Below are 115,343 nucleotides of genomic sequence, written 5' to 3'. Positions count from 1 at the left end.
GCAATCAATATATTTATTATAATTTTTACTGTTAATTCTGTCAACTTTGATATCTTTTTCAAGAATATACTAATATTCAGACAAGACAATAATTTGCCTGAATGTCGCTGACTATTTTTAATACGAGTTTTACATGTTATAACGAATATAATAAGTAATAAAAACGATTGGAGCAGGCGATACAATGAACGTCATGACATACCTGAACAATGCGCCAGAATGCTCCGAGATTCTTTTTCAGGAGAAAACAGGCTGATGCTGTTTGCCCTGCCCATCTTCGCTCCGGGATCATACTACTCCTGCAAGTGAAAACCATACTATAATGTTCTGACTGTTCATTCTGCTGTGCTATAATGATAAAATTGGAAGTGAGTATCGTATGCAAAACAGGAATCAAGTCATTGCAAAAAGATACAACCGTGTATCGGGAATCTATAATTTGATGGATCATATGATCAAAACGGACTGGCGTCGAGAGCTGGTCAGCCACGTCCACGGCTGTGTCCTTGAAGCAGGTGCAGGGACTGGCCTGAACCTCCCCTTCTATCCGAAGGACGCCCAGGTCACGGGTATTGATTTCAGTTGTGGCATGCTGAAGCAGGCAGAAAAGAAGCTGAACACTTTGGACAACAGGGAACGCTTTCAATTGAAAAAAATGGATATTCAGCAGATGGACTTCCCTGATAACAGTTTTGATTATGTTGTATCAACCTGTGTTTTCTGTTCGGTACCGGATCCGGTCCGTGGCCTGCGCGAGATTGGCCGGGTTTTGAAACCCGGCGGCAGGCTGCTGATGCTGGAACATATGCGCAGTGAAAAACCAGGTGTCGGTAAGCTCATGGATCTCCTGAACCCGCTTACCGTTCGACTCTGGGGGGCGAACATCAATCGCCGGACACTGCTCAATATCCGGCGGGCAGGGCTGACGATTGAAGAAAATGTCAATCTTTGGGGAACTATTATGCGAAAAATCATTGTTCGACATGAATAAACGAATCCATTTCGGGAGGTTTTAAACCATGTGCGGGCGCTATACGCTTATTGCTCCTTTTGTTATGATTATCACACGTTTCAATGCAGTAAAGCATATACAGAAGACAGAGTATGCACCGAATTATAATGTGGCACCGGGCCAGCAGGTTCTTGCTGTTATCAATGACGGGAAAGACAACCGGCTCGGCTATCTTCGTTGGGGGCTGATTCCACCCTGGGCAAAAGATGAAAAAATGGGCTACCGGTTAATTAATGCCCGTGCTGAAACAGTTGCCGGGAAACCGAGCTTTCGCCGTGCCTTTCAGCAGAAACGGTGTCTGATTGTCGCTGACAGTTTCTATGAATGGAAACATCTTGAGAACCATGAAAAGACAAAAACGCCGGTGCGGATCCGGATGAAATCCGGAGAACTGTTTGCCATGGCCGGTCTCTGGGAAACCTGGCTTTCTCATGAAGGAAACAAGATACATTCCTGTACCATTATTACAACAAAGGCGAACGAACTGATGGCACCTATCCACGACAGAATGCCGGTGATTCTCAGAAAAGAAGAAGAACAGTCATGGATCGATCCGTCGAACCGGGATACACAGGCACTGAGTCACCTGCTCCGTCCTTTTCAGTCGGAACAGCTTGAAGCTTATGAAGTATCGAAAGACATGAACTCAACAAAAAATAACGGGCCGGAGCTGATCGAGCCAATCTCACGACCGGGATTCAGTTGAATCTCGTTTCCAGACATCGCTTCAAATCAATGAAAAATCATCCAGATCTGTTTTCTGCCGCCCCTCTTCGCCCCGCTGCTTGCGAAATTGCGAAGGCGTCATCCCGAAGTATTTCTTGAAGACGGTCGTGTAATAACTCTGGTTACAGAAATGAAACAACAGAGCAACTTCAGATATACTGTTGTTCGTGTGCAGGAGAAAATAGACGGATTCCCGTGTTTTCACACGGTTTATAAAATCGGTTATTGAGGTCCCAACTTCTTTTTTAAACAAATGTGACAGGTAAGCAGGATTAAGGTAAACATGGTTGGCCAGATTCTCCAGTGAGAAGTCCTGGAGACTATTTTCCTGAATATATTCAATAGCAAGGTGTACCGCATGACTGTAATGGCGGGACGATCTCCGAGCTTCTTTTAACTTTCTGATAAAGCCTTCGAGCATGGTATATTCAAGGAGAGAGAGATCAGTCATTTTTTCTTTCCGTTCAATCTCCTGAATATAAGCATCGCTCAAATTAAAGGCGACTTCCGGCGGCATACCGCCTTCAATAGCCGCACGAGTCATCAGTGTACAGGAACAGATCAGTGAGTTTTTCAGTGAGCGGACAGGTTCCTCGGCAAGGACAGCACGCTCAAGCGTGTTAATTTTATCAAGACAGGTGACAGCGCTTTCACAATTAGCAGCAATTATTGAATTGAAAAGCCGCTTCTCTATAACATAAGGCGGATGCATGAAATATTCACGTTGATGGTGAATTTTTCGAGACAGGAACCGTTGTACGATCTCCGGATCAATGGATGATTGCTTCATAATCGATCCCCCCCTTCACCTCTAATTATTTTATAAAATGTCTAAAGGATCTAATATCATTCTACTACCCCTAACAGTAAAATCAAAGTGTGATATATAACAAGTTATCTTGTATAGTAACAATTATGAAACAGGGAGGAATTTTACATGCTGAAAAAGGTCATCACTATTATGACAGCGCTTACACTATTGACCGGAATTTTGGCTGCCTGCGGAAATGAGGGTTCCGGGTCAAGTGATTCACAGCCTTCTAAGAAAATCACACTTACATTTGCAGCGCAAAGTGATAATACTCCGGCAACAAAGGAAGTCATTAAGGCTTTTAATAAACAATCTGATAAATACAAAGTGAAATGGGTGCAGATGACCAATGATTCGGCTCAGATGCACGATCAGTTGCTCACTTCGCTCTCCAGTGGTTCTGATGAGTATGACATGATCTCCATGGATGTTGTCTGGGCAGGAGAATTCGCAGGTGCCGGCTATCTGGAACCTATTGATCAATTAATGGTCAAAGCCGGTCTGAACAAGGATGATTTTAATGCCGGTTCGATGACTTCAGGAAATTATGAAGGGAAACAGTACACACTTCCCTTCTTCCCCGATGTCGGGCTCCTCTATTTCAGAAAAGACATTGTCAGTAAAGAAGATGCAGCAAAGCTTGAAAACGGTGACTATACCTACGAAGATCTCGGAAAACTTGCTGACAAATACGCGGGTAAAGGCGGAACCAAGAACGGGTTCGTTTATCAATCAAAACAATACGAAGGCCTGACCGTAAACCTGACCGAATTTTCCAATTCCTATAAAGATATTAAGGGCGGGCTTCAGACCATGTATGGCTTCACAAAGGCTGCTTCGGCACCAGGAGATCTGTTGAATTACATGGAAGCCGAGACGGCGACAAGTTTCGTTCAGGGCAATACTGTTTTTGCCCGCAACTGGCCATTTCAGTATGGTACCGTAAAAGCACAGGATGAAGGTGTCAATATCCAGCTGGATCAGGTTGGTATTGCCCCTCTTCCGAACGGAGGGACTGTCGGCGGATGGCTGCTGGGCTTGAACAAGAAGTCAGAACATCTTGATGGCGCGTGGGAATTTGTTCAATTCGTTGCCGGTGAGGAAGGCCAGAAGATCATGACAACTGAGGGCGGATACCTGCCGGGTTATAATGCTTTGCTGAAAGACGACACCGTTCTGAAAAGTAACGAACTGCTGGCTATGCCTGGATTCCGGAAAGCCCTGTCCAATACCATTGCCCGCCCAGTTACAGCTGATTATAATAAACTGTCTGATGCCATACAGATCGCTGCCCATAAATATCTGAGCAGCGGTAAGGATATTGACGGAGCAGTGCAGACGATTCAGGATGCGCTTGATCAGTAAATCTTCACACTGAAACATTTCCTGCGAGGCTCTAATCGTAATTAGAGCCTCTTATTTTTAGAGAGTCCGGCCATAAATTTCTTGACATGGAGGTGTTTAAAATGAAAAAAACAGGAGTGCAAACCTTCCTGTTTATTTTCCCGACCGTTCTCCTGATCGCCATCTTCTCACTCTGGCCGATTCTTCAATCCTTTGTCTATACTTTTTTCGATTATCGGCTCAATGACCAGCAGAAGTCAGGACTGTATCTCAGCGACAGATACAACTTCGAGTTATTTGATGAGACGCAGACCTATGTTAAGCTGTTTCTTTCTGAAGACATGGATCAGATTACTGACCCTCGTGATCAATCCAAAGCTGATCAGCTGCTTAAAGAAGTAGATCAGGCCGCCTTGACATTTAAAGGTAGAGACGGTGTTCAGAAAATCAGCGGTGAGGAGAAGAGCCAGCTGAAAGGACTTTCCCGGAACGCCGCTACAACCGTACAGGCATTAAATGAAGAGTATCATACAAAAAACGGGAAGAACCTGATCAAGATCGTCAGAGATTATGATCGCAGTTTTATTGAATCCAATTTCATTGGCTTCAAAGGTTACGCGAAGGCATTCACCGACCGGCGACTCAGCATGACACTGTGGAATACCACTATTTTCACGTTCATTTCGGTGCTTTTTGAATTTGTTCTCGGTCTTGCCCTTGCGATGATTATGAATAAAGCGATACGCGGTCAGGGATTTATTCGAACCACTTCACTGATCCCCTGGGCCATCCCGACCGCGGTTGCTGCTCTGATGTGGAGCTATCTTTATGACGGGAGCAGCGGAATTGTGGCCCATGTTTTTGAATCGATTGGACTGATTTCTGATGCAAGTGATCTTCTGCTTTCAGGAACCGGAGCCATGATTGCAACAATCATCGCCGATATCTGGAAAACGACACCCTACATGGCGATCCTGCTGCTCGCCGGGTTGCATACCATTCCAAAGGACGTTTACGAAGCTTCTGAAATCGACGGAGCAAACAAAGTCCAGACATTCTTCAGGATTACCCTGCCGATGTTGAAACCGGCCATTCTTGTTGCCCTGCTCTTTCGCACACTGGATGCATTTCGGGTATTCGACCTGGTTTATGTTCTGACAAACGGAGGACCGGGCGGCGCGACGGAGACACTGTCTCTTTACTCCTATAAAACGATGTTCGGCCAGACCAATTTCGGGTATGGTTCCGTCATTGTTATGGTTATGTTTATCTGTGTCGCCATCATTGCCATCCTTTTTGTCAAAATTCTTGGTACTAATCTCATGGATAAAAATTAGGGGGTGATTATCGTGGCAAAAACAAAGCATAAATGGAACTTTCTCGGTGCTGCAGTGATCCTTGTTTTTCTGTTCGGCATGATCTTTCCTTTCTTCTGGATTCTGATCACGTCGTTCAAACCCAACGGGGAAATATTCGGTGCCGGTGCATACAGCCTCATTGCAGATCATCCAACCTGGGACGCCTATAGAGAAGTCCTGTTCAATAAAGGCATCCTCAATTCTGTAAAGAACAGTTTAATTGTCGCAACAACGACTACTGTATATATCATCGTCATCGCCACACTGGCTGCTTATGCTATTTCTCGCTTCCATTTCTGGGGGAAAAACGTACTTCTTGGTCTGATTCTCGCTGTTTCCATGTTTCCGCAGATGATTATGGCAGGACCGATGTATAACCTGTTTATGAATCTTCACTTGACAAACAGCTATGCCGTTGTACTCCCCTACTCTACGATTACGTTGCCGATTGCCGTCTGGATTCTCGTTACCCATTTTAACCAGATTCCGATTGCACTGGAGGAATCAGCGAAAGTAGATGGTGCAACGCCATTTCAGATCTTGTATAAAATTGTCTTTCCACTTGCTGCTCCCGGGGTTTTTACAACGGCCATTATTGTTTTTATCGCTGCCTGGAATGAATTTTTACTGACGATTACATTGAACTCTAATGCCAGTTATCAGACCGTTCCGGTAGCCGTCTCTTTTCTTCGTACACAGTTTCAGATCCTCTGGAGTGAAGTGTCTGCTGCAACGGTGATTGTTACCCTGCCGACACTCATTATCGTTCTCCTTTTTCAGAAGAGAATTGTATCCGGACTGACGAGTGGCGGAGTGAAAGAATAATCAAAAAGTGAGATGAGATAAATTGAGCTGGATCTACAGCAATAATGACCTGTCCAGGGAACAGTTACCGGTCAATGAATCTCTGTTTTCTCTTGCAAACGGCTATCTCGGGGTCAGAGGAAATTTTGAAGAAGCCTGTCCGGATGAGATTCGGTCGATCCGTGGAACATATATCAACGCCTTTTATGATATCGTCCCGATCCATTACGGAGAAAGGGCTTACGGTTACCCGCAGACCAAACAAAAAATGATGAATGTCATTGATTCCCAAAGCATGCAGCTATATTTTGGTGAGGACTCTGAACCGTTCTCCCTGTTCACAGGAAAGATTATTCGATTTGAGCGTACCCTTCACCTGGATGCGGGATATTCTGAACGCCTGATCCACTGGCGTTCGCCACATGGAAGGGAGCTTATCCTCACTTTTCGCCGGCTTGTCTCATTTTCGCACCGTGAGCTGTTCGCTGTCGAACTGCATATTGAGCCGGTCAATTTTCATGGAAAAGTCACGCTTATGTCATCCATTAATGGCAAAATAGAAAATTTTTCGGATCATCATGATGCACGTGTCGGTTCGGCTGATGAGGCGAAACTCTCAGTGACGGACTGCCGGACTTTGGATGATCTGAGTATCGTTTCGGATCGCACTTCTATGTCGAATCTGGATGTATCCTGTGTCAGTTCTATCCGATTATCTGTTCCCTGCACGCGGAACATCTGGATCAGGAAAAGCAGCGTGGAGACCTCCATCACTTTTCTGTTAAATAAGCCGGTGACTGCTGTAAAAAAAAACATTTATACCGATTCCCTGAGGCACGGGTCTCAAACTGAACGGACAGGGGTCAATCTCCATCAGAAGATTGACGTTCTGTCTTTCTCCGAACTTCTGAAGGAGCAGAAGCGTTTTCTTGATGCCTTCTGGTCGATCTCTGATGTGATGATCGACGGGGATCCCGCAATTCAGGAAGGCATTCGTTTCAATCTGTTCCATTTGTTGCAGTCTGCCGGTCGTGATCCATTCAGCAGTATCGCCGCGAAGGGACTGTCTGGAGAAGGTTACGAAGGTCATTATTTCTGGGATACGGAAATTTTCACTGTTCCTTTTTTTACGCTTACCAGACCGGACATTGCCCGACATCTGCTTCAATACAGGTATACCATACTGGATCAGGCGCGAAAGCATGCCCGTGAGATGGGACATCATCAAGGTACTTTATTTCCCTGGCGGACCATATCCGGAACGGAATGTTCGGCATTCTTCCCGGCAGGTACGGCGCAATACCACATCAATGCAGATATTGCCTACAGTTATGCACAGTATATGAGAGCAACCGGCGATCTTGATTTTCTGGAAAAATACGGTTTTGAAATGATTGTTGAGACGGCAAGGATCTGGATTGATATCGGCCATTTTCAGAACGGTCACTTTTGTATCGACGATGTCACCGGTCCTGACGAATATACGGCGATTGTGAACAACAATTATTATACAAATGCTATGGCTCAATTCAATTTAAATGTTGCCGTAAAATATTATCATATATTGCAAAAGAAAGCGCCGGAAACCTTGAACACTTTGTCAGAAAGGCTGCATCTGTCACCTGAAGAAATCAGGAGTTGGGACAGAGCGGCTCAAGCCATGTATCTCCCGTATGATGAAGACTTGAAGATAAATCCACAGGATGACACGTTTCTGAATAAAGCCGTGTGGGACTTTGCCGGCACGCCAGATAATCACTACCCCCTGCTCCTTCACTACCATCCGCTGACACTTTACCGTCATCAGGTATGCAAACAGGCGGATACGCTACTTGCGCATTTTTTGCTTGAGGGGGCTGCCGACATTGAAACGATTCGAAATTCGTTCCATTATTACGAAAAAATCACAACACACGATTCTTCTCTGTCAACCTGTATTTTCAGTATTATGGCAGCGAGGATCGGCGAATACCGGAAAGCGTATGACTATTTTCTAAAATCGGCACGGATTGATCTGGATAACATTCAGGGTAACACACGTGATGGATTGCATCTTGCAAATCTTGGCGGATCGTGGATGGCTATTCTGTTTGGTTTTGCCGGAATCAGGATCACAGAAAAAGGTCTTTCGCTCAGACCATCCATCCCCTTAAAATGGAATAACTATTCCTTTCATGTTGTGTTTCAGGGTAAAACGCTGCGATTTAAGATTGCACAAGGTCTGGGACAATGTCAACTTGAGCGTTCAGGTTCTCTGGAACTGACCATAAACAATCAAAAAAGAACGATCTCCTCTGGAGAGACGGTCACTTTTCAGGTCAATATGTTAAAAAATCTGTGACATATCAGTCATGTCGTCATTCAAAAAGTACGACAACCCTATTTGACTTTTGTCCTTGAAAATCATATCCGGATATTGAGACTTTCTACCATCTGGAAAACTAGAAAATTTATTTATATTTATTTGATAATCGTAGTGCCTGTGAGTCCAGCCTGGCCCGTGAGAAATGGGAGTTGATGCAGCGCATTCAGGCCCATTATACAGAAAGTAAACATACAGAAAGTAAACGAATATACGGAGCTCCCAAGATTCAGAAACGCTTGAGAAAAGAAAGCTTCAGGGTCAGCCTTAAACGCGTGCAGCGACTTATGAGACGAGCTAATCTGCGTTCCATCATTGTGAAAAAATATCGTCCGCAATCGAGCCAGGGACCGGTTGAGAACAGAAAAAATGTACTGGCTCAAGATTTTACAGCCACAAAAATCAACCAAAAATGGGTAGCTGATATCACTTATATTCACACAATCAAAGAGGGCTGGTGTTACCTGGCGTCAGTCATGGACTTGTGTACACGAAAAATTGTTGGTTATTTCTTTTTCACGGAGCATGACCACGGAGCCCGCACTGCGGGCTTTAGAAAACGTTTGTGTCAATCAAAATCCTGAACCGGGTCTAATCCTGCATACGGATCTTGGCTCCCAGTATACAAGTCATGAATTTGAGAAAGCGATTCAAGAGAAACAAATCGTCCATTCCTTCAGTAAAAAAGGTTGCCCGTACGATAACGCTTGCATCGAATCTTTTCATGCGACCTTGAAGAAAGAGGAAGTTCATCAGACGACCTATAAAGATTTCGATGAAGCAAAACGTGCTCTCTTTCAATACATTGAAGGCTGGTACAACAGGGGTAGAATACATAGCTCTCTCGATTATCTGACGCCTCAGGAAGCAGAGCACAAGTTTTTGAAGACAGCCTGATCAATATGCCGCACGAGCACCGCTTGACATAGAGAAGCGAGCAATGTAGGTTATCTCGTCAGGCGAAAGAGATTTACCCTTTCGCCCTTCGCGAGACATCATCGAAGCCAGATTTTTTTTAAGCCACGAGAGTTCCGTGGTCAGGCGGCCAACTTCGCCATAGAGCCTTTCGATTTTTTCTTCGTATGCCGCCTGCATCCGGCTCTGTTCGTTCTGCCGGCGGTCGAAGAGTTGTGGCAACTGTTCCAGGGCTGTCTTCTTCCATTTTCGCAACAGATTGACATGGGCACCGTACCTGGAGGACAATTCGTTTAGCGTCATCTCCTCCCGCAGAATTTCGAGCACGATTTTGGCTTTGAAGTCTTTTGAGTATGATTTACGCTTCATAAATCTACCTTAACACATCCTCATTTCGTGTCCGAATTCTTGGGTCCATTATAGTTTGTCTTCTTAACATATCCATCAATCTCTGAAATTATCTCAATACTTACCGGTCTTGAATTATCTCCATCGTAATTAATTTAAACATCAACAGAAACCTTTTTCCTACTCTCAATTGCTTTAGCCCATTGATTCTCTAACTTTTTATATTTACCAAGTTATCGTAGCTGGATTGAGAGACAGGGTTATCCAACACAGGAGACCCCCAATTTTGTCGGCCGCTACGTCTAACAATGGTCACCAGGAAGTTTCCCGGGTGTGTCAGGATTATTTGACGCCCTCTATTTCAACAATCCTAAAATGGCTATCTCGCCTGATGTATGAACTTAATTTGGATTTTTTTCTCTGTATTTTTTAATTCTGGCAGCCCAAATAACAATTAGATCTCTCAAATCTTTAGTATTAACTTCACACCAATCCCCTTTGCCATCATCAGCCAGATTATCGTATATTTGTGTTTTATCTTTATGAATTTCAACACCACACACATTACCATTTAATTCTGCATAATCCAATCTTCCATCTAATACAGCTTCGAATTTATCCAAAGCATAAGAAGGATCCCCACCTTGGATGTCAGACATAAGAAAAGTTGCAACTAAATATTTTTCTCTATTTTTTGTTTTAATAATCAACGTTTTACTCCCGCTGTCAAATGTAATTTCATCGAATTCATATTGAATCAAAGATATCCCTCCATTTATATATAGATTCAATAAATTGAAAATGATGAGATTATTTTACCGCTCTTCATGTCTATATACATTTGAATCTGCATACCATTTGACAACTCACCTATAAAAGTGTTTCTTGTTCCTTCGATAAATTGCCTGTTTTCGAATGCCTCGTTAATTGATTCTACTATTTTTTGCGCATCCCAATTCTCCGGAAAAAAGGTTGATTCTCCTCCATTTGCCGTCTTTGGAATATTGTTAACTTCTATCTTAGCTTTATAGACACCATACTTATTTGGTGCAGATTCTGTCCCTGGAATAATCCTCCCAGGTGTGTCTGGAATTGATTCAGAATGGTAGCCTACCGCTTTTCCACGTGCATTAAGTTGTCCTTCAAGAATATGTTCCAAGGCTCCTCTTCTAAATTTATCAGTGTTTTTTAGTTTGTCAATCGATGTAATTGGTTCACTCGTATTATTACTCTTAGGATTATCAGAGGTTCCAGGCGTGTTAACACCTTTCCCAACAGTACTGTCATCAGACTTATAAACGATCCCTTCCAACCTATCCCGGAAATACTCCGGGTTCAGCACATTAACCGGAATTCGTCCATTGGCATCGGCGAATGACAGCGGCGGGGTTTCCTGTTGGTCTCTCAGGATTTTATTGAACGCCTCCAGGGCGATCCGCTGTTTTTCAAGCATGTAATCCTCGCTGCCCGGTTTTAACTCCGTGGCTTCGTTCCTGATTTTCTCGTTTATTCTTTCTGAAAGCTGCTTCAGGAACGCCACTTCATCGACTTTGCCTGCTTTTGCGAATTTGCCAGCTTTGGCGGCTTTATCTGCGTTTCTCGTGAATAGTGAAGAGCCAATCGACAGAGATGCGTAGGTATACCACCGGGATTTCGTAAACTCATTCCCGTTAACGACATCTTCTTCATAGGACATTTTTATTTGATATGCGAGTAGTTGATTGGTTTCCTTCCAGCGGGCGATGGCCATCATGTCTCCGGCTTCTTTTTCAGTTTAAATCCTATTTTTTGGAGTGCTCGATTGCTGCTTTGGCCAACCGGTTAACTTCCTTTTGACTCAATTTAACGTTCATTTTGACACGCTCCTTTTATCCTTAGCTTTTTAGAAGCAGTATCGGACAAAAAAGAAGAATATACCTAGTGAAGCCAGTTTGCTATAATGATAGAGACAACAAAATGAACAGGGTGGGAGCGCTGCTCTGCTGTTCCTGTTGGTGTTCGGTGAACCCGACACTTCGGGAGAAAGGCGGTGGCGCCCATGACGGTTTATCAGGCCATCAGCTTGATGATTTCCTTTGCAACGCTGATAATCATGATGCTGTTATTTAAAGATAAAACAAAAAAGTAATCCACCCGGTTCCCTACCTGTGATGGATTACTTTTTGTGATCTCTTGCAGCGTAATGATCGCTTAGCGATTTTTGTTGTCATCCGTTAGTGTGGCTGCACTAACGGATTTTATTTTCCGTTCCATGCACCTTCATTATACACAAGTATTTTATTTCTGAAAACCAAAGGATTCATTGTTACCCAAGTATTCCTGAATTTTAATTGTCAATGTTTTTTATCATACAAATGGATAGGTGGCTTTTCAACATGGCTATTGCTTCTTGTTCTGACACCCTCTTGCCATAAGGACGGAAACCAGCACGATAAAACATTTTCATCTCCTTTTCCTTGTGCACCTGATTAACAAAAGGCTGAACGCCAACCTCTTTTTCTAAAAATGGAACGCCTTTTTTAAACGACGGGTTCCAGTCCAACACGGCATTGACAATAACATCATGCCCTTCAATCGTTTGATATGCACGATTCGGAGCATAGACCAGCTGACATACAGCCTGTGGTTATCGATCATTTTAGATTGAAGCGAGATGCCCCCGGATGTTGGCCGACGTTGTTTGTCGGCTTACAACCGGGGGAGCAGACCTTAGATGGCCCCAAATGAAACTAATAGAAAAAAAGCGTAGCAGCCGAATTTATGTCCAAAAATCAGGATTATGAGTTCCAATTCCGAGCGATCGAACGCGCGTCGCGTTGATCAGCTCGCTGTAAAGAGCGGCGACATACTGGAAGTCCATGTCCAGCTGCCGGTATTCACTTGTCAGCTCCTGATCCAGGCTGCGGACATCATGCACCATCTTCTGCCGCCGATCATCGGCTTCATCCAGTTTGTTTTCTACAGGTTTCGTGGAAAAAACGTCGATCGTCACCAGGTCAGAGATGCGGTTCAGAATCTTCCGGATGCCATCCTGCTGCTGCTCGATCAGCTGAGAGGAACGGAGTCTGCCGAACACAAGGTCATCCTCGAGAAACGGGACGTTGACATACGTGTCGCCGCCGAGATTTTTATTGTCAATCATTCCGGGGATCCCTTTAAAAAAAGCAATCCGCTTGTCGATCAGGCGCAGCCAGGCATCCACAACGTGGCTCTGGGCTTCATAAAACGAACGGATCGCATCGGCACCCTGCCCCTGAAAATCGCTGCTGCCAAGCTGCGTCACGCCCTGAAAAGTTGCTCTAAGCGCTTCAAACTGGCCTCTCAGCGTTTGATAATCATGGGCACGCGCTGTGGCGGCTTCGACCAGTGTATCGGCTTCAAAGACTTTCGTATCCGACGCCCCACCGCCACCGGACCCCATCATGTTAATTCTCATCGGATCACCTCATCCTGGCGCTTGAGCAGATCGACGTTGGCTTTCGTGTCAGCGATGTTATTCTGGAGACCTTCTATGTAAATGGTGAGGAGTTGCTGCACCATCGCTTCCTTGCTTTCCCAGTCGGTCGTTATTGCCAGACGATTCGATCCCCGACCGGACGGATCTTTAAGAGAAAGCTGGTTTGCTGCAGCCTTTGCCTCATCCAGACGACCGCTGACCTGTCCGTGGTTGAGTGCAATCAGTCCCATCAGAACAGCCTCCCTTTGATTTTGTCGACCTGCGCCCAGAAATCGCTCGCAGCTTCTTCCCCCTGGCGCATCAGGTATTCCGCGCCGTAGGCCATGCTTCGCGTCGCATCCAGAAAACCGGCCTGAGTACGCAAATGCGAGATTTCCGCATCAATCCGTTGTTGATAGTCATCGATGCGACCAGTCAGTTTCGACTTCATCCCGTCACGAGCATCCTCCCGCCTGTTCTGAAAGGAACGGGTACGGGAGCCTTTCCAGTTTCCGTCCAGTTCCGGCTTGACCAGATTCCTGATCTCATCCAGAGACGCCTGCTGTTCATTTCCCAGCGCCCGTTTTGCCCTCCTCAGCCGTGCAATTTGATCATCAACCTCGACCGCCTGTTGAGACAGACTTCGATAGATCCAGCTCATCGTTCCTGAAGCACTCATGACGTTGATCCCCTCTCATCTCGAAATCAATTTGGCAAGTCTTTAAGGTATTGGTTCCGCAGCGATACCTCGCCGGTTGTGTTTCAGTTACCGGTTATGTTGATCCGCATAAATATCCGTCTATTCGATAAAAGTTGAGTGCGCTTACACATTCAGTTACTTAAATTCTATCGAAATGATTTCACTCTGTGAATGCGGAAAACGTCCTGTTTATCCGGCAAAAATGAGCCCGTTTGACTCATTTCGAAGCTTTCCGTCAAGAATTAAGGGGACTATTTTACTACGCGCATCAAGAACTTTAAGTAGACGATTCTTTGATTGCTGAAGGCGGTCATCAAAATAAGCCACGTTTACCAAAAAATAGGCTGCGCTCTGCCAAAAATGAGCCACCTTTTTCCAGAATACAGGCCAGAGTGACAAACCCTTAATCGGGCCCTTCCTGGTACTTGTTTATACGATGATTCGTCGATCAGCTTGATACCTGTTTCAGCAGCGAGGCGATCCGTATCGTTTTCTGCATACATAACACGCTGTTTCCGCGTCGAAGGCGTGATAGAGGCGAGTGACGCTTTCCCGTTCGCTTCCCAGCCTTCCGCGCGCTTCTGCCGGTTGAGCGCTTGATCCATGAGGCGGAAAACGTGCACCACCTGATTCTCATCGCTCGATCCATATCGTCCATCGCCTTTTCTTCAAAAGTCAGCAGATCAGTGTCCGCTTTCCAAATCACCAATAAATCGTCCAAAGAGGAGGCCTCGATTCTCTGATGTATTTACCTGCCTGGAGGTATACATTCAGGATAAGAAAGAAATCTTCTTTTTTTCGTCCAGTAAAAGAGCATCTTTACGCCTGCCTAACGGAATCAAAAATGGCCAGATTCCCCCGCGGTCATGCCCATTCCCCTCCGAGAAATACTTTACACATAGCATTGTTTGCCGTTCGACTGTCTGCGGTAGTTAACCGGACAAAACATATGGATGCCGATTGCAGGCGCCTGTCACATGGCCTTTTTTGACACGGGATTACCGATATTTTTCATGAGACAATCGACCTTCAAGTGGCATGAAACTCCGTTAAGAACGTATATTCGTTCTAATTGAGTTATACTATATAATAGGTGGCTATTGGGTAAATCAGATAAAAATCGGATGTCTTCATCTACAGTTCCTTTTTGCCTGCGAACCAAGTGCGGGATGGCTACCTGCACTTTGGGGGAATTCGCAGGCTTTCGATCAAACGTCAAACGATTGGTTGGAGATAAAGGCAGGCAGAACATTGAAAGAGAAAAACTAATAACTGATTTGCTGCTCTGACACTGTCAAAGTCGTCGTTTCCTTTATACCGGGCGGCGGGCAAAAATGCTCTGCCATCAGTATAACGGCATGATCCGTGTGCATTCGATTCATCCCGATGTGCTTTCTCATCTTCCAAAGGAGGAGATAACAGATGAGTAAAACCATTCTCATTTCGAACCGATTACCGGTAACCGTACGCAAAAAAGACGATCAGATCACCTTTCATGAAAGCATCGGTGGACTTGCCACAGGCTTGAAGGGCTACCAGCAGAAATCGGGCAGTCCGTGGATCGGCTGGGCGGGCATTGCTGATGAAGTGTTGTCGGACGATGATAAACAGCTGATTGACGATAAATTAAACGAAAAATGGTCTTGCGTACCCGTTTCATTGACAAAAGACGATCTGGATAAATACTATTACGGGTTTTCGAATAACACGATCTGGCCGTTATTTCATTACTTCCTGAATAAAACGCATTATGATTTTCGAACGTGGGAAGCGTACAAGCGAGTGAACAACAAATTTTTTGAAGCAGTTGATCGCATAATGGAAGCGGATGATACTGTCTGGATTCACGATTATCAGTTGATGCTGCTTCCGCAGATGATCCGGAATAAATATCCGAACGCCAAAATCGGCTTCTTTCTTCACATTCCATTCCCGTCTTATGAGCTGTTCCGCACGCTGATCTGGCGGGAAGAAATACTCCGCGGCCTGCTCGGCGCCGATCTGATCGGTTTTCATACGTACGATTACGTGCGTCATTTCTTCAGTACGTGTACCCGACTGCTCGGGCTAAACCGCAAGATTCACACGATCATCTATGAAGATCGGGAGGTTCATGTCGGCGCTTTTCCAATGGGGATTGATTATGATTTCTTCGCCGGCCATACGACCGATGAGCCGCAAGCAGCGTCATTTAAAAAGATGTCGTCAATGAAAACAATCCTTTCCATCGACCGCCTCGACTATACAAAAGGGATTCCAGAGAAAATCCGGTCGTTCAGACGGCTGCTCGTCAGATATCCACAGTATCGGGAAAAAGTGCGATTCAATCTGATCGTTGCCCCTTCGCGAGTGAAAGTCGATTCGTACAAGCGATTGCGCCGGCAAATTACTGAATTGGTCAGTTCGGTCAACGGGACGTACGGAACGGTTGACTGGATGCCAATCTGGTTCTACTTCCAGTCTTTTCCGCAAGAACAGCTGATCTCCTTTTACCGCCATTCGGACGTCCTCCTTGTCACACCGCTGCGTGACGGCATGAATCTTGTTGCCAAAGAATATACAGCTTCGCGGACGGATCTGCAGGGCATGCTCGTCATCAGCGAAACCGCCGGAGCAGCCAGAGAGCTGGGAGAGGCTGTGATTGTCAATCCGTATGATTACAACGCAGTCGCAGCGGGCATCAAAACAGCGATGGAGATGCCGGCAGAGGAAAAAGCCTCACGCAATAAAATCATGCAGGAACGATTGAAACGCTATAATATTCATTTCTGGGTGCGCACGTTTCTCGGAACGCTTAAACAGGTGACTTCACAACCTGATATCATTGCCGCGAAAAATCTTGATCAGGATCACTCTTTGGTTGTCAATGCTTACCGCCAGGCGAAAAAGAGAGTTTTATTTCTGGATTATGACGGGACATTGGTTGGGTTTGCCCAGACGCCTGAGCTGGCCAAGCCGGATGCCGAGCTCAGGGAACTGCTGCGCACGCTTGCCGAAGATCCGAAAAATACGATCGTGATTAACTCGGGAAGAGACAAAAGTTCGCTGGAACAATGGTTCCCTGAGTCGAATCTTCATCTCGTGTCGGCGCATGGTCTCTGGGTCCGACACCCAAACCAAAAGTGGAAAATGACTGTGCCGCTGCAAAACGAATGGAAAAAAGCGATTCGCCCGATTCTCCAGATGAATGCCGATCGGATGCCCGGGTCCTTTATCGAAGAAAAAGAATACTCGCTGGCGTGGCACTACCGTCTTTGTGAACCAGATGCCATCGATCTCTGGCTGCCAACGATCAAGGCGAATTTAATGAACCTGACCAGTTCATTGAATCTCCGAATCCTGCAGGGGAAAAAGGTGCTTGAGATCAAAGATAATCGGGTCAGCAAGGGATCGGTGACGCCGCTTTTTTTGCGGGGTAAACATTACGACTTTGTCTTTGGTGTCGGCGACGACCAGACCGACGAGGATTTATTTGCCTCATTGCCCAAAAATGCGTTTTCCGTTAAAGTCGGTATCGACGAGACCCGGGCTGCTTACCGGCTGAAATCGTGGCATGCGGTACGCGCGCTTCTCCGGAAATTCGCGGAAACAGGGAAGGAACTGGAAGCTGCCAATCGCCTGTGACGTTTTGGTTGAACGGCATCTGAACCGATGTATGCAATCCGTAATTTTAACGACCATCTGTACAGAGACATCGACAAATCTTGGATTCCCCATCGATCATGAGTAAACGATTCTGTTTCTGAAACATCTCCATCGTTTTTTTTTGCCGGACTGTCTTTCTCTAACATTATCCCGGCATTTTTGTTTTGAGGTCATGTTCGATTCCATTCAGAATGCGTTCCAGCCCGAGGTCAAAATCGTCCCTGATATCTCCGGACTTTCTGCCTGTTCATCCGTATAGGCGTCTGAGGCGACAACGTCGTGAAGATATGGAAATTTCTCGACGGTGACCAGATTTTTAAGAACATCGGCGTAGTCTCCGCCGCTGAATGTCTCCGGCACCTCTCTGGATTGAGCAGTAAGTATGAAGTCACACTGGAGAATGCCACAGGGGCGTGCATAACTGCTCAGCAACAACAAAATAGACATTTTTCCGTACGCTTGAGTTATCGGTTCAGATCGCACTTCTACGTCAAATCTGGATGTATCCTGTGTCAGTTCCATCCGATTATCTGTTCCCTGCACGTGGATCATCCGGATCAGGGAAGCAGCGTGAAGACCTCCATCACCCTTCTGTTAAATGAGCCGGTGACTGCTGTGAAAAGAACCATTTATACCGTCTCAACCTAAACGGACAGAACGTCAATCTCCATTAGAAGATTGACGTTCTGTCTTTCTCCGAACTTCTGAAGGAGAGAAAGCGTTTTCTTAATGCCTTCTGGTCGATCTCTGATGTGATGATTGACCGGAATCAGGATCACAGAAAAAGGTCTCTCGCTCAGACCATCTATCCCCTTAAAATGGAATAACTATTCCTTTCATATTGTGTTTCAGGGTAAAACGCTGCGATTTAAGCTTGCACAAGACCTGGGGCAATGTCAACTTAAGCGTTCAGGTTATTTGGAACTGATCCTGAATAATTAAAAAAAAGGGTCTCCTCTGGAGAGACGGTCACTTTTCAGGTCAATATGTAAAAAAAATCTGCGGTTCCAAAAGGGATCGCAGATTTGTTCACGTTGATGAGAAGATCAATCCATCAGTTTACAAATATCGTTAGCAAAGGTCACCGGATCCTGAACATGCAATCCTTCGATGATCATCGCCTGATTGTACAGAAGATTGGTGTACAGATTTACTTTCTTATCGTCATTAAGATCAAAAGCTGCCTTAAGCGCTTTGAATACATCGTGATGGGTATTTATTTCAAGAATCTTATCCGCCTTAATGTGCTCATTGTTTGGCATCTGATTAAGCACTTTTTCCATTTCGATGGAAACGTCACCTTCAGTAGCAAAGCAGACAGGGTGGGTTTTCAGACGTTTCGACGCCCGAACCCCCTTGACTTTATCAGACAGGATATTCTTCATCTTATCAAAAAGTTCTTTATTTGCCTTGTCTTCAGCCTTACTTTCCTGCTTTTCCTCGTCGCTTTCAAGTCCGAGGTCGTTGCTCGATACGGATTTAAATTCTTTCTCTTTATAAGTTCTAAGCATTTTTATCGTGAACTCATCAACATCATCTGTGAAGTAAAGGATTTCATATCCCTTATCAGTGACGAGTTCAGTCTGAGGCAGCTTGTCAATCTTTTCATTTGATTCCCCGACCGCATAATAAATATACTTCTGATCATCAGGCATTCGGGTCACGTATTCATCCAGTGTGACCATTTTCTTTTCCTTCGACGAGTAGAACAGAAGCAGATCCTGCAGCTCATCTTTATGTGAGCCATAATCCATATAAGCTCCGTACTTCAGCTGACGTCCGAATGATTTAAAGAATTTCTCATAAGTCTCCCGGTCGTCCCTGAGCATTTTTTCAAGCTCTTTCTGAATTTTGTGCTTAATATTCTTTGCAATGACCTGCAACTGGCGGTCCTGCTGTAGCATTTCCCTCGAAATATTAAGAGAGATATCCTCAGAGTCTACGACACCCTTGACGAAGCTATAATAATCGGGCAAAAGATCGGCACATTTTTCCATGATCAGTACGCCATTAGAGTACAACTCCAGCCCTTTCTCATATTCCTTTGAATAATAATTAAATGGAATGTTCTCTGGTATATAGAGAATAGCATGATAGCGAATCGTACCATCTACCTGGATATTGATATATTTCAGTGGTTTATCATAACCATAGTGTCTTTCCTGATAGAAGTTTTCGTAATCTTCCTTTTTCAGATCCTTCTTCGGTTTACGCCAGATCGGTACCATACTGTTAATCGTCTGGTCCTCTTTGACTTCTTCAAATTCTTTGTCATTATCTTTCTTCGGCTTGCTTTCTGTAACGATCATCCTGATCGGATAACGGATATAATCTGAATACTTCTTAATGATAGACTTCAGCCGATATTCATCCAGAAAATCATCGTACTTGTCGTCTTCGGTATTATCCTTCAGTTTCAGAATAACATCGGTACCTACTGAATCTCTTTCAGCCGGATCAATTGTATAGCCGTCTGCCCCTTCTGACTCCCATTTGTACGCCTGATCGCTGCCGAGCGCTTTGGAAATAACTGTCACCTTGGCAGCAACCATGAAAGCCGAATAGAAACCGACACCAAACTGGCCAATGATGTCATGACCGTCTTTTGATTCATTTTCATGTTTGAAATGAAACGAACCACTCTGAGCAATTGTCCCCAGATTATTTTCCAGTTCTTCTTCGGTCATCCCGATGCCCGTATCGGAAATGGTCAGCGTCCGATTATCCTTGTCTGGTGTGACACGGATATAATAGTCATCTTTATCAAAGCTGAGTGAATCATCGGTCAGTGCTTTGTAATAAATCTTGTCAATGGCATCACTGCTGTTGGACAGGATTTCTCTCAGAAAAATTTCTTTCTGTGAGTAGATTGAATGAATCATCATATCCAGAAGCTTTTTCGATTCCGCCTTAAATTCTTTCGTCGGCATGACGTTCTCTCCTTTTTACAACAATATCTATGTAAAAACACAGATGTCCGTTCAGTTAAATTAGCACTCATTACGATGGAGTGCTAATACCTATTTTTATATATCATTCTTCAGTTTTTGTCAAATCAGAATCCTGTTCCAGCGCAGTGTAATCGTTTACGCTGGTAAAATTTCACCTGTCAATGACAGATAAAGGCAGGCGCCAGGCTGAACAGGAAGTTTTATCCGGAAGAAATCGGTCAAACCAGGGAGCTCATCTCATTTGCGCATAAAAAAGGAAAGGTACGTGAACTCTTGGCTTCATATACCCTTCTCTGCCGCATCCGGCACTTATTTTATCTTCAAAGGGGCCAGCTGTTTCCTGATTTCTTCAATCGGTACCCCGGCTTGCAGCAGTGCCGTAGCGGTATAAGCACTTTCGATGAATGCGGTATCGAACATCTCGATTGATTTATCTGATGTTTCTTTAACCATTTCCAAATTCATTTTGGAACTGCCCATATCATAAAAAGCGAGGACTTTATCGGCTTTATTCGCTTCAACGGCAGCCTGAATTTTGTCAAAACTGCTTCCGATTCCACCATCTTCAGTTCCGCCGGCTGAAGTAACGGATACATCAGAGGCAACTTCTTTCAACAGAGTTGTCAGTCCCAACGCAATTTTATCCACATGCGAACAAAGCAGCACACCGTATTCATTCATAATAAGCCGCCTTCAAGCATTGTCTCAAACAAATAGCCACTGGACACGGATCCAGGATCCAGGTGGCCGATGGAACGATCACCGAGATAGGAAGCTCTTCCTTTTTTCGCTTTCATTGGTTTTGTCGACTGCACTGCCTGATTGATGGTGTCAACCGTTAACTTACCGCTTTTCAGTGCTTCAGCTACCGGAAGCCAGACATCAACCATGGTTTTATCGCCGGGTTTGGCTTTCCCGCGATGCTGAATACTCGATGCACCGGCACGAACCAGTTCTGCCGGATCTGTTTCATCGCCTGCAGCGATTTTCGCCATACCGATAAACGCGGAACCGTAAAGTGGCCCGGATGCGCCGCCAATTTTACTGAGCAGGCTCATCGCAGCGGTTTTCAGGACCTCCTGAACGGTTTTGAATGCTTTACCGTTCAGTGCTTCTTTCATCGCGGCTGCTCCCCGGGCCATGTTTGTCCCATGGTCTCCATCACCAATTGCCTGATCCAGTTCGCTTAAATAATCCTTGTGATCTGCAATCCGGTCACTGAATAGATTTAACCACTTTATTGTATTTTCAACTGTAATCATACCCATTGCTCCTTTTACCAGGCTGTTGTCTCAACCGGTGCCTTAAGCCAATCGAGCCACTTTGAATCCTGCAGATGAAATAATGTCAGAGAAAGCCCCGCCATCTCCAGCGACGTCATATAGTTGCCGATCTTGCGAAACGGCAGCTCAAGCTGATCCGCCTGCAGCAACTTTGCTACATCATTTGCAAACACATATTGCTCCATCAGTGGGGTTGCGCCCAGTCCGTTTACCAAAATACCGTACGGGTCGCCGGCCTTCCACTGGAATGCTTTACGAAGATGGTCGATCAGTTCTCTGGCAATGGCTGCCGACGGTTTGATTTTCTCCCTGTGGTAACCTGGTTCGCCGTGTATGCCGACACCGTATTCCATCTCATCCTCAGCGAGTATGAAGCCGGGTTTGCCTGATTCCGGAACTGTTCCGGCCGATAAAGCGACACCGATCGTTTTGATCGAATCAACTACCTTTTCACCAAGTTCTTTCAATGCCTCAAGCGAAAGACCGGATTCTGCTGCTGCCCCCAGCAGTTTGTGCACAAGAACTGTACCTGCCACACCGCGCTTTCCAGCCGTATAGGTACTGTCCTCAACGGCAATATCGTCGTCAACTACAAGATGATCAACTTTGATTCCATCCATTGCCGCAAGTTCTTCAGCCATTTCAAAATTCATCACATCGCCGGAGTAATTTTTGATAATTAACAGGACACCTGCTCCCTGGTTCGACTGTTTAATTGCTTCGACGATCTGATCCGGCGCCGGTGACGTGAAGACAGGCCCGCACACGGCTGCGGCCAGCATGCCGGAGCCGACATACCCGGCATGGGTCGGTTCATGGCCGCTGCCGCCACCACTGACCAATGCCACTTTGCCGGGAGATTTCTTTTTCCGGATCACAATATTTGTTTCAGGGATCCGCCGAATCAGATCCGTGCTGCCGAAGACCAGTCCGTCAATCATCTCGTCAACGATATTTTCCGGTTTATTCATGATCTTTTTCATCACCTGTACGCTCCCTTCGGACAATTCCTTCTTACGTTTTCATCATAATTCGTAAGCGTTTACTTGTCCATCCTGTTGTAAAGAAACAAGAGGAGACAGCCTGTCAGATCAGACCTCTTCTCGTTTCTTCGATCGTCGCATGATACCCGACTCAAGAGTGAAAGATCCGGATTTATTATGATCAGGTTCGTCATAATGTATACATACATTAATCCATCTGCAATCGGAGGCGTTACCAGATACTCTCTACAAATCGTTTGATTCGAGTCATCGCTTCCTGAAGCTGTGCCATTGAGGTTGCGTAGCTGCAACGCACATAGCCTTCGCCGCAGTCTCCGAAGGCATTACCGGGTACAACAACAACTTTTTCTGTTTGCAGGAGACGCTTCGCAAATACCTCTGAGCTAAGTCCGGTCGACGCTACTGACGGGAAGGTATAAAAAGCCCCTTCCGGCTTTGGACAGTCAAGTCCTATTTCGTTCAGCGACTCTACGATATAATTGCGGCGCTGCCGGTAGCTTTTCCGCATCTCGTTAACTTCCTTACGTCCACTCTTCAGACCTTCCAGAGCGGCATACTGAGCCATAGTCGATGCGCACATGATGGTATACTGGTGGATCTTCAGCATGCCTTCCGCAATGTCTTTCGGAGCACAGACAAACCCAATTCGCCATCCAGTCATGGCCAGATCTTTGGAGAAACCACTGACCAGAATAGTTCGTTCCCGCATATCATCCAGAGCAGCGAAGCTTGTGTAAAGTTCGTCATAGACCAGTTCCGCATATATTTCATCAGACAGAATCAGCAGGTCATGCTTCCTGGCCACCGCTGCAATTCGTTCCATCTCATCCTTGTTCAGCATGGCCCCTGTCGGGTTGTTTGGCGAACAGATCATGATCGCTTTTGTCCGCTCCGTACAGGCAGCCTCGAGCTGCGAGGCCGTCACTTTGAACTGGTTTTCTTTTTTTGCCTCGACAGTGACCGGCACGCCGCCCGCCAGTGTGACAAGCGGCGCATAAGAAACAAAACAGGGTTCGACAACGAGAACCTCATCGCCCGGGTCGAGAATCGCCCGCAGTGAGATGTCAATAGCTTCACTCGCGCCGACTGTCACGATGATCTCCGAATCCGGATGATAGGTCACGCAGAAATAATTTTCAATATAACGGGCAATTTCTTCGCGCAGCGCAGGCAATCCTGCATTGGCTGTATAAGAAGTATAACCGTCTTCAAGTGATAAAATTGCCGCTTCCCGTACATTCCAGGGTGTGACAAAATCCGGCTCACCGACCCCGAGAGAGATCACCCCGGTCATTCCCGCCGTTGCATCAAAAAACTTGCGGATCCCCGACGGCTTGAGCGTTTGGACATGATGGGCCAGATAATTCGTCTTCAGTTCCATCACGGCGACACCACAATTCGATTATCTTTCTGATCCTGATCATATACGGTGCCGTCATGTTTGAATTTTTTCAGCACGAAATGGGTGGTGGTTGAGATGACGCCCTCTATAGTTGATAATTTCTGTGTGACAAAATGAGCCACTTCATTAACGGAATGCCCTTCAACGACCACGGACAGGTCATAGGTGCCGGACATCAGATAAACTGATTTGACTTCACTGTGACGGTAGATGCGCTCAGCCACTTTATTAAACCCGACATCGCGTTTTGGCGTGACCTTGACATCAATCATTGCCGTTACGCCCTGATGGCCGTCAATTTTCCCCCAGTCGACAAGCGTAACGTACCTGACAATGACTTTCTGCTCTTCCAGTTTTTTTATTATTTCACGTGTTTGTTCCAGACTGAGATCAGTCATTTTGGCTACTTCTTCATTGGACAAGCGGGCATCCTTCTCTAATATTTCAGCAATTTCAATTTCTGTTGCAGTCAGTTTCATCATATCGCTCCCTTCTGCTTCCTCTTCATTATTCGTATACTCATTATATTACTTCAGGACCCTTATGAAAACGTCATTTTTTTCTGGGATCCACTTCAGACAACTTTCTCGACAGACCGGCAGGCATATGATATTTCAGGCAATGACCCAGGAGGCATTTGTCCTGGGTCATCATTCCGGTTCATTTCGAGGTGAAAAGTGATGAGACTGGCATACATTTGTACGGAAAAACTTCCGTTACCTGCAATCAGAGGCGGTGCGATACAGATGATGATCGATGGAGTGGCGTCTGATCTGGCGGCTGAACATCAGCTGACAATCTTCTCCGTCACAGATCCCGCCTTATCGGACCGTGAAGTAAAAAATCATATTTGTTACGTCCGCCTGCCTCAAGAAGCTTATTCGGATCACGTGGCAAAAGAAATCACACAACACACATTTGATGTGATTCATGTATTCAATCGTCCGAAAGACGTGATTAAGTATAAAAAAGCCTGCCCGCAATCCCGTTTCGTCCTGAGTCTGCATAACGAAATGTTTCATCCTGATAAAATATCGGATTTCGAAGGCCGGCAGGCGATTGATTCAGTGAACCGCTTAATGACAGTCAGTCGTTACATTAAGGACTCTGTCATTCGCCGTTTTCCGCAGGCCGGCAAAAAAACGGATGTTGTTTATTCCGGCGCTGATTTAAATCGCTACTACCCTGTCTGGACGATCAAGGGAAGAACGGTTCGTTCAAACACGCGTGCCAGACTGGGCATAAAAGATAAGAAAGTCATCCTTTTTGTCGGCAGACTGAGTCCGTCTAAAGGCCCGCATATGCTGATCCAGGCCATGAAATATCTTCTTGACGACCATCCAGATGCTGTGCTCGTCATTGCGGGAGGGAAATGGTTCAGCGATAACGGGAGCAACCCTTATGTGAATTTTCTCTATCAGCTGGCTGAACCGATTCGTACACAGGTGATATTTACAAAATATGTCCCCTCTGACCAAATCCCCGACCTCTTTCCTGCTGCGGATCTCTTCGTCTGCAGTTCCCAGTGGCAGGAACCCCTGGCCAGGGTCCATTATGAGGCGATGGCAGCCGGGGTACCGGTAGTGACTACCGATCGCGGGGGGAATACTGAGGTAGTGAAGCAACATGTAAACGGCCTGGTTCTGGAAAAATATGATCGGGTGGGATCTTTCGTTCAGGCCATCGACTATCTGTTATCTAATCCCTTTACTGCTTCCCGTCTGGGTCGAAATGGTCGCTTATTTGTTGAGGCTAATCATGATTTCAGCCATGTTGCGGACCGCCTCCTGCGTCTGTACAACGGCGTGATCCGCAGGGATTCGGTCTATCTGTCTGCCTCTGATTTTCGCTATTAGGAAGGGCAAACCGGTTTAGTAAAGCCACTAAGTTTCACTTAATTATCCGTCTCTCTCTGAAGTATAAAAAAGCGGATGCTCTCCGCTTTTCTTTACTTTAAGGGGGTATGAAATTTTTGTGGGAAAAAGGTTCAGTAAAGCTAAGCCTCCGGTCCCGGGAAAAGCGAGTATATAGAGCGAAAAGCAACATCTTACAGAACAAAGCGTTAAGAATAAAAAGTGGTAAGCTGATCGGCCATCCACGGTTTAGCAGGTGGATTCCCAGTCAGAATAAGATCTTGATAGATTGACTCTTTCTCAGACGTGTCGTGACCATCAGACTCCCTTACCGGTTCCTGCTTCGGTTGTCCTGTCGTTTTCTTCTGTTTAACGTCTACAGGTTTGATGTCCTCCCGTTGTACTTCAGAGGGCGTATTTTCTATGTCTCGGACTACTGGCAGTTCTATTTGATATTCAACGGACGAAGCCAGTTCCGTCAGTGCATCCTGAGGAATGAGCGGAGGTAAAAATGGATCGGAAACGTCAGGCTCTTCTGAATGATTAAGTAATTTCTCATAGTCCTGAGCACTCCAGCCCATGGAGCCAGGTGGAGAAAATCGATACGTTTCCAGATCAACTTTTGGAATTTTAAAAGGATCCTGTTCAGCCATTATGATACACCACCTTTAACCCTGCTGATCAGCTGATCAAAATCTGTCAGAAATGCTTGTTTGGATTGTTCAACCGCGATAATGTTGCGCAGATACATCAAATATTTTTCATCGCCCCAGGATTTCTTTTGTTCAAGATAGTATTTATGGGCAAGCCCGCAAAACAAATGTGGAAATTTCAGATCTGTAAGCAGGACCTGATAATACTCTTTTTTTAATGGAAAGACCTGATCATAGGCCTGCAGCATATCGTAAGCCAGATCCCGATCCCACACAGAAAGCTTTTTCATCACTTTATTCATCAGAATTCGCAGATCACGGGCAGGAAGATCGATCGTGATTGAATGAAGATCTTTCATAAAAACCTGATTGTCTTTCATAATCATGCGTGCCATGGTAAAATCCTGCTGACAAAACATCCCTGATTCCATGGTCTCACGGGTCCAATCTGAGAAAGCCGGCTGATCAAGCTCTTTCAGTGCTTCTTTACCCCTTTTTAACATTTGATCCGCATGTTCAATAAAGAGTTGGGAGAAAGGGTCATTGGCATCAGCAGCCATTGCCAGTTTCATATTGCTTTCAAGTTCTTGAATTTTCCATTGATAAAGCTTTTTCCATTTACCGATCCGGGTTCTCCTCTTACTCCCTTTTACCGGGCTGTATCCGACAGATGCTTTGTGGAAAGCCCCGATAAAAGCCATCGTTTTCATGATCTCTTCGCGTTCGTAATACTGAACGCCTTTCCCCTCATTTGCTTCTGTCATGAGATAAATATGGTTGCCTCCGGACAGACAAAGCCCTCCGTTCCGGGTCGGAATCAATTTGGCAATGGGGAAACCTTTTTGCTGCAGATACCAGTGAGCACCGGCAATAAACAGCATTCTTTTCGGATTGATCGTCTCAAGTCTTAGAAACATATTGCCTTTATCGGTTTCAATCAGCCATTTTGACCGGCCACCTCTTGAGGGCAGCAGAGTTATTTTCCCTGGTTCTACCGGATAATGCTGAAGCACACCTAATAAGTCTTTATGATTTTGTTCTATACGTTTTTTATATTGTTCATCAATCACATCAGCACCTCATTTTCAGGTCATTTTTTCAACTAAACCCCTTCGTAAACACGAACCAGATTCCCGGCGACGGTTTCCCAGCCAAATCTTTCTTCGGCTATCCTTCTGCCCTGCTCCCCGATACTTTTACGCCTCTCATCTTCATCGAGTAACTCATTGATCCGCGTTGCGTATTGCAGAGGGTCTGAAAAATGAGTAATTACCCGTCCGTTCTCACCGTCACGGATCACTTCAGCATTACCGCCTCGATCTGTAGTAATAATCGGGAGGCCGGCTGCCATGGCTTCATAATGCACTCGTGCAAGTGGTTCCTGCCACTGTGAGCAGCAGACAAAAATATCAGACATCGTGTAAAAGCCGGGTATATCCCGGGGCGTGACAAATTTAATAAAGGTCACATGATCGATATGCATCGCACCCAGGGTATAGAGATGCCTGACGTAATTGTTCACCTGATCATCACCAAACCATTTGGAACCGACGAAGACCAGCATTGCATCCGGATGTCTTTTTGTGATTTCCGGGATGGCCTGAAGAAGGATATGTGGTCCCTTGACCTTGCTCAGTCTTCCGACAAACAGGATGATCTTTCTCCCCTCAAGTCCCGCCCGCTTCCTCATGTTCTCACGAATTTTCCTGCCTTCTTCGGTCCAGGCCGGATGGTACGCGTCAAGATCCACTCCGGAATATACAGTTATTGCTTTTTCCTCAGCTTCCGGGAATCGATCAGTTATCGACTTCCGAATAAAATCACTGACAGTCACGACGGCCGACACATCGCTGATACACTGTTTCCCCTGTTCCTGAGTCAGTTTTCCCTTAGAAAACATTTCATTATGGACACTAAGTACGATCTTGCTCACAGGAGCCGCCTGTTTCACCTGTGCAACCCAGGCCGGCCGGTTGCACAGGTGAATGATATCAAATGAGCTTTCCTTCACCAGATCAACCAGCGCGTTCAGATAATTTGATGCGGGAAAACGAACATAATGGATACCGTTGATTGTTTCCTCATCAGGGAGGTCGGGATCCTGTATGGAAATCATTGTGACCTCATGATTTTTCGCTATAATCTCGGCAGAAGACTGCAGATAGATTTGTATGGCTCCGCCCCGAATTGCAGGAACAGGTAATTTTTCCGTGGCAATCATGGCAATTTTCATCAAACTCCCCCTTGCTCCGGTCTTTGGGTTTTATCCTCACAAGTCATGATACGGAAAGGCGTCTGTTCTTGTGCGACTTCCCCGGGTTCACGGGGAAAAAGGGCTGTTTCACCAGTCTATTCACCCATTTATCTATATGACAGACCAATGAATGGCAGATGTGGCGTGGTCACCATAAGCTGAAAGTATATGGAAGCGGAAATGGAGGACGTCCGATGAACGAACCACGGCTTACTTTTAAACACATCGAACTGAAAAGCATGGATCTTACTGTAATGTCCGAAGGTAACACAAAGGAAAAAGCAACTGCAGTCAGAAAGCAAACAGAACCTGCAGGCGTTGAAAAAAAAGGAGAAACAGCGGAGGAAAAGAAAGAAGAAAATCTCGATCCGGTTATGGTTGAGAAACTGATCAGACTGGCTTCTTCCATCCTGAAATACTGGGATATATCAGTCAGTCAGATCGAACTGATTCAGGGCGGACAGATGGCACTCGTCTGGAAAATCATGACCGATCGCGGTCCCCTCTGTCTGAAACGGATTCATCGACCGGAAAAAAAGGCTCTATTCTCCATTTATGCACAGGATTATCTGGCCAAAAAAGGCTCACGTGTTCCCGGCATTATTCCAAATAAGCGCGGACACCTATATACCAGACAAGGACCTTTTTTATTTGTGGTGTACAACTGGATTGTCGGAAGGCCATTTGATTTAACGGTATCTGAAGATCTTGCCTGGATCATGAGGGGGCTTGCACAATATCACGTCGACTCAGAAGGATATATTCCACCGGAAAGCATTCCGGTGTTTTCCAAACTCGGACAATGGCCGAACCATTACATTAAGCGATGCCAGCAGATGGAATCCTGGAAGAAGATTGCTGCTGAACTGCCAGATGATCCCTTCTCTCAATTGTACTTATCAGAAATCGACCATCATATTGCTTTCGGGCGTCAAACGCTAAATAAGCTTCTGGATTCAGGTTATACAGAATGGGTTACTGAAAGTCTGGAAAACCCGCGCCTGTGCCATCAGGACTATGGAACAGGAAACACACTTTTATCAGACCAGGAGACATGGATCATTGATCTGGATACGACAACCTTTGACCTGCCCATCCGCGATTTACGAAAGACAATCATTCCGCTGATGGGGGATCAGGGTGAATGGAATGATGACCTGTTCAGCAGGATGATTGATTCTTATGAGAAGGTAACAAAGCTTACTGAAGCGCAAAAAAAGATTATGTTCACCGATATGCTTTTCCCTTATGAACTTTACGAAACAGCGAATGAAAAATTCGGCAGAAAAAATGATCTTCCGGCAGATGAACTGGAGAAGGCATTAACTTATGAAGAACGAAAAGGGAAAGAAATAGTTAAACGAATGAATTAAGAAGTCAGGGAAGCCGCAGGGGCTTCTTTTTTATACTCCGGAGAGTAATTTTATTTCATCATGACCTCAATCATTGGAAATTATCTTTCAATGCAGTATACTGGAATGCATGAAATAACGTACAGTATGAAACGCATGATATGAGAAATACTGGGGGTCATACAATGAAGCTCGTGATTGTCAGACATGGTGAAAGTAAATATAATAAATTAAACCTTTTTTCCGGATGGGAAGATGTTCCGCTTACTGACCATGGCATTGATGAAGCCAAAACCGCAGGCAGGCTGATCAGTGAAACAGATATCCCTTTCGATGTTGTTTTTACCTCCGTCCTTAAACGCGCGATCCAATCGATGAACTATATCTTAAATGAAATGGACCAGAACTGGCTGCCCGTTTATAAAACGTGGCGGTTAAACGAACGCAGCTATGGCGCTCTGCAACGGTTGAATAAAGCGGAAACGGCAGATCGTATGGGTAAGGAAAAGGTCAGTCACTGGAGAAAGGGCTATGATGCTTTGCCGCCGCTTCTCAGCATGGATGATCCACGTCATCCGGTACATGACAGAAGATATGCCGAAGTTGATCCGCGTTTTCTGCCCGCCGGAGAAAGTTTAAAGACGACTCTTTATCGGGTACTCCCCTTCTGGACAGATCATATCGCACCACATCTGATCGCCGGAGAAAATGTGCTGATTGTCTCTCATCGAAATACACTGCGCGCGCTGGTTAAATACATTGAAAAGATATCAGATAAAGACATCGTCCATGTTGATGTCCCCACCGGCGTTCCCGTCATGTATGATTTTGACCGTAATCTGAATATTATTGTGAAAAAAGAACTCAGTGGAGCACCATCAGTCAGTGAATAACCAGATCAGGTTGATTCACTTTGTATGCAATAGGCCGTTAGTCCTGGCTGATTGATACGTAATGGCTATATTCTGATGAAAAATTCATGCTGTTTTCCTCTTTTCCGGATGTTCCAGAGTATTATAATAGGGATAACAAACAGATAAGAGGCTGAATAACATGCAACTTCCACTTGTCCATTCAGTAATAACAACCGGATACACCCTGAAAAACACCTACAGTCAACTTCATGCTTTGCGTCAGGAGAAGCTCGCACTGCTCAGCAGTCTGGATCAGCTGACCACCTCAGATCATTTATCTCTCTCAGAACGTGACACCATTTTTCGAACTCATATGCGCCTTAAAATGATTAGCAGCCAGATTGCTGAACTTCAGGATGAATCAGGTTCAAATACGGCACCAGGAGATCAGATAACAATCAGCAAACAGGCTCTGGAAACCTATTATAAGAGTAAATAAGTGAGGTCTGATTTTTTCGACCTCACTTATTGATATTATTCAGGTAAATAACTGATCATGCGATGAACAAAGTGATCCAGCCACTTGTAATCTTCGCTGGTTCCATGGAAATTTGTACTGAACGTCATTTCTTTCCGGAATGTTGTGATGGCAACCTGAAAGTAAGGTGCATATTTGATTGATCCCGATATACTGGCATCCACTGATCTCACATCACCGAAAACCAGCTTCGAATCATCCAGAACACCGATATTGGTCATGCCATTTTTAGGTATGTTGTAAATTTCAGGAAATCGTTCTTTCGCCTGATGCAGAGGCAGTGTCTGATAGGCATTCTCAAGCTCCCAGTATACCCTCAGGGGTTCAAGGTTCCCCTTTTGAATGGACATCACCTGCTTAACTTCAGACAGTGCCTTATCAAATGATTCACCGGCACGGGAGGGTACGGCACAGACGATATTAGATGTCAGATTACAGAGGCCGGGCTGATAGTCCTTTGGCAGAAAAGCGCGGAGATTAACCGGACAGTCCACCACGATCATATCTGTTCTCAGATCCTGGGACAGTGCACAGATATATGCGGCAAAAAGCGCGTCATTAATGGTTGCCCCCTCTGACTTTGCAAAACTTTTTATTTTATCGAAACGGTCTGCGGAGACCTTGTGCGTCATAATGAAGGGTGTTCTCTCATCCCCCTGAAGTGGCAAATAATCCTTTTCGGTCTGAGGATAATTTTGAAGTTCTGCATGCTTTATCTGATTCATCTGTGATGCACTCATCTGATCAAATACCTGCCTGATACTCCGCCTTGCCGGATCAGGAAGGTTTTTTATTTCTTCATCCGGTTTTTCGACAAGTCTGTTGTAACAATCACAGAGTAAATACAGATAATCCCGAATGCCTCCACCATCACAAATCATGTGATTCAAAACAATCGCCAATGCGTCTGTTGCCTCTCCCCTGACAATCGTCAGTCTCATCTGTGGTCCCTTTTTTTCATCCGGTTTGATGATCAGATGTTGATAAACTGTTGTTTTTACATGATCTGTCCGGACAAGTTGAACCATATCATCGGCTGTCCATCCTGCCGGGATCCAATAAGCCTTTTCGGGGGTTTCGACAAAACGGCAGCCAAGCAGAGGAACAGCATCCATTGTCACATCAACCGCTTTTTTCAGAAGGTCCTCATCAATGTGCGCGTCAAGATGAATGACGGCATGGAGATAATGATCATTTCTTTTTTTCTGTCCTGAAATATAGTGTTTGATATCCGCACTTTCAGCAGGATAGATTTGTCGGCTTAATGTGGTCATGTCATCCACTCCTTCAATTCGTCAGGACCATTTTTACGACCCTTTGGAAATTACAGTTTTCTGAAAGCCCGCCTTTCTGCATATTCACTGCAGGAGGGGCAGATATAAATCGTCTCGCCCTGATCGTTCATGTACTTTCTCATTCCCGGAACTGTTCGATGGCAAAGTGCACATTTTTTTCGAAAAGGGAAAAAGCGTCCACCTGTTAATCTGCTCAGCCATCCCATTTTTCAATCAGATCCTTTAAAAGTAAGATATCCATATTATACGTGGCACGCCTTTGGTCGACAAATAAAACGTGTTATGAATAAGAGGAAAGCCTGTTATTTCAGGCTTTCCTCTGTCTGTAAATCATTTTCTGCCTGAGTAAAATCAGGCCAGATAGGCTTCTCTGATCATATCATTCACCATCAGTTCTTTACCTCTGCCTTCCATGACGATCTGTCCGGTCTGGATCACGTATCCGCGATCAGCGATCTGCAGCGCCTGATAAGCATTCTGTTCGACCAGCAGGATGGTCATCCCTACTTCCTTCATATCGAGAATGATATTGAAAATCTGCTCAACGAAATTTGGTGACAGGCCCATTGACGGCTCATCAAGCATCAGAAGTTTTGGCTTCATCATCAGCGCACGTCCCATCGCCAGCATTTGCTGCTCGCCGCCGCTCATTGTTCCGCTCACCTGAGAAAGTCGTTCTTTCAGACGGGGAAAATAGCCAAAAACGGTTTCCATACGCTGAGCCACGATTTTTTTATCTTTGACTGAAAAAGCACCGACTTGCAGATTTTCTCTGACTGTAAGTCTTGGGAAAATTCTGCGCCCTTCCGGCACCTGGGCGATCCCCAGTAATGCCGTTTTATGTGGTTCATTTTTCGTAATGTCCTTCCCCTCGAAAAGGATTGATCCTTCCTTTGGTCTGACCTGTCCACTGATTGACTTCAATGTGGTTGATTTACCGGCGCCGTTACTCCCGATCAGAGTGACAATTTCCCCCTGTTCGATATGCAGATCAATCCCGTTTAGCGCTTTGATTTTACCGTAATAACTCTCGATTCCTCTGACATCCAAATAATGTGAAACGTTCAATTCAGCCATTTTTCACCGCTCCCGTACCCAGATATGCCTCAATCACTCTGTCATTTTTCCGAATGTCATCTGGTTTTCCTTCAGCAATCAACTGACCGTGATCCAGAACGTAAATATAATCGGATATTTCCATAACCAGTTTCATGTCATGTTCAATAAGGATGATCGTTAAATCGAGACGTTTACTCATATCATGGATCAGTTGAGTCAGTCTCTTTGTTTCTTTGGGGTTCATTCCGGCGGCCGGCTCATCCAATAAAAGTAATTTCGGTTTTGATGCAATGGCACGGGCGATTTCCAGACGCCTTTGCTGTCCATAGGCTAGGTTACTCGCATTTTCGTTTAACTGATCAGAAAGTCCGACATATTCAAGAAGTTTATAGGCTTTTACCTTTGCCAGCATTTCTTCCTTTCTGATATTTGGAAGCTGGAGGAGCGTCCCCACCCAGTGGGCCTTCAGGCGCTGATGCATACCGACGAGAACATTTTCAAGCACGGTCATGTCGTCAAAAAGCCGGATATTCTGAAAAGTTCGCGCAATACCAAAATGGGAGACTTTATGCGGTTTATACCCTACAATTGATTTTCCATCCAGCAGGATGTCACCACTTGTCGGTTTATACACACCTGTGACCATATTGAAAAATGTTGTTTTTCCTGCACCATTTGGTCCGATAACGGCTGTAATAGAATTTTTTTCGATATTCATCGAAATATGATCTGTCGCGGTCAGCCCGCCAAACTGTTTGGTGAGATCTTTAACTTCCATGATATTCATGTTTCGGCACCTCCGGGTTCTGCTTCTTCAGTACCAATAGATTTATCAGCCGGATTGCGACTGAGTGAGGGTTCTTTTTCAGCAAGTTTCTGGATTTTTTTCTGATCCACAGGACGGTTTTTATGCGGGATCAATCCCTGTGGACGATATAAAGCAAAAATAATCAGCAATAATCCGAAAATCAGAAGCTGCATCTTCGCCGGAGACAGAGCAGGCGGAATATTGATGATTCCGGAAGTACCAAGCTGTGTCAGCCAGTTTGATATTTCCGTCAGGACCTGTGTCCTCAGTATGATCACAATCGCGGCTCCCAGAATTACGCCGGGTACACTGCCCATACCACCGAGTACGACCATAACAAGAACCATGGTAGATTCGAGGTAAGTGAAACTGGTAGCATCGACAAACATTTGCTTGGCCGAGAAGACAACGCCCATCATCCCGGAAAAAGAGGCACCTATAGCGAAAGCAGCCAGTTTCGTTTTGACCAGAGGTATTCCACTGGACTGAGCAGCAATTTCGTTATCTCTCACCGCTTTCCATGCCCTGCCAAGTTTAGAATTTTCAAGCTTACGTACGGTGTAAATGACCACAAGAAAGATTCCCAGCACAATATAGTAAAACTGACTTGAAGTGCCAATGGAGATACCGAAAAAATTCGGTGGCGTAATCGAAGCGATTCCCATTGATCCATTTGTTATGTTCACTGGTTTATCCATATTGTTCAGCAAAATCCGGATAATCTCCCCAAATCCCAGCGTCACAATCGCCAGATAATCCCCCCGGACTCTCAGTACAGGGACGCCAAGCAGGATACCGAAAATGGCTGCAACGCATGCGCCGATGATAATAAACACCCAGAATGAGCCACCGGGGAGGGGATAATTCCCGAACGGCATGAACTGAGACGCCTGATCTGTGGCAAAGATGGCGTATGTATAAGCACCAACTGCGAAGAAGGCAATGAAGCCCAGATCAAGCAGCCCGGCGAAACCAACAACAATGTTCAGGCCGAGTGCCATAGCGACATAAATACCGACAAGTGTACCGACTTCCATGAAAGACTGGTAGGAATCCCCCTGACTTGCTGAAAACGGTACAAGGAAACCGATAATAATCAGCCCAATGATCCACTTCGTTCTGATCCCCAGTTTAAGATAATACAGAATAAGAATGGAAAACAGAAGGAGAAGAAATGCAATGACCGAATCTCTCAGAAGAATGAGACCGCCACTTGTTGCCAGAACATAAATAGCAAACAGAATGATCTGGCCCTTTTTGTTCTGAGCTAATTTACCAAGAAGTGCATTCATTTTTACCACCTACACTTTCTCGACGACGGCTTTACCAAACAAGCCTTCGGGTTTAAATATAAGGACAAGTATCAGAATGATGAATGCGAAAACATCTTTATATTCAGCACCCATCGCACCATTAGTGATGATGGAAAGGTTCGCAGCCGCAAACATTTCAAGTAATCCCAGGACAATGCCTCCAAGCATGGCACCCCTGATATTTCCAATACCTCCGAGTACTGCTGCTGTAAAGGCTTTTATGCCAAGAATAAAACCGATATAGGGGTCAATCGTTCCATACTGAATCATAAACAGGACCCCTGTCGCTCCTCCTAGGGCTGAGCCGATAAAAAATGTAACAGATATCACACGATTCACATTGATAGACATCAGAGATGCTGTATCTCTGTCCTGTGCCACCGCACGCATGGCCATACCCCATTTGGTTTTGTTGACAAACAGATCAAGAGATATCAGCATAATAAGGGTACAGATGACAACCAGGAGAAATGAACTCTGGAACGTTGCATTATTTAGAAATGGGATCACATTTTGAACAGGAAGCGTAAATTTATGATCAAACATAGGAGGTGTAGTCACAATATAGTTCCCGGTATTCAGTTCTGCAATAAAGCGTACAACATCTTCAAGAACAAAGGAAATACCAATTGATGTGATAAGCGCAATCAGTTTCGGTGCATTCTTCCTCCTGAGTGGCCTGTATGCAACCCGCTCAATTCCTACTCCGAGCATTCCTGTTGCAATCGCCGATATGACTATTACAATAGCGAAAACAACCAGCGCGGGTACTGAAGCGACAAATCCGATTCCTGTAAGCAGGAAGAGGATCACTGCACCAATAAAGGCACCGGTCATAAATACATCACCATGAGCAAAGTTAATCAGCTCCAGAATACCATAAACCATGGTGTAGCCTATTGCGACAACTGCATACACAACACCAAGAGTTAATCCATCAATAAGCACCTGAGGTAAATTTGCAATAATATGTGCAAACATCTTCTCACCACTTTCCCAATACAGTTATAAAAAATGATTTGCCGGAGCTGAAAATAACTCCATAAAATCCTAAAAGGGTATAGTTTAAAAGTCCCATACCCTTTTGGAATAAAGTCTATTTACATTCGTGTGTGCAAGAGTTGTTTTTACTGACCGATTTCAGCCTTCTGAACCGGTGGATATTTCTGTTCTTCAAAGTTATAAATATACACTTTAGCGTACTTGTTATCACCCTTCTCATCAAATGTAACTTTCGTCGTTACGCCGTCATAATTTTTGACACCGCGAATGGCTTTAGTAACATCTGCACGGGTAGGGAGTTTACCGTCATTCGCTTTAATCGCGTCCATCAGGCCCTGAAGGATAACAGCAGCAGAATCGTAACCGTATGCTGAGTAGGATTCAATATCCTTTTTAAATTTGTCCTTGTATTTCTCAGCAAATTTCTGGCCCTCATCTGTCTTTGTTACGTCTCCGGCAACAGAGGTCAGATAGACACCCTTAACGGCTTCACCGGCTATCTGAACGGTTGATGAAGAGTCCATACCGTCACCGCCCATAATCGGGATATCCAGTCCTTTTTCACGTGCCTGCTTGACAATCAGACCGCCTTCAGAATAGACACCACCGAAGTAAATCAGATCAGGTTTTTTGGATACAGCCTGCCCGATTACACCGTTAAAGTCCTTTTCACCAGGGGTAATACCTTCATAACCTACAATTTGGGCACCGAGCTTTTCAGCCTGTTTTCGGAATTCCTTTGCCAGTCCTGAACCATAAGCTGTCTTGTCCTGTATGACAAAGATCTTTTTAGCCTTCAGTGTATTTACCGCATAGTTTGCACCGGCAGGACCCTGAAAATCGTCACGGGCACAGATACGGTTTACAGTTTTCAGTTTACGGTCAGTAACGATCGTTGCTGTGGTTCCCGGGGAGACCATGGCCAGATTATTTTTTTCATAAACCTCAGAAGAAGGAATAGCCACACCGGAGTTCAGATGTCCGACAACGGCAAGAATCGATTTGTCGGATGTAATCAGCTGGGCATTGGCAACGCCCTTCTTAGGGTCTGCCTGGTCATCATATTGCGCCAGCTGAAGATCAAACCCCTTATCGGCGAATGCCTTCTTCTGATCATCAATGGCCAGCTGTGCACCATTCTTAATCGCTTCACCGAGCGTTGCACTCGGTCCTGAAAGAGGTGACTGTGATGCAATCTTAATAACTGTTTTTCCGGAGCTTCCGGAACCGGAACCGCCACAGGCAGAGAGCAGCCCGACAATTAGTGACAATACTGCCAAAAGTGGAATAATTCTCTTTAGTTTCATGTTGTCCCTCCTCTTTTTATAAAACATTAAATAATATTAATTATCTGATATTTCTATGTACATTCACCCCCTTAATAACCATCTGGTAAAGCCTCTTTTTATCTATGATTTCTAACAACTCTTAACAACCATAATAATTATTTATAGCCTCATAGTCATCATTTATGTTAGATATTCTGACATAGAATTTTCTGGATATTCTATCTTTAATCTGAATAATTTCAGAAAATCAATAAAAATAAAACTGTGTAACTGGCTGAATTCCTGGCCCCGGCTGAAATAAGGCGTAATCCGGCTGATATATCCGGGAGCCCCGCTGAATTATCCGGGGAATCGGCTGATAACTCGTGGCATTTGGCTGAATTCCACTCCCCGGCTGAAATAAAGTGCATACCGGCTGATTTATCCGAGATTCCCGCTGAATTATCCAGGGAGTCGGCTGATAACCAGTGGTAACTGGCTGAATTCCTGGCCACGGCTGATATAAGGTGCACACCGGTTGATATATTTCAGAATTCCCGCTGAATTATTTGAGGATAAACTTTGTTATTTTTATGATAGATTATTGATTATTGCTGGATACCCGAAAGCAAAAATAATATAATAAACATAATACCAAGTTAACCATGAGGAGAACTGATTATTGTGCCTATTAAAATCCCGAAGATGCTGCCGGCAAGAACAATCCTTGAAAATGAAAATATCTTTATCATGGATGAAGATCGTGCGGTTACTCAGGACATCCGTCCTTTAAATATACTGATCCTGAATTTAATGCCTGAAAAACAGCGTGAAGAAGCACAATTACTCAGACTTCTCGGTAATACGCCATTGCAGGTTAATATTACATTTATGCGGACGGCCACACACGAATCAAAACATACCAGCCATTTGCATCTTGATCAGTTTTACACGGTTTTCAGCAAAGTGAAGAACAGAAAATTTGATGGACTGATTATTACCGGAGCTCCCGTCGAAAAGCTGCCCTTTTCGGAAGTCGATTACTGGGATGAACTGAAAGAAATTATGGACTGGTCTGACACCCATGTCACATCTACCTTAAATATTTGCTGGGGTGCACAGGCCGCCCTTTATTATCATTATGGTATTCATAAGGTGCTTCTTCCCGAAAAACTGAGCGGTATTTACAGGCATACTGTAAATGACAGGTACGAAAAGCTGCTCCGCGGATTTGATCAGGTATACAATGCCCCTCACTCCCGTTATACCGGTCTGAATCTGTCTGACCTGAAGGCACATCCTGAAGTCAGAGTGCTTTCATCCTCTGAAGAAGCCGGTGCTTTAATTCTGATGGGAGACGGTGGCAGACAAATCATGATTACAGGGCATCTGGAATATGAGACGGACACGCTTGCAATGGAATATAAACGGGACCGGAAGAGAGGGCTGAATCCGAAATTGCCGCAACATTATTTTCCGAATGATGATCCATCCCGTCAACCGTTAAATACCTGGCGTGCCCACGCCCATCTCTTTTTCTCAAACTGGTTGAATTATTATGTCTATCAGACAACTCCTTATTTATGGGAATGAATTTATCACGTGACGCAAACGGCTCTCCGGTTTATTCCGGGGAGCCGTTTTACAGATAAATATTAAACCTTACTGTTCAGCCAGGTGTGATCCTTATCATGGATCGTCTCTTCAATGATTCCTACAACATCTTCTTCAACAAGCAGTTTAGCCTGTTTAATCGCAGTAAATACCGCTTCACTTTTTGCTGCACCGTGGACTTTAATGACAGGAGCCGACAGTCCGAAGAGCAGCGCGCCACCATAAGCTGAGTAATCCATACGATTTTTGATTGACTTCAGTTTTCCATACATCAGTCCGGTTAATACCTTCGTGTAAAGTGATCCGCCAAGTGTTTCTTTCAGTAAGTTGATCAGAGACATCGCTGTACCCTCAATGCTTTTCAGAACCAGATTGCCGGAAAAGCCGTCGGCAACGATCACATCTGCGGGTCCCTGCAGAAGTTCCCGTGACTCCACGTTGCCGATAAAATTGACAGGTGCTTCGCTTAATAACTGATAAGCTTTTTTGGTCAGCTCATTGCCCTTTCCCGGTTCTTCACCGATGTTCAGAAGACCAATTCGCGGATTCGAACGATGCATAATTTTTTCCGCATAAATCGACCCCATCAAGGCATATTGCAACATATTTTCCGGTTTTGTTTCCGCATTAGCCCCAACATCCAGAAAGAGAAATCCTTTGTTCTCGTGAATCGTCGGAAGAGTCGGTGCCAGTGCCGGGCGGTCAATTCCTTTGATACGTCCTACACCGAACAGTCCTGAAGCCATAAGTGCGCCTGTATTCCCTGCTGAAATGGCGGCTGCGCAACGCTTTTCTCTGACTTCCTGCACGGCAAGAACCATTGATGCCTGCTTTTTGCTGCGTACAGCCTTTACCGGAGCATCCGTCCCTTCGATTTTTTCTGTTGTATGAAGAATGTCAATATGACGATGTTCGCTGAGAAGAGGTTCAATTCTGGCCCGGTCACCTACCAGTATAAATTCCAGATCAGGAAAAGCTTCTGCTGCCCGAACTGTCCCTTCAACAATCGCTCCGGGTGCGTTATCTCCGCCCATTGCGTCAATTGCCAGTTTCATTCATGTTCTCCCCTTCTGTCGATCCAAACTGTATCTGAAAGCGTCAAGGCTTCATGTCCTTGTGATCATATGTTATCGACCTCAGTCTATACTTCGTAACTTTAACACTTATTACGTTTTCTGTCCAAATATGGTTTCATTAGCCGGCAAACGAACACCCCTAATGTTTCCATTAAGAATAAGTAAAATGAAGAAAAACCTGCCGGCTGGCAAGTCGCAGGCGCCGCCGGAAGGCTTATTTTTTTCTGCAGCCTTTCCCCATAAAAATTTAATCCTTCCTAAAGTCTTAAAAGAGCGGGAAACCTGTCCGGTTTTCCACCCTGATTGCAAAATTATTTGGAAAGTGAAAGTGCCTGTTTCATCTTTTTAAGAAACGAGCCTGAGGTGTAGGTCAGCACAGAACCCTTATAAAAGCGCAGGCTGAACAGGAACAGCCAAATGATCGTTGCCGCCAGGAGGATCAATGAGACCGCTGCCTCCCAAAGCCCCATGTCCGTTGCGCCGATCCGCATCGGCATAATCATCGATGAAATAAACGGAATGTACGAACTGACTTTTATCAGGAGTGTATCCGGGTTGTTCATCCCGCTGATCGCGATAAAAAAACCAATCATTAATGCGAAAGTGACCGGCATGATGGCCTGACCTACATCCTGTACTTTATTGACAAGGGAGCCCAGTACGGCCCCAATGAGGGTGTAAAGGATGCAGGCAAGCACGAAGAACAGGATCGCATAGATGAAATAGGCAGCTGAAACAGTAGAAAAAAAGGATTGCACACTGTTCCAGTATTCCCCGTGGTTCATCGTTTTTGCCATGATCAGGGCAGCACCGGCCAGCACGATGATCTGGGTAAATGCCAGGGAAAGAATTCCTGTAACTCTTGAGAGTAAATGTATGAGAGGGGATGAACTTGATATGATGATTTCCATAATCCTTGTGTCTTTTTCTGCCGCAATCTCAGAAGAAATCATTGAAAGATAGGACAGAACAAACAGATATATTAAGAATGCAATGCCATATGAGATCAGCGTAGCCTTCGTCTTGCTGTCTGCAGACTTTCCTTCCTGCTGCGTGTTCATCGTGTGCTGATCGAGTGTCAGGTGGGAGGAAAGAATGCGCTGGGCCTGCTCATTGGTCAGGTTCATCTGTTTGATGGTAAACAATTGATTGACATTTTGAACATAATGATCGAGTTGTTGCTGATAATTAAGCTCAAGGGCTGTATCCGCAGTACGGATTTGTGCTGTAAGCTGACCGGATGCATTCTGATCCAGCAGAAGCACCCCGTCCGCTTTTTTCTTTTTCACACTTTGATCTGCCTGATCCAGCGTACCCGTAAAGTTTTTGAATTTCAAATGATTATCACTTTTGAAAAATGCAGCCGTGTTCAAACGGGTCTGATCGACAATTACAATTTTGACAGCTTTGTTATTGGAAGATAACCAGCTGCTGATTGTTGGCCACATGAATGCGGCAAAAATGGCAAGCAGCATGATCAGTGTCGTGATTAGAAAAGATTTTGCCTTCAGTTTACTCAGGTAGGATTGTGAAAAAAGAACAAGGAATTTATTCATGGGGGTCACCCACCTTCCGTGTAAAAATTTCCTCAAGGGACAGATAATCAAGGCTGAACTTCTCAATAAAGCCATCTTTTGTCACCTGTCGAAAGATCTCCGGTGCGTTCTCTTCCCCTGAAAGAAGCAGGCGGAACATGTCTTGCTCCCGGGATACAGACAGGACACCCGGTAATACGGATAGTTGCTCGGCGGTAAATGGCCCGCGCAGGGTCAGGTTTATTTTTCCAAACTGTGCCTTCAACTCTCGAAGCGGGCCGCTGAAAAGGGAAACACCGTGCTTCAGAAGACAGATATGGTCACACAGCTCTTCCACATGATCCATACGGTGGCTTGAAAAAATGATCGTTGCCCCTTCATTTTTCGCATCGATGATGGCCGACTTTAACAAACCTGCATTGACCGGATCAAGCCCGCTGAATGGCTCATCCAGTATAAGGAGAGACGGTTTATGAATCAGGCTTCCGATCAGCTGGACTTTTTGCTGATTTCCCTTGGACAATGTTTCAGTTGCGGCCTTTCGCTTATCTGTCAGGTCAAAACGATCCAGCCAATAGGCAATTTCATCTTTTAGTGTCGACTTATCCTTCCCGCGTAACCTGCCAAAAAACATCAGCTGGTCTTCTACCGGCATTTTTGGATATAAGCCCCGTTCTTCAGGCAGATAACCTATGATATTCCTGTTCAGGGCATGAACAGACTGACCATTCCATTTGATTGTCCCCGATGTTGGAGTCAGCAGGCCGAGGATCATCCGGAATGTCGTTGTTTTTCCTGCCCCGTTTTGTCCGATTAATCCGAAAATTTTACCACTTTCCGCTTCGAAGGTCAGTTTATTTACGGCGGTAAACGTCTGGAACTGTTTCGTCAGTTGATGAACCGTCAGTGTCATATTTTTCCTCGCTTTCCAATCCTGCATTTTGTCATTATTAGTGTATCATAAGACTCAATGCATAGAATAGCAGAATAGCCACTGTTCAGGGGCGCTTTAACTTTAACCCGGGCATCGTTACCTCCACCGGATACGTTTTCTTTTCCCATGCGAGAATTTCAGGCTATAATAAAACAGGTCGAAAATACATATCACCTGGAGGAATATGATGAAAAGGCTCTATTATACTGCACTTGGTTATATGATTGCGGGACTCATAGCCGGCATATATTATCGTGAAGTGACAAAAATAACCGGATTTACAGGTAAAACCATGCTGTCAGTCCTGCATACGCATCTTCTGGTTCTCGGGATGTTTTTCTTCCTGATCCTTATTTTGCTTGAGAAGCAATTTTGTTTATCAAAGAGTAAACTGTTCACTGCATTTTACTGGATCTATAATATTGGCGTCATATGGACAGTGGCACTCCTTGCTGTTCATGGCACGATCACTGCCGCAGGAGGTCTATCCGGTCCGGCTATCGCCGGCATTGCCGGTATGGGGCATATTATTCTGTCAGGCGGCCTGATCCTGTTTTTCATCCTGTTGAAAGAACGGATTACCCAGGCAAAATAAAGATATCAGGAAAAGCTGGCTCAGTCAGTACCAGTTGAGCCAGAGTTACGTTTACACCATAATTTAAAATCTATATCATGATGAACTTTTGTGCGAAAAAAAAGCCGAAGCGATTGATCAGTCGCTTCGGCTCCATTAATGCTAAACAAATATAAACGAATTATTTATCGTAAACAGGTGTGCATGATTCAGCGTATTTTGGGTTATTTCCTGTTGTCAGGCCAAAGAATAACTCTTTAATCTTTTTGCAGACATCACCTTCATGGCCTGTTCCGATCGTTCGGTGATCGACTTCAACAATCGGTGTGACCTCCATGGCAGTACCGCTGAAGAAGACTTCATCTGCAACATACAGCTCAGATCTGGAGATACTCCGTTCATCAACTTCAAGCCCGAGTTCTTCCTTAGCCAGTTTCATAACAAGATCACGGGTGATTCCTTCAAGGATATTGTCTGCAGGTGGTGGTGTAACCAGTTTACCCTTCCGAAAGATGAAGATATTTTCACCGGATCCCTCACAGACATGGTCGCCATTCGTCAGGAAGATCGCTTCATCGAATCCGGCGCTTTTTGTTTCAAGTGCAGCCAGTGCAGAGTTCATATAAGCTGCGGTAGCTTTGGTACGCGGTGGGAGCTGGTTATTGGAGATCCTTTTCCATGAGGTAACGCCAACACTCAGCTCCGGCTTGCCGGCATACTTATTTAATGGCTGGGTATAGATCACAACCTTGACATCTTTACCGTCAAGAGTGGGTCCAATATCCTGTGCGTCATTGTATACAATCGGGCGGACATATGTAGTCGTGCGACAGTTATTTGCTTTCAGAAGTTCCACGGTTCCTTTGATCAGATCATCAACAGTCAGATCGAAATTCAGGTTAACCGTTTTGGCAGATTGTTTCAGTCTCTCATAATGTTCCCTGAGCTTAAATCCATAAAGCTGTTCGCTTTTGTCATCCCAGTATGCGCGGATGCCTTCAAAAACACCCAGTCCATAGTTAAATGCCTTACTGCGGACGCTGATTTTAACATCGTCTTCTTTGACAATCTTCCCCTGATAATACACATAAGATTCTGACATGTAAACTCCTCCTGGATTTTGGTATATCACAGATACTGTTCCGGCTTTTTGCCGGTAAGAGAACCCCTATCCGGTCCTCCCCTGCACGGGTCTCTTGTACAGTACAGCTCTGTTTTTTTGTGTATCTTAATCATAGCACAAAAAAGAGTGCCAATTTCAATAAATATTGAAAAATTTTACACGAGATGAATACATCAGCTTGTCTTTTCCCCCTGCAACAGGATCATGAAGCAATTATGAGCATACAGATTCAGAAATAGGAGCACTTACTTTTTTGACGGTTTAACGTTCTTTGCCTCTTTTTTGACAAATTGCAACGGGAGCAGATCAAACGGGCTCTTAAAAAGATACCCGATCATTTGTCTGATTCGATCACCGCCTGTCTCATCATGCACTTTATCCAGAGAAAACATCTGGACCTCTTCAGCAGGATTGAAAATCAAAACGGTATAGGTAAATCTACTCCTGGCCCTGATGAATCCAAACAGATTTCCGGCAGAAAAGGGAAAATAATCTCCGGTTTGCAGATTTTCATCTGTCCTGCGTGCCCGTATTGCAGCTCGAAAGAAAGCTTCTATTTCTTTGTTTTCACGTCCCCAGGGGAAGAAACGTCGATTGTCCGGATCTTTTCCACCCGTGAGTCCGGCTTCATCTCCATAGTAAATGCACGGCACTCCAGGAAGAGTCATAAGCATCCAGACTGCGATCTTCAGTTTCTGTTTCTTGCCATCAAGTACAGTCAGGATCCGTTCCGTATCATGAGTATCGATATTGTTCATATTGGAGAAAAACGCAGCACGCGGATAGTTTGATTTTAAAGTAAAACTTGCTCTGGCAGCATGACGGGCAGTGATCCTGCCAAGGAGAAGATCAATAATCAGCGTACGAAAAGGATAATTCATTACGCCATGCAGTGCACCACCTTCCAGATAATGCCGTCTTTTGCCATAGGCCAGTTTATTTGATGCATCCTCCCAGACTTCACCGATAAGCACCTTCTCTTCTCCGGGTCTGTTATATTGATCCAGTGCATGTCGTATCCCGGTTATAAAATCATCGGGCAATTCGTCTGCAACATCAAGCCGCCAGCCGCCTATACCGATTCTCGTCCAGCGATCAATGACACTTTCATCAGACTTATAAATAAATTGACGGAAACTTTCGTTATTATGGTCAATGGATGGAAGATCATCGATATTCCACCAGCTTTCATAACGATCAGGATAGTGAAGAAATGTAAACCAGCCATAATAAGGGGAGCTGCGATCACGATAAGCTCCGCCTGCTCCATAATGACCAAATTTGTTGAAATACACACTGTCCGCACCGACATGGTTGAATACGCCATCCAGTATAATGTGTATCCCCATCCTGCCGGCTTTCGCAACAAGTTTTTCAAATATTTTCTCCGAACCGAACATCGGATCAATTTTCCGAAAATCCCCGGTATTGTATTTATGATTACTGCTTGCCTCAAAAACAGGACTTAAATAAAGGATGGTAATCCCGAGTGTGCGCAATGTATGAAGCTTATCTATGATGCCCGACAGATTCCCGCCAAAAAAATCCCAGCGCACAATTTCCCCCTTGCTGTTTCGGATATAATAAGGCGAATCTTCTTCTGTTGCATAAATAAAGGAATTTTTCTTCGGATGATCAATTCTGTGATGGCTATTCCCGTTATTAAAGCGGTCAACGAAAATATGATAGATAACCCCGTGTGTATACCATTCCGGTGCAGGATCATAGCGGGAACAGGTCGTCAGCTGATACTGCTGAAGGGCAGATGGATCATCCAGTTCCCGTCCTTCGCCGCCGAAGTTGTCAGCAGATTTTGCGTAATACACAGTTTTACGGGTTCCCTTTTCATCCCTGTACTCTATTTGGAAATGGTAAAAATAGAGACCAGCTGGTGCGTTGGTAGAAAATGATATCTTAAATCGGAAGGGGTTTTCAGAATCCAGCTTCATTTCTACATGCTGAAAATCAAGCCCATCCTTCTTAATCACCAGAAAGACATGCTCTACTTCAGCCAGGGGCACATCAATGGCAAAATGAACAAACTGTCCGATTTGAACTGTTCCAAACGGTTTTCGGTATGTTTCCGACCAGGAATTAAAATAAATACGACGTGAATCCAACTGTCATCCCACTCCCCGTCATCATCCGGATCCTGCTTTCTTCCCATCATACTGTTTTGAAAAGTCAAACAGCTAAACATCCCAGATGTCGCTGGCATACTGACGAACCGTATAATCTGACGAAAAGACGCCGGCTCCGGCAATATTGATCAGAGCCATTCTCTGCCATGTAAGCGGGTCACGGTACAGGCGATCAATTTTTTTCTGAGCATGCACATAAGAATCAAAATCCCTTAATACAAAAAATTCATCTCCATACTTCACCAGTGAATCAAATATATCCTGTCCCTCCTGGCGGATTCCAGGAATGGTACCATCTGTCAGGGCGTTCAGAATTCGTCGGATGGCTGGATTTTTTTCATAATAATGCGACGAATGATAGGATCCGTCCGCATAGTATTGAAAAACTTCCTGCTCGGTCAGGCCAAAAATAACAATGTTATCCGGACCTACACGATCCCGTATCTCCACATTTGCTCCATCCAGTGTGGCCAGAGTTACGGCCCCGTTAAGCATCAGTTTCATGTTGCTTGTTCCCGATGCTTCCTTTGAAGCAAGAGAGATCTGCTCGCTGACGTCAGACGCGGGGATGATCCGTTCGGCAAGCGACACACCATAGTTTTCTACAAAGACAATTTTTAGTTTTCCGTTGATTGCCAGGTCATTGTTGATCAGATCAGCTGCAGAATTAATTAGTTTGATAATTTCTTTTGCATAGGTGTAACTCGGTGCCGCTTTTGCTCCAAATATAAAGACCCTTGGATAGATATCGGCTTTCGGGTTATCTTTCAGCTGAAAGTACAAATAGAGGATGTGCATTAAATTCAGCAATTGCCTTTTATACGCATGCAACCTTTTAATTTGTACATCAAAAATGGCATCCGGGCTGATTTTGATCTTCATGGTTTCCAGGATATAATCGGCGAATCTCTTCTTATTGATCCGTTTAATATGCGCCAGCTCCTGGAGGGTCATCTCATCATTCCGGTAAGCCTTCAGCATTTTCAGCTCTGTGGGTATTTTCTCCCAGTCGCTGCCTATCTTTCTGCTGATCAGTTTACTGAGTGGTTCGTTTGCCAGCATCAGCCATCGCCGCTGCGTGATCCCATTCGTCTTATTGTTGAATCGTGAAGGATAGATGATAAAGAAATCATGCAGGACTTTTTCTTTAAGTATTGCTGTATGCATTTTAGCTACACCATTAATGCTATGGCTGCCGATGATCGCCAGATTGGCCATTTTCACATGATGACCCTCAATAATCCGCGTACGTTCGACGAGATCCCGGTCATAGAGGGTAAGCATCTTCTGAACATAACGGCGATCGATTTCCTCTATAATCTGATAAACTCTCGGGATTAACGTTTTGATCATATCAACCGGCCACTTCTCAAGCGCTTCTGACATAATCGTGTGATTCGTATAGCTCATAACATGGATTGTTATGTTCCAGGCATGTTCCCAGTCCATCTTCTCATCATCGAGGAGAATCCGCATGAGTTCCGGAACACATAGTGCAGGGTGTGTATCATTAATATGAATCCCTGCCTTCTCAGCAAGATGATTCATCGTTAAACCCATCTTCTGATAATGCCGGACAATACTCTGAACACCTGCGGAAACAAAGAAGTATTCCTGTTTCAGTCGTAATAAACGCCCTTCATAGTTGGAGTCATCGGGATAAAGGACTTCGGAGATACTTTCAATCCGTTCCTGCTGATTCAGGTAAGACCAGTAATCACTGCTCTCATCCTGAGGCGGCATCTCAGCTGACCAGAGCCTCAGCGTATTCACTGTGTCATTGTCGTACCCAATCACGGGTATATCATACGGAACCGCAAGGACACGCTGATCGTGTTCATAGTGCGGGATCAGATAGCCACTGCGGGTCTCTTCCATCCAGACGTGTCCATAGAAGCTGACCGTCACAGCCATATTCAGTCGACGTGTTTCCCAGACATTTCCATTCTGCAGCCAGTTTTCCGGAAGTTCCACCTGGTAGCCATTGATAAATTTCTGCTTAAAGAGGCCGTATTTGAAACGGATCCCATTTCCATGACCCGGGATTCCGCATGTTGCGATAGAGTCAATAAAACAGGCGGCAAGTCTACCGAGTCCGCCATTTCCAAGACCGGGATCGGGTTCGGTCTGCGCAATCTTTTCCAGATTAAGACCGAGTTCTTCCAGACCAGATCGAACGGTCTGGAGAATGCCCAGATTCAGAAGATTGCTTTTTAACATCCGTCCAAGTAAAAATTCCATCGAAAAATAGTAAATTTGCTTTTGTTCCTTATCGAGGTATTTTTGATTTGTTTTATTCCAGTTTCTTGAACAATAGGCGCGGATGAGATTGCCGAGTGCAAAATACTGTTCGGTCACAGATGAATCATTTATATCCATCGAATAGAGATCCGTCAGCGTTCGCTTGAAATCTTCCTTGAATTTTCTTTTTGATAGGTCCATATTTATTTCCCGTCCTTGGAAGGTAAATGATCCAGCCGGGTCTGGTGCTGGCTGATACGATGCATTTTTTCCTTAAGATAGTTTACAGGTGTATCTTAACCCGTTCTGCGGGCATTTATAGTATGCTGTTCTGTCCTTTTTATATGTGAACGAAAGCCGGATGCCATTTTGAATGGTTTCCTGAGGGTACATCCATGCCATACCAATTTGTTAAGCCTGGCAGGTATTTAGGAAAAAAAAGAAGAATTATGGCTTTGAGCAGTAGACAGGTGACTCTGCATGTGTTCTTTTTCTTCCATGATGCGGCTGATTACAGAATTCTTTTCAATAACAACGGGTTCATCAGTTGTACCGATCAGTTTTGTATTGGGCTCAATTCGGACCTGTTTATCGAGAATCACATTTCGAAGTTCTGCACCAGGACCAATATAACTGCCCTGCATAATCACAGAGTTTTCAACTAAGGCGTTTTTTTCTATGGACACGTTACGGAATATGACAGAATGATAAATATCCCCTTTCACCATACATCCATTAGCGATTAATGAATCACTGGCTTCACAACTTTCTGCATAGTAAGTCGGTGCCTCATTCTTCACTTTCGTATGAATTGGCTGACTTCCCTTCAACAGTGCTGTCAGATTAGCATCCCGAAGCATATCCATATTTGCATCATAAAAGCTCTTAATAGAATTGATGATTTTCAGATAACCCGTATACTCAAACCCGTTGGTCGGCAGTCTGATCATCGCCTGATGCAGTACATCGCTTAAATTACAATATTCATTTTCAGCAACAGCATTTCGAATCAGACGCATGAGCAGGGAGCTTTTCAGCAGATAAATCTCCATATTAACCAGCAGCTTTTCTTCGCTGCCACGCAATGTGCAGGATTTCAGTTTCCTGACCAGGCCGTCTTCACCAATCGTCAGACAGGACATATATTGATCAAGGTCAGTATCCTGGTTTACGGATTGATAAACGACGGTCATATCTGCTCCCTGTGCGATATGATTTCTCAGGATCGCCTGCACATCAATATTGCACATCGTCCCTGTGCCCATAACTACAGCATATTCTGCACCTGATTTTTCAATAAATTCAATGTTTCTAAAGTAATTGAAGATGTCACCACCTGCGCTTAGCGAAAGTCCGGAACCTTTTCGGGCTGAAATGGATGAAAAAAAGAACAACCCGCCGTGAATGCTGTCGAGCCCCCATTCTTTCCCGCTGCGTACATGGTCGTATACAGAGCGCTGGCTGTCGTTCAGAAAAATTCCAACCGATTCTATTCCGGCCGTCGTCATATTGGACAGGGGAAAGTCAATCAGCCGGTATCTGCTGCAGAACGGAAGACTGGCGACCGGACGTGTCCGGGTCAGCGGATACATCGTTTCTCTTGATTCAGTCAGATTGATAATGCCGCAGATTCTATTCTTCCTCATCAGAAAGGCCCCCCACAACTTCGTTATAACCGACAACCTCAATGCCACCATCACTGATTAACTGAGCGTTATCAGCAAATACAGCGTGCTCACCGACTATCGCATGGTCAATTGTTACATTTTTTCCAATCACCGAATTGGCCATAATGATTGAATCCCTGATGATACTGTTCGCTCCGATTTTCACATTCTGAGATATGATAGAATGCTGCACCTCACCGGCAACATAGCATCCATCAACGATCAGAGATTCCCGCACTTTGGAATCTCTGGTCAGATAGTGCGGCGGGGCAAGAGGATTCTTCGAATAGATGCGCCATGATTTATCACGGATATTCAGTTCATGTTCCGGATTAATGAAAGCCATATTTGCATCCCAGAGACTGTCAACTGTTCCAACGTCTTTCCAGTAGCCTTCAAACGAGTAGGCGAAAACATTTTCCCCGTTTGCCAGGAAAGAAGGAATGACGTTTTTTGCAAAATCATTCATGTTTTGTCCTGTTGCGTGACTTTCCATCAGGTAGCGGCGCAGAACCTCCCAGTTGAAAATATAAATCCCCATCGATGCAAGATTACTTTTCGGCTTTTCTGGTTTCTCATCGAAATCAATAATTCTGTCCGTATTATCCGTATTCATGATACCAAAGCGCGTCGCGTCTTCCGCAGGGACCCTGATCACAGCTACTGTTGCCGTCGCTTTCTTGTTTTTATGAAAGTTCAGCATCAGTTCGTAATCCATCTTATAAATATGATCACCTGAAAGGATCAGAAGATAGGTGGGCTGGTGACTGTCGATATATGAAATATTCTGGTAGATGGCATGTGCTGTCCCCTGAAACCATTTTTCTCCGTCCAGACTGGAATGAGGCTGCAGGATGGTCACACCACCATCTCTGCGGTCAAGCCCCCAGTGTGAACCATTGCCGATATGATCGTTTAACTCAAGTGGCTGATACTGGGTAACCACACCGACCGTCCGAATTCCCGAATTGGAACAGTTGCTGAGTGAAAAGTCAATAATCCGGTATTTTCCACCGAATGGTACTGCCGGCTTAGCAATCGTACGGGTTAGTTTTCCCAGCCTTGAACCCTGACCACCTGCCAGAATCATTGCAATCATTTCGTCTTTCATCGCCAATGGAAAAAGGCATTTTCCAGCCTTTTTCCTTCCACCCCCTTTGCCTGCTTCGTTGATCATTATTCATCATATGATCTAACTCATCCGGGTATCTTCATCTTTATTGCTGAAATTTATGTTGTCTCCCGTGATTGTGAAAACCAAAGCAGGCAACCGCTTACACTGATTTTTTTGCGGGAAGTGCTGAAAGCCCGGAATATGAACCGGATCGGATAAAATTTTCTACATTTTAATTATATTACAAAAATAGGGATGAAATATATATATTATAATAAATTTCTGAAATATTTTATAAGCGTGCCTAATTCAGAAATGCCCTGCTTCAGTCAATGATCAAATAAAGATTCATAAAGATTTTTATAGGATTCAGCTGAAGTTTCCCAGCCAAAATCAAGCCGCATGGCACGGTTTGTCAGACTCCTCCAGAGAGCCCTGTCCTTTTGATAAAAATTCACTGCGCGTTTGATGGTGAACAACATATCGTGCGCATTATAATTTGAAAAACTGAATCCGTAACCGGAATCATCGTATTCATTGTACGGCTGGACGGTATCTTTCAGTCCGCCTGTTTCCCTGACGAGCGGCAGACTTCCATATCTCAGGGCAAGCAGCTGACCAATGCCGCAGGGCTCGAATTTTGACGGCATGAGAAACAAATCGGAAGATGCATAGATCTGACACGCCAGTCCTTCATCAAAAAAGATATTTGCAGAAGCGTTTCCAGGGTATTGAGAACAGAGATAACGAAATGCGGCTTCGTATCGCGGATCTCCGGTACCAAGCAAAACAAACTGGACATTGAGCGCCATGATTTCGTGAAAAACGCGCAGGACGAGATCTGCCCCCTTCTGCTCTGTCAGCCGTGTGATCATGCCGATCATTGGAATGTTTGCGTGATCCATTAAATGCAGTTTTTTTTGAAGCACCTGTTTGTTGGCCTTTTTCCCTTCTGCATCCCTGTAATGTGCGAAAAGGTGAGGATCCGTCACTGGATTATACGATTCCAGATCGATACCGTTGCAGATCCCGTGCAGGGCATCACTTCTTGACCTCAGAAAGCCGTCCAGTTTCTCTCCATAATAGGGAGTTTGAATTTCCATGGCGTAAGTCCTGCTTACGGTTGTCAGACAATCTGCGTAAGCCAGCCCTGCTTTCATATAACTGACACATCCATAAAATTCCAGACCTTCTATTGTAAAGAACTGGTCATTTAACCCCAACAGATCATAGAGAACAGATCTTGGATAGATACCCTGATATTTGAGGTTGTGAATGGTAAATATCGTACGGATGTTCTCATAATACAAATCAGAACGAAAGCATTCACTTTTCAAGAGCGCGCATATCGGTCCTGTCTGCCAGTCGTGGCAGTGGAGTACATCCGGCCGTTTGTCCAGATGCGGAAGAGCCTCCAGTACAGCCCGGGAGAAAAAGGCGAATCTTTCCCCGTCGTCGTCATATCCATAACAGCCGTGCCGCTTAAAGTAATATTCATTATCAAGAAAATAGTACCGTATACCATCCTTATCCAGGTATTCAATTCCGCAGTACTGCCGTCTCCAGCCAACAGGCACTTCAATATACTGTAAAAAGGTCAGCTCTTTTTTGAATCTGACCGGCATATCTTCATATTTCGGCAGGATCACATCAACATGCAGGTTCTTACGTTGCAGAGCTTTCGGTAGTGCAGCAACGACGTCACCCAATCCTCCGGTTTTGAAAAAAGGGGCACATTCAGAAGCTGCAAATAAAATATTCATCTCGCGTTTCCTTCCCATTCTGTAACAGGCCGAAATATTTTATTTCTCCAATTCTTTCAGCATCCTGTTCCTTTTTTTAGTCTGTTTCATGAAAATCGCCATGCCAAGTGGTGGTACTGTGATGCACATGCTGTATGGACGATGATGAAACGGTACTTCCTCAACGGGTATGGGTTCTCCATTGTATTGATCTGATCCCCCGAATACTTTTCTGTCACTGTTGAACATTTCAAGAAACGGTCCCTGTGATGGAACACCAACTCGAAAGTTCTGATACACCCTGGGCGTGAAATTGCAGATGACCAGGCAGTAATCTCCTTTACGCTTTCCTTTTCTGATAAAACTGATGATACTTTGTTCTGAATCATCCGGATCAATCCATTCAAAGCCCTCTTCCTCAAAATCAAGACGCCATAAGCAGGAATTTTCGCTGTAAAATGTATTCAGCGCTGTTGAATAATGGTTAAAAGCGCGATGGGTCGCATAATCAAAAAGGTTCCAGTCCAGCTGCTCGAGGTCTTTCCATTCATCAAACTGTGCGAATTCACTGCCCATAAACAACAGTTTCTTCCCAGGATGAGTCATAAACAAACCATAGAGGACGCGCAGACTGGCAAATTTCTGCCACATGTCCCCCGGCATTTTATTCAGAAGCGATTTTTTACCATAAACCAGTTCATCATGCGAAAAAGAAAGGATGAAATTTTCCGAGTAAGCATACAGCATGGAAAAAGTAATCAGCTGATGATGATTTTTTCTCTCATCGGGATCAAGCTGCATGTACTTGAGGATGTCATGTACCCAGCCCATATTCCACTTAAAATTAAAGCCCAGTCCACCTGAATCCACTGGTGAAGTGACAAGCGGATAATCTGTTGCTTCCTCTGCAGTCATCAGAGCATGTGGGAATCTGGAAAACACGGACGTATTCAGTTTTTTAATAAAATCAATGGCTTCAAGATTCTCTTCACCGCCAAACCTGTTCTTTAACTCACAGGGAAGGTCATGGTTATGATTCAGGTAGATCATTGAGGAGACGGCATCCATTCTGAATCCTTCCACATGATAAACATCCAGCCAGAAACGGGCATTTGAAATAAGGAAGCTCTCTACTTCTTTCTTGTTAAAGTCAAAGTTATAAGTTCCCCACTGCGGTCTGTCCGCAAGTATCGGATCCGCCGGTTCGTACAGCGCCGTTCCGTCAAACTTACCAAGTCCATGGCTGTCCCGGCAGAAATGAGCGGGTGTCCAGTCGAGGATGATACCGATACCGTGGTTATGGCAGGTATCTACAAAATACATAAAATCCTCCGGACGGCCAAAACGGCTGGTGGGCGCAAAATATCCAGTAATCTGATACCCCCATGAACGGTCATATGGATGCTCCATGATCGGCATCAGTTCAATATGTGTAAAGCCATGTTCAGCCACATAATCAACCAGTTCATCCGCAAGTTCCCTGTATGTCAGGAAACTGCCGTCTGCTTTTTTCTTCCACGATCCGGGATGGCATTCATAAATGACCATCGGTTTGTGAAAGAGATCTGTTTTTTCTCTTAATCTGATCCATTTTTGGTCTGTCCATTTATAATGGTCCAGTCTGGTCGTCACAGAAGCCGTGTTCGGCCGGGTTTCCGCAAAGAATGCATAAGGATCAGCTTTAAAAAAAGTGGGTCCGGATCCAGGCTTCAGGGCATATTTATATTTTTCTCCTTCTCCCATCCCTTCGACAAAACCTGTCCAGACTCCGGAACCGGCAACAGGTTTCAGTGGGGTTTTCTCCGCATTCCACTGGTTGAAATCACCGACTACTGAAACCCATTTAGCGTTCGGTGCCCAGACGGTGAAACGAAATCCTTCCACATCTCCGTTTTTCTCATAGTGTGCGCCAAACACTTTATAACCTTCATGCAGGGTGCCTTCATGAAACAAATAGAGATCAATATCGTTTGGATATGATGGTGGCTTATTTTCAACAGTTATCATTTGTCCACACCTCTGTATGAGATAAATTACTTAATTAATTAATTCTTTGTATAAGCGGACATCTCCTTCATCAAAAACTTAAAAATTTGTCAAATAATCAAACTTTTTCAAAGAAAAAATGTTGTTATCGCTCGGTACTTCCTTTTTTATCCTGCGGTAACCCCCCCACTGATTGAAGTTTCACTTTATTGACTCCAGAAAGGAACAAGGGACATCGACCCATAAAAGAAGCCCGGCATAGGTGACCCATGCCAGGCGAAAAACATAAGATGCAGCAGTCTGATGCCAGATTTGGCAAATTAATTCACTGCCCTGTTTTTATCTTCCCTTCTTTTAATCCGAATCAAATCATATTGGACGAGTTTCATCCCCTGCGAGGAAACACGATCAAAAAAATGTTCGGGAATTCCCTGATAAAGCGACCTGTCCAGTGTAAAGGAAAGGGGTACGTTACAATATATTTCTGCAAGTTTTCTCGATACCCGAAGCATGTCCAGGTTCGTGGAGATTTTATTTCTCTGGCCTTTCGGCAGAAGATTCAGCTGATTAAGGAGTGAGTCGATACTCCCGAACTGACGGATCAGTTTGAAAGCTGTTTTTTCTCCAATCCCCTGTACCCCGGGATAGCCATCGCTTGAGTCTCCCATCAGCGCTTTTACATCAATGAACTGACGCGGAGTCACACCATACTTATCCGAAAATGCGTCGAAGGTATAGCTTCTGTAATGGCCGTACCCTTTTTGAAGGATATGAACGCCAATATGATTATCCAACAGCTGAAGTAAATCGCGGTCAACAGTAAAAATGGAGACATCTGCCATCTCCTGATATTTTTTTGCAAGCGTTCCTATACAGTCATCTGCTTCATATCCGCTCAAACCAATATTTGGTATGTGAAAGGCTTCTGTCATTTGTTTTGCCAGTGCAAACTGAGGAATCAGTTCGACAGGTGGCGCTGCCCTGTTTCCCTTGTACGCCTGAAACAAGTTGTGACGAAAAGTCTTTTCCTTCATATCCCAGCATACAGCTACATGTGTCGGTCTGCGATATTCTATGGCAAGAAGCAGATGACGGAGGTATCCCTGCACTGCATTTGTTGGCATTCCACGATCATTAAACATGAACTGTCCGGTTACAGCAGTGGCATAGAATGCCCGAAAAAGTAAAGCCATTCCGTCAATAATTACAAGTCTCGGTTTTTCAGTCAAAAAATCTCCCCATTCCTGCTCATCATCTATCGTTCATTATTATATCATGATCTTCTGATGTCAGTTTTTCGGGAGGTCGCATCATCATCTGATGAATTACCTGACATGAAGGGTTACTGTGCCAACACCGTGGTCAAATGTTGCGACATAGTCACCTTTCTTCAGTTTCTCAGGAAGACAGAACGTCCCGGTAGACACTGTCGTACCTTTTGTCACTTTTTTCCCTTCGCGTGCCAGTCTGGTTACAAGCCATTTCAAAGCTTTTACCGGGTTGCCAAGCACTTCGGAAGAAACACCGGTCATGAATGCCTGACCATTGAACGTAGCGGACGTATGTATATCAGACAACTGATCCACCGTGAGTTCAGGCGCTTTCGGTCCGACGACAACCCGGCCGCATACCGCACTGTCTGAGATAACCAGTTCCAGTGGTAACTTCGGAAACCAGTCTCCGAAGCGGGAATCAGGGACTTCGATCCCCGGTGCGATACTTGTTTTTTTCAGCAGTGTTTCTTCATCGTCGTCAACAGACAAATCTTCCTCAGCTGTAAATTCCAGTTCAAGTTCAAGCAAGGGTTCGTTCAATTCAGAAAGGGAAAGTTCAGCACCATCTTTCAGCACAGCCGATGCAACAATCTGCCCATAAAGCGGCGAATCAGAATGAAACATATCCTGTGTCTGTTTACTGGTCAGACTGATTTTATATCCTTTAACAGCTTCTCCCTTCTGGCTGTTAAAGGCATGCTGCACATCATAGGCACTTTCAGGATCAAGCCCGGATTGACGATAGTCCTCCCACCGGAGTGCCCTTCCTGTTTGATAAGCCTCATAGAGATCCTGTGCTAATTCTTCTGTTTTTTCCACCATGTGTAAACATCCTTTCTGTTTTCTTTCTATATTTAAAATTTTTAGTGTATGGTCAATTATAGTCTCTGAGCTTCACCTGTCAATGGAATCATAGAAATTGAGGGTTTTAAAAATCACGATTTTGAGATATGCTAAATTTAATTTCTTTGAAAATATAGAGAGAAGAGGATGAAGACAGAAAAGTGTTTACAGGAAGGCAATTTTCATATGTTTTTGCCATTCTTATTTTAAGTCTGTTCAGTGTTATTGTAATAGTTGAGATCGTTGATAAGACCCGGCTATCCGATCCGGAATATGATGCGTCTCAGTCTGAGGTCAAGGCGTACAATCAGGAGATACCCACCGTTTTTATTCATGGATGGAAAGGTTCAGAGCGTTCTTTCCGAACCATGTTCAACCGGCTCTCTGCTCATTATCATGGACCGGAGCGGGCATTTGTTGTCCGGATCGATCCGGACAGCTCGGTTACCGTCAGTGGAAATATGAAAAATAAGCGGATCCCGCTGATTCAGATCCTGTTCACCGACAATCATGCCTCGATGGAGCAGCAGGGTATATGGCTGCGTTCAGCCTTTCGCGTTCTGAAAACCAAAGGGATTGACAGAATGAACGTTGTCTCTCATTCCATGGGCGGAAAAGCTTTTACCTGTTACCTTGAGACCGCCAGGAATCCCGATGCATATCCCAAAACGGAAAAGTTTGTCGCTATTGCTGCTCCTTTCGACTGGATCGGCGGCCCGAATAAAACAGATTTTTCGCTCGACCAATTAAAATCGAATAGTGCACTTTATAAATATCGTGCACGAATTCCCCGTGATCTCCATGTTCTTGCAATTGCCGGTGTGAACAATCGTCATACTGAGAGTGACGGCGTTGTACGTCTTCAGAGTGCGTTCTTCGGAAAGTATTTTTTCAATCCGGAATATTACTCTGAAAAGATTATTTATGGAAGAAATGCGCAGCACAGCAAACTTCATGAGAATCCGGCTGTCGATCAGCTGATCGCAGATTATTTATGGAAAATTAAACCAAAAGGATGAGTGGCATTGTGTGCATTACCCGTTGTTAATATCAAGAATCTGCGTTATAAAAATATCCTTTCAATCGACCAATTAGCGATTAATTCCGGTGTGGTTACCTGTATCATCGGGGAAAGCGGAGGTGGAAAGTCAACGCTTCTGAAAATGATCGATAACATGATCAGCCCTGAATATGGAACGATCGAGGTGCTTGGAAAATCAGTTAATGCATGGAACCCGATTGAACTCAGACGACGGATTGTCATGATGTCTCAGACTCCTGTTATGTTTCCGGGAAATGTGAGGGAGAATCTCCTGATCGGCCTTAAGTTTTCAGATAAGCCTCCTGTTTCAGACAGTCGCCTGAAAGAATTACTTGATCTGGTCAGGTTACACAAGTCTCTGGATGACGACAGTGATTCCTTGTCGGGTGGCGAAGCACAGCGCGTATCCCTGGCAAGAATTTTGCTGATTAATCCCCCGATCCTTCTGCTTGATGAACCATCATCAGCCCTGGATGAAGAGACAACTTCCTTTGTTCTGCAAAAGGTCGTCGATCATGTGAAAGCCAGTAAGAGTACGTTGATTATGGTGACTCATTCTTCCGCAGTCGTCCGGGAATTTGCTGAACAGGTCATTGAAATTGAAAATGGGCACGTGATTAAGGAAGGTGGAACAGTTGAACGGTAATGATCTGCCGCTCTGGCAGCTTGGTTCTGCCTATGTCTTTATTATTGTACTTCTGATCATCGTCAGGATCAGAAAAATTCCACGGGAAAAAGAAATTTTGATTGCCACAATCCGAATGACTATTCAGCTGATGATTATTGGCTATATCCTTGCATACATATTCGGTCATGCAAATCCCCTGTTTACGATCCTGATTCTGATTTTCATGCTGGTATTCGCCATCTACAATATTTACCGGCGCGTAAATGATCCGCTCGATCGGGAATTAAAGAAAAAAATAGCACTTTCAATGAGTATCGGTGTCGTTGGCACACTGGCCTACTTCGTTCTTGTTACACTCAGTGTCTCTCCCTGGTATAATCCGAGATTTGTGATCCCAATCGGGGGGATGATCATCGGTAATACAATGACAGGCGTTTCACTGGGTGTAAACACCTTACTGGATGGAATGCGCACAAAGAGAAAGATGGTTGAATCTGCTCTTATGCTCGGAGCAACGCCAAAGGAAGCCGCACGTCCGATTATCAATCAGGCCTTCGACAGCGCCATGCTTCCGACCATCAATTCGATGGTTGGCATGGGTATTGTCTTTCTTCCAGGTATGATGACAGGACAAATTATTGCAGGTGCTTCTCCTTTGTCAGCCATCCGATATCAAATTGCCATCATGCTGGGTGTTGTCGGCGGTGCCTCGCTGACTGTTCTTCTATTTGTTCAGATCGGTTACAAAGCTTTTTTCAACGAACGCTGTCAACTGAAAGAGCGTTTGAAATAAGCAAGAGTTGAAGTAAAAATATACCGATTATCATCAAGTCGCGGGCAACGCCAGCGGCTTGTTTTTCTTTGCAAAAAACACAAAAAAAACGGTGGTCAGAAAACCGGAATTGATGTGAGCCCCAAAAGTTGGACACAGTTTTAAGCTGCTTGCTCAGGGATTTAGCCATCGGCATATTGCTTCGAGCTGCGGATGTTCGAAGAATACCGTTGGCAGTGTCCTGAGGCGGGCTGGAGAGAAAGGAGTCTCATGGCCACTGGATAAGGAAATGGATAATCCTGAACTTCAGAGTATTCTTTTTCCTGAAAAGCATCGATCTGAGATGAGACGTCCACCGGACTGTAACTATCTCCACCAGGAAATGGCTCGAAGCGGAGTGACCCTGTCATTACTTTGGCATGAATATGTAGAAACGTGCAGACAAAACAAGGAGATCCCTTACAGTTATCGGCAATTCTGTCGTTTTTACAACAGCTATGTGATAAAGACCAAAGCAACCATGAGAATTAAAAGACAGCCTGGTGAAGCCATGGAAGTGGATTGGGCAGGTCAAACTGCTTCAATTCAGGATTAATCACCGGACAGACCATTCCTGCTTACGTTTTCATATCTGTGTTACCTTGTAGTCAATATGCTTACGTCGAGGCATTTCTATCCATGGATACACCAAGCTGGATAACCGCTCATATCCATGCCCTGCAGTTTTTCGGTGGGGTTCCCCGAATGATTATTCGGACGTGCGGACGTTTTTCTGGACCAACACCGCGAACAGGAGGACGACCAGGCCCTGGGTGAGCTGTTCTACCTCATGGTCGATGAACTCACCGATATCACCTTTACCGAAGCGATCCGACAACTCATCGACTTATTCCAGGAGGCCTTCGAGAATGAACCCGTTTTGTCTGAGAAAGCCATGGATCAAATTATGGAAAGGTTTCTGAAAAAACTGCCGTCCAACTATCAGAAACAGCTGACCAAAGTGGCAGCCTGAGCTAATTTATCCAGGAAGAACATAGAACCAGCGAGAAATAGGGCCACTTTTCTATCCTTCAAGTTGTAGTTAAATAATATGAATCATCTGAGCTTGATTCAGGTGGGGATTATTTATGCAAGGTGTCGATTATTTGACGCTTACTCAGAATAGAGATCCATAATGGGTTCAAGATAGAGCCGTTCTTTGATGGTTTGGTGACCCCATCGAAATTCCGATACATCAGCGAACAGTTTCTGGTAAGGACGATCGGTCATAAACCGGCGTTTCAGGTGATTCTTAGCGATCTTACCAACGGTCCCCTCATAAGAATTGTATTTACGGATCCGTTTGGTGTACGCCATCGACTGAAGGCCTTCTGCTCTCATGATGCGTTGAATCTTTTTGTGATTCACCGTGAAATGGCGGCTGTTCAGGTCCAGAATCACACGCCGATAGCCATAATCCGGATTATCCAGCTTCACATTCATAATTTCGGCAGTGATTCGCCCCTCACTCATCTTCATCCTGTTGTTTGCGATGGAGTTGGTAGTAGTACACACTCTTAGACAGCTTCACCACCTGCAGAATATGGGTCAGAGAGTAGTTCTGCCTTAGCTCCGTAACGATTTGCGTTTGTTCCGCTCGCGTTGCGCTCTCTAGTGAACTAAGGTATCTAGTTTTTTTAAGTATTCATTCTCAATCCGAAAAGCTCATTTTCCAATTCAAGATCCTTGAGCCGCTGCGCGTCAGACTGAAGCGGATTTTTGGCCTTGTCGTTCTTGCTGGCTCTACGGTCCAGGTGCTTATTTTTCCCCATTGGCGGGCGTCCTCGCTTATTTTTTAGTCCATCCACACCCCCTTGTTTCAAACCGTCGATCCCATTGATAGATCGTAAACGGTGAAGAGATATTGAAATGAAGAGCTGTACTTTGAGTGGTGAATGGTTCTCCCTCATCCGTTGTAATACTTTCAGCTTAAAATTGCAGGTATATTCCGGCCGTTGATCACAACTTTTAATTCCTGCCATACCTTTTGCCTGATAGCGATGCACCCAGCTTAAAACGGTTTTATCAGATGGAATATGACACTTATAACACAATGAGGCACATCCCATCCCTTCGAAATACTCACCAATCACTTTCACCTTAAAATCAATGGAATACTTGGTCATTGTAAAACCCCCTGAAGTTGAATTTTGTTGTCCAACTTCAGGGGGTCAGTTCAAATTTTCGGATTTCCGTCACCGCATAAAGAGCATAAAAGACAAATCTGACTTTTGACGATCAGATCAATGCACTTTTTGGATTATATCTGTTTTTCGAAGTGTAATCGTTTATTGACAGCATAGAAAACAGCTGTCCCAACCAGCATGACAATGGCTTCGCCAGCCGCAAGCGTCAGCCAGTTGAGAAGAAAAGGAACATTTTCTGTCACACCGGCCAATGTCAGTTCCCATGCAATAATGCACATCGTGACGGAAAATACAGCCGTATTGATCAGCATTCTCGCTACCACGTTCTTCACCCTGCTAATCAAAAGGATTGAGATCAGAAGAGCCACAACGGATTGCCCGGTACCAAATATCAGATCATATGGAAGCAGAGGCGAAAAGAATAGATTAGCCATAAATACGCCGACGACAATACCGATAAAATACTTCTTATTAAATGCGATCAGGTGATTCAGCATTTCCGGGAGTCGCAGCTGAAGTGCATAAAAAGCAACCGGCTGGACAGCAAAAGTGAGAACAATATACACAGCTGCTACCAGCGCATTAATTGCAATAAATCTGATTTTCATTTATTAATCCCTCCTTAGTTTTTTGATAAACGTGGGATGGTTTCGAACCACGTGGGCATGCGCCCAAACCACTTCATTTTAATACAGTTTTAAAAAAAGTCAATGTAGAAAAACGTGCTGAATAACAAGTCGCGAGGCCCCGCCGGAGGATTATTTTCCCTGCCCCTTTTTCAACAAAAAATTTTTCTTTCTTAAAGCACAAAAAAACAGCCTGTTCCCGAATGGTACAGGCCGTTTCACAATCATCATTTAGTTTTCGCGATTATTTGCCAGGAAAATCATAAGAATGAAACGGATAAGTTCCATCGCAGAGACAAGTGCTGCGGCTACATAAGTCATTGCTGCAGCGGACAGAACTTTCTTAGCCCCTCTCCGTTCATCTTCCTGTATGATTCCGAGTGACACAACCTGTTTTAAAGCCCTGCCAGAGGCATCAAATTCTACAGGCAGTGTGACCAGCTGAAACAAGACAGCAGCAGCGAAGAAAATCACGCCAAGTGTAGCGAGTTGCATAGCTCCGAACAGGAACCCGGCGATAATCAGAAAATAGGATAGATTGGATCCCAGATTTGCAACCGGAACCAAAGCTGATCTCACGCGCATAAAGGTGTAATCATTTGCATCCTGAATGGCATGCCCGACTTCATGAGCGGCGACTGCAGTCCCGGAAATTGTTGCGCTGTGATAAATGTCGCTTGACAGATTGACTGATTTATCACGGGGATCATAATGGTCGGTCAGTGTTCCCTGAACTTCTCTGACAGTGACATCATACAACCCGTTTTCATCCAGAATTTTTCTTGCTGTTCGCGCACCGGTAAGTCCGGTCGAATTACTTACCTGTGCGAAACGGCTGTACGTTGATTTGACACGCATCTGCGCCCACAAAGGGATTAGCAGCAAGATGGCCATGTAAATTAGATATTGTAGCATGCACATTCCTCCAAGTTCTCTATAAAGTCAATTTTAGTCAGACTTTGCTGTTTTGTCAAAAACTTTTCATTTAATGTTTAAAAAGTTCATCTCTTCTGTCTACGTACCACTGTTGCATGATACTTTCTCCAGGATACGTAAGTAAGAACAGCAATCAGGGCTCCTCCGGAAACGAAAACCAATAGATCAGATCCGGGATTTTCAGGCAGGCTTTCTTCGCGAGTAAAAATCTGATTTAAATCTTTTTCAACTTCCGATACTTTAGCAAGCCATTCCTTCTTACTGATGTTTGACGATGTCTCCTGCGACAGTTGGGCAATATGTTCATCTGTCGTCATCAGCTTATCATTCGTGCTGTCAATGTAAAGTGAAGGATAAACTGAGGCATAAACATTTAGAAATTGATTAAATTCTTTGCGGATAACCGCCGGATCCCGGTCATTTTCTACCGCTTCTTTTATCGTGTTCATAAGCCCTGCTATCCGTGGATACATGTTTTTCCATAATGGATCACTGTCCGAGATAGAAGCATCAGTACCCAGCCGTAACGCCAGTGCCGCTTCTTCAGCTTCCTTATTATTTACGTCACTCCGAAGAAGAAGTTTCAGGCGGCTGGACAGGGTCTCAAGAACCCGTCGATCGTCTTCAGCAAATTGCTTCCTTTTATCGGCAAGTGCCACATGATACTGATCGAGTAAATTTTTCGATATTCCGTTTTGATTTGCGGCGGTATATTGATAGATACGATCCGACAGCCCGATCAGTTCTGCGTTATCCGTCTTCTTCTGTTTTTCATCAGGAATATAAAATCCGGAAATGAATATCAGAAACAGTATCAGGCAAAACAGAAAAGCTGTCTGTTCAGATTTCATAACCTGTCCTCCCCTGGAATCCTTGTACAACTATATGAGAAGACAGGAGCAAGTAGACCGAACAGCAGCTGTGCACCATATTGTATACGCTTACATCGGATGGTATAATAAATAATTGTCCGGCTCAGTGTTTATGCTGTTTCAGAGTTTTAAGCTCAGCTGTAAGGTGATAAAACCCTTCTTTATCACCCTGATCAAGTGTCTCATTAATTGCTTTATATAATCTTTTCTCAGCGCAGGCTTTTTCAGCAGCTCCTGCGACGTGTTCGGCAGCTTCCCCATATTTCTCATGAACTGATTGATGAACGCCAGGAGTATCCTCCAGCACGTCAATATATTCCGGCAATCCATGTATAGATCGACATTCCAGCCTGATAAACACGGCCTCTTCCTGATTCAGTCTCAAATCATGGAATGCCTTTTCCGGATCATGGGTTACAACATGGTGCTTAACATAAGTAAAAATTTCACCAGTTGGGTTGTCAGTAGAAATAGTGATCGTTCTGTTACAACCTGCCAGATTATCCGAAAAATGTATCAGTCCAAGTAATTGATCATGACCTGCTAAATAATTAAGCAGCCAGACCGTTTCCCTGTTTTTTACCACTTTTTGATCCAGCAACCACTTTATAAACGTTTTCTTCTGAGTTACCGATACGATCTGATTCATTTGATCATCCCCTCTGATTGTCTCGCAAAGTGACAGAAAGATCTGATACAAATTTATTCGCCCTTTACAATGAATCATCCTGCTTCAGTCGCTCGATAAAATCGGCCAGTTCCTGATTTTCAGGATTTAATCTGACAGATTTTTCAAGAGCCTGCAATCCTTCCCTCCTTTTTCCCATATCTCTCAGATATTCACCGTATTCTTCCAGAAATTCGGGATTATTGGATAAAGAATCAGCACTCAACTGGTAGTATTTCCATGCCTTCTTCAGTTCATCAGTTTTGTTATATGCCGTTGCAAGAAACCAGATCAACATGGGATCGTCCGGTTCCTGTTTGCCAAGAAGTTCAATAATTCCGTCGTAATCCTCATCCTGAGACTTTAATTCAACAAGTCTGGTCAGTGCCTCAACATTTTCCGGATCCAGCTCATACCACTTTTTAAAAAATTCGCCAGCTTTATCCCGCTGATGAACCTTTATGGAAAGTTCCCCTGCTTCCCGGTATAACCGGTCATTGTATTGATCAAACTGAAGGCCTGCTTCTGTAATTTTCAGAGCCTTGTCGAGTTGACCTTCGTGTTCATAAGAATGGGCGAGAACCGGATAGAGTGTGCTGTATCCCGGGTCCAGACCTCTCAGTTCTTCAAGCGCTTTTATCGCTGTTTTATCATGATGAATTTTAGCAGCCGTTACACCGTATCCAAAAAGACCGTCCAGTGTTTTTTCCTTTTTCAGCCCCTTTCGATAGGCTTTCAGGGCCCTTTCAAACTCGCCGTAAAGGCTGAGTGCCTCTGCCAGTTTCAAGGATACATTCTGATCAGCAAGCTTCGGTTCGTTTTGTACTTTTTCAAGATAAAGGACCGCTTTTCCGGCATCGCCGATGGACAGGTAAAATTCTCCAAGGGCAAAAAGCAGAACCGGTTCATGGGGTGCTATTTTGAGTGCACCAATGAGTTTATTCTCAGCAACCTCATCCAATCCTTCCTGCTGGTACAAATCAGCAAGCATCATCTGAGCGCTCAGGTAATTTTCGTCCAGTGGATGAATTTTTGACAGGTACTCGATGGCACGGTCTTCTTTATTCTGATCGATAAGTAAATCCGATATCTGCAAGAGAAGATCGCTGTCATTCGGATATCTTCCGAGCAGCATGCTGTAAACCTTTAATGCCTCATCCTGAAAGCCATAATCATGAAAGATGGCCGCGGCTCCATATAAAGTGTCATCATCTCCATGCTGAATCAGTTCACGAAGGACTTTTAATCCTTCGTCAGTCTGTCCGCTCTCCAGCAAAGCGTTTGCTGTTTCCAATTTATTCATTGATCCTGAACCCCCTGCGCGTCAGCCTGGACACATGTTCTCCTACTATCATATTAGTCAATGACAGGCCGGACATCAAGAAGTGAGCCCTGTAAATCGAGAAGAATTTCCGAACTTCATATGTTCACAGGAACCGTTTATACAGTGTGATCCAGGTACAGACTGAAATAACAGGAAAAGCAGCCTCACGTGTACAAGGCTGCTTAGAAATTTTTAAATGACCGGCCGTTTTCAAACGGTCCTTCTGCCCGCAACTTGTTCTGCTGCCGGCAGCGTGTCCTGCAGATAATGTTTGATCTCATCCAGAGCCGCCTGGCGATTTTCGCTGCGCAGCCCATCTGCTCTTTTCTCTATCTGAGAAACAATGGCGCTGCCGACGATGAATCCATCGGCATAATTTCTGAGTTCATCGACCTGAGCCCTGGAGGAAATGCCGAATCCTACGGCAATGGGAAGGCTGGAAGCCGCCCGGACACGTTTCAGAAAGGGAAAAATATCGGGGTGAAAGTGGCTGCGTACCCCGGTCACACCAAGCGATGAGACACAATAAATAAATCCCTGTGCAGCCTGGCAGATGGCAGTCAGACGCTGATCCGATGTCGTTGGGGCAACGAGTGAAATCAGGCTTATTTGGTGTACCCGGCACTGTTCCGACAGTTCATGGCTTTCTTCAAACGGAAGATCCGGTACAAGCAATCCATCAACCCCGTTCTCTTTTGCTTCATGAAAGAACGTTTCAATACCCAGCTGAAGCAGAGGATTGACGTAAGTAAAGATAATGACCGGAATCTTCACTCCGCTTTCACGCATCCGTTTAACAAGACGCAAAGCCTTTAGCAGGGTCATGTGATTCTCCAGTGCCCGTCTGGATGCCCGCTGAATCACAGGTCCGTCAGCCAGCGGATCTGAATAGGGTATACCAAGTTCCAATGCACTTGCCCCGAAATCCTGAAGCACAGAAGCCAGATCCACTGTGGCTTCCGCATTCGGATCACCGGTTGTAATAAATGGTATAAACATCATGCCTCTTTCTTTATTCACATATTCGTTCATACGGCTCATTCTTCCAGCCCCCTTTCCGATTTTCTTTTTTCAAGTACATGCCATACGGTATGAACATCTTTATCCCCACGCCCCGACAGGCAGACCAGTATTGACTGAGATCTGTCCATCTTTCTGGCCACTTTCATGGCGAGCGCAAGGCCATGTGCACTTTCAATTGCCGGAAGAATACCTTCGTATTTACTCAGCTTCAGCAGTGCATCGATCGCTTCATCATCTGTAATTGCCTCATAATGAGCCCGCCCGGAATCCCTCAGAAAGGCATGCTCCGGACCGATTCCGGGATAATCAAGCCCTGCAGATATGGAATAAGGTTCAGTGATCTGCCCGTTCTTATCCTGAAGGAGATAAGTCATCGCCCCGTGTATAACACCTAAACTGCCCTTTGTCAGGGTCGCTGCATGTTCTCCTGTTTCCGTACCTTTTCCGCCGGCTTCTGCTCCATACAGTTTAACCTTATCTTTAAGAAAAGCGGTAAACAGCCCCATGGCATTGCTGCCTCCACCTACACAGGCACATGCTGCATCGGGGAGCCTGCCCGTCATATCCATCATTTGTTTTCTGGCTTCATCACCGATAATCCGCTGAAAATCACGAACAATCATCGGATAAGGATGCGGACCGACAACTGAGCCGTCAATGTACGCCGTATCTTCGACATGAGCAGCCCAGTATCTCAGTGCTTCATTGATTGCGTCCTTCAAGGTTCCATTCCCATTTGAAACGGATACGACTTCAGCTCCAAGCAGTCTCATTCTGAAAACATTCAATGCCTGTCTTTCTACATCTGTCGCACCCATAAATACTTTACAGGGCATTCCGAAATAGGCAGCCACTGTAGCTGTAGCCACACCGTGCTGACCTGCTCCGGTTTCAGCGATCATATTTTTCTTTCCCATCCTCCTCGCCAGGAGTGCCTGACCGACTGCGTTATTTATTTTATGAGCACCGGTGTGGTTGAGGTCTTCTCTCTTTAAATAGATTTTTGCACCACCTGTTGCAGCACTCAGCCTCCGGCACAGGGTAACGGGAGTGGGACGCCCCGAGTATTCCTGAAGAATCTGATGGTATTTTTCCAGAAAGTGCGAGTCATGAATCGCCTCGTTAAACCCCTTCTCCAGTTCCAGCAGCGCATGCATTAATGTTTCCGGTACATACTGGCCGCCGAATTTTCCATAACGGCCCTTCCTGTTTATTGGCTTCATTGTCTCAGTCTGAGGCTGTTTGAGCATCGTTTATCCACACCTTTTCTTCGATTTTCCGCATCAGATGACAGTCTTTCCGAAAATGGCTTTCTATACCGGATGAGATGTCAATCCCCGAAGGCTGGAAAGCAAGAAGATGTTGGATATTTTCCGGCTTGACACCTCCGGCAATCAGACAGGGAACATGTTGTTCTTTTGCTTCAGCTTCATAAGCAGGGACACTGTTCCAGTCAAATGTTTTTCCGGTTCCGCCCATCATACCCTTCACTTTTGTATCGATCACAAATCCGTCGACCATTCCACCGTACGAATGCATCATTTCTACTGTATCCGGTCCGTGATGAATGGCTTTCCAGACGCTTACGCCAGTCGTTCTGCGTATATCAGCGGCCTCCTGCGGTGATTCATGACCATGCAGCTGGATCACATCCAATGCCACATGTCCAAGCACGTCTGAAATCTTTTCTATAGAATCATCAGCAAATACGCCAACCAGCTTCTTCCCGGCGCCATCACCCAGTTCTTTCAGCCAGCATGACACTTCCGGCGCCTGTACCACTCTTTTACTTCTTACCGTAAAAATAAAACCTATAAAATCTGCCCGGCTTTGCACGGAACATTTCAGATCATTGAATGAATGATTGCCACAATATTTAAGTAGAGGACGCAATGTCGTTCACTTCCCCGCCGAACAGATCACGAATTTTATCAGATGGCGAATGGGCACGGATTAGAGTTTCTCCGACAAGAGCGGCATCGGCACCACACATTTTCAGATAGTTTACATCATCTGCCCTGCGCACACCGGATTCAGCAATGAAAATCACATCATCGGGAATCAGTTTGCGGATTTGCTCCGTCACGGTAAGATCCGTTTTGAACGTTTTCAGATTGCGGTTATTGGCACCCATTATCTCCGGTGTGAAAAGGGACAGAACAGCATCTGCCTCCTCCGGCCGATGCACCTCTACCAGGCACTCAATATGACGTTCCTGTGCAGCCAGATACAACTCATGTAATTGGTTCAGATCAAGTGCGGCAGCAATTAATAAAATGGCATCTGCCCCGGCACGGTCCGCCTCCTCAATCTGCCGGTCATCGATGATGAAATCCTTTCTCAGGACAGGAAGTGAAACGGATTGTACGACTTTGACCAGATTCTCCAGCGAACCATGAAAATACGTTCGGTCTGTGAGCACGCTGATAGCATCCGCACCCGCCTGTTCATAGGATCCAGCGATCGCAGCCGGATCAAGTTGCTTTCTGAAAAAGCCTTTTGAAGGAGAGGCCTGTTTGACTTCGGCAATTAATCCGAGGGCATGCCGCGGATGACCGAGTGCCTTTTTCAGTGAACGCTTCTTTCGTCTGATTAACCTCTCCGGCATTTGAAACCGGGACAGCTCTTCTTTTTTGGTTGTCATAATCTTTCCCAGAAAATCTTCAGGCATGAGTGGTCACACCTGCTTCATGACGCAGAAGATCAAGCTGTTTCATGCCTTTTCCTGAATCAATCGCTTCAGCAGCTTCATGCACACCTTCTGCAATTGAAGCAGTCTCGCCGGCCACAAAAAGAGCCGCTCCGGTGTTCAGCAAAATCGCATTTACTGCCGACTGGTTATCTGTGTTCCCGGACAGTACAGCTTCAATCAGCCTCGCACTTTCTTCCGGATTGTTGACTTTGATCTCATCCAGATGACCACGTTTCAGACCGACATCTTCAGGCGTCAGTGTAAAAGGACTTGCGGTATTTCCTTCGATCAGGAAACCGTTCGTGCGACCACCAATCGTCAATTCATCCATGCCATCCTCTCCGGTAACAACCAGGGTACGTGTTGATCCAAGATGAATGATCGCATCCGCATAGGCTTTGGCTGCGTCTCTGCTGTAAACACCCAGCAGCTGACGCCCTGGACCCGCCGGATTCGTCAGGGGACCAAGTAAATTGAATATTGTCCGGAAACCCAGCGCCTTTCGCGGCCCGACAGCATACTTCATCGAAGCATGATAAAGTGGAGCAAAAAGAAAACACATATGCGTCCGGTCAAGCAGTCCGGCCGCTTCTTCCGGAGCAGCCTGGACGGATATACCCAGCGCTTCAAGAACATCTGCTGCTCCGCTTGTTGATGAAACCGAACGATTGCCGTGCTTAGCTACATTCACACCGAGCGATGAAGCAAGAATGGCGCTTGCTGTAGAGATATTAAAGGTCGCTGTTCCGTCACCGCCTGTCCCGACGATATCAAGCAATTCCTTATTGTAGTGCAGGTGCCTGGCATGCTTTCTCATGCCTCTGACACACCCGGTCAGTTCATCTGTCGTTTCACCGCGCAGACTCAGCATAGAAAGAAATCCGGCAATCTGATCAGATGATGCCTTCCCTTCCATGAGTTCACTCATCATCTCTTCTGCTTCCCCGGCTGTCAGTGTCCGTCCTTCCGCCAGATCCTTAAGTTTTTCCTGAAACATGCTCCCACTCCTCTTTTTTTATGAGGAATGAGCATTGTGAGGTTATTGAGAGGCGAAACATAGAACATTCATTTATGCCTGCTGATCATATTAAAACCCGCAGACAGAGTGCCTGCGGGTATCATTATCGTTCATATTCACCCTCAACTCTGCTCAACTAAGCTCATTCTCTTCTGATCTTACTCTGTCGACGGTATCCTCCGATACTGTCCGGCATTGAAACTTTTCAAAGTGTAATCTCATCATAGTCAATTGATTCTGATCTGTCAATATGAAAGATGTATCATGGCTTTACAGAAGGCACGTCTGTTACTGCATCTTTTCATAGAAAAACGTTTCCGCCGGACGCAATAGATAGTGTTCGGGATGGAATATCTGCTCTGTGCTTCCGACAAAAAGAAGGCCATCTTTACGAAGTGCACCACTCAGTTTAGGATAGATGAGCCTTTTTCCTTCCTCCGTGAAGTAAATCAGTACGTTGCGGCAGACGATAAGATCGAATGTACCCGGAGCCGGGTCACTCAGCAGATTATTCTGAGAAAAACGAATGGATTTTTTCATCGAATGATTTACTGTACAGGTCATACCGTTCTGCGTGAAATAGGCCCTGCGTTCTTTTGCAGACAGTTCCTTTAAAGCAGTAGACGGATACTGTCCCTCCGATGCTTTTTGTAAAACGTCACGGTCAATGTCTGTAGCAGTAATATGAAATGCATGATCCGGTAAATACTTCTTAAGCAGTATGACGAGAGAATAGGCTTCTTCGCCTGTAGAACAGGCTGCACTCCAGACATTTAATCTCGACCGTTCAGCTGCCAGCCTGCTTATTCTCTGTTCAAGCACTGCCCAGCGCGGACGATTCCTGAAAAATTCTGTGACATTGATCGTTATCCGGTTCAGACATTCATTAAGCAGCTTTTCCGATTGCTGTAATGCATAAAAGTAGCGGACAAAAGAAGAAAACCCCCTTTTTGCCCGCAATGTACTTAAACGTCTGCGCATCTGTTCTTCTTTATAGTACACCAGGTTTATACCCGTAAGTTGCAAGAAAAGGTTTTTAAACTGTTCATAATCCGGATCTGCCGCCTGTTTCATTCCGTATCACCTGCAGATTCAGTATGTAACAAGTTCTTTTTCAGAGAAGAACAGATGGATTTCACGTGATGCACTTTCCGAAGAATCGGATCCATGAATGACATTCCGGTTAACCTTTGTCGCAAAATCGCCACGGATAGAACCTGGTGTTGCTTCCTCCGGGTCAGTTGTTCCCATCATTAACCGGGAAAGTTTGATAATATTATCCCCCTCCCATACCATAGCAAAAACGGGGCCGGACGTCATAAAAGTGATCAGATCCTGATAGAAGGGACGGCCTTCATGTTCCTTATAATGCTTTCTGACGAGTTCATCAGATATGTTCATCAGTTTCCCCGCAACCATTTTAAATCCCTTCGCTTCAAATCGTGCGATAATTTGTCCTATCAGTCCTCGCCGGACAGCATCGGGTTTGATCATAAGAAAGGTTCTTTCCATCTTACTTAGATTCCTCCTTGTAGACAATACTTTTCTTTATGATGATTTTCATGTATGTATCCAGATTTTAAAAGCAGTTAATATTTTCTTTCACCGACATAAGCGGTCATTTCCCTTAATAATCCAGTCACCTTTTGATCCGGCAATTCGTCGAGTATTCCCTCCGCTTTTCTTAAATAGCGGTCACTGAGTGACTGTGCCTCCTCTATCGCCTGTGAATCTCTGATCTTTCCAATGACATCGTCCCAATCATCATCGGAGGGTTCAGCTTCAGTCAGCACTGAGACAATAGCATCATGCAGTTCAGGGTTTCTCAGAGCGTAAAATACAGGCAGGGTAATATTTCCATTTCTCAGATCACTGCCTGCCGGTTTTCCAAGCTGCCTTTCGTTACCGACAAAATCAAGGATATCATCAGTTATCTGATAACTCATACCGAGAAAATAACCGTAGTAGTAGAGTTTTCTTGACAATGAAGTGTCACATCCCGCTGCCATCGCCCCAAGCTGACAGCTAAGTGCCATCAGAATGGCTGTTTTTCGTTTAATACGGCGTAAGTATGTTCTGAGATTCTGCTTCCAGTTTCGAAGATGTCTGATTTGATCAATCTCACCAAGGCTCAGATCCCGGATGACCCTGGATATCTGCCGATGTGCTTCCGGATGGTCAAAAGCTGAAATTAATTTAATGGCACACGCAAAGATATAGTCCCCTGTAAAAATTGCGACACGATTATCCCATTTTGCTTTTACAGTGGGTCTTCCACGACGGAGTTCTGAGTTATCAACCACATCGTCATGAACCAGAGAGGCCATATGGATCAACTCGAGCATCACCGCGGAAACGCTTACTTCAGGTCGACCCGGATCACCGTATCGAGAGGCCATCAAAGCGAGCATAGGGCGTATTCGCTTCCCTCCTGCACGGAGTAACTCGAGGCCCGCTTCATGCAGTAATGGGTGCGGCGCTTCAAGAGCCATTTCCAGATATTTCTCGATCGTTTTCAGCTCTTTTTTTGTTCCTGCATAAATTTGTCCAAGAACCATATCATTCACCCTTCATCCGGTTTCTCGGCACGATGAATCGCAGCGATACCGCCCATCAATGAACGGATCGTGACATGTGTAAACCCCGCCTCGTAAAACAAGCGCGCCAGAGTATCCCTGTCCGGAAATTTCATTGTTGATTCGTTTAGCCAGGCGTACTCTTTGTAACTTCCGGCAAACAGTTTCCCAAGAAGAGGCATGACGTACTTGAAATAAAAAAAGTACAATTGTCTGTATACAGGAATGTTTGGCTTTGATGTTTCGAGACAGACAAGTACACCTCCCGGTTTGAGCACTCTTCTGATTTCCCGGAGAACAGTCAGGTAATCCGGTACATTTCGCAGGCCAAACCCGATGGTTGCACGGTCAAACTGGCTGTCTTCATAGGGAATGGCCATCGCATCTCCGTTTACGAGTGTAATGTTTTCCAGCTGCGTTGCCATGATCTTTGATCTTGCCACTTTCAGCATATTGTCACTAAAATCAAGTCCGATGACATGGCCGTTCTTTCCAACATCCTCTGCAAGTTGCATCGTCCAGTCTCCGGTTCCGCAGCATACGTCAATACATGTCGAACCTGACTCCGCCGCTACAGCTTCATCTGCTATCTTTCTCCAGGTTTTGTGACGATTAAAACTGATCAGTGAGTTCATCGTATCGTATTTCCTGTAAATCGTCTGAAACACCTGATGGACCTTTTTGTGTTTCTGATCCTGTTCATTCATTTCCCCATTATTCCTCTCCTGCTGTACACCGGCAAATCGTGTTTAACCGACTGCTTAGATCTGTTATCAAATCAGAGAAGCCGCCACCGGGTATCATGGAACGTTTTATTCGTTCATTAAACCGGGCTTCTGCTCTTTTTATTTCCTCATTCATCAGCTGCCGAAGTACTGCCCGATCATCAGTTATATGATCAGACAGAAAACGGAATAAAAATGAATCATAACCATTTTTCTGCTGAAGCATATCATTCTTTGAAAGCAATTTACACAGAAAAAAGTCACTTAAGGCAGGGACGAGCCAGTCATATCCCAGTTTAGCAGCGACATGTGAAATAAGGGCACTCTCAATTCTTGCCAGAATCTGAACAGTTTGCGTCCAGCTGAGGCGGTGCGCAGGGTAATAGAGCCTGCACTTTTCCGTATTGTAGTTCTGAATGGCTTCAGCCACCCACTCCACAATTTCCATGTCACCCGTACGTGACAGGATGTAATAATAAAGGGCGCTGTAATAATCTCCGGCAAGTACGGTAAGCTGACTTTTCTTTATGGCATCTGCCTCACCCGGTAATGTAACAGCCATCTTATCATGTGTTTTTAATCCTGTCTCGGCAATCATGACACTTTTCGTGCATTTTTCCGGTTGTTCTGTACGTTTCTGATAACTGAACAGGAAATAATAAATCAACACTTTATCCTGGTCAATCTCTGGCCGGGATAAATAGCTGTCGACATATGGATGACTCAGGTCATGCTTCAGTTCACTCAGCAAAACTCCGATCCGGTTTGTATCAAGCATGGTACTCCCCCATTCCATGTACATTCTAAAATGAGTCATCTGATCATTCAGAATGGATCGTCCCGTGTTTTGTCTGAATCATTGCTTTTCCGTGAACCTTAATTGCTGAGGTATGTTCGGTGAATTGGGCGATCATCACTTCCCCCTGGTCCAGTTTTTCAGTGTGAAAGAATCGTGTCTCAGCCCCTCTTGTCAGGCCAATCACATTCACTCCGTCCTCTTCGGCTTTCACAACAAAATAATCACCCAGAACTTCCTCGTTCCTGATGTCCAAGATAAACACCTTCTCTTCTGAAAAATTCGCTCAAATAATATCGATTGATGCAAAAGTGACCGTTTTTATATGAATGGCAAACTTCAGATGTTATCCATTTAAACTGCTCACACATACGGCAGAAAGCCATCGTGCGACCGCTTCCACCAGGCACACAGGACAAGCTCTAAAGCGGAACAGGCAGCACCTGTTTCCATCTTTTCATGCGCCGCTGTATTATCGGACCTGCTCAGTCCGGATGAACGAAATTTGATTGCTGTCACTCATTAGAAAATTCTAGCATATAAAAACAGCAAATGTAAAGAAAACGGCATCATTCGTATGTAACCAGGTTTCTACATAAACTTTGTAAAAAAGGACCATCTTTGCGATGGCCCCCTCTCTCACGTCCTATGTATCCATCAGATCATTGGACGGCTTCTTTCAATGCCTTACCAGGCTTAAATGCCGGAACTTTGCTTGCTTTGATTTCGATTTCCTCACCAGTCTGAGGATTGCGGCCCTTTCGAGCTGCACGCTCACGAACTTCAAAGTTGCCAAATCCGATTAATTGAACTTTGCTTCCATCTTTTAATACATCTGCAATGGTTGACAGAACAGAATCAACAGCTTTAGTTGCATCCTTCTTGGATAATTCTGCGGATTCTGCTACAGCAGAAATCAATTCAGTCTTATTCAACACTTTCACCTCCTTAAAAAGGAATCAAGTTCCTTTTTGTGCTGGAAGAAACATCAACAACGCTTATATTATACGATGTGATGGAATAATTCAACAGCTTTTATTAAAATATTACCATATTTGAACGCTTTTAACCCCGGCAAGGTAAAAAACATGTACTTTCAACCATTCCATAGTTTCACCGTCTATTTCTCACACAGGAATGAGCAAAATAAAAAGCTCCGTTTCCGGAGCCTCTGACAGATCGTTCAGCTGTCCTACAGGATAATAGCGATCAGTCCGCCCGATCCCTCGTTTATTATCCGTTCAAGCGTTTCTTTGAGTTTATATCGTGCATTTTCGGGCATTAAGGCGAGCTTGGCAGATATGCCTTCACGTACAATAGAATTCAGTGACCGTCCGAATATATCTGAGTTCCAGATGGACAGCGGATCATCTTCAAAATCCTGCATCAGATATCGAACCAGTTCTTCACTTTGCTTCTCGGTTCCGATAATCGGTGCAAATTCAGACTCCACATCCACCTTAATCATATGAATTGAAGGGGCAACTGCCTTCAGACGGACACCAAAACGTGATCCCTGCCGGATAATTTCCGGCTCATCGAGGCTCATATCATTAATCGATGGGGCAGCAATACCGTAACCGGTCTGTTTTACCATTTTAAGAGCTTCAGACACCTGATCATACTCTCTTTTGGCATGAACGAAATCCTGCATCAGCTGCAGAAGGTGATCTTTACCTCTGATTTCGACGCCGACGACTTCCTTCAGAACCTGGTCATACAGGTTATCCGGGGCATGAAGGTCAATTTCCGCTGTTCCCTTCCCCATCTCAATGCCGGAAAGCTGTGCATTTTCGATAAAGTCATATTCTCCGAATGTACCCACAACGCGATCAACATCACGAAGACGTTTAATATCTTTAACCGTATCCTTTACCGCGTCTTCATAACTCTGTCTCAGCCAGTGATCTTCCTTCAGCACCATCACCCAGCTCGGCAGGTTGACATTAACCTCCAGAACCGGGAACTCGAACAACGTTTCTCGAAGAATATTGTTGATATCATGCTCGCTCATATTCTCAACACTTTGTGAGAGAACCGGGATGTCATACTTCTCAGACAGATCTCTGCGTAATGCTTCTGTCTCAGGGTGGAACGGATGAGATGAATTAATGATCAGGATAAAAGGTTTGCCCACTTCTTTCAGCTCGTCGACAATTCGTTCTTCAGCCTCTACATAGTCCTCTCTCCCGATTTCACCAATGGATCCATCAGTTGTGATTACAACACCCAGTGTCGAGTGTTCCTGAATCACTTTTCTTGTTCCAATTTCCGCTGCTTCCTGAAATGGGATCGGTTCGTCATACCACGGCGTATGAACCATCCTGGGCCCGTTCTCATCTTCAAATCCTTTTGCTCCCTTAACTGCATAGCCCACGCAGTCCACGACCCGGATATTGACCTCAAGCCCTTCTTCTACGGTCACAGTCACCGCATGATTCGGGACAAATTTTGGCTCAGTGGTCATGATCTGCTTACCGGCAGCACTCTGTGGCAGCTCATCCTGAGCACGTACACGATCTGCCTCATTATCAATGTTCGGCAGAACGACCAGTTCCATAAACTTTTTGATAAAAGTTGATTTACCCGTTCGGACCGCTCCGACGACTCCAAGATAGATATCTCCGCCGGTTCTTTCAGCGATGTCTTTAAAGATGTCCACTCGTTCCAGTTTTTCTAAAGTTTGCACCCTCCCGCTCCTCCTTCTGTCGATGACTCTCCGTGATAGTTCTATGCATATGAATTTGTCCATCGATTATGCCAAGAAATTCATCACGGACCGAAGAAGTGAGGCAGTCATGTGCATGAAGAATGAAGAAAAGCCGGCCGACTTTTATACGTCGAAAGGCACCGCGGGAACTTCTTTTTTCTGAACCTTTTCCCCGCAAAAGTTTTATACTTTCTTAAAGTATGAATAAAGGCACAGTGAAAATGATCGGCAGATGGAAACGCCGCAAAAAAAGAAGGGGAAAACATGGAATGTTTTCTCCCCGGGTTTGACTAAGCCCTTCCACGCCATTCAGCTCTCACAGAAAAATTGACACACGCTATAGCTTATGCTAATCCTGCCCGGCATGTCGCTGACTCCGGCCCATTGTTTACCTGTTCTGGCCGAATAATTTCGATAGTGTCGACAAATTGCCGGGTACATTGCCCGAAGTAATCGCTTTAACGAGTGCATCCTCTTTTTCCTTCGTTACTGCTACTCCGGCTGTCTTCCCGATCCGGTTAATCAGCTGCCGTACGACTTCGGGATTGCTGAAATCTGCGTTTGATACAGAATTTGCAATGTTTACAATATCCTCTTTCTTAACTTGAGTCTTTTTTTCAATGTTATCAAAGAATGAATGATTCGGATCCACTGAACGTCCTCCTTTACCCCGCTTTCTTTATATCGTATGCGCGAGAGGAGGTCATGTGCTCATTGCTCACGTTCTTCCGGCCTGCGATCTGGCAGGCTGTTATAAATGGCAGCGATCTCATCTTTCTTGTCACGGCCCATTAATTCATCCACAGCCTCTTTCGGATCTTTTCCTTCGAAAAGGACATTGAATATTTCCACAGTGATCGGCATCTCCACATGTTCTTTTTTCGAAAGGGTATAGGCGGCCTCAGCTGTACGTACGCCTTCGACAACCATTCCCATATGATCCAGGATCTCCTGAAGTTTCTTTCCCTTTCCCAGCATATTCCCTGCCCGCCAGTTCCTGCTGTGTTTGCTCGTACAGGTGACAATCAAATCACCCATGCCTGTCAGGCCGATGAAGGTAAGCGGGTGTGCACCCAGTTTCGTTCCAAGTCTTGAAATTTCTGCAAGGCCTCTGGTAATCAGAGCTGCTTTCGCATTATCCCCATAACCGAGGCCATCTGAAATGCCTGCGCCAAGAGCAATAATGTTTTTCAATGCGCCGCCAATCTCAACACCGATGACATCTTCATTGGTGTAGACACGAAAATAGGAATTAAAAAACAAATCCTGAACATGTTTTGCTGCCTCCGCACTGTCTGAAGCTACGGAAACGGTCGTCGGATGGCGAAGCGCTACCTCTTCGGCATGACTCGGACCGGAAAGAACAACAATTGCTTTTCTGAGTGAGTCGGGGATCTCTTCCTGAATCACTTCAGACATTCTCCTGAATGTGCCTGGTTCAATCCCCTTAACGCCGTGAATAAACAGTAAGGGGCGTTTGATGACCGTTCTAAGTTGCGTCAGTACTTCACGCATAGCTTTAGCGGGCACGACAAGTAAGACAGCCGATACTTCGTTAAGCGCTTCCACCATGTCTGCTGTCCCACAGATCTTTTCCGGAAGAGCAATCCCGGGAAGATATTTTTCATTAGTATGTTTTAATCGTATTTCATCTGCCTGATCCTTTCTGTGGCTCCATAATTGAACCGTGTATCCGTTGTCGGCAAGCACCATAGATAATGCTGTTCCCCAGCTTCCGGCGCCAATGACTGCAATCTTTTTCATACAGTTAACCACCTCTCCTGGTTTTTCACTTTACTCTGTTGTCGGATCAGACTCCGACCTTTTTATGACCTATTTTATTTTCCTTCCCATGTACAAGACGTGAAAGATTGGCTCTGTGCTGAAAGAAGGCAAGCGCCGTAATCAGTAAAGCAACAAAAATCACACTCCCAGGCAGATCGCCAAAGAGCCATGCCAGGATTGGCGTCAGGACCAGGAAAACCAGAGAGCCGACCGAAACGTATCGGGTCAGCACAATGATCAGTACCGCAGCCAGACCTGCGATCAATGCAAACAGCGGCATAATCATAAAAAATACGCCTATTGTTGTCGCAACACCTTTTCCTCCCTTAAAACCATAATAGAACGGAAAATCATGGCCGATGATGGCACAAAGCCCGGAAGCAACGACCGCCCACTCGGGTATGCCAAATGACCGGGCAATGAGAATACAGACAACACCTTTAAGGATGTCCAGTAACAGGACAGCAACAGCCGGCCCTGTCCCGAGTACACGCAGTGTGTTCGTTGCGCCTGCATTTCCGCTACCTGTTGAACGAATATCGATTTTTTTAATTTTCCTGGTTAGCAGGTAGCTGAAACTAACCGATCCGATCAAATAAGATAACACAAAAGAAACAATGCTAAGCACGTTGGTGGCACCTCTTTATTTTTCATTTTTCTTTCTGGATAATATCCGGATCGGCGTTCCGATGAAACCGAATGTGTCCCGAAAACGGTTTTTCAGGTGACGAACATATGAAAAATGCAGCAAATCCGGATCATTTACAAAGAGGACAAAAGCAGGCGGGCGGACAGCAACCTGTGCTCCATAATAGATTTTCAGCCTTTTTCCCTTATCAGATGGTGGCGGCGTCATTGCTACCGTATCCATAATACAATCATTGAGCAGACTGGTCTGAATCCGCAGGCTGTGATTTTCGGCAACGGTACAGATCATCGGCAGAAGCTGCGGCAGACGACTCCCTGTCAGCGCAGATAAAAACAGAATCGGCGCATAATCAATAAACTGGAATTCATCCCTGATCTTTTTTCGAAATGTATTCATCGTTTTTGAATCTTTCTTCACTGCATCCCATTTATTAACAATAATAATCATCGCGCGTCCGGCATCATGTGCATAGCCGGCAATTTTTTTATCCTGCTCAATAATCCCTTCTTCACCATCGATCAGTAATAGCACAACATCAGATTCTTCTATTGAACGATGTGCACGGAGGACGCTGTATTTTTCTGTTTTTTCGTAAATCCGGCCCCTGCGTCTGATCCCTGCTGTATCAACAATCACATAATTCTGTCCGTCTCTTGTAAATGGGGTATCGATGGCGTCACGTGTTGTTCCGGCAATATCACTGACAATCACACGCTCCTTACCAAGGATCGCATTGACTAAGGAGGATTTGCCGACATTCGGGCGTCCGATCACAGCGAATTTAATGATATCCTCACTTTGCTCATCCCTGTCACGATCAGGAAATTTTTCCGCGACTTTATCCAGCATGTCTCCGATTCCGATACCGTGGGCGCCTGATATGGCGAGAGGATCCCCCAGTCCGAGAGAATAGAACTCATACATCTGGTTCCTTTTTTTGTAATCATCCAGTTTGTTTACTGCAAGCACTACAGGTTTCCGTGATCGGCGAAGAATATGGGCCACTTCCTTGTCGGCATCAGTCAGTCCTGTTTGTCCGTCAACAACAAACAGAATGACATCGGATTCATCTATCGCGATCTCAACCTGCGCTCTGATCTGTGTCAGCAGAGGCTCATTGCTTATTTCAATACCCCCGGTATCTATGACGTGGAATTCATCGTTAAGCCACGTGCCGTTGCCATACAGGCGATCCCGGGTGACGCCGGGATGGTCTTCGACGATGGCCGTCCGTACGCCAACGATACGGTTAAAAATCGTGGATTTACCGACGTTAGGCCGGCCGACAATGGCCACAGTTGGTTTTGACATACTCTTCCCCCTCAACATGTATTCAGACAAAAAAGCGGAAAAAGAAGGAAATAACAGATTTCCCCCGTTTTCCGCTTTCTTTTACGTAAAAACAATTATTTGTATTTCTTCAGCTGATCGCCGATCATATCGCCCAGTGAAAAACCAGATGCGGAGTCGTCGTCGTTATTCTGAGCGTTCTGTGCGGATGTATTCTTCTGTCCGGAGGGCTGCTGCTCGCCTTCCAGTGCTTTAATACTGAGAGAAACTCTCTGATCCTCAAAGTTAACATCAAGCACTTTTACTTTGATCACCTGATTTTCAGAAAGGACTTCATCAGGGGTTCCGATATGTTCATGTGAAATCTCTGATATGTGAACAAGTCCTTCAACACCTGGAATCAGCTCAACAAATGCACCGAATGGAACCAGACGCTTAACTGTTCCTTCCAGAACATCACCGGGATGAATCTTGTCTTTTGCTGTTTCCCAGGGTCCCGGCTGCGTCGCCTTGATTGACAATGAAATCCGTTCACTTTCAGGATCAACGGAGAGCACTTTTACTTTGACCTTATCGCCTTCTGAAACGACTTCTGACGGAGTCTCCACATGATAGTGAGCAAGCTGTGATATATGGACCAGGCCGTCAACGCCGCCGATATCAACGAACGCCCCAAAGTCGGTCAGGCGCTGAACGGTACCTTCAATGACATCTCCCTCTTTAATGTTGCTCAGCGTTTCCGCTTTTTTCCTGTCCGCTTCTTCATCGAGAACGGCGCGATGTGACAGGATCACTTTACGTTTTTCCCTGTCAAGTTCAACAATTTTTACATCCAGGGGCTTGCCTTTATAGTCTGAAAAATCTTCTACGAAATGACGTTCAACAAGTGAAGCGGGAATAAATCCACGAACACCAAGATCTACGACAAGGCCACCTTTGACAACATCAGCAATTTCAACTGAGAAAGTTGTCTTGTCATTATATTTCTGTTCGAGATCATCCCATGCTTTGTCCGCATCAACTTCGCGCTTAGAGAGGACAAGTTCATCATCTTCAAGCTTTGTCACTTTAACGGTGACCTCATCACCCTCGTGAAGCATGTCGCTTACTTTTTCAACATGCAGACTGGACAGTTCACTGATTGGCAGGATACCATCCACTTTATATCCAACATCTACTAGTGCATGTTTTTCTTCAACTTTTGTTACTTTTCCGGTTTTTATGTCTCCCACTTTTAATGCGTCAAATGACGCCATTTCTTTATTTAAATCTTCAGCCATCATCCGGGACCTCCTTATTTAACGAAAACAATTACTCCTTCTTTTAACTTCTTACAAATGGGGGGTTTTGTCAAGCATATGGACCTGCCAGTGGTGAGTTATCATACTGATTTAATAAATCCTGGATATGCTCCATGATGATTTTCGAAGCTTCAGCAGATCTCATATTTTTCCCCTTCATCATATTCGTATCGATGGGTTTTCCAAAAACAACTTTGACCTTTTTTCGGAATTTGAATTTTCCTATAATGGCACAGGGGACGACTGCCGCATCAGTCTTTGTTGCAAAAAAGCCGGCACCGGACATCCCTTTTTTCAGATGCCCGTCACGATTGCGGTGACCTTCCGGAAAAATGAGAAGCGCATGTCCATCATTGAGCAAGTGGACAGCAAGCCGGATCGCTCCACGGTCCCCGGTTCCTCTTTTTATCGGAAAGGCATGCAGTCTTCTGATCAGTCTTCCGAACAATGGAATCTGAAATAATTCTGATTTGGCAACAAAACTTAATTCTCTGGAAATAGAGATACCGACAAAAGGTGGATCAAAATCTGAAATATGGTTACTGCAGATCAGCACACCTCCATGATCAGGAATATTCTCAGTCCCCTCTGCACTTATGGAAAAACACAGTCTGTAAAACCACCGCACAAGCGGTTTTCCGAATGAGTAAAGGCTCAACGTGAACGCCTCTCCTTCACGATACTGAGAATTCGTTCAACTACACCATCTACTGTCAGTGAGGTTGTGTCCAGTTCGACTGCATCATCCGCTTTGACAAGGGGGGAAACCTTTCGTTCCGTATCCTTCTGATCTCTCAGGGCAATCGCCCTTTTTAGAGACTCAAGGGAAGGGTGTCTGCCTTTTTGTTCCTCCTCTCTGAACCTGCGACTGGCACGTTCGTTCACTGATGCCTTCAAAAATATTTTAACCTGTGCATTCGGAAGAACATGCGTACCAATATCTCGCCCGTCCATAACAACATTTCGCTTCCCGGCAAGTATTCTTTGCCTGCGGACCATTTCCCTGCGTACTTCTTTATAAGAGGAGACAAGGGATACTTGTGATGAGACATCGGGATAGCGGATCTGCTCTGTCACATCTTCGCCATCAACAAGTACCCGCTGACCGTCCTCACGATGACAGAGACTGATCTCTGTTTCATCCAGTAATGCTTTCAGCGCCTCACCGCTGAGCAGATCTGTACCCGTCTTCAGAGCCTTATAAGTCAGGGAGCGATACATTGCCCCTGTATCGATATAAATAAAGCCAAGTTTTTTCGCTGCAATTTTTGCCACTGTACTTTTCCCTGCAGCGGCGGGACCGTCAATCGCAATCTGAAATAACCTTTCCATCGTCTGAATTTCTCCAATCTCCCGGGTCTTCTGTTTCTATCATTCAGCCTTATCTATTCTGATACATTCATGGTGCAATTTCAATGGTCTGAATCTGTTGCTGTCCAGGTATGTGGATGGTTTGTCTTCCATTCAAGCAATTTCCTGCGACTTTCAAGCTGTTTTTCAAAACAAAAGCGGATAATCGGCTGACGTTCTTTTTCAATTTCCGGAGCAAAGCAGATCGACGCCCTTTTCCCATGGGTTTCCTTATCGTAAAAAATCCTTACAACTTGTCCTCTGATACGGACATACCGCCTTCCATCTGAGCCATCAGGAAGGCAAAGCCAAGTAATGACACGCAGTCCCTCCGCTATTTCTGCCTCTTCAGGAAGGATAATGAGTGTCCCTCCACCGCCGATATCGCTGGTGAGTGTAATAATCGGAGGAAATTCATGTTTTTCACTGTGCACCGCTACATCCAAATTGGCTTCAACCCTGACAAAATTTCGCCTCTGCACCCTCTTGAAGTGGTCTTCACCTTCAAAGTTCAAGCATAACAGCGGGATATTCTGCCAGACTCTCCCAGACAGTCTCACATGGAAACGGAATACCTGCTCATCTTTAACATAACTGGCCATCCAATCGGTACCATTTATCCATACGGGCTTCACTCCCGTCTTCTCATCTACTGGGTAATCGACCAGAAGCTGATGCTTCTTTATATCCGCAATCCGGCACCGGTACTCGTGCATACCATCATGCTCATTATGTTCCAGTATCAGGTGTTCTCCGATTTTTAACAGCATAAGGCTTACCTCGTCAATCCGTTTTGATCCGCCATCCTCCGGCCAAACGTTTTTATTCTTCCAGAAATATTATACATGAAAAAAGAGGAAGAAAAAAACGTTTTTCTCCCTAACTGCCAAGCAGCTCTACTTTTTCCTGATCACCGGTTGTTGCATTGAACAGGATTCGGTACGTATCGTTTCCTTTTGTAGCAAAAAACTCGTAGCAGAGAATGTTCTGTAATTTCTGGTCCTGAAAAATAACCAGACGGGATTCCTGAATGTTCATATTGTCATTCAGTTTTGCCGCAACCGTTTTTTCGGAAAGCTTCGGGGAGAGCGAAATGTCGTCATATTTATTATACAAAAAGTCAGTCTGATCAAAGGCAATGATTTCACCATTATCGAGAGCGACCTTGACGCGCAGAGATGCAGGATAGACCAAAACATTCCCCCTCTTCTGAACAAATGTCATAACGGCAACTTGATTGTATTGATCACGTTTTGTCACTGCCAATGCTTTGAACGAGCGTTTGTTCAGATATTGAGCAGCATGTTCCGCAGCATCATGTAAACTTATCTTTCCCTTTCCAATCGGCCGGCTGGACATAAACCAGACGATATGTCCTCCTCTTTTTGTCACAGCACCTGAAACGGTATGACCATCGCTGGACTTAAGAGAGATTTCGAAAGCATCCACATTCGAACCCTTTCTCGTCTCGGAGACCCTGTCTACTTTGGCTCCGGAAAGCCCGGTCCATTTTTTCAGTGTGTTGATCGCCTCTTTTTTGTCAATCTTTTTTCCAGTGAGAGTCTTGAGTTTCTTTTTTTCCAGAACAATATTTTTTGGATTTTCCGGGCTGAAACTCTGAGTATAATCAGTCGCCTGTCCGTCCACCTTTTTCATTCCATCAATGAGCTGATTATCCTGATTTTGTTTCTTAGACTTCAGCGCCCACTCGACATCCATCCAGCGCAGCCGATCAGACATCACTTTTCCCTGGACCTCTCTGAGTCCATCCTTGATCGTTATCGACTCCTGATAAAGTTTCTGCAGTTCCCCGTACTCCTTGTCTGTCACCGGCCGGTTATTCTCCGACTTAACCCCTGAGTGATAAGTGAATTCACCAACATGTGAAAGAAATTCATTCGTCCGGTTAAAAGGAAGAAGAGTCAGAGGAAGCTCATTTGCCGCCGCATGTGCCAGCGCACTTAACCGCCACGTCTCGACAAGTTGCGGACGCATGGTCTCTCTTGACCGCATAGCAAGAGACATACCCAGTGATTCTTCTAATGAATCTACATAATGCGTGAGTTCATGGAACGCCTGCTGGTAGTGATTTTCTGCATGAATGGTTATGGTATTCTTCATTTTCCGTTCCTGAAATCCCCAGACTGCAAGCGCAATAATCACTGCCGCAGCACATGAGAGAATGATCCAGTATTTACGTCTCATGAAATCCCTCCCTTATTTACAAAAGATGTGCTTTCCTATTTTCTGGATCTGCGGTCGTGTCCAGATCCAGGCAGAAGTGGCCGTTTCCGGATTAAAATAGTACAGCGCTCCCTGTGAGGGATCCCAGCCGTTGATTGCGTCCATAACTGCTTTTTTGGCTGTTTCATTGGGTGTCAGCCATATCTGTCCGTCAGCAACAGCTGTAAATGCCCCGGGCTGAAAGATGACATCTGATACATTGTTAGGGAAACGCGTATCCGCTACACGGTTGATAATGACAGCTGAGACTGCCACCTGACCGATATACGGTTCTCCACGTGCTTCTCCATAAACGGCATTCGCCATCAGATTGACATCTGCCCCGGAATAGCCACGTGGAAGTTTATCAGTCGAATATTTTACCGGACTCTTTTTTGGAGCATTTTCGTGCCTTGTTTTCGCTGCTGCATCCTTTTTCACCTGCTGACTGAGGGGGGTACCTCCATAGTAGGTAAAGGTATTACCTTCCCGAAGATTCCGGTAAATATAATCTTTATCAAACCGGGAGGCCTTAACCAGTTTTTGTTTTGTCTGATAACCTGCCAGCCCATCTGCTTTCAACCCGTATCTGCTTTGAAAATTTTTCAAAGCCCAATAGGTTCCGTAACCAAAAGAACCGTCAATTTTCCCTCTGTAGAAACCGATGTACTGCAGTCTCGCCTGTAGTTCAATGACATCATCACCGGTCGCCCCCTGTGTCATGATTTGCCCGGTGAATGCGGAAACCCCTCCGCTGTGAAAGGTGAGTCCAAGCACGACCAGAAATGAACTCATGGCGGTCAGAATCAGATGCCTGGCCAATGAATAACTCCTCCTCACTGAACAGCTCATTAAAGCAGCCCATTCAGTTTTTTTTGTGAATCTCTTATAAAACACAATTATGTTTCCAAAAAATCAGTGGATTATTCAAAATTTGCAAATGAAAAACAGGGAGAGAGGCATTTTCAGTCTGCCTTTCTCCCTGTCTGTTTGCTGAGCAGGATTCGCTCATACCCATCCGCGATAACGTACAGCTTCCGCAAGACGTTCGATTCCGACCAGCAGCGCAGCTTTTTTCATGATGACTTTTCTCTCTTTTGCCGTTTCACTGACATCATGAAGTGCCCCCGTAAGAATCTGTGAGAGTTTCTTCCCGACTTCCTGGTCCGTCCAGATATTTCCCTGCAGATGACGTGCCCACTCAAGATAGGAAAAAGCCACATCACCGGCACCGGCAATGATTTCAGGAATAACAAGAATATTTTCTTCTTCGAGCATTTGCGCTCCCTTATCAGAAATGGCTCCCCCGGTTCCTTCGATGACCGCCCGTGCCCTGATCTTTTTCGCATTGGATTCAGTGATCTGATTTTCAATAGCAGCAAGAACAAGAATATCACATGGCTTCTCAAGAAGTTCTTTGTTTGTGATCGTATGTTCAAATAGTTTGGTCACGGTCCCAAAACTGTCCCGGCTGTTTAACAGCTCATCCATTTGAAGACCATCCGGATTATACAGTGCCCCATATGCATCTGAGATCCCAACGATTCTGACACCTGAATCATAAAGAGATTTGGCAATCAGACTGCCCGCACTTCCAAAGCCCTGCACAATCATTCCTGAGGACTTCAGATCCAGTCTTCTGATGTGAGCTGTTTCCCGTATAAACGAAACCATACCATCAGCGATTGCAGTATCTCTGCCTCTTAATCCGCCCAGAACAATCGGTTTTCCTGTAATAAATGACGCCGATTCTCCAGGATGTGTATTCCTGTATTCATCTGCCATCCATGACATCAACTGCGGACTGGAAAAAGGATCCATAGCAGGAATATCTTTTGCCGGTCCGATAACAGACGATATCGCACGTATATAGCCCCTCGTCAGATGTTCCAGTTCACGAAAAGACATCGTACGCGGATCACAGACTACCCCGCCTTTTGCACCACCGAATGGAAGGCTGAGAATCGAAGATTTAATTCCGTTCCACATGGATAAGGCTTTAACCTGATCCTCATTTACATCCGGATGCATCAGTACTCCGCCTTTTGTCGGTCCCACTGCATCCATATACTGTGCCCGGTATCCTGTAAATACCTGAACTTTTCCATGATCCATGCGTACCGGAATACGGACTTTCAGTATTCTTTTCGGTTCCTTCAGCAGTTCGAAGAGGTCTGAACCGTACCCCAGGATATCCATCGCATCCTGAATCATGTTCTGAACAGATGTTAAAATCTGATTATCTGTTTTTCCTCTGTTTCGGAATCCCTGCTCAGAGCGGGCCGCACTCATAAATAACACCCTTTCACCGAAATAAAATATAAATGCAGGTTCCGCCTCATAACTGCCGGATAACCTGCATATGGATGATTACAAAATAAAAGCTGAAATGCCGCATCAGGAATGTGACACTTCAGTAAAGTAATGATAAATAGTTTTAACTGCCCGGTTCTTTATCAGACATTTTCCATACTCTTCCAGCCGGTGAATAGTAATCATCGTCGTAGAACCAAATTCAGCAAGAAGCGCGATCAGAGTTTCGAGATCGACATCTTCACTAAGCTGATCCTCTTCAAAGTACAGATAATATTTATTTTCATACAGATACAGGCTGCCACCGTCAAGCTTCAGATTATGGAGCGTCGTCGATAACGAAATCACATCTTCAAAGGAATCAAACTGGTACAAAACATCCTGACTTTCGTCCATAGTGACCTGCATCTGGATATATTCGTCATCATCATAATCCTCTTGATCGTCTTCGCCATCTGACGATCTGCCGTGTGATACGATCACAACCATCCCCTGAGCGGGCAGTGAAAATACTTCCACATCGATCGGTCCGTTTGTTTCAAAACCCAGTTCATCCCCGGCTTCCAGCATCATATCACGGAAAAGCTGTTCCACCCGCGGCAGATCGTGCCACATATCTTCTTTAGAAATGCCGCGCTCTTTCAGATCGTCAAAGGTGAGAAAAATTTTTATCTTGTCACCATTCAAACGTTCCAATCGCATCGCAAACGTCCTCCTCACTGTCCAGCCTCATCGATCCGCAGATCCCTTTCTTTTTAATATATGTTTACCCGGATATTCGGTGTCTCCATAATAATGGACATGTACGGAAACAGCAATTATCAGGAACAGTATACTCTAGTGTAGTATACAACGCGGCAAGAAAAATGTACAAGTTTTTCATACCTCTGCATTCTGAAGATAGACGCATCCCGGTCTATGGCCAGGCTGTAGCAGCATATATGAACTAAGAAAGCCGTACTCGATGCAGAAAGGAATGATGGTTTTGCCGACATATCGACAGTGGGTCACACGCTTTGTCGGTCCTTTCGACCCATGCCCGCCCCTTAATCCGATTGCTTACGAAACGCCTGTACAGCTATTTCTGGGGTTTCAGCCGCCCGGAATGGAACAGTTCTCACCTGTTGAGGCCCTTTCACACGGGACACTCTGGCCGGGGCTCTATACACCTTACACAAGCCCTTATCGGCTGAACAGCGGGGAGGGATAATTTCTTATGGCAAATGTGAGTAATCTGCCGGACAGCTACTACCAGGATCTTCATGCACTCCAGGCGATTGATTTCACACTGGTTGAACTGACCCTTTACCTTGACACACATCCTGAAGATCTTGAAGCATTGAGGCAGTTCAATTCAGCAGCAAAGAAAAGTGAGGAACTTCGCGAGGCATTTGAAAGCCGCTATGGACCCCTGAGGCAGTTCGGACACAGCTATTCTGCATTCCCCTGGAGATGGAAAGAAGTACCCTGGCCGTGGCAGGTCTGAGTTTATTCGCCGACTGACAAGCCGTTAATTCTTTCCAATACAGGAAACGGGAGGAGATAGAGGTTGTGGTATTATGACAAAAAGCTCCAGTACCCTGTCAGGGTAAGCACATGCAACCCGGGTCTGGCTAAATTTCTGATTGAACAGTATGGCGGACAGGATGGAGAACTTGCGGCTGCTCTGCGTTATTTAAATCAGAGATACACCATTCCGGAACGGGTGATGGGATTGCTGAATGATATCGGAACTGAGGAATTCGCACATCTGGAAATGATTGCCACAATGGTATACAAACTGACAAAGGATGCCACCCCGCAACAGTTGAAGGAAGCAGGTCTGGGGGCACACTATGTGAACCATGGGAAGAGCGTTTATTATGAAAATGCCGCCGGTCAGGCATTTAACATTGTGGGTATTCAGTCTAAGGGAGATCCTGTTGCTGATTTATACGAAGACATTGCAGCGGAAGAAAAAGCACGGGCGACGTATCAGTGGATTATCAATGTATCAGATGATCCGGGTCTGAATGATGCACTCAGCTTTCTGAGGGAACGGGAAATTGTGCACTCACAGCGATTCCGCGAGGCTGTGGAAATTATCAAAGAAGATCAGCAGAAAAAAAGGGTATTCTGATGTATTGAGCCAAAGAAAAACTTGCCGGCGTGAACTGCCCCCCTAAAGTTGGACGAATAAAATTCAACTTTTGGGGGTTTTACTATGACCAAATACTCAACTGAGTTGAAAACGAAGATAGTTGGTGAATACCTCAAAGGAGTGGGAGCAACTCCTTGTGATCTCGAACTGATTATGGATCTTTATGCGGACGAAATCCTGAGTTATAATCTTAGTGATCATCCAGCGTTTGCTTTTACGCTAACGCCCCTTCACGAGGCTTTAGAAAAGATGCCGGTGCATATCACTACCCGCACTTACGTTCATACGGATCAGGGCTTCCGATACCAAACAGATGCTTGGCAATGTGAGCTCAAGCATCACCATGTTTATCAAAACATGTCCCGTAAGACACGAGACGAATTAGAAACGGCTTTGCGTGCTTGGATCAAGTATTATAATGAATCCAGGATCAAAGAAAAACTTGCCGGTCAAAGTCCGATTGACTATCTGATTTCAACCACCGGGCAAGTAGCATAAAATTATGTCCAACTTTTGGGATTCACATCAACGACGATGTCACGCGATGAACGCTTGATTTTAGTCGATTGGGATGATCCAGAACTTCCCATAGCGGATTTTCTCTCTCTGAATCGTTCAAGCCTCTACTACAAGCCCATTCCGCTCAGGGCTTCTCTGTGCTTTTTTAAGATTTTGCGAACACCCATTATTTTACTCGGGTTTTTCGGTAATTTTCAAGCCAAATATGTCTGAACATTATATTTACCGAATATTAGGACTAGTTAAGTAAAAATCTAATTAATATCCTTGTACCAAAGCATCTAAAAATTTTTTATTATAACAGTAAGTAATCGCTTATATAGACTTTTTCATCTTTATTTAGTACTGATCATAGATAAGGTGAGTGGGTGTATGAGTTCAAAAAAACGTCCAATTGTATCCATTTCGAAGACCACTTACGAAAAAATCCTTGATGTTACAGCAATGATGCTTTGGGTAGTGACTTATTCCTGTATCTTTTTTTTCTGGAATCATATACCTGATCGTATACCTGTCCATTTTAATGCATCCGGGGAACCCATTAGGTGGGGTAAAAGAGAAAGCATTCTTATACCATCGATTATCGGTACTTTTGTTTATCTTCTCCTTTATACGTTGAGCTGGTTTCCTCACGTTCATAATTATCCAGTCGAAATTACAAAAGAAAATGCTCGGCAAATGTATATGACTTCCAGGAAAATGTTAACCACGATAAACTGTGTTCTGACCATTCTCATAAGTGTCGGTCTATTAGTCACAGTAACAGCAGGGTATGGTAGCGCTCAGTCAATATTGTGGTTTTTACTCTTCTTGGTTGTTTCTATAATGTCGATAATCATCTATTATGTATGTAAATTTGTTAGATTAATGAACGATAAAGGCTGAGCATAAATGCCTTTCTATTAATAAAAAGTAGGCCAAATAAAACTTGATTATCTCAATGCGCAGAGTTTGCCAACACAAATAAAAAACGTTGATGTAGTAGGACTGTCGGGTGTTTTTGTCGAATTTATATGCAAGGGAAAATACTAAATTTCCGGGTAATCCCGGAAAAAACCTTAAAACGGACAGTCCGGCATTTTAGTACCGAGCTGTCCGCGTATTCATTATTGGTCAGTGTCAGACCTGTCTGTCAACTGGTTTGTCATTGGGAATTTCTTTTATGCGTTCAAGCGTAAACCAACCTTTTACTGAGTAGACGATTGTTGCAATCAGACCTATGAATCCAATTAGAATCAATAGATAGGTATATATAAGGAGCCGGTCAAAGAGAAACTCGGTGGTCAAAGTCCGATTGAATATCGAATTTCAATCCCCGAGCAAACAGCTAATGTTCAACTTTTGAGGTTCACATCAGCCAGCAAGTTTTTCTTTATCAGATTACTTATAAAACAGATTAATACCCTTTTCTTTCAGAAGATAATGGAGCACCCGAAATCGTGTGGAGCCGCCAGGTTCCCTGGGCCAAAGTTCGCCATTCCGGTCAATCATTTCTTCACGCAACTGGTCGTAATCGTTCTCCGCTTCTTCTGCCTGATTATGGGCGTGAACAAAAGAGATCGCCGTTAATGTAACGCCGGCAGCAAACAGCCAGTTTATCGGGTTATTCAGCAAACGATGAAATCCATCAAGAGTATTTAATTTGTCGATCTGCAGGAAAAAAATGAAAATGCAGAATGCTCCGGCGCTGATCATGAGCCAGATGCCGGCTAACGACTCTCGCTTCTTCCATTTATGCTCCCTGTTCTTACGCTTTATCAGTTCCTGCAATATTTCATTTGTGATTGGGGGTATGCTGCTGCCCAGGTCGGGAAAGGTTTCAGATGACACATGTCCACCTCCTCAGACCTACTTTATGCCTGTAATGATAAAAATAGGCCTTCCCCTTTATAAAGGGGCGGACAGATGTTTTTAGTTTCCTGCACCCGGGGTGAGCAGTCTGTACAGCCGCTTTTCCCAGTCCGTCTCCTCGCCGGGCTCATGGCGCTGTGACTGATCAGAAGACCGGAAGTCCTCGAGCTGTATACCACAGCGGTCACAGCACAGTTCAGGCTTTTGTCCCGGTGTCTCATCAAAATAATGCAGACACGCTTCTCTTCTGCAGCTTGTCGTCCTTATCCATTCACGCATTCTGGCAAGATCCGCCAGCTGGATGTTTTTTCGATTACGGATAAGCATCTGACAGTGAGAAAACAGCGACTCAAAAGTCGCATGCTCCGGCTTGTCAAGCGTTTGTTCCAGGATGAAGCGGGCAGCGGACTCACTCATTCCCCGTCCCTGAAGTTCACGAAGACAGGTCTCTTCATCATCACGATTGAGTACTTTTCGATCAAAATCACAGAGCGCCTTGTGCAGCTGCGTTTCCGTTGGATAATTACTGTCAATTAAAACGGCGGGAAGGCGATCGTCATGCGTCGTATGAAACAGTACAGACAGGCCCTGTTTCCCGTCTCTTGATGCGCGGCCGATTTCCTGCAAATAGGCATTCAGATTCCCCGGATAATGAAAATGCACCACAAGCCGGACATCAGGTTTATTTATTCCCATACCAAAAGCATTTGTGCAACAAAGCACATCGATTTGTCCGTACAGGAACTGATTCTGAATTTTTCTCCGGTCAACACGTGTCATACCGCCGTGATAGAAAGCAGTTCTAATTTTCAAAGTCTGTGCAAGATGATCAGACAGTTTTTCAGTCCAGACTCTTCCAGAGCAATAGACGATCCCCGGAAGAGCAACTTCTTTAACGAGTTTTGTCAACCGATTAATTTTATCCTCAGTGTCTTTCGCCTCGCAGACCATCATCGCTATATTCGGGCGATCAATATTCATTAAGACCTGTTTCGCCTGCTTCAGACCAAGATATCTGAATATATCTTTTCTTACTCGATGGTCAGCCGTTGCGGTTAAGGCCAGGCAGGCAGGATTGCCCAGACGTTTTCTTACTTCACCCAGATGCAGGTAATCCGGGCGAAATTCATGTCCCCATTGTGAAATGCAGTGTGCTTCATCAACAACAAAAAGAGAAAGAGGTATGTGCTGCAGCTTACGGATTACCTGCTTTCTCCTGAGCATTTCTGGCGAAACAAGCAGAAAACGCAGCGTGTCCGCATGGGCAAGAATACGGCTTCGTTCCATCGGAAGCAGCATGCTGTTCAATGCCCGTACCTTCTTTTCACCGATATGGCGTATGCCATCAACCTGGTCTTCCATCAATGAAAGAAGGGGTGAAACAATGAGTACAAGCCCGTGTAATATATAGGCCGGGATCTGATAACACAAGGACTTTCCGCCGCCCGTCGGCATCATCGCAAACACATCTCTGCCCTGAAGCAGGTTCTCGATCACTTCCTTCTGACCCTTTCGGAACGTCTTGAACCCGAATACATGATGGAGGACAGACTCTGCACGTTTCATTAAAATTCGTTTCTGGTTCCCGTTAACCTGTTCTTCTGTTGACATATCATGCCTTCTCTCGTAAGGCTTGTCTTGCCAGTGATAAACGTATTTGAAAATAGCTGGCCTTATCTCTCAGTTGATCTTTGATGGGCTTTAATCGTCTCGTTCTGAGAAGCAAAGCTGTACGGATAATCAACTGATCCAGTTCCTCTGTCAGAAAAGGACTGATATCAAAATCATCTACTTTAAGGGCAATTTCAACAAGATGATCTTCAATGGTCCCCTGTGACAGTTTTCTTTTTCGTGATAATGCGGTAAGGGGAAGCCCCTTTTTCAAATAAAAATAAGTCTGTTCTGCAGAATGTGACAGTCCGGCTGCTCTCCCGGGGAGTAGATCTGCAAGGATATAACCCTTGCTCTTATTCCGGTGAAAATAGTCCATCAGCTGGCGAAGGGCTGATTTAAACAGAAGAATCAGCCTGATTCGATCATATCCCGTGCTCGCTGCCAGCTGGTCCATTGTCAGTCCGGCATCTCCGGCACCGCTCAGCTGTGCAACAATAATATGGGCTTCTTCAGGAGATAACAATTGAAGGATGTCGTGAAGTTCTGTATAAACCTGATGTGCCAGTTTCTCCGGATCAAGCGACAGGTTCAAAAGAAAATGACGCACAGATTGAGCCACGTCCGGACGGTTAGTTACAGGGAAAAATGAACGGTGTCCATGTACCAGTTCTGAAAGAGTCTGAACCACGAGTTGGATCTTAAGCCAGAAAAGGGTTTCTTGCTGTGCATACTCCGTAAATTTCAGGCCCCGCGGGAGCGGACATGTTTTTTTCAATTGATTTAAGTGTGATTTGCCCGATTCTGTGAGTATATAGCTTTCCCTCTCCTTATTTCCTGCGATCCATCCAGAAGCCTGACACGATTCGGCAGACCTCTGCCAGGCTGTACGGTCCAGCTGTTCCATAGTGTGGTAGAAAGGTCGGACATGAAAGAGAAAACTGTCCTGAATCGTTTGAACAGACTGTCGTCCTCGCAGAATATGGTAAATGCCGGAAATAGTTCGCTCGCCATGCATTCGGTCCACCATAAATAAAAGGATGAAATGTAAGAAAGGCAAGAAATCTCCCCCCCATAACCGCAGTTCATATGTCTTATTCTAGCTTATCTAAAACTGATTTTCGATAATTGATCAAGAAATCATTTCTATCATTATTGAAACGGAAGGTACATTTTTTCTATAATAAACAATAGTTGTTGCTCTTCATGAGAAGGGAGCAAGGGAAAGGAAGTTCAAGATGAAAAGATATACACTGGTAGATAAAGAGACATGCATTTCCTGCGGCGCCTGTGCCGCATCTGCGCCGGATATTTTCGATTATGATGACGAAGGGCTTGCATTCTCACTGCTCGATGGCAATAAGGGGGTCACACCGGTACCCGATGAATTGCTGGAAGACCTTGCCGATGCTTACGACGGCTGCCCGACAGAATCGATTCGTGTGTCGGAAAAACCATTTCACGGACATCGGGTTAAAGCTTCCGAAAATTGATGACCGAATCACATACACAGCCTGAAAAACCGGGGTTTAGATCAACCCCGGTTTTTCTATATCTTCGCCTTTTTCAGTTCTGAGGTTTACCGGTCGGCGGCAGGTTGATGATGAAGGCTGTTCCCTCACCCTTTCTGCTGTTCACACTGATTTTCCCGCCGTGGGCATCGACGATATGTTTCGCAATAGACAAACCAAGGCCCGTACCGGATTTTCCTCTTGTTCTTGCCTTATCTTCTTTATAAAAACGTTCAAAAACAAAGGGAAGGGCTTCTTTTGCAATGCCCGTACCTGTATCCTGCACACGGATATGAAGATGACCGGAATCGATATCGGCAGATACAGTCACATGCCCCCCTTCAGGCGTGTGACGGATTGCATTATCGATCAGATTGGTCATCACCTGTTCTATTCTGTCAGGATCCAGATTAAACTGGACCTTATCACCAATTTTCTGTACCAGTTGAAGGTGGATCCCCTTAGAAGCAGCATATCCGTAAAATTTTTTTACCGTGGAATCAAGATAAGCCTTCAGAGGGATCTTCCTGACATTCAACTGAAAATGGCCTGCTTCAAGTTTTGCCAGATCCAGTAATTCATTCACCAGCCTGCCAAGTCGTTTAGATTCATCAAGGATAATCTGTGCCATATCGACCTGTTCTTCTTTAGTACCTGCTATGCCATCAATAATCGCTTCGCTGTAACCCTGTATCATGGAAATGGGCGTCCGTAATTCGTGACTGACATTGGCCACAAACCCCTTTTTCATTTGATCAATATGTTTTTCTTCTGTCATATCGCGCAGAACGGCCACAGCTCCCCTGACATTCTTCATGTTGTAAAGCGGTGTCATGATGATGACCCAGAATCTGCCCTGAACACTGACTTCCCGAACCCGGTGTTCATTTGCCTCAGTCACCGAACTGAACAATTCAACAAGTTCTTGCGGTGTCCCTGTATCCTCTTTTTTATGTTCATACCGCCAGGATTGAAGGAAACGATCTGCCGGCGGGTTGCTTGCCCGGAGCTGTCCGCGACCATCCAGAAGGAGTACACCGTCAGCCATGTTGTTAACAATACCCGCAAGCTGTTCCTTCTCCTGGTTGAGTGCAGTGATATTCCCCTTCAGTTCTTTCCGCATCTTATTAAAAGCAACGGCCAGCTCTCCTACTTCATCACGGGTAATCACCGGTACATGCATATCGAAATTACCATGTGACACCTGGATGACCGCTGTTCGCATCCGTCTCAGGGGAGATCCGATTCTTGTTGATAGGAAAAAGGCAAAAAATGTTGTAAGAATAATGGCAATTCCTGCACTGATATAGATCAGCTTTTTAGCCTGGTCCAGAGCATGCTGCATCACTCTGAGCGGCTGATAAATATAGACGCCCCCGGTTCGGCCGTCCGGCATATGTATCGGAACCCCGACAACGATTATTCTTTCGTTGTTCGGTTGAATTGTCACTTGTCTGGATACCGTACGACCCCTGACGACTTTTTTCAGTTCAGGATCAGAGAGAAAAAAGTGCCGGCTGACAACCGGAATGCCATCCTTTTCAGGTGATCCTCTGAATGAATCATTTATGATCACTGCGCTTCCTGCCGAATAAACATCAGCTATATCATCTATTGATGACAGGACCGCCTGCTCCGGTCCTTCATTCTGAACAAGCGAAACCGCTTTATGACCGATTTTTATCATCTGGGTCTCGGTCTGACGGATACTGTTATTTTCAAAAAACTGCAGGAGTAACACCGTAAGAAACACCAGAACGAGTGAAACCAGGACGATAATCGTCGCCCATAGTTTACTGATCATGCTTTTCCAGATCATGCTTCAGTCTCTGCCTCTATCTTATAGCCTACACCCCAGACCGTTACGATCATATCGGCAGCTTTTTCAGAAACTTTGTTCAGCTTTTCCCGAAGACGTTTGACATGAGTATCCACTGTCCTCAGATCACCAAAAAACTCATAATTCCAGACATCCTTAAGCAGCTGCTCCCTCGAAAATACTTTATCCGGATTCTGGGCAAGATAATAAAGTAAGTCATATTCCTTCGGGGTCAGACTCACTTCTTTACCATCCACTGTTACGCGATGGGCATCATGATTAATCGTCAGATGAGGAAAGACAATATTGTTATTCGTTGTTGTCCCCGTTTCCATAAACATGGTTTTTGATGAGCGACGAAGGAGTGCTTTAACGCGAAGGACCACTTCTCTGGGACTGAAAGGTTTGACAATATAGTCATCCGTCCCTACTTCGAAGCCCTGAACTCTGTTTGATTCCTCACCCTTTGCCGTGAGCATGATGACCGGGGTTGCTTTCGTCTCCCGCAGTTTTTCACAGACCTCTTCGCCGTCCATGCCGGGCAGCATGAGATCAAGAAGAATTAAATCATAGTCATGTTTCAGGGCTTTGCTTAAAGCTGTATCTCCGTCTCCGGCCTCATCGATGATATAATTTTCTCTTTCCAGATACATTTTTAATAGCTTACGGATACGTTCTTCGTCATCCACGACGAGTATCTCCGCTTTCTTCTCTTCCATCCCGTGTTCCTCCCTTAACCATTTAACAATAGCTTTTCTTTCTCTCTCGAAATCATCTCTCTTATAAATGGCTTCATGTCTTTTTTGAAACAGGTTTGTGTCTATACTATGTCTTATTCTATACAATTTCATAAAAAAAAGCATCATCTCAGATTATTCTGTCTGAAAATGAAAAACATCTACCTGTCATCGTGCCCGGTATCCAGGTGTGTCATATGGTACAGAGTCTTCACCTCATGGGGTTTCAGAGATCTGGCATCACCGGGATGCAGGCCAGCCAGACTGAGGAAGCCATAACGTTCCCTCTTAAGCTTTCTGACATGAATGTCGAGTGCGGCGAACATCCGCCGTACCTGTCTGTTTCGTCCCTCATGGATGGTCAGACGGACCATGGCCGTCTTTTTCAGATAATCACTTTCTACCAGCTGAACTTTTGCCGGCGCCGTCATTCCATCATCAAGCCTGATCCCTGATGAAAGCTTTCTGAGTTGTGATGCTTCAGGGACAGGATGTACTGTTGCTATGTATGTTTTATCTATTTCGAATTTGGGATGCATCAGCCTGTTGGCCAATTTTCCGTCATTGGTCATCAGAATCGCACCCGATGTGTCGTAGTCAAGCCTGCCGACCGGAAAAATGCGCTGAGGAACCTGTTGAAAGAAATCAACGACTGTTGTCCGGTTTCTGTCGTCTTTCACTGATGAAATCACACCAGCCGGTTTATACAGTAAAAAATAGACCAGTATCTCTTTTTGGACAGGTACACCATCTACAGCTATTTTATCTTTTTCTGTTACTTTTGTCCCTAACACAGTCACCCTTTTTCCATTCACCTGAACTCTTCCGGACTGGATTAAGAGCTCTGCCTTCCTTCTTGATGCAATACCTGCCTGGGCGATGATTTTCTGAAGTCGCTCCATACCTTCACCTCTAGGATATCATAACGCGACAATGTTGATTTCTCAAGTATCACTGAATGCAGGCCAGCAGATTGTGATATAGCCGTATCCCTTCAGAATGCCATACTTGCAATCCATACAGCACAGATGATACCGACGGCATCTGCAAGCAGCCCGACCTTCAGTGCATCACCGATACGACGTATGCCAACTGCACCAAAATAAACGGTGATGACATAAAACGTTGTATCCGTGGTGCCCTGCATGATTGACGCCAGGCGTCCAATAAAAGAGTCGGCACCATGTGTCTGAATCAGATCAGTCATCAGTGCCAGTGCACCGGTCCCCGAAATAGGACGGAGCAGCGCCATCGGAACAAGTTCCGATGGCATGCCCGCTGCAGAAAGAACCGGCTTAATGGTATTGATCAGCGCATCCATCGCTCCTGAAGCCCGAAAAACCCCGATTGCCGTCAGCATGCCGACCAGAAAGGGCATGATAGAGACGGCGAGCTGAAACCCCTCTTTGCCCCCTTCCACAAATAACTCATAGGAGGCCACTCTTTTCAGACTGCCGTAAAATAAGATGACTGCGATCAAAACCGGTACCAGCCACATGGATACTGCGGAAATAAACGCCATATTATTTCCTTCCCTTCCTTTTCCGGGAATAATACAACAGTCGATCAATCGTCAGTGCGGCTATAGTCGTACATAATGTGGCAAGCAGGGTCGGTCCGACGATATCTGTGGGAGAGGCCGACCCATATTTCATTCGAATGGCGATCACCGTCGCAGGAATCAGAGTCAGACCTGAGGTATTCAGTGCGAGCAGTGTAATCATCGAGCGGCTTGGCATCGAGGAGCCGCCGTTCAATTTTTTTAACTCCTCCATTGCTTTTATGCCCATTGGAGTTGCTGCATTTCCAAGGCCGAACATATTGGCAATGGTATTCGATAAAATATAGCCCATGGCCGGATGGCTGGCGGGGACCTCTGGGAAAACCCGTTTCATAACCGGTTTAAAAAACCGGGAAAGTTTCTCAAGAAGGCCTGATTTTTCAGCAATTTTCATCAGACCCAGCCAGAAAATCAGAACGCTGACCAGACCCAGACTGATGACTACAGCTTCCGAGGCAGATGTAAAAATGGCTTTATTCACCTCGTCCATTTTTCCATTGATGGCTGCAAATACAATGCCGATCAGAAATAAGGCGACCCAGATCAGATTGATCATCTCCGCGGACGCTCCCTTCCGGTGAAAGCCGCTTCAATAAATCCTCCGAACAGGGTCCAGAACTTTTTTTTCGCCTTTTTCTGATTCTTATAATATACAGGAACCGAGGTGACCACCCGACCGTTCAGTTTAAAAAGTAATCGTCCGGCAGGCTGAGCCGGCTTCCATTCCTTTGCCCGTTTTGGAGGACGGAGCAGGATCAGTTCTTTCTTTATTTTTCTTTTTTCTTCCACGGAGAGGGGAAGAACGATCGTGCTCTTCACAAACAGTTTTCCTTTGTAAAACGGAGCAACTTTTGCATGAACCGGTCCTTTATCCATTAATTTCGTTGGCGTAAATTCTGAGAATCCCCACTCATACAGATTTTTATGATCACGCCAGTCATTTCCATCATTTAACGTGACGACAATCAGGTCCATCCCTTTTTTTGAAGCTGTTGATATCAGCGTCCGTCCTGCAGCCCTGGTAAATCCTGTCTTACCACCGGTAGTATATTTGTATTGCCGCAACAATTTATTTTTATTTAACCAGGATCTCGCTTCTTCCTTATTTGTCGCCCTGGCCCGATATATTTTTGTTCCGGTAATCTTTCGAAATGCAGAGTCAGTCATCGCATATTTTGTCAGTATCGCCATGTCATGAGCCGTTGAATAATGGTCGGGATGCTCCAGACCATTGGGATTCATGAAATGCGTGTCCGTCATGCCCAGTTCGGCCGCCTTCTCGTTCATCATCAGAACAAAACCCTGCTTGCTTCCTCCGACCGCTTCAGCAATGGCGAGTGAGGCATCGTTACCGGATCGAAGCATCAGCCCATATACAAGATCCCGCAGACTGATTTTTTCTCCTGACTTGAGATAGAGGGATGAACCTTCAGTTTTTACCGCTTCGCTGCTGACTGTCACCAGCTGATTCATCTTTCCTGATTCAATAGCCAGGACAGCAGTCATGACCTTAGTGATACTGGCAATTGGAAGCTTTTCTTCGCCGTTTCTGTTAAACAACAGGCGTCCTGTCGACTGGTCCATAAGTACCGCTGATTGAGCAGACACATCCGGCTCCGCACCACGGGCCTGTCCCGGGAAAAATGTGAAGCAAAAAGCAGTGCACAATAAAACAACCACTGCCTTAAACAGTGTTTTATTCATAAAAGACACAACCCCTGTCCTGGTGTTAATAAATGATTATGCCAGGACAGGCAAAATATGATTGCTTCAATAGAGATGATCAGACATAGAAACCGCTGATCTGAAAAAGGATACACCAGACAACCCCTGCAAAGCAGGTGACACTCAGCCATGTTATTTTTACAGGTGTGGTCACTGATGAGCGCAACATCAGCAGAAACAGAGGCAAAACGATCCACAGGATCACGTAGAGGATCAGGATGATAAAGAGAGAAGAAGCAACGAAAAATGAACTGTTGATCATGAAGATGAACAGTAAGGACGGAAATGCGGCGAACAGAGGGGTAAAAAGGACGAAAATCAAAATTTCCTTCCTGTACGTTTCTTCAAAAGCTGACAGACGACGTTTAAGCGCAACATAGAGATTCATCAGTTAATTCCTCCGACTCTGTCAATCTGGATTCTTATAAATCTTTCACTGTCTCTTTATATCTATCATAAAACAAATCATAAGCATCCATTTGTTCTTTAGGCTGACCGGCTGCATCATGCAATGAAGGCATATCGTCGAGAGAGTGCAGACCAAAATAATCCAGAAAAGCAGTTGTCACGCCGTACAGAATGGCCCGTCCCGGACCTTCTGCCCTGCCCACTTCCTTAATCAGCCCTCTGACCATCAGAGTCTGCAATGCACGATCTGATTTTACACCACGTATCTCATCAATCGTGATCCGGGAAACAGGCTGTTTGTAAGCGACAATGGCGACGGTTTCAAGCGCGGCCTGCGAAAGTGGTGAAGATTTAGGAATCGCTGCAAATTTTTCTGCATATTCAGCCATAAATGGCTTCGTTGTCATACGGTATCCTCCGGGTATGTCGACAATCATCAGTCCACATTTATCATTTTTATATTCTTGTTTTAGCTTCGCGATGACATGAGTCAATTCCTGCTGACTGATGCCGGAAAGCGCGTGGGATAGCTCTTTGATCTGCACCCCTTCCTCCCCGGTCAGAAACAGGAGTCCCTCAATAATCGAATGCAGTTTCTCCGGTGTCAATTGAATCAGCTCCTTTATCCAGACTCACTAAGATTCTGGAAAAATTTTCTTTCTGTCTGGCTTTAACTGCATTTTTCTTCATCAATTCAAGAATCGCCAAAAAAGTCACAACGAGATGCAGGTTGTCCTTTTGGGTAAACAAGGTATCAAAAAAGAGTGGAGCCCCTGCCCTTTTCAGTTCAGTCAGAACGACATTCATCTGAACACCAACCGGGAGGGTCTGCCGGTCGATCTTTGTATCCAGCGGCCCTTCCATTTTTCTGCGTAAGAGCATGCGCTGAAAGGCGAGAAGCATATCATGCAGGGTAGCCCGTTCAGATTGGGGAATCACAGTCACATCTTCACGTTCATAACGGGAAAAATCGTCCGGAGGTTTAGAATAAAGGAGATTTCTTTTCGATTCACTGTTGCGCAGTGTTTCAGCTGCCCCTTTATATCTCCTATACTCCAGCAACTGTCTCATCAGCTCCTGACGCGACTCTTCCGGGTCTTCATAGGGCTGATCTTCATCATCATGATACACTTCGGGTTTAGGAAGCAGCATGCGACTTTTCATATCAATCAAAGTGGCGGCCATGACAAGATATTCACTTGCAACATCCAGTTCCAGTTTCTGCATTTGATGTATGTAATCCATATATTGATCGGTGATTTCTGCCACCGGAATGTCATAAATATTAATTTCAAGCGTCTTGATTAGATGAAGCAGCAAATCAAGAGGGCCTTCAAATGCATCAATTTTTACTTTATATTCCAAATCAGGTCCTCCTGTTTCAGGCGATTTCATGCACATATCATAGCATATTCCCGCGGGCCAGTGAATCCGGTCGTTTTGCATCGCGTTTTTACCATCTGAACGTGTGAAGAAAACCTGCCGACCGGTAAGTTGCCAGCTGTTTCAGAGACTTGACAGTCGGTGGGACTGTTTCAATCGAGTTTATGATCCTTTTTGCGTTTTTCTGTTTTAGTACAAAAAAAAAGAAACCGATCATATCCCGGTTTCCTTCTCTTCATTATTCTGAAAGCAGCTGTCAAAATAGCCCTTTATTGAATCTGAAGGAAGAAGTTTCACCTGTTCTCCAAGTGCTTTGTCTACGGCACAGATCATTTTTTTACCGACACCTTCTGCACGATAGGATGGATTCACACTGAGATGTTTGATGACCGCTTCATCTGATCCTTCGTCCCGATAAATACCGATCACACCGATGACATCCTCACCATCTTTCCATAAAAACAGCTGCCAGGGTTCTTCTTCCTCATATCTGCTGATCGTTTGCTGAAGCACCCTGATATCTTTTTCTGACGGGATAAAAGACAAGAGTCCCATAGCGATTTTCTCATAACTTTTTTTATAATGAATCAACATTTCTTTTGACCCCTCATTACCATGATTGTTTCCTTCATAGATCACAGCTCAGAAAAGTTATCCATTTCTATTATAACCAACCCCATCCCGTTCTGCACCTGTCATGTCGATATCACAGGATAAATCAATTAATGACGCGAAAGAGACGATTTTAATGGAATGTCATGGCTGATCAGGTCATCGTAGGTCTCCCTGCGAACCGCAAGTTGAGCTTCCCCGTTTTCTACAAAGACAACGGCTGGATTAGGAAGACGATTATAATGGCTGGCCATTGAGTATCCATAGGCACCCGTGCAGAAAACGGCAATAATATCACCGCTTGTACCGGTCTTTGGCAATTTCGCATCTCTTATCAATACATCCCCTGTTTCACAGCATTTTCCTGCAATCGTGACATGATCATCCGCGGGTTCATTTGCCCGTGTGGCACACAGAGCTTCATAATGAGCCTGGTATAGTGCCGGCCGGATATTATCGGTCATACCCCCGTCTATCGACAGATATTTTCTGACACCCGGAATGAACTTTATTGATCCTGCAGTATACAATGTTGTTCCGGCTTCGCCGACGATGGAGCGGCCGGGTTCGACCCATATTTCCGGTAAGGGAAGCGACCGCTTCCGGCATTCATCCTTGACGGCCGTAACAATATTTTTAATATAGATCTCAACAGGAAGCGGATGATCATCTTCCGTGTATTTTATGCCGAATCCTCCTCCGAGGTTCAGGACATGCAACTGAAAATGATAATTTTTTTGCCATTTCCCCACATATTCATATATTTTTCTGACTGCCTGAATAAACCCTTCCGGCTCAAAGATCTGTGATCCAATATGACAATGGAGCCCCGCAAGTTCCAGATGACTTGCCTGTATAGCCTGAACAACTGCGCGCTCCGCCATTCCGTTATCCAGATTGAATCCGAATTTTGTATCGTCCTGACCGGTCATAATAAATTCATGAGTATGGGCCTCGATACCTGGCGTCACGCGCAGAAGAATCTTCATTTTTTTCCCTCTTTCCGCGCAAAACTGTTCAAGACGAACAAGTTCATATTCATTATCCACAATGACCGTACCGATGTTTGCATCCAGAGCCATATGCAATTCCTCATCCGACTTATTGTTTCCGTGAAAGTTAATCTTATCTGCCGGAAAGCCTGCTTTCAGGGCTGTATATAATTCTCCACCTGAAACCACATCCAGAGAAAGGCCATATTCTTTAACCAGCTGAATCATCGCAATGGTGGAAAACGCCTTGCTGGCATATGCAACCTGCCAGGTCAGATTGCCGCATGCGGAAAAGCTCTGAATAAAAGACTCTATTTTTCTCCGGATCAGTTCGGTGTCGTATACATAGAGCGGTGTCCCATATTCGCGCGCAAGTTCTGCCGTATCCACGCCGCCGATATATAGATGATTATTTTCTCCGATTTGTTGTGTCCCATGCAAAAGGATCTCCCCTTCCCGGTCTGCCCGTTCTCTGTTTTATTCACCGGGTCTTCCGTTACGAATGAAAAGAGCCTGTTTGGACCAGCTCTATCTCATTTTATTGTCAGAAAATGACGACGCCCGACAGTGATCTGTTTGTAAGTGCCGGAATGCAAACGACGGGAAACAGAACCCTGGCTGAGTGCGTCTGCTTCTTATTTCCCGTACATTTTTAGAAATACTGTCAAATTAGGTGTAGTGTACCATGTTTATCTGCTGTTCACAAGAGATTAACTGTTTCCTGACTTTTTCGGTTGTCGATATTTATCTAATGGGCGCACAATACTCGGGCGAACAATCGATGTCGGCATGGCACGCCTGATCAATATATTATATAATCCGGTCGGGTTAAACGGGATGAACGGCCACAGATAGGGTGTATCCAAATTTTTCACGTGCGCGAGATAAATGATCATCCACGTCGTAAATATCATAAATCCGGGTACATGGAAAAAGGCAACTGCAAGAATAAGCAGCAATCTCATGATTTTATCAGCAAGCTGCAGCTCATAACTTGGCGTGGCGAATCCGCCAATCGCAGCAACTGAAGTATACAGGATAACTTCCGGAATGAAAACACCTGCCTCAATCGCTATCTGTCCGATCAGCACAGCAGCAATTAAACCGAGGGCTGTGGACAGTGAAGTGGGCGTATGTATGGCTGCCATTCTGAGCGACTCGATACCTGCTTCAGCAATCAGGATCTGGACGATGAGCGGGAGGTTGTAATCCGTCTTATTCGGTCCGATAAAACTCAGCTGCTCAGGAAGCAAATGGTCCTGGACGAGAAGAAGCCACAGCGGTACAAGAAAAATGGAACTGAAGACCGCAATGAAACGGATCCATCTCAGAAGAGCACCGGTAACAGTCACCTGGCGGTATTCCTCAACATGCTGTAAATGATGAAAAAGTGTCGTTGGAAGGATCATCACACTTGGCGACGTATCGGATATCAGTACCACATGCCCTTCCAGAAGGTGACTGGCAGCAACATCCGGGCGACCGGTGTAACGGACCAGTGGGAAAGGATTCCATCCCTGTTTCATGATAAATTCTTCCAGTGCATTGTCAGCCATTGGAATACCGTCTACATTGATCGCCTTCAATTCCTGCCTCAACGTTTTCAGAATACCGGGGTTAGCCACATCCTTTAAATAACAGAGGCAGACATCCGTCCGGGATCGAACGCCTACCTGCATGATTTCGCTACGAAAACGCGGATCACGGATTCTTCTTCTGATCAGTCCTGAATTTTCAATAATATTTTCAGTGAATCCGTCTTTTGAACCGCGGACCACTTTTTCTACATCAGGCTCCTGCGGCTGCCTGCCCGGATAATGACGAAGGTCAATACTTAAACCGGTCGTTTCCCCATCGATGATGATGACGATCCGTCCGGTCAGCATTTTATCAATGACTTCATTCAGTGTCGTGATCTCTTCAACCTGATAATGAACAAGATGTTGTTTAATTTCCTTAAAAATATCCAAAGTATGCTCATTGTTATTCGTGATACGCATAAATTCACGCATCATGATAGTGATCATGCTGCTGTCTGCCAGACTGTTGGTATAATACATGCGACAACTACGGCCGAGGATACGAATGTCACGTTCACCGACATCAAAGTTTTCCGGCCCGATATCTAAAATGTTGTACATCTTCCGGACATTGTCATCTATAAATTTGCTGATCGGCTTTTTTTCTGTCTGGCTGGCCATGAAGCAACCTCCTTATCCTTTTGGCTTGAATACCAAAGCGACAAGGAATCCAAACAAAATAGCCGACGTAATCCCTGCCGATGTCAATTTGAAAATCCCAATGGCGATCCCAAGATACCCGTGCTCATGCCCTTCTGCCATGGCTCCGTGTAACAGCGAGTGACCAAAACTTGTGATAGGTACAGTTGCTCCGGCTCCGGAAAATGCAATCAGTCGATCATAAAGTCCGAATACATCGAAGGCAGCACCAAGAACAACAAATGACGCAACGACGTGAGCAGGTGTCAATTTAAATACATCCATTAAAATCTGACCGACTGTACAGATTGCACCACCAACAAGAAAAGCATAGAGAAAAATCATCGTTTCTCCTCCTTAGCCGATTCAAGAACTACTGCGTGAGCAATGCAAGGAATGGTATCCTTTTGTTTCGGTGTCACACTGTTCAGAAGTGCACCGGTTGCAACAATCAGTACACGCTTCATTGATCCTTCGGCCAGCCGCTGATAAAGATATCCGTAGGTCACCACAGCTGAACAGGCACATCCGCTTCCACCGGCATTCACCGGCTGGTCGGGGCTGTAAATCATCAGTCCTGAATCCTGATGTTGCCTGCTGATATCGAGCCCTTTCTCAATGAGCAGCTCTTTAAGAATCGGTGATCCGACACTTGAGAGATCGCCTGTCATAATCAGATCGTATTCATCCGGAGTCCTTCCAGTGTCCTGAAAATGTGTCCAAATCGTATCCGCAGCAGCAGGTGCCATCGCTGAACCCATATTATTTGCATCGGCAACACCCCAGTCAATGACCCTGCCAATCGTAGCGTCTGCTACTCTTACCCTTCCTTTTTCTCTTGTCACCAGCGCAGCCCCCGCACCGGTAACCGTAAATGTCTGAGTCAGGTTGTTCGGTCCTCCATATTCAGTCGGATATCGGAACTGCCGTTCAGCGGTTGCATTATGGCTGCTTACCGCGCACAGCACATGCTCTGCATAACCGCTGTCTACAAGCAGCGCACCGGTAGCCAGTGTCTCCATCGAAGTGGAGCAGGCACCGAACAGCCCCAGAAAAGGAATACGATGTTCACGGGCGATAAAATTTGAAGTCACTGTCTGATCCATTAAATCACCGGCCAGGAAGAAATCAACATCCCCTTCTGCCTTTCCCGCTTTAGCCAGGCAGAAAGATATTGAACGACGCAATAAAGCACGCTCCGCTTCAATCCAGTCCTTCTCCCCGCAGTAAAGCGTCGGATATTCCTTATCAAAGGTTCCGGCAAGTGGTCCCTGTCCTTCAAGAGGTCCGACTACTGTACCCGTAGACAGCAGATAGACCGGATTTTCAAACCGCCATGTTTGTTTTCTTACTTTACCCATGGTGTACTCACTCCTTTAAAGCAAATGTTCGATAAACAAACGAAGCATGCCCATAACTGCAGCAGAAACCACACCAAACACAATGACTTCTCCGGCAAGTGAGAATAGATTTGTCGCAATTCCGAGCACGATACCCTCATTTTTGTGTTCAAGCGCTGCACTGGTAATTGAATTGGCGAAGCCGGTTACCGGAACAATGGATCCTGCACCGGCATATCTGGCAAGTTTATCGTAGATACCAAATCCGGTCATCAGAGCGGATATGAGAATAAGCGTTGCAACCGTCGGATTTCCTGCACCTTCACGGGAAAAATGGAAAAAATGCATATAAAAAACCTGGATGCATTGTCCAATAACACAGATCAGACCACCAAAGAAAAAGGCTCTGAAACAATTAGCTACATAAGGAATTTTCGGCTGGAAGGGTTTTATGTTCTCGGTATAGTTTTTCGGATCATTAAGCAAGGTGTCTTCCCCCATCATAGGAAATCTGAAGCTTCCCGTAGTATTCACTGAAAGGCTGAAAAATATGTCTGGAAGAAATACTGCCGACGGGCACGTTCCGGGGCGCTGCCGGAGGTCTGGTTTTTTTGAACCCTTTTCCCACGAAAATTTTGTTCTTTCCTCAAATACAAGGAAAAAGCCGGACGGCTATTCGGCCATCTGACTTTTTATTTCTTCAAGTATCTTTTTTTCCAGCCGGGACACCTGTACCTGTGATATTCCAAGACGCTGAGCCACCTCAGTTTGCGTCTGGTCCTTGAAATAACGCAGATAGACAATCAGCCGCTCTCGTTTATCAAGCTGTTCCAGAGCTTCTCTGACAACCATTTTGTCAAACCACTTCCCGTTGTCACCATCCGATATCTGATCGAGAATTGTAATTGGGTCACCATCGTTTTCAAAAACCGTTTCATGAATAGAAGAAGGTGAGCGGATTGCTTCCTGCGACAGCACGATATCTTCAGCGGGAAGCTCCAGCGCTTCAGCAAGTTCACTGATTGTCGGATTTCTTCCCAGTTTTTTAGACAATTCATCTCTTTTTTTACGGACCTTAATGCCGGTCTCCTTCAGTGACCGGCTGACCTTTACCGCCCCGTCGTCACGGATAAAGCGCTGGATTTCCCCGATGATCATTGGGACGGCATATGTTGAAAATTTGACATCAAATTTCAAATCAAATTTATCCACCGATTTAAGTAAACCGATACATCCGATCTGAAATAGATCATCCGGTTCATACCCTCTGTTGATAAAACGCTGGACAACCGACCATACCAGTCGCATATTTTTTTGAACCAGGCGGTCCCGTGCATCATGATCACCTGTCTGGCTGCGTCTGATCAACTGCTTGACTTCTTTATCATCAAGAAGCGGCTCTTTCGCCTCTTTCCGGGGATTTAACTCCATGTGCATGTCTCCCTACTTGCATACTGCCTTGTTATGGGTTATCGCCTTAGTCATGAAAATCGTCGTACCCTTTCCCTGCACGGATTCGATAGTCACGTGATCCATAAAGTTTTCCATAATCGTAAAACCCATACCGGATCTTTCAAGCTCGGGTTTCGTCGTAAACAATGGCTGACGCGCCTGCTCAATATCCTGAATCCCTGCCCCGTCGTCATGAATACTGAGACTGAGCGCGCCATGATCCAGCTCAGCGCAGACACGGACGATACCCTTACCGGTGTTTCCGTATCCGTGAATAATGCAGTTGGTTACAGCTTCTGAAACCACCGTCTTAATTTCAGTCAGTTCTTCTAAAGTGGGATCCAGCTGGGCGACAAAAGATGCAACGGTTACACGGGCAAATGATTCATTACTGCTTATTGCGGAAAAGGTCAGCGTCATCTTATTTGTCATTTTAGGCCACCCCCAGGGAATGAAGTGCATATTGTTCATCTGTCTCAAGCCGGATGATTTTGAACATACCACTCAGTTCAAATAGTCTGCGAACTGTCGGGGAAATGGAGCAGACGACCATTTCTCCTCCAAGTCCGGCAATTTTTTTATATCGGCCAAGTATCACCCCAAGTCCTGAACTGTCCATAAATTCCAGTTTCCCGAGATTCAGAAGAATATGATGAACCGGCTCTTCATCCATTATCCTGTTCACCTGATTACGAAGATCATCAGCTGTATGATGATCAAGTTCTCCCTCCAGCCGGATACAGAGGACACCGAATTTAACTTCTAAATTGGTTTTTAAAGCCATGTGATGATTTCCCCTCTCTCATTTCTGTACTGAAAAGACGTGATTCTATTTAAATACACTTTTCTATGCAGAATGTAGTGATTCCTTCACACTGACATAACTAGTGTCCATTCGGCAAAATACGGACTGATCAGCCATCCATTAAATCAGTGTGCCAGAATAGACCCGGCACTTCTCTTAAATAACTGCCACCATGAGGCGCGTTTGATATTTTCTTTAACAACGAGAGGTGTACGTGAGATCGTTTTTCCTTTACTGCTGATGGTGTAATACCCAATCACGGTCCCTGCTTTGATCGGTGCCTGCAGATCTTTCTTAATTTGTGTCTGCTTTTTAAAGCCTTTTATGGATTCGCCTTTTTTCAAGAGCAGGATCACCGGCCTGCCTGTTACAACATCAATCTTTCCCGGATTCCCTTTATTGACATGTGCAACTGCTACGGTGTTATTTTTTTCAAGCAATTTCTGCGTGCTGTACCGTGCAAAAGCCTGATCCATCAGGCCGGCAATTTCTTTATTTCTTTCTTTAGGTGAACCCGCACCCATGACAACGGCAATCACTCTCATGCCATTCCGCTTTGCCGTTGCCGTCAGACAATACTTTGCTTCATTGGTGTACCCGGTTTTCAATCCGTCTGCACCTGGATAGGTTTTAATGAGTTTATTGGTGTTCACCAGCCAGAACCTCTTGTCCGTGTCCTCCCTCAGGTAGTCCTCGTACTTCGAAGTGTATCCAAAGACCTGTTCATATTGTGCAAGTTCACGCGCCATAATCGCCATGTCCCGTGCCGTTGTAAAATGATTCCCGACAGGAAGCCCGGTGGTATTCTGGAACCTTGTATGTTTCAAGCCAAGCCTTTTCGCCTCCCGATTCATATGACGGACAAAAGCCTCTTCAGTGCCACTTACATGCTCAGCCATAGCTACCGATGCATCATTACCTGAGGCAATGGCAATCGCACGCAGCATTTCGTCTACGGTCATCGTTTCTCCGGGCTCCAGAAAGACTTGTGATCCGCCCATCGAGGCAGCATGTTCACTGACATTAACTTTTTCATTTAAAGAAATCTGGTGTTTACTGAGTGCTTTGAAAATCAGCAATAATGTCATGACCTTGGTCATACTTGCAGGCGGCAGTTCTTTATCCGCGTTTTTCTGATAAAGTACCCTGCCTGTTTCCTGCTCTATGACAATAGCCGATTTTGCCCCGCTCTTCTTTGTATCTACTTCCTTTGTATTTTCCGCTGAAACGGAAGACGCAGGAGCAACAGCAGAAAAAACGAGTACACTGCAAATAAGCCAGGCATAAAATTGCTTCATGAACCCTACCTCCTCGTAATCATCATTTGCATTCTTTCCAGTATCCACTGTTTTATACGGCTGAACGAAGATAAAAAAAGGACATATTTCTCCCTCAGAAGGTACAAGGCTTAAATCATTCTACCCTTTCAATCTTAAAACGGTAGAAAAGACAACAGCAGCAATTATTGCAAGGGCTTTCATTTAATATGAAGAGAAACGGGCCGACTTTTGGAGTTCACATCGACCGGCAGTTTTTTTCTTATTCTCTCTTTTTTCGTACAAAAAAAGGGCCGGGAACGAATAGATTTGTTCCCGGCCCTTCTGTCTCACAGAGAAAAGTCAGATATTTTTCACAACTGCCTGCACAAGTTGTATAAAGTGGTCTTTTACTTTATTCGCTGTTTCAATCACTTCGGCATGCGAAAGCGGCTGATCCAGAATACCACTTGCCATATTGGTAATGCATGAGATACCCAGAACCTGTAATCCCGCATGAGCGGCTTCAATAACTTCCGGGACGGTGGACATGCCCACCGCATCGGCCCCCATAACACGCATCATTCGAATTTCAGCAGGTGTTTCGTACTGCGGACCAGGCGTTGCCAGGTAGACCCCTTTTTTCACAGCCACATCAAGCTGATCTGCCTTTTCCTCAGCAAGTTCAATCAGTTTCCGGTCATAAGCGGACGACATATCGGGAAAACGCGGCCCTGATGTTTCATCATCAGGGCCAATTAATGGACTCCCGCCAAGCATATTAATATGATCCTGAATGAGCATCAGATCTCCAGGCGAAAAGCTTGTGTTAATCCCGCCGGCTGCGTTAGTCACAATCAGATAATGGATGCCCAGTGCTTTCATGACGTCTACCGGAAAAGCAACCTGTCTCAGGGAATAGCCCTCATAATGATGGTATCTGCCTTGCATGGCAACCACTTCTTTACCTTCAAGGGTTCCAACGACAAATCGTCCGACATGTCCTTTTACGGTGGGTTCGGGGAAATAGGGAAGTGCATGGTAAGGTATGTAATCGGCATCTTGAATTTCATCAGCAAGATCACCAAGGCCTGAACCGAGAATCAGACCAATTTTTGGCTCTTTTGATGTTCTTTTTCTCATTTGACTGACGACTTCCGTAATCTCCTGCATGTCTGTTCCTCCGATCATTTTTTATTATCTTCTGGGATGAAAGCGAACATAAACATCCCGTAAACGACTGTTGCTGCGCCTCGGATATCTGTTTAATGCCAGTGAATGCTCTCTTCCCATTATTTCATCTACAGAAGCCATATCCGCGCCGTTCTCCAGCATCCGTGCGGTTAGCGTATTTCTGAGCGTTTCCGGAGATAAGGTTGAACCAATACCTGTCAGAGAGCCATAATTTTTCAGAATTTTCCAGACTCCCTGTCTTGTCAGTCGATGATGACGGTTATTAAGAAAGAGCGGGGAATTTTCCAGCCTGTCCTCCTGCGCTTTACGGACATCGTTTAAATAAATATGCAGCGCGTGTTTTGCAGATTGCCCCAGCGGTATCACCCGCTCGTTCCCTCTGATCCCCTTACAGCGGACAAAACCAAGCTGCAGATTCAGATCGGACAGATTCAGATTGATCAGTTCAGATGCGCGAATTCCGGTGGCATAGAGTAATTCCAGCATGGCC

The 115,343-nt window shown here is 45.0% G+C and carries 117 protein-coding genes, 1 pseudogene and 1 riboswitch (1 of these 119 only partly in view); of the genes and pseudogenes, 26 read left to right on the top strand and 92 right to left on the bottom strand.

The window, feature by feature from the left end:
* The first annotated feature begins 379 nt into the window (after window positions 1-379).
* Both EWH91_RS05460 and EWH91_RS05455 read left to right on the top strand, forming a co-directional pair.
* The gene (locus tag EWH91_RS05460) at window positions 380-991 is read left to right on the top strand and encodes a class I SAM-dependent methyltransferase (RefSeq protein ID WP_129929016.1); all 612 of its coding nucleotides are present in this window, start codon (window positions 380-382) and stop codon (window positions 989-991) included.
* Window positions 992-1,019: 28 nt separating this feature from the next.
* The gene (locus tag EWH91_RS05455; protein WP_129929015.1) at window positions 1,020-1,718 is read left to right on the top strand and encodes an SOS response-associated peptidase; all 699 of its coding nucleotides are present in this window, start codon (window positions 1,020-1,022) and stop codon (window positions 1,716-1,718) included.
* Between the two features lie 21 nt (window positions 1,719-1,739).
* Here the strand turns inward: EWH91_RS05455 and EWH91_RS05450 are convergent, their stop codons facing one another.
* Window positions 1,740-2,528: a helix-turn-helix transcriptional regulator gene (locus tag EWH91_RS05450; RefSeq protein WP_129929014.1), complete on the bottom strand. Its 789-nt coding sequence runs from the start codon at window positions 2,526-2,528 to the stop codon at window positions 1,740-1,742.
* A gap of 147 nt (window positions 2,529-2,675) precedes the next feature.
* Between EWH91_RS05450 and EWH91_RS05445 the strand changes: the two genes are divergently transcribed.
* The 5 genes and pseudogenes from EWH91_RS05445 to EWH91_RS14725 form a co-directional block, all read left to right on the top strand.
* Entirely contained in the window at window positions 2,676-3,914 is a 1,239-nt protein-coding gene (locus EWH91_RS05445; protein WP_129929013.1) for an extracellular solute-binding protein, read from the top strand.
* A 101-nt stretch (window positions 3,915-4,015) separates the two neighbouring features.
* The gene (locus tag EWH91_RS05440) at window positions 4,016-5,230 is read left to right on the top strand and encodes a carbohydrate ABC transporter permease (RefSeq protein ID WP_129929012.1); all 1,215 of its coding nucleotides are present in this window, start codon (window positions 4,016-4,018) and stop codon (window positions 5,228-5,230) included.
* A gap of 78 nt (window positions 5,231-5,308) precedes the next feature.
* On the top strand, window positions 5,309-6,076 hold the full coding sequence (locus EWH91_RS05435) for a carbohydrate ABC transporter permease (protein ID WP_206184294.1): 768 nt from the start codon (window positions 5,309-5,311) through the stop codon (window positions 6,074-6,076).
* A 22-nt stretch (window positions 6,077-6,098) separates the two neighbouring features.
* The gene (locus EWH91_RS05430) at window positions 6,099-8,396 is read left to right on the top strand and encodes a glycoside hydrolase family 65 protein (RefSeq protein ID WP_129929010.1); all 2,298 of its coding nucleotides are present in this window, start codon (window positions 6,099-6,101) and stop codon (window positions 8,394-8,396) included.
* Between the two features lie 122 nt (window positions 8,397-8,518).
* Window positions 8,519-9,314, top strand: a pseudogene (locus tag EWH91_RS14725) (IS3 family transposase); the annotation flags it as partial.
* On the opposite strand, the gene EWH91_RS05415 reads toward EWH91_RS14725, so the two are convergent.
* The 3 genes from EWH91_RS05415 to EWH91_RS05405 form a co-directional block, all read right to left on the bottom strand.
* Complete coding sequence (locus EWH91_RS05415; RefSeq protein ID WP_129929007.1) at window positions 9,315-9,701, bottom strand: transposase; 387 nt, start codon at window positions 9,699-9,701, stop codon at window positions 9,315-9,317.
* Window positions 9,702-10,081: 380 nt separating this feature from the next.
* The gene (locus EWH91_RS05410; RefSeq protein WP_240697264.1) at window positions 10,082-10,441 is read right to left on the bottom strand and encodes a hypothetical protein; all 360 of its coding nucleotides are present in this window, start codon (window positions 10,439-10,441) and stop codon (window positions 10,082-10,084) included.
* A 26-nt stretch (window positions 10,442-10,467) separates the two neighbouring features.
* On the bottom strand, window positions 10,468-11,433 hold the full coding sequence (locus EWH91_RS05405) for an EndoU domain-containing protein (RefSeq protein ID WP_129929006.1): 966 nt from the start codon (window positions 11,431-11,433) through the stop codon (window positions 10,468-10,470).
* A 285-nt stretch (window positions 11,434-11,718) separates the two neighbouring features.
* Here EWH91_RS05405 and EWH91_RS14980 point away from each other — a divergent pair, with 285 nt between their 5' ends.
* Entirely contained in the window at window positions 11,719-11,808 is a 90-nt protein-coding gene (locus EWH91_RS14980) for a putative holin-like toxin (protein WP_369122696.1), read from the top strand.
* Between the two features lie 630 nt (window positions 11,809-12,438).
* Here the strand turns inward: EWH91_RS14980 and EWH91_RS05400 are convergent.
* The 4 genes from EWH91_RS05400 to EWH91_RS05385 all read right to left on the bottom strand — a co-directional run bounded on the left by EWH91_RS05400 (window position 12,439) and on the right by EWH91_RS05385 (window position 14,522).
* Window positions 12,439-13,116 carry an LXG domain-containing protein gene (locus EWH91_RS05400; protein WP_129929005.1) on the bottom strand — a complete coding sequence of 226 codons (678 nt, stop codon included), beginning with the start codon at window positions 13,114-13,116 and terminating at the stop codon, window positions 12,439-12,441.
* Window positions 13,113-13,367, bottom strand: coding sequence for a DUF5344 family protein (locus tag EWH91_RS05395; RefSeq protein ID WP_129929004.1), 255 nt, complete (start codon window positions 13,365-13,367; stop codon window positions 13,113-13,115). Before EWH91_RS05395 ends, EWH91_RS05400 begins: the two co-directional genes overlap by 4 nt.
* Window positions 13,367-13,795 (bottom strand): YwqH-like family protein, encoded by a 429-nt coding sequence (locus EWH91_RS05390; RefSeq protein ID WP_129929003.1) that lies wholly within the window; start codon window positions 13,793-13,795, stop codon window positions 13,367-13,369. Before EWH91_RS05390 ends, EWH91_RS05395 begins: the two co-directional genes overlap by 1 nt.
* Window positions 13,796-14,264: 469 nt before the next feature.
* On the bottom strand, window positions 14,265-14,522 hold the full coding sequence (locus tag EWH91_RS05385) for a hypothetical protein (protein WP_129929002.1): 258 nt from the start codon (window positions 14,520-14,522) through the stop codon (window positions 14,265-14,267).
* 716 nt (window positions 14,523-15,238) lie between these two features.
* Between EWH91_RS05385 and EWH91_RS05380 the strand changes: the two genes are divergently transcribed.
* Window positions 15,239-17,440 (top strand): bifunctional alpha,alpha-trehalose-phosphate synthase (UDP-forming)/trehalose-phosphatase, encoded by a 2,202-nt coding sequence (locus EWH91_RS05380; protein ID WP_129929001.1) that lies wholly within the window; start codon window positions 15,239-15,241, stop codon window positions 17,438-17,440.
* Window positions 17,441-17,647: 207 nt separating this feature from the next.
* Here the strand turns inward: EWH91_RS05380 and EWH91_RS05375 are convergent, their stop codons facing one another.
* Window positions 17,648-17,983, bottom strand: a complete 336-nt coding sequence (locus tag EWH91_RS05375) for a hypothetical protein (protein WP_129929000.1) — start codon at window positions 17,981-17,983, stop codon at window positions 17,648-17,650.
* A gap of 237 nt (window positions 17,984-18,220) precedes the next feature.
* Here EWH91_RS05375 and EWH91_RS14975 point away from each other — a divergent pair, with 237 nt between their 5' ends.
* Entirely contained in the window at window positions 18,221-18,403 is a 183-nt protein-coding gene (locus EWH91_RS14975) for a glycosyl hydrolase family 65 domain-containing protein (protein WP_129928999.1), read from the top strand.
* 104 nt (window positions 18,404-18,507) lie between these two features.
* On the opposite strand, the gene htpG is transcribed toward EWH91_RS14975, so the two are convergent.
* From htpG to EWH91_RS05340, 6 genes are all read right to left on the bottom strand, one after another.
* Window positions 18,508-20,391: a molecular chaperone HtpG gene (htpG, locus tag EWH91_RS05365; RefSeq protein ID WP_129928998.1), complete on the bottom strand. Its 1,884-nt coding sequence runs from the start codon at window positions 20,389-20,391 to the stop codon at window positions 18,508-18,510.
* Between the two features lie 330 nt (window positions 20,392-20,721).
* Window positions 20,722-21,093 carry a dihydroxyacetone kinase phosphoryl donor subunit DhaM gene (dhaM, locus tag EWH91_RS05360; RefSeq protein WP_165364247.1) on the bottom strand — a complete coding sequence of 124 codons (372 nt, stop codon included), beginning with the start codon at window positions 21,091-21,093 and terminating at the stop codon, window positions 20,722-20,724.
* Window positions 21,090-21,674 carry a dihydroxyacetone kinase subunit DhaL gene (gene dhaL / locus EWH91_RS05355; RefSeq protein ID WP_129928996.1) on the bottom strand — a complete coding sequence of 195 codons (585 nt, stop codon included), beginning with the start codon at window positions 21,672-21,674 and terminating at the stop codon, window positions 21,090-21,092. The genes dhaM and dhaL overlap by 4 nt, the downstream gene beginning before the upstream one ends.
* A 14-nt stretch (window positions 21,675-21,688) precedes the next feature.
* Window positions 21,689-22,678 (bottom strand): dihydroxyacetone kinase subunit DhaK, encoded by a 990-nt coding sequence (dhaK, locus tag EWH91_RS05350; RefSeq protein WP_129928995.1) that lies wholly within the window; start codon window positions 22,676-22,678, stop codon window positions 21,689-21,691.
* Between the two features lie 232 nt (window positions 22,679-22,910).
* Entirely contained in the window at window positions 22,911-24,080 is a 1,170-nt protein-coding gene (locus EWH91_RS05345) for an aminotransferase (RefSeq protein WP_129928994.1), read from the bottom strand.
* Window positions 24,080-24,580: an Lrp/AsnC family transcriptional regulator gene (locus EWH91_RS05340; protein ID WP_129929084.1), complete on the bottom strand. Its 501-nt coding sequence runs from the start codon at window positions 24,578-24,580 to the stop codon at window positions 24,080-24,082. The genes EWH91_RS05345 and EWH91_RS05340 overlap by 1 nt, the downstream gene beginning before the upstream one ends.
* A 201-nt stretch (window positions 24,581-24,781) precedes the next feature.
* Here EWH91_RS05340 and EWH91_RS05335 point away from each other — a divergent pair, with 201 nt between their 5' ends.
* Window positions 24,782-25,957, top strand: coding sequence for a glycosyltransferase family 4 protein (locus EWH91_RS05335; protein ID WP_129928993.1), 1,176 nt, complete (start codon window positions 24,782-24,784; stop codon window positions 25,955-25,957).
* A gap of 206 nt (window positions 25,958-26,163) precedes the next feature.
* Here EWH91_RS05335 and EWH91_RS05330 read toward each other — a convergent pair whose 3' ends face one another.
* From EWH91_RS05330 to EWH91_RS05320, 3 genes are read right to left on the bottom strand one after another with little or no spacing between them, the layout of a single operon-like run.
* On the bottom strand, window positions 26,164-26,607 hold the full coding sequence (locus tag EWH91_RS05330; protein WP_129928992.1) for a hypothetical protein: 444 nt from the start codon (window positions 26,605-26,607) through the stop codon (window positions 26,164-26,166).
* Entirely contained in the window at window positions 26,607-27,677 is a 1,071-nt protein-coding gene (locus tag EWH91_RS05325) for a CotS family spore coat protein (RefSeq protein WP_129928991.1), read from the bottom strand. Before EWH91_RS05325 ends, EWH91_RS05330 begins: the two co-directional genes overlap by 1 nt.
* Before the next feature lie 32 nt (window positions 27,678-27,709).
* Window positions 27,710-28,840 carry a glycosyltransferase family 4 protein gene (locus EWH91_RS05320; RefSeq protein ID WP_129928990.1) on the bottom strand — a complete coding sequence of 377 codons (1,131 nt, stop codon included), beginning with the start codon at window positions 28,838-28,840 and terminating at the stop codon, window positions 27,710-27,712.
* Between the two features lie 395 nt (window positions 28,841-29,235).
* Here EWH91_RS05320 and EWH91_RS05315 point away from each other — a divergent pair, with 395 nt between their 5' ends.
* From EWH91_RS05315 to EWH91_RS05305, 3 genes are all read left to right on the top strand, one after another.
* Entirely contained in the window at window positions 29,236-30,234 is a 999-nt protein-coding gene (locus EWH91_RS05315; protein ID WP_206184293.1) for a spore coat kinase CotI, read from the top strand.
* A 164-nt stretch (window positions 30,235-30,398) separates the two neighbouring features.
* Complete coding sequence (gene gpmA, locus EWH91_RS05310) at window positions 30,399-31,106, top strand: 2,3-diphosphoglycerate-dependent phosphoglycerate mutase (RefSeq protein WP_129928989.1); 708 nt, start codon at window positions 30,399-30,401, stop codon at window positions 31,104-31,106.
* Between the two features lie 160 nt (window positions 31,107-31,266).
* A complete protein-coding gene (locus tag EWH91_RS05305; RefSeq protein WP_129928988.1) occupies window positions 31,267-31,566 on the top strand; it encodes a hypothetical protein in 300 nt (99 codons plus the stop codon).
* Window positions 31,567-31,601: 35 nt separating this feature from the next.
* Here EWH91_RS05305 and EWH91_RS05300 read toward each other — a convergent pair whose 3' ends face one another.
* From EWH91_RS05300 to EWH91_RS05275, 6 genes are all read right to left on the bottom strand, one after another.
* Window positions 31,602-32,879 carry a hypothetical protein gene (locus tag EWH91_RS05300; RefSeq protein ID WP_129928987.1) on the bottom strand — a complete coding sequence of 426 codons (1,278 nt, stop codon included), beginning with the start codon at window positions 32,877-32,879 and terminating at the stop codon, window positions 31,602-31,604.
* 372 nt (window positions 32,880-33,251) lie between these two features.
* Entirely contained in the window at window positions 33,252-33,977 is a 726-nt protein-coding gene (locus EWH91_RS05295; protein WP_129928986.1) for an ABC transporter ATP-binding protein, read from the bottom strand.
* The gene (locus EWH91_RS05290) at window positions 33,970-34,746 is read right to left on the bottom strand and encodes an ABC transporter ATP-binding protein (RefSeq protein WP_129928985.1); all 777 of its coding nucleotides are present in this window, start codon (window positions 34,744-34,746) and stop codon (window positions 33,970-33,972) included. Before EWH91_RS05290 ends, EWH91_RS05295 begins: the two co-directional genes overlap by 8 nt.
* Window positions 34,743-36,059 (bottom strand): branched-chain amino acid ABC transporter permease, encoded by a 1,317-nt coding sequence (locus EWH91_RS05285; protein ID WP_129928984.1) that lies wholly within the window; start codon window positions 36,057-36,059, stop codon window positions 34,743-34,745. The genes EWH91_RS05290 and EWH91_RS05285 overlap by 4 nt, the downstream gene beginning before the upstream one ends.
* A 9-nt stretch (window positions 36,060-36,068) precedes the next feature.
* Complete coding sequence (locus tag EWH91_RS05280; RefSeq protein ID WP_129928983.1) at window positions 36,069-37,061, bottom strand: branched-chain amino acid ABC transporter permease; 993 nt, start codon at window positions 37,059-37,061, stop codon at window positions 36,069-36,071.
* A gap of 146 nt (window positions 37,062-37,207) precedes the next feature.
* Window positions 37,208-38,389, bottom strand: a complete 1,182-nt coding sequence (locus EWH91_RS05275; protein ID WP_129928982.1) for a branched-chain amino acid ABC transporter substrate-binding protein — start codon at window positions 38,387-38,389, stop codon at window positions 37,208-37,210.
* A 645-nt stretch (window positions 38,390-39,034) separates the two neighbouring features.
* Between EWH91_RS05275 and metA the strand changes: the two genes are divergently transcribed.
* Window positions 39,035-39,943, top strand: a complete 909-nt coding sequence (gene metA, locus EWH91_RS05270) for a homoserine O-acetyltransferase MetA (RefSeq protein WP_129928981.1) — start codon at window positions 39,035-39,037, stop codon at window positions 39,941-39,943.
* 62 nt (window positions 39,944-40,005) lie between these two features.
* Here the strand turns inward: metA and plsX are convergent, their stop codons facing one another.
* The 3 genes from plsX to EWH91_RS05255 form a co-directional block, all read right to left on the bottom strand.
* On the bottom strand, window positions 40,006-41,019 hold the full coding sequence (gene plsX, locus EWH91_RS05265; RefSeq protein ID WP_129928980.1) for a phosphate acyltransferase PlsX: 1,014 nt from the start codon (window positions 41,017-41,019) through the stop codon (window positions 40,006-40,008).
* A gap of 332 nt (window positions 41,020-41,351) precedes the next feature.
* On the bottom strand, window positions 41,352-42,596 hold the full coding sequence (locus EWH91_RS05260; RefSeq protein ID WP_129928979.1) for an ABC transporter permease: 1,245 nt from the start codon (window positions 42,594-42,596) through the stop codon (window positions 41,352-41,354).
* Entirely contained in the window at window positions 42,589-43,488 is a 900-nt protein-coding gene (locus EWH91_RS05255) for an ABC transporter ATP-binding protein (protein WP_129928978.1), read from the bottom strand. The genes EWH91_RS05260 and EWH91_RS05255 overlap by 8 nt, the downstream gene beginning before the upstream one ends.
* A gap of 208 nt (window positions 43,489-43,696) precedes the next feature.
* Here EWH91_RS05255 and EWH91_RS05250 point away from each other — a divergent pair, with 208 nt between their 5' ends.
* Window positions 43,697-44,104, top strand: a complete 408-nt coding sequence (locus EWH91_RS05250; protein ID WP_129928977.1) for a DUF2871 domain-containing protein — start codon at window positions 43,697-43,699, stop codon at window positions 44,102-44,104.
* A 160-nt stretch (window positions 44,105-44,264) separates the two neighbouring features.
* Here the strand turns inward: EWH91_RS05250 and EWH91_RS05245 are convergent, their stop codons facing one another.
* The 9 genes from EWH91_RS05245 to EWH91_RS05205 form a co-directional block, all read right to left on the bottom strand.
* Entirely contained in the window at window positions 44,265-45,185 is a 921-nt protein-coding gene (locus EWH91_RS05245; protein WP_129928976.1) for a branched-chain amino acid transaminase, read from the bottom strand.
* A gap of 266 nt (window positions 45,186-45,451) precedes the next feature.
* Window positions 45,452-47,326 carry a glycoside hydrolase family 13 protein gene (locus EWH91_RS05240; protein WP_129928975.1) on the bottom strand — a complete coding sequence of 625 codons (1,875 nt, stop codon included), beginning with the start codon at window positions 47,324-47,326 and terminating at the stop codon, window positions 45,452-45,454.
* 72 nt (window positions 47,327-47,398) lie between these two features.
* Window positions 47,399-49,789, bottom strand: coding sequence for a glycogen/starch/alpha-glucan phosphorylase (locus EWH91_RS05235; RefSeq protein ID WP_129928974.1), 2,391 nt, complete (start codon window positions 49,787-49,789; stop codon window positions 47,399-47,401).
* A gap of 227 nt (window positions 49,790-50,016) precedes the next feature.
* Entirely contained in the window at window positions 50,017-51,234 is a 1,218-nt protein-coding gene (glgD, locus tag EWH91_RS05230; RefSeq protein ID WP_129928973.1) for a glucose-1-phosphate adenylyltransferase subunit GlgD, read from the bottom strand.
* On the bottom strand, window positions 51,221-52,366 hold the full coding sequence (locus tag EWH91_RS05225; RefSeq protein WP_129929082.1) for a glucose-1-phosphate adenylyltransferase: 1,146 nt from the start codon (window positions 52,364-52,366) through the stop codon (window positions 51,221-51,223). Before EWH91_RS05225 ends, glgD begins: the two co-directional genes overlap by 14 nt.
* A gap of 332 nt (window positions 52,367-52,698) precedes the next feature.
* Window positions 52,699-54,132, bottom strand: coding sequence for a glycogen synthase GlgA (gene glgA / locus EWH91_RS05220; protein ID WP_129928972.1), 1,434 nt, complete (start codon window positions 54,130-54,132; stop codon window positions 52,699-52,701).
* Window positions 54,133-54,171: 39 nt separating this feature from the next.
* Window positions 54,172-56,118 (bottom strand): 1,4-alpha-glucan branching protein GlgB, encoded by a 1,947-nt coding sequence (glgB, locus tag EWH91_RS05215; protein ID WP_129928971.1) that lies wholly within the window; start codon window positions 56,116-56,118, stop codon window positions 54,172-54,174.
* Window positions 56,119-56,417: 299 nt separating this feature from the next.
* Window positions 56,418-57,326, bottom strand: coding sequence for a 5'-3' exonuclease (locus tag EWH91_RS05210; protein ID WP_129928970.1), 909 nt, complete (start codon window positions 57,324-57,326; stop codon window positions 56,418-56,420).
* A gap of 96 nt (window positions 57,327-57,422) precedes the next feature.
* A complete protein-coding gene (locus EWH91_RS05205) occupies window positions 57,423-58,193 on the bottom strand; it encodes a 2-keto-4-pentenoate hydratase (protein WP_129928969.1) in 771 nt (256 codons plus the stop codon).
* A gap of 182 nt (window positions 58,194-58,375) precedes the next feature.
* Here EWH91_RS05205 and EWH91_RS05200 point away from each other — a divergent pair, with 182 nt between their 5' ends.
* The 4 genes from EWH91_RS05200 (at window position 58,376) to EWH91_RS05185 (ending at window position 61,668) form a co-directional block, all read left to right on the top strand.
* Window positions 58,376-59,233 (top strand): alpha/beta hydrolase, encoded by an 858-nt coding sequence (locus EWH91_RS05200; RefSeq protein WP_129928968.1) that lies wholly within the window; start codon window positions 58,376-58,378, stop codon window positions 59,231-59,233.
* A gap of 6 nt (window positions 59,234-59,239) precedes the next feature.
* Complete coding sequence (locus EWH91_RS05195) at window positions 59,240-59,902, top strand: ABC transporter ATP-binding protein (protein WP_240697262.1); 663 nt, start codon at window positions 59,240-59,242, stop codon at window positions 59,900-59,902.
* A complete protein-coding gene (locus EWH91_RS05190; RefSeq protein WP_129928966.1) occupies window positions 59,892-60,677 on the top strand; it encodes an ABC transporter permease in 786 nt (261 codons plus the stop codon). The genes EWH91_RS05195 and EWH91_RS05190 overlap by 11 nt, the downstream gene beginning before the upstream one ends.
* 808 nt (window positions 60,678-61,485) lie before the next feature.
* Window positions 61,486-61,668, top strand: a complete 183-nt coding sequence (locus tag EWH91_RS05185) for a hypothetical protein (protein ID WP_129928965.1) — start codon at window positions 61,486-61,488, stop codon at window positions 61,666-61,668.
* Window positions 61,669-61,808: 140 nt separating this feature from the next.
* On the opposite strand, the gene EWH91_RS05180 is transcribed toward EWH91_RS05185, so the two are convergent.
* The 32 genes from EWH91_RS05180 to EWH91_RS05025 form a co-directional block, all read right to left on the bottom strand.
* Window positions 61,809-62,168: an IS3 family transposase gene (locus EWH91_RS05180; RefSeq protein WP_165364246.1), complete on the bottom strand. Its 360-nt coding sequence runs from the start codon at window positions 62,166-62,168 to the stop codon at window positions 61,809-61,811.
* Between the two features lie 164 nt (window positions 62,169-62,332).
* The gene (locus tag EWH91_RS14720) at window positions 62,333-62,821 is read right to left on the bottom strand and encodes a transposase (protein WP_240697261.1); all 489 of its coding nucleotides are present in this window, start codon (window positions 62,819-62,821) and stop codon (window positions 62,333-62,335) included.
* A gap of 134 nt (window positions 62,822-62,955) precedes the next feature.
* Entirely contained in the window at window positions 62,956-63,450 is a 495-nt protein-coding gene (locus EWH91_RS05170; protein ID WP_129928963.1) for a QueT transporter family protein, read from the bottom strand.
* Between the two features lie 8 nt (window positions 63,451-63,458).
* Window positions 63,459-63,507, bottom strand: a riboswitch (PreQ1 riboswitch).
* Between the two features lie 192 nt (window positions 63,508-63,699).
* Window positions 63,700-64,383, bottom strand: a complete 684-nt coding sequence (locus EWH91_RS05165; RefSeq protein ID WP_129928962.1) for a zinc metallopeptidase — start codon at window positions 64,381-64,383, stop codon at window positions 63,700-63,702.
* Between the two features lie 86 nt (window positions 64,384-64,469).
* Window positions 64,470-65,255, bottom strand: a complete 786-nt coding sequence (locus EWH91_RS05160; protein WP_129928961.1) for a sporulation protein YpjB — start codon at window positions 65,253-65,255, stop codon at window positions 64,470-64,472.
* 124 nt (window positions 65,256-65,379) lie between these two features.
* Entirely contained in the window at window positions 65,380-65,925 is a 546-nt protein-coding gene (locus EWH91_RS05155) for a YpiB family protein (RefSeq protein WP_129928960.1), read from the bottom strand.
* 64 nt (window positions 65,926-65,989) lie between these two features.
* Window positions 65,990-67,246: a tetratricopeptide repeat protein gene (locus EWH91_RS05150; RefSeq protein ID WP_129928959.1), complete on the bottom strand. Its 1,257-nt coding sequence runs from the start codon at window positions 67,244-67,246 to the stop codon at window positions 65,990-65,992.
* A gap of 231 nt (window positions 67,247-67,477) precedes the next feature.
* On the bottom strand, window positions 67,478-68,308 hold the full coding sequence (trpA, locus tag EWH91_RS05145) for a tryptophan synthase subunit alpha (RefSeq protein ID WP_129928958.1): 831 nt from the start codon (window positions 68,306-68,308) through the stop codon (window positions 67,478-67,480).
* A complete protein-coding gene (gene trpB, locus EWH91_RS05140; RefSeq protein ID WP_129928957.1) occupies window positions 68,305-69,540 on the bottom strand; it encodes a tryptophan synthase subunit beta in 1,236 nt (411 codons plus the stop codon). The genes trpA and trpB overlap by 4 nt, the downstream gene beginning before the upstream one ends.
* On the bottom strand, window positions 69,518-70,126 hold the full coding sequence (locus tag EWH91_RS05135) for a phosphoribosylanthranilate isomerase (protein ID WP_326407525.1): 609 nt from the start codon (window positions 70,124-70,126) through the stop codon (window positions 69,518-69,520). Before EWH91_RS05135 ends, trpB begins: the two co-directional genes overlap by 23 nt.
* A 40-nt stretch (window positions 70,127-70,166) precedes the next feature.
* Entirely contained in the window at window positions 70,167-70,961 is a 795-nt protein-coding gene (gene trpC, locus EWH91_RS05130; RefSeq protein WP_129928955.1) for an indole-3-glycerol phosphate synthase TrpC, read from the bottom strand.
* Window positions 70,954-71,979, bottom strand: coding sequence for an anthranilate phosphoribosyltransferase (trpD, locus tag EWH91_RS05125; RefSeq protein ID WP_129928954.1), 1,026 nt, complete (start codon window positions 71,977-71,979; stop codon window positions 70,954-70,956). The genes trpC and trpD overlap by 8 nt, the downstream gene beginning before the upstream one ends.
* Before the next feature lie 309 nt (window positions 71,980-72,288).
* On the bottom strand, window positions 72,289-73,074 hold the full coding sequence (locus EWH91_RS05120; protein ID WP_129928953.1) for a CheR family methyltransferase: 786 nt from the start codon (window positions 73,072-73,074) through the stop codon (window positions 72,289-72,291).
* Between the two features lie 18 nt (window positions 73,075-73,092).
* Window positions 73,093-73,512: a nucleoside-diphosphate kinase gene (gene ndk, locus EWH91_RS05115; protein WP_129928952.1), complete on the bottom strand. Its 420-nt coding sequence runs from the start codon at window positions 73,510-73,512 to the stop codon at window positions 73,093-73,095.
* Between the two features lie 77 nt (window positions 73,513-73,589).
* On the bottom strand, window positions 73,590-74,558 hold the full coding sequence (locus EWH91_RS05110) for a polyprenyl synthetase family protein (RefSeq protein ID WP_129928951.1): 969 nt from the start codon (window positions 74,556-74,558) through the stop codon (window positions 73,590-73,592).
* A 5-nt stretch (window positions 74,559-74,563) separates the two neighbouring features.
* A complete protein-coding gene (locus EWH91_RS05105; protein ID WP_129928950.1) occupies window positions 74,564-75,283 on the bottom strand; it encodes a demethylmenaquinone methyltransferase in 720 nt (239 codons plus the stop codon).
* Between the two features lie 7 nt (window positions 75,284-75,290).
* Window positions 75,291-76,079 (bottom strand): heptaprenyl diphosphate synthase component 1, encoded by a 789-nt coding sequence (locus EWH91_RS05100; protein ID WP_165364245.1) that lies wholly within the window; start codon window positions 76,077-76,079, stop codon window positions 75,291-75,293.
* Window positions 76,080-76,122: 43 nt separating this feature from the next.
* Window positions 76,123-76,353 (bottom strand): trp RNA-binding attenuation protein MtrB, encoded by a 231-nt coding sequence (mtrB, locus tag EWH91_RS05095; RefSeq protein ID WP_129928948.1) that lies wholly within the window; start codon window positions 76,351-76,353, stop codon window positions 76,123-76,125.
* A 406-nt stretch (window positions 76,354-76,759) separates the two neighbouring features.
* The gene (locus EWH91_RS05090) at window positions 76,760-77,032 is read right to left on the bottom strand and encodes an HU family DNA-binding protein (protein ID WP_129928947.1); all 273 of its coding nucleotides are present in this window, start codon (window positions 77,030-77,032) and stop codon (window positions 76,760-76,762) included.
* Window positions 77,033-77,289: 257 nt separating this feature from the next.
* On the bottom strand, window positions 77,290-78,768 hold the full coding sequence (spoIVA, locus tag EWH91_RS05085) for a stage IV sporulation protein A (RefSeq protein WP_129929080.1): 1,479 nt from the start codon (window positions 78,766-78,768) through the stop codon (window positions 77,290-77,292).
* Window positions 78,769-79,195: 427 nt separating this feature from the next.
* The gene (locus tag EWH91_RS05080; RefSeq protein WP_129928946.1) at window positions 79,196-79,459 is read right to left on the bottom strand and encodes a stage VI sporulation protein F; all 264 of its coding nucleotides are present in this window, start codon (window positions 79,457-79,459) and stop codon (window positions 79,196-79,198) included.
* Between the two features lie 59 nt (window positions 79,460-79,518).
* The gene (locus EWH91_RS05075) at window positions 79,519-80,571 is read right to left on the bottom strand and encodes an NAD(P)H-dependent glycerol-3-phosphate dehydrogenase (RefSeq protein WP_129928945.1); all 1,053 of its coding nucleotides are present in this window, start codon (window positions 80,569-80,571) and stop codon (window positions 79,519-79,521) included.
* A 46-nt stretch (window positions 80,572-80,617) separates the two neighbouring features.
* Window positions 80,618-81,220, bottom strand: coding sequence for a glycerol-3-phosphate 1-O-acyltransferase PlsY (plsY, locus tag EWH91_RS05070; protein ID WP_129928944.1), 603 nt, complete (start codon window positions 81,218-81,220; stop codon window positions 80,618-80,620).
* A 15-nt stretch (window positions 81,221-81,235) separates the two neighbouring features.
* On the bottom strand, window positions 81,236-82,552 hold the full coding sequence (gene der / locus EWH91_RS05065; protein ID WP_129928943.1) for a ribosome biogenesis GTPase Der: 1,317 nt from the start codon (window positions 82,550-82,552) through the stop codon (window positions 81,236-81,238).
* A gap of 95 nt (window positions 82,553-82,647) precedes the next feature.
* Window positions 82,648-83,811: a 30S ribosomal protein S1 gene (gene rpsA, locus EWH91_RS05060; RefSeq protein WP_129928942.1), complete on the bottom strand. Its 1,164-nt coding sequence runs from the start codon at window positions 83,809-83,811 to the stop codon at window positions 82,648-82,650.
* Between the two features lie 70 nt (window positions 83,812-83,881).
* Window positions 83,882-84,490: a lysophospholipid acyltransferase family protein gene (locus EWH91_RS05055; protein ID WP_129928941.1), complete on the bottom strand. Its 609-nt coding sequence runs from the start codon at window positions 84,488-84,490 to the stop codon at window positions 83,882-83,884.
* Window positions 84,487-85,164: a (d)CMP kinase gene (gene cmk / locus EWH91_RS05050; protein ID WP_129928940.1), complete on the bottom strand. Its 678-nt coding sequence runs from the start codon at window positions 85,162-85,164 to the stop codon at window positions 84,487-84,489. The genes EWH91_RS05055 and cmk overlap by 4 nt, the downstream gene beginning before the upstream one ends.
* An 80-nt stretch (window positions 85,165-85,244) precedes the next feature.
* Entirely contained in the window at window positions 85,245-85,952 is a 708-nt protein-coding gene (locus tag EWH91_RS05045; RefSeq protein ID WP_129928939.1) for a flagellar brake protein, read from the bottom strand.
* 109 nt (window positions 85,953-86,061) lie between these two features.
* Window positions 86,062-87,387 carry a germination protein YpeB gene (gene ypeB, locus EWH91_RS05040; RefSeq protein WP_129928938.1) on the bottom strand — a complete coding sequence of 442 codons (1,326 nt, stop codon included), beginning with the start codon at window positions 87,385-87,387 and terminating at the stop codon, window positions 86,062-86,064.
* A 12-nt stretch (window positions 87,388-87,399) separates the two neighbouring features.
* Window positions 87,400-88,200 (bottom strand): spore cortex-lytic enzyme, encoded by an 801-nt coding sequence (sleB, locus tag EWH91_RS05035; RefSeq protein ID WP_129929079.1) that lies wholly within the window; start codon window positions 88,198-88,200, stop codon window positions 87,400-87,402.
* A gap of 213 nt (window positions 88,201-88,413) precedes the next feature.
* On the bottom strand, window positions 88,414-89,697 hold the full coding sequence (locus EWH91_RS05030; RefSeq protein ID WP_129928937.1) for a Glu/Leu/Phe/Val family dehydrogenase: 1,284 nt from the start codon (window positions 89,695-89,697) through the stop codon (window positions 88,414-88,416).
* Between the two features lie 105 nt (window positions 89,698-89,802).
* The gene (locus EWH91_RS05025; RefSeq protein WP_129928936.1) at window positions 89,803-90,420 is read right to left on the bottom strand and encodes a genetic competence negative regulator; all 618 of its coding nucleotides are present in this window, start codon (window positions 90,418-90,420) and stop codon (window positions 89,803-89,805) included.
* 283 nt (window positions 90,421-90,703) lie between these two features.
* Between EWH91_RS05025 and EWH91_RS05020 the strand changes: the two genes are divergently transcribed.
* From EWH91_RS05020 to EWH91_RS14970, 5 genes are all read left to right on the top strand, one after another.
* Window positions 90,704-90,928 (top strand): spore coat associated protein CotJA, encoded by a 225-nt coding sequence (locus tag EWH91_RS05020; protein ID WP_240697260.1) that lies wholly within the window; start codon window positions 90,704-90,706, stop codon window positions 90,926-90,928.
* Window positions 90,929-90,943: 15 nt separating this feature from the next.
* Window positions 90,944-91,204: a spore coat protein CotJB gene (locus EWH91_RS05015; protein WP_326407524.1), complete on the top strand. Its 261-nt coding sequence runs from the start codon at window positions 90,944-90,946 to the stop codon at window positions 91,202-91,204.
* Between the two features lie 63 nt (window positions 91,205-91,267).
* On the top strand, window positions 91,268-91,837 hold the full coding sequence (locus EWH91_RS05010; RefSeq protein WP_129928934.1) for a manganese catalase family protein: 570 nt from the start codon (window positions 91,268-91,270) through the stop codon (window positions 91,835-91,837).
* 84 nt (window positions 91,838-91,921) lie between these two features.
* Window positions 91,922-92,356 carry an IS3 family transposase gene (locus EWH91_RS05005; RefSeq protein ID WP_129928933.1) on the top strand — a complete coding sequence of 145 codons (435 nt, stop codon included), beginning with the start codon at window positions 91,922-91,924 and terminating at the stop codon, window positions 92,354-92,356.
* Between the two features lie 393 nt (window positions 92,357-92,749).
* Window positions 92,750-93,262, top strand: coding sequence for a DUF1648 domain-containing protein (locus tag EWH91_RS14970; protein ID WP_129928932.1), 513 nt, complete (start codon window positions 92,750-92,752; stop codon window positions 93,260-93,262).
* A gap of 495 nt (window positions 93,263-93,757) precedes the next feature.
* Here the strand turns inward: EWH91_RS14970 and EWH91_RS04995 are convergent, their stop codons facing one another.
* From EWH91_RS04995 to EWH91_RS04985, 3 genes are all read right to left on the bottom strand, one after another.
* A complete protein-coding gene (locus tag EWH91_RS04995) occupies window positions 93,758-94,207 on the bottom strand; it encodes a DUF2663 family protein (RefSeq protein ID WP_129928931.1) in 450 nt (149 codons plus the stop codon).
* 81 nt (window positions 94,208-94,288) lie between these two features.
* Entirely contained in the window at window positions 94,289-95,839 is a 1,551-nt protein-coding gene (locus EWH91_RS04990) for a RecQ family ATP-dependent DNA helicase (protein ID WP_129928930.1), read from the bottom strand.
* 1 nt (window position 95,840) lies between these two features.
* Window positions 95,841-96,899, bottom strand: coding sequence for a YpbB family protein (locus EWH91_RS04985; protein ID WP_129928929.1), 1,059 nt, complete (start codon window positions 96,897-96,899; stop codon window positions 95,841-95,843).
* Window positions 96,900-97,077: 178 nt separating this feature from the next.
* Here EWH91_RS04985 and EWH91_RS04980 point away from each other — a divergent pair, with 178 nt between their 5' ends.
* The gene (locus EWH91_RS04980) at window positions 97,078-97,332 is read left to right on the top strand and encodes a ferredoxin (RefSeq protein ID WP_129928928.1); all 255 of its coding nucleotides are present in this window, start codon (window positions 97,078-97,080) and stop codon (window positions 97,330-97,332) included.
* A 73-nt stretch (window positions 97,333-97,405) separates the two neighbouring features.
* On the opposite strand, the gene EWH91_RS04975 is transcribed toward EWH91_RS04980, so the two are convergent.
* The 21 genes from EWH91_RS04975 to EWH91_RS04875 all read right to left on the bottom strand — a co-directional run.
* On the bottom strand, window positions 97,406-99,169 hold the full coding sequence (locus tag EWH91_RS04975) for an ATP-binding protein (RefSeq protein ID WP_129928927.1): 1,764 nt from the start codon (window positions 99,167-99,169) through the stop codon (window positions 97,406-97,408).
* Window positions 99,166-99,888, bottom strand: a complete 723-nt coding sequence (locus EWH91_RS04970) for a response regulator transcription factor (RefSeq protein ID WP_129928926.1) — start codon at window positions 99,886-99,888, stop codon at window positions 99,166-99,168. Before EWH91_RS04970 ends, EWH91_RS04975 begins: the two co-directional genes overlap by 4 nt.
* Before the next feature lie 179 nt (window positions 99,889-100,067).
* A complete protein-coding gene (locus EWH91_RS04965; RefSeq protein ID WP_129928925.1) occupies window positions 100,068-100,808 on the bottom strand; it encodes a pseudouridine synthase in 741 nt (246 codons plus the stop codon).
* A gap of 92 nt (window positions 100,809-100,900) precedes the next feature.
* Entirely contained in the window at window positions 100,901-101,428 is a 528-nt protein-coding gene (locus EWH91_RS04960) for a spore maturation protein (RefSeq protein ID WP_129928924.1), read from the bottom strand.
* A gap of 1 nt (window position 101,429) precedes the next feature.
* Window positions 101,430-102,023, bottom strand: coding sequence for a nucleoside recognition domain-containing protein (locus EWH91_RS04955; protein ID WP_129928923.1), 594 nt, complete (start codon window positions 102,021-102,023; stop codon window positions 101,430-101,432).
* Window positions 102,020-103,171, bottom strand: a complete 1,152-nt coding sequence (locus tag EWH91_RS04950; RefSeq protein WP_129928922.1) for a D-alanyl-D-alanine carboxypeptidase family protein — start codon at window positions 103,169-103,171, stop codon at window positions 102,020-102,022. The genes EWH91_RS04955 and EWH91_RS04950 overlap by 4 nt, the downstream gene beginning before the upstream one ends.
* Before the next feature lie 79 nt (window positions 103,172-103,250).
* A complete protein-coding gene (locus EWH91_RS04945) occupies window positions 103,251-103,580 on the bottom strand; it encodes a hypothetical protein (RefSeq protein ID WP_129928921.1) in 330 nt (109 codons plus the stop codon).
* A 34-nt stretch (window positions 103,581-103,614) separates the two neighbouring features.
* Window positions 103,615-104,208 (bottom strand): SMC-Scp complex subunit ScpB, encoded by a 594-nt coding sequence (gene scpB, locus EWH91_RS04940; RefSeq protein WP_129928920.1) that lies wholly within the window; start codon window positions 104,206-104,208, stop codon window positions 103,615-103,617.
* Complete coding sequence (locus EWH91_RS04935; protein ID WP_129928919.1) at window positions 104,177-104,965, bottom strand: segregation/condensation protein A; 789 nt, start codon at window positions 104,963-104,965, stop codon at window positions 104,177-104,179. Before EWH91_RS04935 ends, scpB begins: the two co-directional genes overlap by 32 nt.
* Before the next feature lie 231 nt (window positions 104,966-105,196).
* On the bottom strand, window positions 105,197-105,577 hold the full coding sequence (locus tag EWH91_RS04930; RefSeq protein WP_129928918.1) for a GNAT family N-acetyltransferase: 381 nt from the start codon (window positions 105,575-105,577) through the stop codon (window positions 105,197-105,199).
* Between the two features lie 128 nt (window positions 105,578-105,705).
* Window positions 105,706-107,034 (bottom strand): diaminopimelate decarboxylase, encoded by a 1,329-nt coding sequence (gene lysA / locus EWH91_RS04925; RefSeq protein WP_129928917.1) that lies wholly within the window; start codon window positions 107,032-107,034, stop codon window positions 105,706-105,708.
* A 263-nt stretch (window positions 107,035-107,297) separates the two neighbouring features.
* The gene (locus EWH91_RS04920; protein ID WP_129928916.1) at window positions 107,298-108,788 is read right to left on the bottom strand and encodes a spore germination protein; all 1,491 of its coding nucleotides are present in this window, start codon (window positions 108,786-108,788) and stop codon (window positions 107,298-107,300) included.
* A gap of 12 nt (window positions 108,789-108,800) precedes the next feature.
* Window positions 108,801-109,151 (bottom strand): stage V sporulation protein AE, encoded by a 351-nt coding sequence (spoVAE, locus tag EWH91_RS04915; RefSeq protein WP_129928915.1) that lies wholly within the window; start codon window positions 109,149-109,151, stop codon window positions 108,801-108,803.
* Entirely contained in the window at window positions 109,148-110,167 is a 1,020-nt protein-coding gene (gene spoVAD, locus EWH91_RS04910; protein WP_129928914.1) for a stage V sporulation protein AD, read from the bottom strand. Before spoVAD ends, spoVAE begins: the two co-directional genes overlap by 4 nt.
* Window positions 110,168-110,182: 15 nt before the next feature.
* Window positions 110,183-110,632: a stage V sporulation protein AC gene (gene spoVAC / locus EWH91_RS04905; protein ID WP_129928913.1), complete on the bottom strand. Its 450-nt coding sequence runs from the start codon at window positions 110,630-110,632 to the stop codon at window positions 110,183-110,185.
* Window positions 110,633-110,818: 186 nt separating this feature from the next.
* Window positions 110,819-111,577 (bottom strand): RNA polymerase sporulation sigma factor SigF, encoded by a 759-nt coding sequence (gene sigF / locus EWH91_RS04900; RefSeq protein ID WP_129928912.1) that lies wholly within the window; start codon window positions 111,575-111,577, stop codon window positions 110,819-110,821.
* 12 nt (window positions 111,578-111,589) lie between these two features.
* Complete coding sequence (gene spoIIAB / locus EWH91_RS04895; protein WP_129928911.1) at window positions 111,590-112,030, bottom strand: anti-sigma F factor; 441 nt, start codon at window positions 112,028-112,030, stop codon at window positions 111,590-111,592.
* Between the two features lies 1 nt (window position 112,031).
* Complete coding sequence (spoIIAA, locus tag EWH91_RS04890; protein ID WP_129928910.1) at window positions 112,032-112,382, bottom strand: anti-sigma F factor antagonist; 351 nt, start codon at window positions 112,380-112,382, stop codon at window positions 112,032-112,034.
* A gap of 146 nt (window positions 112,383-112,528) precedes the next feature.
* A complete protein-coding gene (locus tag EWH91_RS04885; RefSeq protein ID WP_129928909.1) occupies window positions 112,529-113,701 on the bottom strand; it encodes a D-alanyl-D-alanine carboxypeptidase family protein in 1,173 nt (390 codons plus the stop codon).
* Between the two features lie 321 nt (window positions 113,702-114,022).
* A complete protein-coding gene (locus tag EWH91_RS04880) occupies window positions 114,023-114,832 on the bottom strand; it encodes a purine-nucleoside phosphorylase (RefSeq protein ID WP_129928908.1) in 810 nt (269 codons plus the stop codon).
* Between the two features lie 24 nt (window positions 114,833-114,856).
* On the bottom strand, window positions 114,857-115,343 hold the 3' portion of the coding sequence (locus tag EWH91_RS04875; RefSeq protein WP_129928907.1) for a tyrosine-type recombinase/integrase. 404 nt of this gene lie beyond the right edge of the window; 487 of the gene's 891 nt are visible here — the last part of the coding sequence; its start codon lies off the right edge, out of view; it ends in the stop codon at window positions 114,857-114,859.

Source organism: Sporolactobacillus sp. THM19-2, assembly GCF_004153195.1.
In the GTDB taxonomy this organism is placed as follows: Bacteria; Bacillota; Bacilli; order Bacillales; family Sporolactobacillaceae; genus Sporolactobacillus.
This window is presented reverse-complemented; position numbering and strand designations above follow the sequence as displayed.

Coding starts and splice junctions, on each gene's coding strand:
- EWH91_RS05460 (WP_129929016.1), top strand. CDS start 380: ATGCAAAACAGGAATCAAGTCATTGCAAAAAGATACAACCGTGTATCG.
- EWH91_RS05455 (WP_129929015.1), top strand. CDS start 1,020: ATGTGCGGGCGCTATACGCTTATTGCTCCTTTTGTTATGATTATCACA.
- EWH91_RS05450 (WP_129929014.1), bottom strand. CDS start 2,528: ATGAAGCAATCATCCATTGATCCGGAGATCGTACAACGGTTCCTGTCT.
- EWH91_RS05445 (WP_129929013.1), top strand. CDS start 2,676: ATGCTGAAAAAGGTCATCACTATTATGACAGCGCTTACACTATTGACC.
- EWH91_RS05440 (WP_129929012.1), top strand. CDS start 4,016: ATGAAAAAAACAGGAGTGCAAACCTTCCTGTTTATTTTCCCGACCGTT.
- EWH91_RS05435 (WP_206184294.1), top strand. CDS start 5,309: ATGATCTTTCCTTTCTTCTGGATTCTGATCACGTCGTTCAAACCCAAC.
- EWH91_RS05415 (WP_129929007.1), bottom strand. CDS start 9,701: ATGAAGCGTAAATCATACTCAAAAGACTTCAAAGCCAAAATCGTGCTC.
- EWH91_RS05405 (WP_129929006.1), bottom strand. CDS start 11,433: ATGATGGCCATCGCCCGCTGGAAGGAAACCAATCAACTACTCGCATAT.
- EWH91_RS14980 (WP_369122696.1), top strand. CDS start 11,719: ATGACGGTTTATCAGGCCATCAGCTTGATGATTTCCTTTGCAACGCTG.
- EWH91_RS05400 (WP_129929005.1), bottom strand. CDS start 13,116: ATGAGAATTAACATGATGGGGTCCGGTGGCGGTGGGGCGTCGGATACG.
- EWH91_RS05395 (WP_129929004.1), bottom strand. CDS start 13,367: ATGGGACTGATTGCACTCAACCACGGACAGGTCAGCGGTCGTCTGGAT.
- EWH91_RS05390 (WP_129929003.1), bottom strand. CDS start 13,795: ATGAGTGCTTCAGGAACGATGAGCTGGATCTATCGAAGTCTGTCTCAA.
- EWH91_RS05380 (WP_129929001.1), top strand. CDS start 15,239: ATGAGTAAAACCATTCTCATTTCGAACCGATTACCGGTAACCGTACGC.
- EWH91_RS05375 (WP_129929000.1), bottom strand. CDS start 17,983: ATGGAACTGACACAGGATACATCCAGATTTGACGTAGAAGTGCGATCT.
- htpG (WP_129928998.1), bottom strand. CDS start 20,391: ATGCCGACGAAAGAATTTAAGGCGGAATCGAAAAAGCTTCTGGATATG.
- dhaM (WP_165364247.1), bottom strand. CDS start 21,093: ATGAATGAATACGGTGTGCTGCTTTGTTCGCATGTGGATAAAATTGCG.
- dhaL (WP_129928996.1), bottom strand. CDS start 21,674: ATGATTACAGTTGAAAATACAATAAAGTGGTTAAATCTATTCAGTGAC.
- dhaK (WP_129928995.1), bottom strand. CDS start 22,678: ATGAAAAAGATCATGAATAAACCGGAAAATATCGTTGACGAGATGATT.
- EWH91_RS05345 (WP_129928994.1), bottom strand. CDS start 24,080: ATGGAACTGAAGACGAATTATCTGGCCCATCATGTCCAAACGCTCAAG.
- EWH91_RS05340 (WP_129929084.1), bottom strand. CDS start 24,580: ATGAAACTGACTGCAACAGAAATTGAAATTGCTGAAATATTAGAGAAG.
- EWH91_RS05335 (WP_129928993.1), top strand. CDS start 24,782: ATGAGACTGGCATACATTTGTACGGAAAAACTTCCGTTACCTGCAATC.
- EWH91_RS05330 (WP_129928992.1), bottom strand. CDS start 26,607: ATGGCTGAACAGGATCCTTTTAAAATTCCAAAAGTTGATCTGGAAACG.
- EWH91_RS05320 (WP_129928990.1), bottom strand. CDS start 28,840: ATGAAAATTGCCATGATTGCCACGGAAAAATTACCTGTTCCTGCAATT.
- EWH91_RS05315 (WP_206184293.1), top strand. CDS start 29,236: ATGGTTGAGAAACTGATCAGACTGGCTTCTTCCATCCTGAAATACTGG.
- gpmA (WP_129928989.1), top strand. CDS start 30,399: ATGAAGCTCGTGATTGTCAGACATGGTGAAAGTAAATATAATAAATTA.
- EWH91_RS05305 (WP_129928988.1), top strand. CDS start 31,267: ATGCAACTTCCACTTGTCCATTCAGTAATAACAACCGGATACACCCTG.
- EWH91_RS05300 (WP_129928987.1), bottom strand. CDS start 32,879: ATGACCACATTAAGCCGACAAATCTATCCTGCTGAAAGTGCGGATATC.
- EWH91_RS05295 (WP_129928986.1), bottom strand. CDS start 33,977: ATGGCTGAATTGAACGTTTCACATTATTTGGATGTCAGAGGAATCGAG.
- EWH91_RS05290 (WP_129928985.1), bottom strand. CDS start 34,746: ATGAATATCATGGAAGTTAAAGATCTCACCAAACAGTTTGGCGGGCTG.
- EWH91_RS05285 (WP_129928984.1), bottom strand. CDS start 36,059: ATGAATGCACTTCTTGGTAAATTAGCTCAGAACAAAAAGGGCCAGATC.
- EWH91_RS05280 (WP_129928983.1), bottom strand. CDS start 37,061: ATGTTTGCACATATTATTGCAAATTTACCTCAGGTGCTTATTGATGGA.
- EWH91_RS05275 (WP_129928982.1), bottom strand. CDS start 38,389: ATGAAACTAAAGAGAATTATTCCACTTTTGGCAGTATTGTCACTAATT.
- plsX (WP_129928980.1), bottom strand. CDS start 41,019: ATGAAACTGGCAATTGACGCAATGGGCGGAGATAACGCACCCGGAGCG.
- EWH91_RS05260 (WP_129928979.1), bottom strand. CDS start 42,596: ATGAATAAATTCCTTGTTCTTTTTTCACAATCCTACCTGAGTAAACTG.
- EWH91_RS05255 (WP_129928978.1), bottom strand. CDS start 43,488: ATGACACTGACGGTTCATCAACTGACGAAACAGTTCCAGACGTTTACC.
- EWH91_RS05250 (WP_129928977.1), top strand. CDS start 43,697: ATGAAAAGGCTCTATTATACTGCACTTGGTTATATGATTGCGGGACTC.
- EWH91_RS05245 (WP_129928976.1), bottom strand. CDS start 45,185: ATGTCAGAATCTTATGTGTATTATCAGGGGAAGATTGTCAAAGAAGAC.
- EWH91_RS05235 (WP_129928974.1), bottom strand. CDS start 49,789: ATGGACCTATCAAAAAGAAAATTCAAGGAAGATTTCAAGCGAACGCTG.
- glgD (WP_129928973.1), bottom strand. CDS start 51,234: ATGAGGAAGAATAGAATCTGCGGCATTATCAATCTGACTGAATCAAGA.
- EWH91_RS05225 (WP_129929082.1), bottom strand. CDS start 52,366: ATGAAAGACGAAATGATTGCAATGATTCTGGCAGGTGGTCAGGGTTCA.
- glgA (WP_129928972.1), bottom strand. CDS start 54,132: ATGAATATTTTATTTGCAGCTTCTGAATGTGCCCCTTTTTTCAAAACC.
- glgB (WP_129928971.1), bottom strand. CDS start 56,118: ATGATAACTGTTGAAAATAAGCCACCATCATATCCAAACGATATTGAT.
- EWH91_RS05205 (WP_129928969.1), bottom strand. CDS start 58,193: ATGGTGGAAAAAACAGAAGAATTAGCACAGGATCTCTATGAGGCTTAT.
- EWH91_RS05185 (WP_129928965.1), top strand. CDS start 61,486: ATGGTCGATGAACTCACCGATATCACCTTTACCGAAGCGATCCGACAA.
- EWH91_RS05180 (WP_165364246.1), bottom strand. CDS start 62,168: ATGAGTGAGGGGCGAATCACTGCCGAAATTATGAATGTGAAGCTGGAT.
- EWH91_RS14720 (WP_240697261.1), bottom strand. CDS start 62,821: ATGACCAAGTATTCCATTGATTTTAAGGTGAAAGTGATTGGTGAGTAT.
- EWH91_RS05170 (WP_129928963.1), bottom strand. CDS start 63,450: ATGAAAATCAGATTTATTGCAATTAATGCGCTGGTAGCAGCTGTGTAT.
- EWH91_RS05165 (WP_129928962.1), bottom strand. CDS start 64,383: ATGCTACAATATCTAATTTACATGGCCATCTTGCTGCTAATCCCTTTG.
- EWH91_RS05160 (WP_129928961.1), bottom strand. CDS start 65,255: ATGAAATCTGAACAGACAGCTTTTCTGTTTTGCCTGATACTGTTTCTG.
- EWH91_RS05155 (WP_129928960.1), bottom strand. CDS start 65,925: ATGAATCAGATCGTATCGGTAACTCAGAAGAAAACGTTTATAAAGTGG.
- EWH91_RS05150 (WP_129928959.1), bottom strand. CDS start 67,246: ATGAATAAATTGGAAACAGCAAACGCTTTGCTGGAGAGCGGACAGACT.
- trpA (WP_129928958.1), bottom strand. CDS start 68,308: ATGAGCCGTATGAACGAATATGTGAATAAAGAAAGAGGCATGATGTTT.
- trpB (WP_129928957.1), bottom strand. CDS start 69,540: ATGCTCAAACAGCCTCAGACTGAGACAATGAAGCCAATAAACAGGAAG.
- trpC (WP_129928955.1), bottom strand. CDS start 70,961: ATGCCTGAAGATTTTCTGGGAAAGATTATGACAACCAAAAAAGAAGAG.
- trpD (WP_129928954.1), bottom strand. CDS start 71,979: ATGTTTCAGGAAAAACTTAAGGATCTGGCGGAAGGACGGACACTGACA.
- EWH91_RS05120 (WP_129928953.1), bottom strand. CDS start 73,074: ATGAAACAGGCGGCAGATCCGGATTATGAACAGTTTAAAAACCTTTTC.
- ndk (WP_129928952.1), bottom strand. CDS start 73,512: ATGGAAAGAACCTTTCTTATGATCAAACCCGATGCTGTCCGGCGAGGA.
- EWH91_RS05110 (WP_129928951.1), bottom strand. CDS start 74,558: ATGGTTCTTGGACAAATTTATGCAGGAACAAAAAAAGAGCTGAAAACG.
- EWH91_RS05105 (WP_129928950.1), bottom strand. CDS start 75,283: ATGAATGAACAGGATCAGAAACACAAAAAGGTCCATCAGGTGTTTCAG.
- EWH91_RS05100 (WP_165364245.1), bottom strand. CDS start 76,079: ATGCTTGATACAAACCGGATCGGAGTTTTGCTGAGTGAACTGAAGCAT.
- EWH91_RS05075 (WP_129928945.1), bottom strand. CDS start 80,571: ATGAAAAAGATTGCAGTCATTGGCGCCGGAAGCTGGGGAACAGCATTA.
- der (WP_129928943.1), bottom strand. CDS start 82,552: ATGTCAAAACCAACTGTGGCCATTGTCGGCCGGCCTAACGTCGGTAAA.
- rpsA (WP_129928942.1), bottom strand. CDS start 83,811: ATGGCTGAAGATTTAAATAAAGAAATGGCGTCATTTGACGCATTAAAA.
- cmk (WP_129928940.1), bottom strand. CDS start 85,164: ATGGAAAGGTTATTTCAGATTGCGATTGACGGTCCCGCCGCTGCAGGG.
- EWH91_RS05045 (WP_129928939.1), bottom strand. CDS start 85,952: ATGCTGTTAAAAATCGGAGAACACCTGATACTGGAACATAATGAGCAT.
- ypeB (WP_129928938.1), bottom strand. CDS start 87,387: ATGAGACGTAAATACTGGATCATTCTCTCATGTGCTGCGGCAGTGATT.
- sleB (WP_129929079.1), bottom strand. CDS start 88,200: ATGAGTTCATTTCTGGTCGTGCTTGGACTCACCTTTCACAGCGGAGGG.
- EWH91_RS05030 (WP_129928937.1), bottom strand. CDS start 89,697: ATGAGTGCGGCCCGCTCTGAGCAGGGATTCCGAAACAGAGGAAAAACA.
- EWH91_RS05025 (WP_129928936.1), bottom strand. CDS start 90,420: ATGCGATTGGAACGTTTGAATGGTGACAAGATAAAAATTTTTCTCACC.
- EWH91_RS05005 (WP_129928933.1), top strand. CDS start 91,922: ATGACCAAATACTCAACTGAGTTGAAAACGAAGATAGTTGGTGAATAC.
- EWH91_RS14970 (WP_129928932.1), top strand. CDS start 92,750: ATGAGTTCAAAAAAACGTCCAATTGTATCCATTTCGAAGACCACTTAC.
- EWH91_RS04990 (WP_129928930.1), bottom strand. CDS start 95,839: ATGTCAACAGAAGAACAGGTTAACGGGAACCAGAAACGAATTTTAATG.
- EWH91_RS04980 (WP_129928928.1), top strand. CDS start 97,078: ATGAAAAGATATACACTGGTAGATAAAGAGACATGCATTTCCTGCGGC.
- EWH91_RS04975 (WP_129928927.1), bottom strand. CDS start 99,169: ATGATCTGGAAAAGCATGATCAGTAAACTATGGGCGACGATTATCGTC.
- EWH91_RS04970 (WP_129928926.1), bottom strand. CDS start 99,888: ATGGAAGAGAAGAAAGCGGAGATACTCGTCGTGGATGACGAAGAACGT.
- EWH91_RS04965 (WP_129928925.1), bottom strand. CDS start 100,808: ATGGAGCGACTTCAGAAAATCATCGCCCAGGCAGGTATTGCATCAAGA.
- EWH91_RS04960 (WP_129928924.1), bottom strand. CDS start 101,428: ATGGCGTTTATTTCCGCAGTATCCATGTGGCTGGTACCGGTTTTGATC.
- EWH91_RS04955 (WP_129928923.1), bottom strand. CDS start 102,023: ATGATCAATCTGATCTGGGTCGCCTTATTTCTGATCGGCATTGTATTT.
- EWH91_RS04950 (WP_129928922.1), bottom strand. CDS start 103,171: ATGAATAAAACACTGTTTAAGGCAGTGGTTGTTTTATTGTGCACTGCT.
- EWH91_RS04945 (WP_129928921.1), bottom strand. CDS start 103,580: ATGAATCTCTATGTTGCGCTTAAACGTCGTCTGTCAGCTTTTGAAGAA.
- EWH91_RS04930 (WP_129928918.1), bottom strand. CDS start 105,577: ATGTTGATTCATTATAAAAAAAGTTATGAGAAAATCGCTATGGGACTC.
- EWH91_RS04920 (WP_129928916.1), bottom strand. CDS start 108,788: ATGGCCAGCCAGACAGAAAAAAAGCCGATCAGCAAATTTATAGATGAC.
- spoVAE (WP_129928915.1), bottom strand. CDS start 109,151: ATGATTTTTCTCTATGCTTTTCTTGTTGGTGGTGCAATCTGTACAGTC.
- spoVAD (WP_129928914.1), bottom strand. CDS start 110,167: ATGGGTAAAGTAAGAAAACAAACATGGCGGTTTGAAAATCCGGTCTAT.
- sigF (WP_129928912.1), bottom strand. CDS start 111,577: ATGGAGTTAAATCCCCGGAAAGAGGCGAAAGAGCCGCTTCTTGATGAT.
- spoIIAB (WP_129928911.1), bottom strand. CDS start 112,030: ATGACAAATAAGATGACGCTGACCTTTTCCGCAATAAGCAGTAATGAA.
- spoIIAA (WP_129928910.1), bottom strand. CDS start 112,382: ATGGCTTTAAAAACCAATTTAGAAGTTAAATTCGGTGTCCTCTGTATC.
- EWH91_RS04885 (WP_129928909.1), bottom strand. CDS start 113,701: ATGAAGCAATTTTATGCCTGGCTTATTTGCAGTGTACTCGTTTTTTCT.
- EWH91_RS04880 (WP_129928908.1), bottom strand. CDS start 114,832: ATGCAGGAGATTACGGAAGTCGTCAGTCAAATGAGAAAAAGAACATCA.